The sequence below is a fragment of the Marinobacter sp. LQ44 genome, from assembly GCF_001447155.2.
Classification (GTDB): Bacteria; Pseudomonadota; Gammaproteobacteria; order Pseudomonadales; family Oleiphilaceae; genus Marinobacter.
Map to the genome: position 1 here is coordinate 1 of NZ_CP014754.1, position 115,343 is coordinate 115,343.

General features: G+C 55.9%; 102 protein-coding genes, 1 tRNA gene and 1 other RNA gene (1 of these 104 running past the window's edge). 80 read left to right on the plus strand and 24 right to left on the minus strand.

Translation table 11 applies throughout. The features are described from left to right. Positions 1 to 301: 301 nt before the first annotated feature. Positions 302 to 1,363, plus strand: a complete 1,062-nt coding sequence (nadA, locus tag ASQ50_RS00005) for a quinolinate synthase NadA (RefSeq protein ID WP_058089875.1) — start codon at positions 302 to 304, stop codon at positions 1,361 to 1,363. Positions 1,364 to 1,372: 9 nt separating this feature from the next. On the opposite strand, the gene ASQ50_RS00010 is transcribed toward nadA, so the two are convergent. Continuing rightward, positions 1,373 to 2,842: a M48 family metalloprotease gene (locus ASQ50_RS00010; RefSeq protein ID WP_058089597.1), complete on the minus strand. Its 1,470-nt coding sequence runs from the start codon at positions 2,840 to 2,842 to the stop codon at positions 1,373 to 1,375. A gap of 156 nt (positions 2,843 to 2,998) precedes the next feature. Between ASQ50_RS00010 and ASQ50_RS00015 the strand changes: the two genes are divergently transcribed. Both ASQ50_RS00015 and ASQ50_RS00020 read left to right on the plus strand, forming a co-directional pair. Continuing rightward, positions 2,999 to 3,226, plus strand: coding sequence for a sulfurtransferase TusA family protein (locus ASQ50_RS00015; protein WP_058089598.1), 228 nt, complete (start codon positions 2,999 to 3,001; stop codon positions 3,224 to 3,226). A gap of 16 nt (positions 3,227 to 3,242) precedes the next feature. Continuing rightward, on the plus strand, positions 3,243 to 4,319 hold the full coding sequence (locus ASQ50_RS00020; RefSeq protein WP_058089599.1) for an AI-2E family transporter: 1,077 nt from the start codon (positions 3,243 to 3,245) through the stop codon (positions 4,317 to 4,319). 1 nt (position 4,320) lies between these two features. On the opposite strand, the gene ASQ50_RS00025 is transcribed toward ASQ50_RS00020, so the two are convergent. Next, positions 4,321 to 4,788 carry a peroxiredoxin gene (locus ASQ50_RS00025; RefSeq protein WP_058089600.1) on the minus strand — a complete coding sequence of 156 codons (468 nt, stop codon included), beginning with the start codon at positions 4,786 to 4,788 and terminating at the stop codon, positions 4,321 to 4,323. 74 nt (positions 4,789 to 4,862) lie between these two features. Between ASQ50_RS00025 and dapA the strand changes: the two genes are divergently transcribed. The 5 genes from dapA to ASQ50_RS00050 are packed head-to-tail and all read left to right on the plus strand — an operon-like array spanning position 4,863 to position 9,450. Further along, a complete protein-coding gene (gene dapA / locus ASQ50_RS00030) occupies positions 4,863 to 5,741 on the plus strand; it encodes a 4-hydroxy-tetrahydrodipicolinate synthase (protein ID WP_058089601.1) in 879 nt (292 codons plus the stop codon). 34 nt (positions 5,742 to 5,775) lie between these two features. Continuing rightward, on the plus strand, positions 5,776 to 6,870 hold the full coding sequence (gene bamC, locus ASQ50_RS00035) for an outer membrane protein assembly factor BamC (protein WP_058089602.1): 1,095 nt from the start codon (positions 5,776 to 5,778) through the stop codon (positions 6,868 to 6,870). 44 nt (positions 6,871 to 6,914) lie between these two features. Beyond that, the gene (gene purC, locus ASQ50_RS00040; protein WP_058089603.1) at positions 6,915 to 7,628 is read left to right on the plus strand and encodes a phosphoribosylaminoimidazolesuccinocarboxamide synthase; all 714 of its coding nucleotides are present in this window, start codon (positions 6,915 to 6,917) and stop codon (positions 7,626 to 7,628) included. 29 nt (positions 7,629 to 7,657) lie between these two features. Continuing rightward, positions 7,658 to 8,392: a TIGR04219 family outer membrane beta-barrel protein gene (locus ASQ50_RS00045; RefSeq protein WP_058089604.1), complete on the plus strand. Its 735-nt coding sequence runs from the start codon at positions 7,658 to 7,660 to the stop codon at positions 8,390 to 8,392. Positions 8,393 to 8,442: 50 nt separating this feature from the next. Continuing rightward, on the plus strand, positions 8,443 to 9,450 hold the full coding sequence (locus tag ASQ50_RS00050) for an NAD-dependent epimerase (protein WP_058089605.1): 1,008 nt from the start codon (positions 8,443 to 8,445) through the stop codon (positions 9,448 to 9,450). A 78-nt stretch (positions 9,451 to 9,528) separates the two neighbouring features. Here ASQ50_RS00050 and ASQ50_RS21130 read toward each other — a convergent pair whose 3' ends face one another. After that, the gene (locus tag ASQ50_RS21130) at positions 9,529 to 10,368 is read right to left on the minus strand and encodes a VWA domain-containing protein (RefSeq protein ID WP_058089606.1); all 840 of its coding nucleotides are present in this window, start codon (positions 10,366 to 10,368) and stop codon (positions 9,529 to 9,531) included. Positions 10,369 to 10,618: 250 nt separating this feature from the next. Continuing rightward, positions 10,619 to 11,425: an RluA family pseudouridine synthase gene (locus ASQ50_RS00060; RefSeq protein WP_058089607.1), complete on the minus strand. Its 807-nt coding sequence runs from the start codon at positions 11,423 to 11,425 to the stop codon at positions 10,619 to 10,621. Between the two features lie 103 nt (positions 11,426 to 11,528). Between ASQ50_RS00060 and ASQ50_RS00065 the strand changes: the two genes are divergently transcribed. After that, a complete protein-coding gene (locus tag ASQ50_RS00065) occupies positions 11,529 to 12,455 on the plus strand; it encodes an ROK family protein (protein ID WP_058089608.1) in 927 nt (308 codons plus the stop codon). 7 nt (positions 12,456 to 12,462) lie between these two features. Further along, complete coding sequence (locus tag ASQ50_RS00070; protein WP_227513225.1) at positions 12,463 to 12,639, plus strand: DUF2897 family protein; 177 nt, start codon at positions 12,463 to 12,465, stop codon at positions 12,637 to 12,639. Between the two features lie 76 nt (positions 12,640 to 12,715). Here ASQ50_RS00070 and ASQ50_RS00075 read toward each other — a convergent pair. The 6 genes from ASQ50_RS00075 to ASQ50_RS00100 form a co-directional block, all read right to left on the minus strand. Further along, positions 12,716 to 12,792, minus strand: a tRNA-Val gene (locus ASQ50_RS00075). Positions 12,793 to 12,847: 55 nt separating this feature from the next. Continuing rightward, positions 12,848 to 13,798 (minus strand): DMT family transporter, encoded by a 951-nt coding sequence (locus ASQ50_RS00080; protein ID WP_058089609.1) that lies wholly within the window; start codon positions 13,796 to 13,798, stop codon positions 12,848 to 12,850. Between the two features lie 136 nt (positions 13,799 to 13,934). Then, positions 13,935 to 15,023, minus strand: a complete 1,089-nt coding sequence (locus tag ASQ50_RS00085) for a hypothetical protein (protein WP_058089610.1) — start codon at positions 15,021 to 15,023, stop codon at positions 13,935 to 13,937. Positions 15,024 to 15,057: 34 nt separating this feature from the next. Next, complete coding sequence (locus ASQ50_RS00090) at positions 15,058 to 16,131, minus strand: hypothetical protein (RefSeq protein ID WP_058089611.1); 1,074 nt, start codon at positions 16,129 to 16,131, stop codon at positions 15,058 to 15,060. A 136-nt stretch (positions 16,132 to 16,267) separates the two neighbouring features. Then, complete coding sequence (locus tag ASQ50_RS00095) at positions 16,268 to 16,858, minus strand: YceI family protein (RefSeq protein ID WP_058089612.1); 591 nt, start codon at positions 16,856 to 16,858, stop codon at positions 16,268 to 16,270. Next, the gene (locus ASQ50_RS00100) at positions 16,848 to 17,582 is read right to left on the minus strand and encodes a CDP-alcohol phosphatidyltransferase family protein (protein ID WP_058089613.1); all 735 of its coding nucleotides are present in this window, start codon (positions 17,580 to 17,582) and stop codon (positions 16,848 to 16,850) included. The genes ASQ50_RS00095 and ASQ50_RS00100 overlap by 11 nt, the downstream gene beginning before the upstream one ends. 111 nt (positions 17,583 to 17,693) lie before the next feature. On the opposite strand from ASQ50_RS00100, the gene ASQ50_RS00105 reads away from it, so the two are divergent. From ASQ50_RS00105 to ASQ50_RS00120, 4 genes are read left to right on the plus strand one after another with little or no spacing between them, the layout of a single operon-like run. After that, the gene (locus tag ASQ50_RS00105) at positions 17,694 to 18,677 is read left to right on the plus strand and encodes a zinc-dependent alcohol dehydrogenase (protein ID WP_058089614.1); all 984 of its coding nucleotides are present in this window, start codon (positions 17,694 to 17,696) and stop codon (positions 18,675 to 18,677) included. A 9-nt stretch (positions 18,678 to 18,686) separates the two neighbouring features. Then, a complete protein-coding gene (locus tag ASQ50_RS00110; protein WP_058089615.1) occupies positions 18,687 to 19,085 on the plus strand; it encodes a 6-pyruvoyl trahydropterin synthase family protein in 399 nt (132 codons plus the stop codon). Continuing rightward, positions 19,072 to 21,003, plus strand: coding sequence for a glycosyltransferase family 4 protein (locus ASQ50_RS00115; RefSeq protein WP_058089616.1), 1,932 nt, complete (start codon positions 19,072 to 19,074; stop codon positions 21,001 to 21,003). Before ASQ50_RS00110 ends, ASQ50_RS00115 begins: the two co-directional genes overlap by 14 nt. Then, complete coding sequence (locus tag ASQ50_RS00120) at positions 21,000 to 21,962, plus strand: lysylphosphatidylglycerol synthase transmembrane domain-containing protein (protein ID WP_068351316.1); 963 nt, start codon at positions 21,000 to 21,002, stop codon at positions 21,960 to 21,962. Before ASQ50_RS00115 ends, ASQ50_RS00120 begins: the two co-directional genes overlap by 4 nt. Here the strand turns inward: ASQ50_RS00120 and ASQ50_RS00125 are convergent, their stop codons facing one another. Continuing rightward, a complete protein-coding gene (locus ASQ50_RS00125; protein ID WP_058089617.1) occupies positions 21,963 to 22,829 on the minus strand; it encodes a RibD family protein in 867 nt (288 codons plus the stop codon). A gap of 119 nt (positions 22,830 to 22,948) precedes the next feature. Between ASQ50_RS00125 and ASQ50_RS00130 the strand changes: the two genes are divergently transcribed. Then, the gene (locus ASQ50_RS00130; RefSeq protein WP_058089618.1) at positions 22,949 to 23,365 is read left to right on the plus strand and encodes a helix-turn-helix domain-containing protein; all 417 of its coding nucleotides are present in this window, start codon (positions 22,949 to 22,951) and stop codon (positions 23,363 to 23,365) included. An 18-nt stretch (positions 23,366 to 23,383) separates the two neighbouring features. On the opposite strand, the gene galU is transcribed toward ASQ50_RS00130, so the two are convergent. Then, on the minus strand, positions 23,384 to 24,220 hold the full coding sequence (galU, locus tag ASQ50_RS00135; RefSeq protein ID WP_058089619.1) for a UTP--glucose-1-phosphate uridylyltransferase GalU: 837 nt from the start codon (positions 24,218 to 24,220) through the stop codon (positions 23,384 to 23,386). Between the two features lie 317 nt (positions 24,221 to 24,537). Here galU and ASQ50_RS00140 point away from each other — a divergent pair, with 317 nt between their 5' ends. The 21 genes from ASQ50_RS00140 (at position 24,538) to ASQ50_RS00235 (ending at position 49,511) form a co-directional block, all read left to right on the plus strand. Beyond that, entirely contained in the window at positions 24,538 to 25,746 is a 1,209-nt protein-coding gene (locus ASQ50_RS00140; RefSeq protein WP_058089620.1) for a ShlB/FhaC/HecB family hemolysin secretion/activation protein, read from the plus strand. A gap of 89 nt (positions 25,747 to 25,835) precedes the next feature. Further along, complete coding sequence (locus tag ASQ50_RS00145) at positions 25,836 to 27,374, plus strand: glucan biosynthesis protein G (protein WP_058089621.1); 1,539 nt, start codon at positions 25,836 to 25,838, stop codon at positions 27,372 to 27,374. 13 nt (positions 27,375 to 27,387) lie between these two features. After that, on the plus strand, positions 27,388 to 27,651 hold the full coding sequence (locus tag ASQ50_RS00150) for a hypothetical protein (protein ID WP_058089622.1): 264 nt from the start codon (positions 27,388 to 27,390) through the stop codon (positions 27,649 to 27,651). A 46-nt stretch (positions 27,652 to 27,697) separates the two neighbouring features. Next, positions 27,698 to 29,038: a glucans biosynthesis glucosyltransferase MdoH gene (gene mdoH, locus ASQ50_RS00155; RefSeq protein ID WP_264754028.1), complete on the plus strand. Its 1,341-nt coding sequence runs from the start codon at positions 27,698 to 27,700 to the stop codon at positions 29,036 to 29,038. A gap of 20 nt (positions 29,039 to 29,058) precedes the next feature. Beyond that, a complete protein-coding gene (locus tag ASQ50_RS21280; protein WP_227513227.1) occupies positions 29,059 to 29,751 on the plus strand; it encodes a hypothetical protein in 693 nt (230 codons plus the stop codon). Positions 29,752 to 29,829: 78 nt separating this feature from the next. After that, a complete protein-coding gene (locus ASQ50_RS00160; protein ID WP_058089623.1) occupies positions 29,830 to 30,510 on the plus strand; it encodes a GntR family transcriptional regulator in 681 nt (226 codons plus the stop codon). Positions 30,511 to 30,528: 18 nt separating this feature from the next. Further along, a complete protein-coding gene (gene prpB / locus ASQ50_RS00165; RefSeq protein ID WP_058089624.1) occupies positions 30,529 to 31,416 on the plus strand; it encodes a methylisocitrate lyase in 888 nt (295 codons plus the stop codon). Positions 31,417 to 31,714: 298 nt separating this feature from the next. Beyond that, positions 31,715 to 32,848: a 2-methylcitrate synthase gene (gene prpC, locus ASQ50_RS00170; RefSeq protein WP_058089625.1), complete on the plus strand. Its 1,134-nt coding sequence runs from the start codon at positions 31,715 to 31,717 to the stop codon at positions 32,846 to 32,848. A gap of 5 nt (positions 32,849 to 32,853) precedes the next feature. Further along, the gene (gene acnD / locus ASQ50_RS00175; protein ID WP_058089626.1) at positions 32,854 to 35,478 is read left to right on the plus strand and encodes a Fe/S-dependent 2-methylisocitrate dehydratase AcnD; all 2,625 of its coding nucleotides are present in this window, start codon (positions 32,854 to 32,856) and stop codon (positions 35,476 to 35,478) included. A 107-nt stretch (positions 35,479 to 35,585) separates the two neighbouring features. Beyond that, a complete protein-coding gene (gene prpF / locus ASQ50_RS00180; protein ID WP_058089627.1) occupies positions 35,586 to 36,764 on the plus strand; it encodes a 2-methylaconitate cis-trans isomerase PrpF in 1,179 nt (392 codons plus the stop codon). Between the two features lie 206 nt (positions 36,765 to 36,970). Next, positions 36,971 to 37,906, plus strand: a complete 936-nt coding sequence (locus ASQ50_RS21285) for a PEP-CTERM sorting domain-containing protein (protein ID WP_058089628.1) — start codon at positions 36,971 to 36,973, stop codon at positions 37,904 to 37,906. 172 nt (positions 37,907 to 38,078) lie between these two features. Beyond that, complete coding sequence (locus ASQ50_RS00190; RefSeq protein WP_058089629.1) at positions 38,079 to 39,491, plus strand: TIGR03013 family XrtA/PEP-CTERM system glycosyltransferase; 1,413 nt, start codon at positions 38,079 to 38,081, stop codon at positions 39,489 to 39,491. A 64-nt stretch (positions 39,492 to 39,555) separates the two neighbouring features. Next, a complete protein-coding gene (locus tag ASQ50_RS00195) occupies positions 39,556 to 40,200 on the plus strand; it encodes an XrtA/PEP-CTERM system exopolysaccharide export protein (RefSeq protein WP_058089630.1) in 645 nt (214 codons plus the stop codon). Between the two features lie 41 nt (positions 40,201 to 40,241). Further along, on the plus strand, positions 40,242 to 41,759 hold the full coding sequence (locus ASQ50_RS00200) for an XrtA system polysaccharide chain length determinant (RefSeq protein WP_058089631.1): 1,518 nt from the start codon (positions 40,242 to 40,244) through the stop codon (positions 41,757 to 41,759). After that, a complete protein-coding gene (locus ASQ50_RS00205) occupies positions 41,759 to 42,658 on the plus strand; it encodes a hypothetical protein (protein ID WP_227513228.1) in 900 nt (299 codons plus the stop codon). The genes ASQ50_RS00200 and ASQ50_RS00205 overlap by 1 nt, the downstream gene beginning before the upstream one ends. After that, positions 42,651 to 43,940, plus strand: a complete 1,290-nt coding sequence (locus tag ASQ50_RS00210) for an outer membrane beta-barrel protein (RefSeq protein WP_058089632.1) — start codon at positions 42,651 to 42,653, stop codon at positions 43,938 to 43,940. Before ASQ50_RS00205 ends, ASQ50_RS00210 begins: the two co-directional genes overlap by 8 nt. A gap of 30 nt (positions 43,941 to 43,970) precedes the next feature. Further along, the gene (locus tag ASQ50_RS00215; protein ID WP_058089878.1) at positions 43,971 to 44,870 is read left to right on the plus strand and encodes an XrtA system polysaccharide deacetylase; all 900 of its coding nucleotides are present in this window, start codon (positions 43,971 to 43,973) and stop codon (positions 44,868 to 44,870) included. Beyond that, positions 44,867 to 46,024: a glycosyltransferase family 2 protein gene (locus ASQ50_RS00220; RefSeq protein WP_058089633.1), complete on the plus strand. Its 1,158-nt coding sequence runs from the start codon at positions 44,867 to 44,869 to the stop codon at positions 46,022 to 46,024. Before ASQ50_RS00215 ends, ASQ50_RS00220 begins: the two co-directional genes overlap by 4 nt. A 1-nt stretch (position 46,025) precedes the next feature. Further along, positions 46,026 to 47,156: a glycosyltransferase gene (locus ASQ50_RS00225; RefSeq protein ID WP_227513229.1), complete on the plus strand. Its 1,131-nt coding sequence runs from the start codon at positions 46,026 to 46,028 to the stop codon at positions 47,154 to 47,156. Further along, positions 47,153 to 48,421 (plus strand): phenylacetate--CoA ligase family protein, encoded by a 1,269-nt coding sequence (locus ASQ50_RS00230; protein WP_058089634.1) that lies wholly within the window; start codon positions 47,153 to 47,155, stop codon positions 48,419 to 48,421. The genes ASQ50_RS00225 and ASQ50_RS00230 overlap by 4 nt, the downstream gene beginning before the upstream one ends. Next, the gene (locus ASQ50_RS00235; protein ID WP_058089635.1) at positions 48,405 to 49,511 is read left to right on the plus strand and encodes a CapA family protein; all 1,107 of its coding nucleotides are present in this window, start codon (positions 48,405 to 48,407) and stop codon (positions 49,509 to 49,511) included. Before ASQ50_RS00230 ends, ASQ50_RS00235 begins: the two co-directional genes overlap by 17 nt. On the opposite strand, the gene ASQ50_RS00240 is transcribed toward ASQ50_RS00235, so the two are convergent. Further along, positions 49,498 to 50,700, minus strand: a complete 1,203-nt coding sequence (locus tag ASQ50_RS00240) for a glycosyltransferase family 4 protein (RefSeq protein WP_058089636.1) — start codon at positions 50,698 to 50,700, stop codon at positions 49,498 to 49,500. The two genes, ASQ50_RS00235 and ASQ50_RS00240, sit on opposite strands and share 14 nt — an antisense overlap. A gap of 274 nt (positions 50,701 to 50,974) precedes the next feature. On the opposite strand from ASQ50_RS00240, the gene ASQ50_RS00245 reads away from it, so the two are divergent. The 14 genes from ASQ50_RS00245 to ASQ50_RS00310 all read left to right on the plus strand — a co-directional run bounded on the left by ASQ50_RS00245 (position 50,975) and on the right by ASQ50_RS00310 (position 68,370). Beyond that, positions 50,975 to 52,420, plus strand: a complete 1,446-nt coding sequence (locus ASQ50_RS00245; RefSeq protein ID WP_156509964.1) for a hypothetical protein — start codon at positions 50,975 to 50,977, stop codon at positions 52,418 to 52,420. A 276-nt stretch (positions 52,421 to 52,696) separates the two neighbouring features. After that, positions 52,697 to 53,758: a glycosyltransferase gene (locus ASQ50_RS00250; protein WP_197492709.1), complete on the plus strand. Its 1,062-nt coding sequence runs from the start codon at positions 52,697 to 52,699 to the stop codon at positions 53,756 to 53,758. A 25-nt stretch (positions 53,759 to 53,783) separates the two neighbouring features. Then, positions 53,784 to 54,674, plus strand: coding sequence for a glycosyltransferase family 2 protein (locus ASQ50_RS00255; RefSeq protein ID WP_227513230.1), 891 nt, complete (start codon positions 53,784 to 53,786; stop codon positions 54,672 to 54,674). Then, positions 54,674 to 55,795, plus strand: coding sequence for a glycosyltransferase (locus tag ASQ50_RS00260; RefSeq protein ID WP_058089640.1), 1,122 nt, complete (start codon positions 54,674 to 54,676; stop codon positions 55,793 to 55,795). Before ASQ50_RS00255 ends, ASQ50_RS00260 begins: the two co-directional genes overlap by 1 nt. A gap of 6 nt (positions 55,796 to 55,801) precedes the next feature. Then, positions 55,802 to 56,842 (plus strand): polysaccharide deacetylase family protein, encoded by a 1,041-nt coding sequence (locus ASQ50_RS00265; protein ID WP_058089641.1) that lies wholly within the window; start codon positions 55,802 to 55,804, stop codon positions 56,840 to 56,842. After that, positions 56,832 to 58,208, plus strand: a complete 1,377-nt coding sequence (locus tag ASQ50_RS00270; protein ID WP_058089642.1) for an O-antigen ligase family protein — start codon at positions 56,832 to 56,834, stop codon at positions 58,206 to 58,208. The genes ASQ50_RS00265 and ASQ50_RS00270 overlap by 11 nt, the downstream gene beginning before the upstream one ends. Before the next feature lie 63 nt (positions 58,209 to 58,271). Then, a complete protein-coding gene (locus ASQ50_RS00275; protein WP_197492710.1) occupies positions 58,272 to 59,384 on the plus strand; it encodes a glycosyltransferase family 4 protein in 1,113 nt (370 codons plus the stop codon). Continuing rightward, positions 59,381 to 60,895 carry an oligosaccharide flippase family protein gene (locus tag ASQ50_RS00280; protein WP_058089644.1) on the plus strand — a complete coding sequence of 505 codons (1,515 nt, stop codon included), beginning with the start codon at positions 59,381 to 59,383 and terminating at the stop codon, positions 60,893 to 60,895. The genes ASQ50_RS00275 and ASQ50_RS00280 overlap by 4 nt, the downstream gene beginning before the upstream one ends. A gap of 3 nt (positions 60,896 to 60,898) precedes the next feature. Next, positions 60,899 to 62,827 carry an asparagine synthase (glutamine-hydrolyzing) gene (asnB, locus tag ASQ50_RS00285; RefSeq protein ID WP_058089645.1) on the plus strand — a complete coding sequence of 643 codons (1,929 nt, stop codon included), beginning with the start codon at positions 60,899 to 60,901 and terminating at the stop codon, positions 62,825 to 62,827. After that, positions 62,820 to 63,872: a GNAT family N-acetyltransferase gene (locus ASQ50_RS00290; protein WP_058089646.1), complete on the plus strand. Its 1,053-nt coding sequence runs from the start codon at positions 62,820 to 62,822 to the stop codon at positions 63,870 to 63,872. Before asnB ends, ASQ50_RS00290 begins: the two co-directional genes overlap by 8 nt. Then, positions 63,872 to 64,753 carry a glycosyltransferase family 2 protein gene (locus tag ASQ50_RS00295; protein ID WP_058089647.1) on the plus strand — a complete coding sequence of 294 codons (882 nt, stop codon included), beginning with the start codon at positions 63,872 to 63,874 and terminating at the stop codon, positions 64,751 to 64,753. Before ASQ50_RS00290 ends, ASQ50_RS00295 begins: the two co-directional genes overlap by 1 nt. 36 nt (positions 64,754 to 64,789) lie before the next feature. After that, complete coding sequence (locus tag ASQ50_RS00300) at positions 64,790 to 65,689, plus strand: glycosyltransferase family 2 protein (RefSeq protein ID WP_058089648.1); 900 nt, start codon at positions 64,790 to 64,792, stop codon at positions 65,687 to 65,689. After that, complete coding sequence (locus ASQ50_RS00305; protein WP_058089649.1) at positions 65,686 to 66,807, plus strand: GNAT family N-acetyltransferase; 1,122 nt, start codon at positions 65,686 to 65,688, stop codon at positions 66,805 to 66,807. Before ASQ50_RS00300 ends, ASQ50_RS00305 begins: the two co-directional genes overlap by 4 nt. A 12-nt stretch (positions 66,808 to 66,819) precedes the next feature. Then, on the plus strand, positions 66,820 to 68,370 hold the full coding sequence (locus tag ASQ50_RS00310) for an exosortase/archaeosortase family protein (RefSeq protein ID WP_058089650.1): 1,551 nt from the start codon (positions 66,820 to 66,822) through the stop codon (positions 68,368 to 68,370). Here ASQ50_RS00310 and ASQ50_RS00315 read toward each other — a convergent pair. From ASQ50_RS00315 to ASQ50_RS00355, 9 genes are all read right to left on the minus strand, one after another. Further along, the gene (locus tag ASQ50_RS00315; protein WP_058089651.1) at positions 68,303 to 69,388 is read right to left on the minus strand and encodes a glycosyltransferase; all 1,086 of its coding nucleotides are present in this window, start codon (positions 69,386 to 69,388) and stop codon (positions 68,303 to 68,305) included. The two genes, ASQ50_RS00310 and ASQ50_RS00315, sit on opposite strands and share 68 nt — an antisense overlap. 67 nt (positions 69,389 to 69,455) lie before the next feature. After that, positions 69,456 to 70,136 (minus strand): PEP-CTERM sorting domain-containing protein, encoded by a 681-nt coding sequence (locus ASQ50_RS00320; protein WP_058089652.1) that lies wholly within the window; start codon positions 70,134 to 70,136, stop codon positions 69,456 to 69,458. A gap of 145 nt (positions 70,137 to 70,281) precedes the next feature. Next, complete coding sequence (locus tag ASQ50_RS00325) at positions 70,282 to 72,246, minus strand: PA14 domain-containing protein (RefSeq protein WP_058089653.1); 1,965 nt, start codon at positions 72,244 to 72,246, stop codon at positions 70,282 to 70,284. A 120-nt stretch (positions 72,247 to 72,366) separates the two neighbouring features. Further along, on the minus strand, positions 72,367 to 75,063 hold the full coding sequence (locus ASQ50_RS00330; RefSeq protein ID WP_058089654.1) for a tetratricopeptide repeat protein: 2,697 nt from the start codon (positions 75,061 to 75,063) through the stop codon (positions 72,367 to 72,369). Positions 75,064 to 75,114: 51 nt separating this feature from the next. Continuing rightward, the gene (prsR, locus tag ASQ50_RS00335) at positions 75,115 to 76,485 is read right to left on the minus strand and encodes a PEP-CTERM-box response regulator transcription factor (protein WP_058089655.1); all 1,371 of its coding nucleotides are present in this window, start codon (positions 76,483 to 76,485) and stop codon (positions 75,115 to 75,117) included. 135 nt (positions 76,486 to 76,620) lie between these two features. Next, positions 76,621 to 78,756, minus strand: a complete 2,136-nt coding sequence (gene prsK / locus ASQ50_RS00340) for an XrtA/PEP-CTERM system histidine kinase PrsK (protein WP_082888422.1) — start codon at positions 78,754 to 78,756, stop codon at positions 76,621 to 76,623. Between the two features lie 98 nt (positions 78,757 to 78,854). Further along, positions 78,855 to 79,802, minus strand: a complete 948-nt coding sequence (locus ASQ50_RS00345) for an SDR family oxidoreductase (protein WP_058089656.1) — start codon at positions 79,800 to 79,802, stop codon at positions 78,855 to 78,857. Next, positions 79,802 to 80,617: a lysophospholipid acyltransferase family protein gene (locus ASQ50_RS00350; RefSeq protein WP_058089657.1), complete on the minus strand. Its 816-nt coding sequence runs from the start codon at positions 80,615 to 80,617 to the stop codon at positions 79,802 to 79,804. Before ASQ50_RS00350 ends, ASQ50_RS00345 begins: the two co-directional genes overlap by 1 nt. A 39-nt stretch (positions 80,618 to 80,656) precedes the next feature. After that, a complete protein-coding gene (locus ASQ50_RS00355; protein WP_058089658.1) occupies positions 80,657 to 81,577 on the minus strand; it encodes a D-hexose-6-phosphate mutarotase in 921 nt (306 codons plus the stop codon). A 123-nt stretch (positions 81,578 to 81,700) separates the two neighbouring features. Here ASQ50_RS00355 and ASQ50_RS00360 point away from each other — a divergent pair, with 123 nt between their 5' ends. The 23 genes from ASQ50_RS00360 (at position 81,701) to ASQ50_RS00470 (ending at position 102,933) form a co-directional block, all read left to right on the plus strand. Then, positions 81,701 to 82,462, plus strand: coding sequence for a 2OG-Fe(II) oxygenase (locus ASQ50_RS00360; protein ID WP_082888423.1), 762 nt, complete (start codon positions 81,701 to 81,703; stop codon positions 82,460 to 82,462). Between the two features lie 81 nt (positions 82,463 to 82,543). Next, positions 82,544 to 82,640: signal recognition particle sRNA small type (gene ffs, locus ASQ50_RS00365), an RNA gene on the plus strand. A gap of 191 nt (positions 82,641 to 82,831) precedes the next feature. Beyond that, entirely contained in the window at positions 82,832 to 83,761 is a 930-nt protein-coding gene (locus tag ASQ50_RS00370) for an esterase/lipase family protein (protein ID WP_082780496.1), read from the plus strand. Between the two features lie 45 nt (positions 83,762 to 83,806). Continuing rightward, positions 83,807 to 84,838, plus strand: coding sequence for a lipase secretion chaperone (locus tag ASQ50_RS00375; protein WP_058089659.1), 1,032 nt, complete (start codon positions 83,807 to 83,809; stop codon positions 84,836 to 84,838). Between the two features lie 72 nt (positions 84,839 to 84,910). Further along, the gene (dnaX, locus tag ASQ50_RS00380) at positions 84,911 to 86,815 is read left to right on the plus strand and encodes a DNA polymerase III subunit gamma/tau (RefSeq protein WP_058089660.1); all 1,905 of its coding nucleotides are present in this window, start codon (positions 84,911 to 84,913) and stop codon (positions 86,813 to 86,815) included. Positions 86,816 to 86,819: 4 nt separating this feature from the next. Continuing rightward, positions 86,820 to 87,143 (plus strand): YbaB/EbfC family nucleoid-associated protein, encoded by a 324-nt coding sequence (locus tag ASQ50_RS00385; protein ID WP_058089661.1) that lies wholly within the window; start codon positions 86,820 to 86,822, stop codon positions 87,141 to 87,143. Between the two features lie 38 nt (positions 87,144 to 87,181). Further along, the gene (recR, locus tag ASQ50_RS00390; protein ID WP_058089662.1) at positions 87,182 to 87,784 is read left to right on the plus strand and encodes a recombination mediator RecR; all 603 of its coding nucleotides are present in this window, start codon (positions 87,182 to 87,184) and stop codon (positions 87,782 to 87,784) included. Positions 87,785 to 87,800: 16 nt separating this feature from the next. Further along, the gene (locus tag ASQ50_RS00395; protein ID WP_058089663.1) at positions 87,801 to 88,952 is read left to right on the plus strand and encodes a ribonuclease D; all 1,152 of its coding nucleotides are present in this window, start codon (positions 87,801 to 87,803) and stop codon (positions 88,950 to 88,952) included. Then, positions 88,949 to 89,242 (plus strand): YcgL domain-containing protein, encoded by a 294-nt coding sequence (locus ASQ50_RS00400; RefSeq protein WP_058089664.1) that lies wholly within the window; start codon positions 88,949 to 88,951, stop codon positions 89,240 to 89,242. The genes ASQ50_RS00395 and ASQ50_RS00400 overlap by 4 nt, the downstream gene beginning before the upstream one ends. Then, on the plus strand, positions 89,239 to 89,685 hold the full coding sequence (locus ASQ50_RS00405) for a YcgN family cysteine cluster protein (RefSeq protein WP_058089665.1): 447 nt from the start codon (positions 89,239 to 89,241) through the stop codon (positions 89,683 to 89,685). Before ASQ50_RS00400 ends, ASQ50_RS00405 begins: the two co-directional genes overlap by 4 nt. After that, positions 89,685 to 90,029: a hypothetical protein gene (locus ASQ50_RS00410; RefSeq protein WP_058089666.1), complete on the plus strand. Its 345-nt coding sequence runs from the start codon at positions 89,685 to 89,687 to the stop codon at positions 90,027 to 90,029. The genes ASQ50_RS00405 and ASQ50_RS00410 overlap by 1 nt, the downstream gene beginning before the upstream one ends. 40 nt (positions 90,030 to 90,069) lie before the next feature. After that, a complete protein-coding gene (locus ASQ50_RS00415; RefSeq protein WP_058089667.1) occupies positions 90,070 to 92,028 on the plus strand; it encodes a VWA domain-containing protein in 1,959 nt (652 codons plus the stop codon). Between the two features lie 18 nt (positions 92,029 to 92,046). Beyond that, the gene (locus ASQ50_RS00420) at positions 92,047 to 92,889 is read left to right on the plus strand and encodes an AAA family ATPase (RefSeq protein WP_058089668.1); all 843 of its coding nucleotides are present in this window, start codon (positions 92,047 to 92,049) and stop codon (positions 92,887 to 92,889) included. Between the two features lie 22 nt (positions 92,890 to 92,911). Then, positions 92,912 to 94,090: a vWA domain-containing protein gene (locus ASQ50_RS00425; RefSeq protein WP_058089669.1), complete on the plus strand. Its 1,179-nt coding sequence runs from the start codon at positions 92,912 to 92,914 to the stop codon at positions 94,088 to 94,090. Positions 94,091 to 94,527: 437 nt separating this feature from the next. Then, the gene (locus ASQ50_RS00430; RefSeq protein ID WP_058089670.1) at positions 94,528 to 95,007 is read left to right on the plus strand and encodes a hypothetical protein; all 480 of its coding nucleotides are present in this window, start codon (positions 94,528 to 94,530) and stop codon (positions 95,005 to 95,007) included. Positions 95,008 to 95,013: 6 nt separating this feature from the next. Beyond that, the gene (locus ASQ50_RS00435; RefSeq protein WP_058089671.1) at positions 95,014 to 96,657 is read left to right on the plus strand and encodes a tetratricopeptide repeat protein; all 1,644 of its coding nucleotides are present in this window, start codon (positions 95,014 to 95,016) and stop codon (positions 96,655 to 96,657) included. After that, on the plus strand, positions 96,654 to 99,446 hold the full coding sequence (gene bamD / locus ASQ50_RS00440) for an outer membrane protein assembly factor BamD (protein ID WP_058089672.1): 2,793 nt from the start codon (positions 96,654 to 96,656) through the stop codon (positions 99,444 to 99,446). Before ASQ50_RS00435 ends, bamD begins: the two co-directional genes overlap by 4 nt. Beyond that, on the plus strand, positions 99,439 to 99,930 hold the full coding sequence (locus tag ASQ50_RS00445; RefSeq protein ID WP_058089673.1) for a tetratricopeptide repeat protein: 492 nt from the start codon (positions 99,439 to 99,441) through the stop codon (positions 99,928 to 99,930). The genes bamD and ASQ50_RS00445 overlap by 8 nt, the downstream gene beginning before the upstream one ends. Further along, positions 99,927 to 100,262, plus strand: a complete 336-nt coding sequence (locus ASQ50_RS00450; RefSeq protein ID WP_156509965.1) for a hypothetical protein — start codon at positions 99,927 to 99,929, stop codon at positions 100,260 to 100,262. Before ASQ50_RS00445 ends, ASQ50_RS00450 begins: the two co-directional genes overlap by 4 nt. A 25-nt stretch (positions 100,263 to 100,287) precedes the next feature. After that, on the plus strand, positions 100,288 to 100,935 hold the full coding sequence (locus tag ASQ50_RS00455; RefSeq protein WP_058089674.1) for a MotA/TolQ/ExbB proton channel family protein: 648 nt from the start codon (positions 100,288 to 100,290) through the stop codon (positions 100,933 to 100,935). A gap of 42 nt (positions 100,936 to 100,977) precedes the next feature. Next, positions 100,978 to 101,508: an ExbD/TolR family protein gene (locus ASQ50_RS00460; RefSeq protein ID WP_058089675.1), complete on the plus strand. Its 531-nt coding sequence runs from the start codon at positions 100,978 to 100,980 to the stop codon at positions 101,506 to 101,508. Beyond that, positions 101,505 to 101,993, plus strand: coding sequence for an ExbD/TolR family protein (locus tag ASQ50_RS00465; protein WP_058089676.1), 489 nt, complete (start codon positions 101,505 to 101,507; stop codon positions 101,991 to 101,993). The genes ASQ50_RS00460 and ASQ50_RS00465 overlap by 4 nt, the downstream gene beginning before the upstream one ends. Continuing rightward, on the plus strand, positions 101,986 to 102,933 hold the full coding sequence (locus ASQ50_RS00470; RefSeq protein ID WP_058089677.1) for an AgmX/PglI C-terminal domain-containing protein: 948 nt from the start codon (positions 101,986 to 101,988) through the stop codon (positions 102,931 to 102,933). The genes ASQ50_RS00465 and ASQ50_RS00470 overlap by 8 nt, the downstream gene beginning before the upstream one ends. Positions 102,934 to 102,945: 12 nt before the next feature. Here the strand turns inward: ASQ50_RS00470 and ASQ50_RS00475 are convergent, their stop codons facing one another. Further along, complete coding sequence (locus ASQ50_RS00475; protein ID WP_058089678.1) at positions 102,946 to 103,431, minus strand: MaoC/PaaZ C-terminal domain-containing protein; 486 nt, start codon at positions 103,429 to 103,431, stop codon at positions 102,946 to 102,948. Between the two features lie 234 nt (positions 103,432 to 103,665). Here ASQ50_RS00475 and ASQ50_RS00480 point away from each other — a divergent pair, with 234 nt between their 5' ends. From ASQ50_RS00480 to ASQ50_RS00490, 3 genes are all read left to right on the plus strand, one after another. After that, positions 103,666 to 105,342 carry a long-chain fatty acid--CoA ligase gene (locus ASQ50_RS00480; RefSeq protein WP_058089679.1) on the plus strand — a complete coding sequence of 559 codons (1,677 nt, stop codon included), beginning with the start codon at positions 103,666 to 103,668 and terminating at the stop codon, positions 105,340 to 105,342. Positions 105,343 to 105,560: 218 nt separating this feature from the next. Further along, a complete protein-coding gene (hrpA, locus tag ASQ50_RS00485; RefSeq protein WP_412535732.1) occupies positions 105,561 to 109,421 on the plus strand; it encodes an ATP-dependent RNA helicase HrpA in 3,861 nt (1,286 codons plus the stop codon). A gap of 149 nt (positions 109,422 to 109,570) precedes the next feature. Then, complete coding sequence (locus ASQ50_RS00490; protein WP_058089680.1) at positions 109,571 to 110,692, plus strand: beta-ketoacyl-ACP synthase III; 1,122 nt, start codon at positions 109,571 to 109,573, stop codon at positions 110,690 to 110,692. 6 nt (positions 110,693 to 110,698) lie between these two features. Here ASQ50_RS00490 and ASQ50_RS00495 read toward each other — a convergent pair whose 3' ends face one another. After that, positions 110,699 to 111,106 carry an acyl-CoA thioesterase gene (locus ASQ50_RS00495; protein ID WP_058089681.1) on the minus strand — a complete coding sequence of 136 codons (408 nt, stop codon included), beginning with the start codon at positions 111,104 to 111,106 and terminating at the stop codon, positions 110,699 to 110,701. Between the two features lie 89 nt (positions 111,107 to 111,195). Here ASQ50_RS00495 and ASQ50_RS00500 point away from each other — a divergent pair, with 89 nt between their 5' ends. The 4 genes in view from ASQ50_RS00500 to ASQ50_RS00515 are tightly spaced (at most 23 nt apart) and all read left to right on the plus strand, a layout consistent with a single transcriptional unit that may run on beyond the window. Beyond that, positions 111,196 to 111,969, plus strand: coding sequence for a VacJ family lipoprotein (locus tag ASQ50_RS00500; RefSeq protein ID WP_058089682.1), 774 nt, complete (start codon positions 111,196 to 111,198; stop codon positions 111,967 to 111,969). Between the two features lie 23 nt (positions 111,970 to 111,992). Next, positions 111,993 to 113,480 (plus strand): DUF3336 domain-containing protein, encoded by a 1,488-nt coding sequence (locus ASQ50_RS00505; RefSeq protein WP_058089683.1) that lies wholly within the window; start codon positions 111,993 to 111,995, stop codon positions 113,478 to 113,480. Positions 113,481 to 113,492: 12 nt separating this feature from the next. Next, positions 113,493 to 115,190 (plus strand): ExeA family protein, encoded by a 1,698-nt coding sequence (locus tag ASQ50_RS00510; protein ID WP_058089684.1) that lies wholly within the window; start codon positions 113,493 to 113,495, stop codon positions 115,188 to 115,190. A 3-nt stretch (positions 115,191 to 115,193) separates the two neighbouring features. Beyond that, positions 115,194 to 115,343, plus strand: partial view of a general secretion pathway protein GspB gene (locus ASQ50_RS00515; RefSeq protein ID WP_058089685.1) — the start only. The gene runs 564 nt beyond the window's last position; 150 of the gene's 714 nt are visible here — the first part of the coding sequence; its start codon is at positions 115,194 to 115,196; the stop codon falls past the right edge of the window.

Genomic DNA, 115,343 nt, shown 5'->3' on the forward strand with positions numbered 1-115,343 from the left:
CTGAGAAGCCGAAGAGCTAGGCGTGCTGGTGAAGGTTTGGTGGTTCCAAATCGAGACAGCAGAACGACGCTTTTCGGCTTCTCAGAAGCTCCCGAAGGGCTTGCCTCTGAGGACTCTGAGCCGGTGTTGTCAGTCCTTGATGTGGAACCACCACATCTGCCGACTGACGCCTTGGTCAGAGTCCTCAGAGGCAAGCAGTAGATTAAGGAATTAGCCAGACGGGACACTGGGTTACAGCCCCATGAAAACACGCCCGGAAGTGATATACTCTCGCGGTAACAGTAACTTCAGAGATCCAGAAATGACACGAGCGCAAGACCGTATCCTTGTTCAGGAACATCTGGCACACGAAGCGGAGCCAAAGGCCCTGAGTGCCAGCGAGAAAGCTGAGCTTGAGGCACGCATCAAGGCAGCCCTCAAAGAGAAGGATGCTGTGCTCGTGGCCCATTACTACACAGATCCGGATATCCAGCGTCTTGCCGAGGAAACCGGCGGCTGTGTTGCCGATTCCCTGGAAATGGCACGGTTTGGTAACCAGCATCCTGCGTCTACGGTGGTGGTGGCTGGTGTCCGTTTCATGGGTGAAACCGCCAAGATTCTGAATCCCGAGAAGCGGGTGCTGATGCCCACGCTGGAGGCTACCTGCTCCCTCGATATTGGCTGCCCCGCGGATGAGTTTTCCGCTTTCTGCGATCAACATTCGGACCGGACGGTGGTGGTGTACGCGAACACTTCTGCGGCCGTAAAGGCGAGGGCGGACTGGGTGGTGACCTCCAGCTGCGCCCAGGCCATTGTTGAGCATCTGGATGCCAGAGGGGAGAAGATCCTGTGGGCGCCGGACAAACACCTGGGCCACTACGTGCAGAAGACAACGGGCGCTGATGTGTTGTTGTGGGATGGCTCCTGTATCGTGCATGAAGAGTTCAAGCATCGGGGCCTGGAAGATCTCAAGGCGCTTTATCCCGAGGCAGCTGTACTGGTGCATCCGGAATCTCCCGACGCGGTGGTGGAGATGGCTGATGTGGTCGGTTCAACCTCTCAGTTGATTCACGCGGTCCAGACGCTGCCCAATGAAGAATTCATCGTGGCCACGGATAACGGTATTTTCTACAAGATGCAGCAACTGGCGCCCAACAAGACGCTGATTGAAGCTCCAACGGCGGGTAATGGCGCCACCTGTCGCAGTTGTGCCCACTGCCCCTGGATGGCTATGAACGGCCTTGAGAACCTGCTTGCGGTGTTGGAACGGGGCGATCAGGAAGTGCTGGTTGACCCGACCCTGCGTGAAGATGCGTTGCGCCCGCTGCGCCGGATGCTGGATTTCACCGCCAACATGAACCTGAAAGCTGCCGGAAACGCCTGACCATCCCCGTTAGCCTCGCCGGGCTTGCAGTCTGTCAGTAATGTCGTTCAGGCGTTCGTTGACTACCTGCCGTTCGGCAGACCCGGCGGGCAGCTTTTCCTGGGCCTGGCGCAACTGGCGTTGGGCGGATTGCAAGTCCCCCATCAGGGCATAGTATTCTGCCCGTGCGCGGTGCACACCCACGATATTCCTGGCCATGCCCTCGGCTTCGGCGAGTCGTAACCAGATCTGTTCCCGTTCCGGCAGGCGCCGGGCCAGGTCCCGCAGCAAGCCGGCGGCGGTATCCCCATTTCCGTCGGCAATCTCGATTTCCGCGAGTGTCCAGGTGATGGGGTAGTTGCGCGGGTTTCTGGATAACGCCTGCCGCAGCAATGTCCGTGCGTCTTCATAACGTTTCTGGTCCAGCATCACGTCGGCCAGGGTCACCTGAAAGGTAATTCTGCCCGGGCTGCCGTCCAGAAGTTCCCGCAGTATGCGCTCGGCCTTGTCGTATTGCTGGTTGCGCTGATAGGCCACGGCCAGCCCGTAGCGAATGGCGTCGTTGCGTTTGGCATCATCCCTTGCCAGGTAATCCTCGAACGTCTCGACTGCCAGTTGCGCTGACGAGGCGTAACGCACCTGCAGGCGGCTACGAACCAGGTGATATTCCTGGCCATCCCGGATGCGTTCGTCGGGATACTGTTCCGCCCGGTTGCGGCTGTCGGCGACCCGGTTCTGGGTTAATGGGTGGGTCGACAGGTACTCGGGCATCTGATTTCCCTGTAGCCGGTTCTGTCTCATCATGATTTCGAACATTTCCGGCATGCCGCGCGGGTCGAGGCCGGCGTTGGCCAGAATCTCCATGCCCACCCGGTCGGCCTCCTGTTCATGGGCCCGGCTGTAGGCCAGCATGTTCTGGATTGACAGGGCCTGGGTGCCGGCGATGGCGGCAATGCCAATATCGGATTGGGTAACCGCGGACAGCACGATACCGGCGATCATCCCGGCCAGTGTCAGCGGTGCGCTGGTTTCCTGTTGCTCCATGCGGCGGGCAAAGTGACGTTGGCTCAAATGCGCCAGTTCGTGGGCCATGACCGAGGCAAACTGCTGTTCCGTTGCGGCATTGAGGAACAGTCCACCATTAACGCCCACGATACCGCCCGGGACGGCGAAGGCGTTAAGGGCAGGGCTGTCGATCAGAACCAGCTTCAGTTCCCGGTTATCCAGCGGGGCAGAGGGCACCAGTTTGTAGGTAATGGCGTGCAGGTAGTCGTATACCAGCGGGTCTTGTATCTGGGGTGCGGAACGCCGGATAGACGCCATCACCTGCTGGCCGATTTCCGCTTCCTGCTGGCCGGAAATGAGGCCCGCGCTGCCGCCTATGCTGGGCAGGCTGGATTCCTGGGCATGGCTGAACCCGCCGGAGAGCAGCAGGGGGAGTGCCAGAGCAAATGTGGTCAGTAAACGGCAGACAGGATTCTGGCGATCAGTTCGATTCATGGATTTCAGTCACACCCGTGGGGATTTGCCACTTTGACATCAGCATAGCCCGGAAAGTTCTTATCTGTATTACGAAGACTTGAGATGCAATAGGGTAACACCCCCGGCATAATGCCTGCTCGATTATTGGATAAATGGTAATGGTGTTCGCTTAACATGGCTGATCGAATTCTGGATGCCTCCGGGCTGCGTTGCCCGATGCCACTTCTCAAAACAAAGCTGGAACTCAACGCCATGAATGCCGGGCAAGAGCTTGAAGTGATTGCAACGGATTCGGGTTCTGCCCGGGATATCCCGGCCTGGCTTGGAATGTCTTCTCATACTTTGGTCAGCCAGTCAGAGCATCACGGCGAATTCCGTTTCGTGATAAAGTGCGGCGGTTAATCTTCCGGAGTTGTTCATGGTCAGAATTCTGCGCGGTCTAGCCCACAAGTATTTTTCTGATGAAGAAGCAGTGATTCTGTTTCTGCTTCTGGTTACCGGTACGGTTTTTGTCATTCTGTTCGGCGCCATGCTGGCACCGGCGATCGCGTCATTGATTATCGCGTTTATCCTTCAGGGCCTGGTTGCCAAGCTGCACAAGATGGGTGTACCCGAACTGGTGGCGATCATCAGCGTGTTTGTGGTGTTCCTCGGTGTTCTGGTCGGGTTTATTTTCGGGCTGTTGCCACTGATCTGGACGCAGGTCAGTAACCTTGCCGGTGAAGCACCTCGAATCATTCGCGAGCTTCAGTCTTACCTTGAGCTCCTGCCGGAGGAATATCCTCATCTGATTTCCATGGAGGCAGTAGACACCATATACCGCCAGGTATCGGCAGAAGTCGCTCATATGACCCAGGTACTGGTCTCGTTCTCTCTATCAAGCATTCCAGACCTGGTAGCGCTGCTGATCTACATGGTCCTGGTGCCGATTCTGGTGTTCTTTTTCATGAAAGACCGACGTGTACTGGTCGCTTCCATTGGCCGGATGCTGCCTCCCCAGCGCCCGATGATGATTCGCATCTGGCAGGAGGTAAATCTCCAGTGCGCAAATTACGTCCGGGGCAAGGCAGTTGAAATTCTGATCGTTGGCGTGGTCACTTACGCCGCCTTCAAGCTTCTGGGTATGCCCTACGCAGCATTGCTGTCATTGCTGGTAGGCTTGAGCGTGGTGGTTCCTTACATCGGCGCCGCCGTGGTCACCATTCCGGTCGCGGTGATCGCCCTGTTTGCGTTCGGCTGGAGTTCCCATTTCATCTGGGTAATGGTGGTATATGGCATCATTCAGGCGCTGGATGGCAATGTGTTGGTGCCTATCCTGTTCTCGGAGGTGAACAACCTGCACCCGGTTGCCATTATCGTGGCGGTTCTGTTCTTCGGCGGTATCTGGGGGTTGTGGGGCGTGTTCTTTGCGATTCCGCTGGCCACCATGTTCAAGGCGGTGTTTGCTGCCTGGCCGGTGAAGGAATCCGAGCCCTCACCGGCGGCATCAGAGTAGGTCAGAGTGCCTTGACGGCTTCCAGTACCTCGTCGGCGTGGCCATTTACCTTAACGCCACGCCACTCCCGTCTCAGGATGCCTTCCTTGTCGATCAGGAAGGTACTACGCTCGATACCCAGGTGCTCCTTGCCGTACAGTTTTTTCAGTTTGATCACATCAAACAGCTTGCACAGGGCCTCGTCTTTGTCCGAGATCAGGTGGAACGGAAACTGATGCTTGCTCCGGAAATTGGCGTGAGCCTTGAGCCCGTCTCTGGATACACCAAAGATTTCGGTATCAAGCTCGCGGAACTGAGGCATCCTGTCCCGGAAATCCTGGCCTTCGGTGGTACATCCGGGTGTGTTGTCCTTCGGGTAGAAGTAGATGACGACGTTTTTACCCCGGAGGTCGGCCAGTCTGATAATCTGGTCGTCGGTCGCCTCGGCTTCAAAATCGGGCACGGGTTGGTTCAATGCTACGGATGACATGACATCTCCTTTAATTCCCTTGTGTCAGTTCGAGCCCAACATTACCATATCGCTTTTATTCGGACGGAGTTTTTATGATTACGGGTAGCCTTGTCGCGCTGGTCACGCCCATGCATCCAAACGGTGACATTCACTGGGAGGATCTGGACAAGCTGGTGGACTTTCATATTGAAAACGGCACGCACGGCATCGTTGCTGTGGGTACCACCGGCGAATCCGCAACGCTGGACCCCGAGGAGCATTGTCGGGTTATCGGCCACATCATAAAACGGGTCGATGGCCGGATTCCTGTTATCGCCGGCACCGGTGGTAACAGTACTCGGGAAGCCATTGAGCTGACGTCCGAAGCCCATAAGCTGGGGGCCGATGCCTGTCTGTTGGTGGTGCCTTATTACAACAAGCCAACCCAGGAGGGTCTCTATCAGCACTTCAAAGCCATTGCCGAGGCCGTGCCGGGCATGAGTCAGATGCTTTACAACGTGCCTGGCCGCACAGCGTGCGACATGCTAAATGAAACCGTACTGCGCCTGGCGGATATCCCCAATATCGTTGCCATCAAAGACGCTACCGGCAACATTCCCCGTGGTGCCGAGCTGATCGAAGCCCTGGATGGCCGCCTGGCGGTCTACTCCGGCGACGATGCCACCGCAGCAGACCTGATGCTGGCGGGCGCCAAGGGCAATGTGTCTGTGACTGCCAACGTGGCGCCCAAAGCCATGTCCCAGTTGTGCGAGGCGGCCATCAAAGGTGACGAAGCCGAGACACATCGTCTGAATGACCTGCTGATGCCGCTGAACCGCAAGCTGTTCCTGGAAGCCAACCCGATTCCGGTTAAATGGGCACTGCATCGCATGGGGATGATCGGTGAGGGCATTCGCTTGCCGCTGACGCCGCTGAGCGAGAAGTTCCACGCCGAGGTGGAAGATGCACTTAAGGCCTCAGGTGTTCTCTGAGGCCAACCGATTCCCGTTTTACCGGAGTAACTCGATGCAGGTTCCTGGAAGAGCCCGTAACACCAAGACATTCCTGTTCCGGCCGTTAGCCGGGCTCCTGTTGGCCAGCACCCTGGTTGGGTGTGGCATCCTGGAGGATCGCTCCCAGCGATACGTTCACGCGCCGGAAGGCGAACCGATCAAGGTTCCCGAGGGTGCAGACGATTCCAGGCTGAGCCAGATCATGCCGGTTCGGAGCATCAATACGGATGATTCACGCCGGCTGTTTCCGTCTTCCATCCCGCGCCCACCGGACATGACCTCGGAAATTCTGGATCAGAACTACGTGATCGAGGAACTGGATGGTCGTGTCTGGCTTCTGGTCAACGAAGTGCCCGGCCGCCTGTGGCCGGTCGCCAGTGCCTGGATGAACGATGCCGGCCTTGGCGTGGCTTATGATAACCCCCAGTTGGGTATCCTCCAGAGTGAACTGGCCAACTTCAGCAAGCGCAGCCGTGACATGCTGGGGCTGGCTGATGACCCGGTCGCTCAGGAGCCCCGGGTGCTTTTGCAGATGCGATTGGCTCCGGGCATTCGACGCAAGACCACCGAAATCCGGCTACGGATTCTGGAGCTTGATGACGCGCCTGACGGGCTCGTTGCCTGGCAGTCGGATCAGGAATCCGACACCCGCGCCCAGGGCAGGAAAAAAGCGCTGTTGGCCGAGCTTGGTGAATTCATGAAGCAGCGTGAAGACAGCAAGTCGTTCTCACGGGCGGCATCGGGCATGATTGCCCAGCCATTGGTGAGGCTGCTGTCTGAAGATGACCAGGCGGTCGCTGTGCGCGTTGAGCTTGATTTCGGCCGCACCTGGGCGGAAGTGAACCGTTCCCTTGAGGAGATTGGCGCAGACATCCAGGACCTTAACCGGAGTGAGCGTTGGTTCCACGTGGACTTCCGTACCGAAGACGAACGCACCCCGGGCTGGTTCTCCTGGTTTAGCAATAAGGCCGAACCCCGCCACACCCATACCGTGAACATTGAACAGCGTGAAGACGCCCTGTTTGTCACAGCTGAGAGGCTGGACAGCTATACTGGTGAGTACAGCGCGTCAGACCTGCTCACACAACTATTTGAACACCTGTATTGATTCGGGGCGGCCGGCAAGGCCGCTGTCCGATTCTGGAGATCTAAATGGAAAAGCGCGAAGAACTATACGCGGGCAAAGCCAAATCGGTATTCCGCACAGACGACCCGAACCGTTTTGTACTGGTGTTCCGGGATGACACCTCCGCCTTTGATGGCGAGAAGAAAGAACAGCTGAACCGAAAGGGCATGGTGAACAACAAGTTCAATGCCTTCATCATGGACAAGCTCGAAGCAGCAGGCATTCCGACCCACTTCGAGGGCCTGTTGTCTGACACTGAATCCCTGGTGAAAAAGCTCGAGATGATTCCGGTTGAGTGCGTGGTTCGAAATATCTCGGCCGGCAGCCTGTGCCGTCGATTGGGCGTGGAAGAAGGCCAGGAGCTTAACCCGCCGACCTTCGAACTGTTCCTGAAGAACGACGCGCTGCACGACCCCATGGTGAACGAGTCACTGGCGGTCAGCTTTGGTTGGGCCAGCGCTGAGGAACTGGCGCGCATGAAAGAACTCACCTACAAGGTGAATGACGTACTCAAAGCCCTGTTTGATGACGCCGGCATGTTGCTGGTGGACTACAAGCTGGAGTTTGGTCGCAGCGAAGGCCAGATCGTATTGGGTGATGAATTCAGCCCGGATGGCTGTCGTATCTGGGATAAGGAAACCCGTAAAAAGATGGATAAAGACCGCTTCCGCCAGGGCCTGGGTGAAGTGATCGAAACCTACGAAGAAGTGGGGCGTCGTCTGGGTATCCAGTTCGACTGAATATAAAAACCGACAACAACGGGTGTGATATGCGTAAATTGATGATGGTAATGGGCGCGAGCATGCTGGCTGCCGCTCCAGTGGTCTCCGCGGATATTCTGGGCGTAGGCGCCACGGTTGGCTACTGGGATGCCGACTATTCGGGCGAGGCGTCCAAAGGCAACGACCGGGTAGATCTGGAGCGGGACCTCAACCTCAGCAGCGATTCCAATGCCAATCTCACCGCGTATTTCGAACACCCGGTTCCGGTGCTGCCAAACGTACGGCTGGCTTATACCCGTACGAAGCAGAGCGGTAATGGCCAGCTGGATGTAACTTATGATGGTATTACTGCCGGCGCGAATGTTCGCTCTGAGCTCGAGCTGGAACAGCTGGACGTCACCCTGTATTACGAAATCCTGGATAACTGGGTGAATCTGGATCTTGGCCTGACCGTTCGGGATTTCTCGGGCGAGTTACTTGTTCAGAACAGGAACGACACCAGCCAGTTCTCTGAAACCAAGGCCGACGCCGTGTTACCCCTGGTCTACGCAGCCGCCCGCTTTGACCTGCCATTCACCGGGGTTTCTGTGGGTGGTGACGCCAACGCCATTACCTACGATGGCGGCTCGGTCTACGACTTCAACGTGTATGGGCAGTATGAAATGTCGCTGCTGCAGTTGCGGGCGGGCTATCGCCAGATTTCTCTCGACTATGAGGACGGCGACGACAACCTGGATATCGAACTCAGCGGCCCGTTTGTCAGCGCTGGCCTCCGATTCTGAGTTAGCATTAAAAGGCGCCCCCGGGCGCCATTTTTCATGGAGAACAGATCTTGAAAATCCTCGTTACCGGAACCGCCGGCTTTATTGGTTCACACCTGGCCCATCGACTGCTGGATCGCGGCGATGAAGTGATCGGCGTGGATAACGTGAACGATTATTACGACGTGAACCTCAAAGAAGCCCGGCTTGCCCGGTTAACCGGGAAGGCAGGATTCACCGAAGTGCGCCAGGACGTGGCGGACAGACAAGCAATGGAAGCCTTGTTCCGAGAGCACAAACCCGAGAGGGTAGTGCACCTGGCGGCCCAGGCCGGCGTCCGTTACTCCCTTGAAAATCCCCATGCTTACGTGGACGCCAACCTGGTTGGCTTCATGAATATCCTCGAAGGCTGTCGCCATAACGATGTAAAGCACCTGGTGTACGCGTCCAGCAGCTCGGTCTACGGTGCCAACGAAACCATGCCGTTCTCGGTGCATGATAACGTGGATCATCCCCTGAGCCTGTATGCGGCCTCCAAGAAGGCCAACGAGCTGATGGCGCACACCTACAGCCACCTGTACAACCTGCCCACCACTGGCCTGCGGTTCTTCACCGTATACGGCCCATGGGGCCGGCCAGACATGGCGCTGTTTATCTTCACCAAAAAGATCCTGGCCGGTGAGCCCATTGACGTGTTCAACCATGGCCATCACCGCCGGGATTTCACCTACATTGACGACATCGTTGAAGGTGTTATCCGCACCCTGGACCATGTGGCAGAAGCCAATCCGGACTGGTCTGGCGAGAAGCCGGACCCTGGCACCGGTAAAGGCCCGTACCGGATCTACAACATCGGTAGTAACAACCCGGTAGAGCTGTCCCGCTTTATTGAAATCATTGAAGAGCGTGTGGGCAAGAAAGCGGAAAAGAACCTGCTGCCACTGCAGCCGGGTGATGTGCCGGCCACCTACGCCAATGTGGATGACTTGATCACAGACGTAGGCTACAAACCCGACACTACAGTGGAAGAGGGCATCGCCAACTTTGTGGATTGGTATCGGGATTTCTACAAGGTGTAAAAGCCGGGTTAGCGTCAGTACAAAAACAGCCAGCGCAATACGCTGGCTGTTTTTGTTGGTATACGACTATTCAGGCACTCACACCGCCACTGACGCCACGGGGCGCCTGCGATAACGTGTAAATATTCCCAACAGTCCCAGGCCAATCAGCGCCAGAGAAGATGGCTCCGGTACGGATGCGGACGGCTGGCAAGCCGGGTGTGTCGGGTTCAGCTGACAGAAATCCAGGGTTTCCTGAAGTTTCTTGTTCGCAAAATCGGTCACGAACTGCTGAACAATCGTTTGATCTGATGTGTTAAACAGGTTCAGATCAAAGACGGTTCCGCCATGGTTAGTAATGAGGTCGGTGTAAGACGCGGGTGTACCGTAGAGCGGGCCCAAAACACCGTTGTAGAGAGCATTATTCGCTGTGAGCAATCCGTCAAGCAACGACTCTGAGACAGCCTGGCCGCCGACGCTGCCCCGTGCAACCGTATCACCATTGGATGGTTCATCCGTCAGAATAATAATGTTCTTGACGGCATTGCTTCGGAACGAAAACAGATCATTCTGGCCATCCAAAGCATTCAGGGCAAAAGCGGTGGCGGTGTAGCCTGGTTCAATCCAACCGTTAATCTTCAATCCCTGCGCTGCGGTGGCAAAACTGGTGGGATCGGTCAGATCGGTTACCATCCGTGGAACGGCGGCACTATCACCATAACCCACCAGCCCGTACCGGGCGTCGACTTGCCCGGTGCCGGTGAGGATGCTGGCAAACAACCCGATGTTGTCCCGTAGATTTGCCTGGACAGTTCCCATGGAACCAGATTCGTCAACGACAAAGACAATATCGCTGAGGATTGGAGCGGCATGCACCGGAGCGATAGCGGCCGCCGTCGAAAGTATCAAACCTGAAAGAAATCGCTTGAGTTTCATCATCGTTACCTCATCCAGACTGAGTGCTGTAGGCGGGCATCCGTACCGTACTGCTTTACCGGCTGACTCCCGAGTAGTTACACCTATGCAGGCATCAGTAAGCCCTGCATAGCCTGTGCCACAAGGCTTAACGCAAGCCTAACGCGCTGTGATGCCGGGATATTCTTCAGGTTCTGGCTGAAAAGCTTAGATATGACGCATCTGATATGTATAGAAAGCTGACATTGTTTTGCGGGGGCTGTAACCAACAGCGTTAGTTAATATCCTGCGAAGGGGCGCTGAAGTTTCTTGCTTTCCCGGTCAGTGGGCAAACAAACTGAAGCTGAACGGCCTTCAGGCAAAGCCCGGAGGGGTGGGGGCTGCCGTAAAGCTTGTCACCGACGATGGCGTGGCCAATACCTGCAAGATGCCGGCGAATCTGATGTTTGCGCCCGGTTTCGATAAGCACCTGTACGTCGGAGGTGTTTTCCTCGGGATCTATCGCCAGGGTGGTGACGCGGCTCAGGGATTCCTTGCCGTCGAGTGGCGCGTCGATGACAAGGTCATCCGCATTCAGGTGGCCGGTCACGGTAGCCTGGTAGGTCTTGGTGACGGTGCGGCCGGAGAACAGTTGGGACAGAGCACCGGCCGCTTTGCTGTCGTGGGCTACCAGCATCAGCCCGGCAGCATCGGCGTCCAGCCGGTGTACCAGATAACAGGGCCTGCTCAAGGCAACCTCTGCCAGCCGAAGCAGGCTGCAGTGGTCACCCCATTGGGAACCCTGGGCTAACAGGCCGTGGGGTTTGTACCAGAGGCTGTAGCGGCCCAGGTCTTCTAGCAGATCAGGTTGCTCCGGCTTGAGGCCCAGCACCTGGTCATCGTAGAACAGTTGAATCCGGGTGCCTGGCTTTAACTCCCGTTTGGCTTTTCGCAACCGAACCTGCTTGCCCTTCTGGGGCCACCAGCAGGCACCTTTGGCCATGGCATCCTTGATTCGCTGCTTGGGGAGCCCTGACGCCTCGGCTAGCGCATCGACGGCAAGTTGTGATTCCGAAACGGTCAGGTCCAGGGTACGTCTCATGGCCGGGGGTGGTCGCTCTGGTTAGGATGGGTAAAGTCTGGGATTATAGCCAAAAGCGCAGTCAGTTTATGCAGCAAACCGATACCAAAGGCGATCTTTACGAATGTCCAAACGCTGGTTAACCGGTATTGATCTGGGAGGCACCAAAACGGAAGTGATCCTGCTGGATGAGAACCACCAGGAACACTTTCGGCATCGGGTGCCAACCCCTGCCGGTGACTATCAGGCCACCCTGGCCACCATCCAAACACTGATCGAACGAGCCGAACAATATGCCAGCCAACGCGGCTTGCCGGTAGGCATTGGTATTCCGGGAACGGTGTCTGGCGTTACCGGTCTAATCAAGAACGCCAATTCCACCTGGCTCAATGGCAGGCCCATGGCGGATGACCTTGGCCAACTGCTGGGCCGATCGGTTGCCCTGACCAACGATGCCAACTGCCTGGCATTATCGGAAGCCACAGATGGTGCAGGGAAGGATGCAAGCGTTGTCTTCGCTGCCATTCTGGGAACTGGTTGTGGCGCTGGAATCAGTGTGGATGGGCGACTGTTGACGGGCCCCAATGGTGTGGCCGGTGAGTGGGGGCATAACCCGTTGCCCTGGACACCACAGGGAGACCTGGATGAACGTCCTTGCTTTTGCGGGCAACGAGGCTGTAACGAGACCTTTCTGTCTGGTACCGGCTTCAGCTTGACCCATCGGCTATCCTGGGGCGACAAAGCCTCGGCACAGGAGATTGTTGCCGGCGCTCGGCAGGGCGACCGCAAGTGCCGTTTGACGTTGGACCTCTATATTGAGCATCTGGCCAAGGGCCTGGCCGCCGTTATCAATCTTCTGGACCCAGATATGATTGTGTTGGGTGGTGGCATGAGCAATGTGCCGGAACTCTACCAATCCCTGCCGGGGCGGCTGCCGCAGTATGTTTTCGGTGGCGAATGCTCGACCCAGGTCCGGCCAGCGATACACGGCGATTCCAGTGGCGTGCGCGGGGCAGCATGGTTGGCGGCCCAGGAAACAGATCCGGCATAAGGAGAACATGATGCCTGCAATAGGATGGATATTTATACTGCTCGCCTTCGGCATGGTTATCGGCAGTCTTCTGTTGTTGAGAGACAGCAGCAACATGAAAATTCCCGAGCACAAGCTGGAGAAAATCCGTAAACGAAAAGCAGAGCTGGAAGAGAAGGAAAAACAGGAAAAGGACGACTGGTAATCAGCGATGATTCGCGCAGGCATAAAAAAAGCCAGTTCTCACGTTGCTCGTAAGTAACTGACTTTCTTTGCAGAATTGGTAGGACCACGCGGATTCGAACCGCGGACCTCTACCATGTCAAGGTAGCGCTCTAACCAACTGAGCTATGGTCCTGTATCCTGCAACGGGGTGGAAATATACGGATTTCGTTCCCCTTGGTCAACCTCTTTCAGGCAGTTTTTACCGGTTTCAGAAAGCCTTTGATGGCGCGGCTCAGAGCGTTCCAGCGGTTCACCAGCAGCGCCATGAAAATCAGCCCACACCCCGCCAGTTGCAGCGCAGACATGGTCTCACCAAACCAGGCTGCGGCAAACAGTGCCACCCACACGGGTTCCAGCACCAGAATCACCACGCCGTGACTGTGTACCGAAAGGCTCTGTGCATAGGTCTGCAGCAGAAAGCGCCCGGCTGTGCCGACGATGGCACTGGCCAGCACCCAAACCATCAGAATGGGCGGCGGGTTGTTGAGAGTGGGTGCCCAGGGCTCGCTGATAGCAGACTCCACCAGGGTTACCAGGCCCACTGTCAGCAGGGCCAGGGCGGTCAGGGGCAGCGCCGGCACCTTTCGCTTCTCGATTGTTTCGCCCCGTTTATTGGTGACCGTTCGCTGATTGGCGGCGCGGGTGTTGAGCGTGAAGTAAAGCGCAAAGATAAACGCGGCCACAACGAAGTACAGCTGGCCCGGATCCGGCCGGAAACCGTTCTCAAGGGATAGCAGGGCCAGGCCCGCTACCGCAATCGGTATGGCAAGCCAGGTACTTAGTGGCTGGGATTCACCGAATACCACGCGGGCAATGATTGGCACAATCACAACCCCAAGACTGGTGAGAAACGCGCCTTCACCCATGCTATCGCCATGGAACAGGCCCAGTATCCAGCAGCTCATGGCAATGCCAAACACCAGGCCGACGCCCATGCTCCGTTTCACCTGGTCGGCATCCAACCGGCGCAGGGCCGGCAGCGCAATCAGCGCCAACACGCCGCCGGCGATCAGAAACCGGGCCGCCATGAACATCAACGGTGGCATCATCAGTACGGCTTCTTTAGAAAACATCCAGCTGATCGCGGCCAGGAGGGTAACGACAACCAGCAACAGATCGGATTTGTGAGCGTCAGACATCAAGAAACTGGCTCCGGTCAGGCAGAGTGAAGTGCAAGGAAGGGTAAATCTATAGTTTGCGAACTAAAAAAGAAAGCAGCGAAAACCGAGAGGGAGGGAGATGGCTCATCCCTGAGCCCGGCCAACAACCGTGGTGTCAGTTGTTGAGCGTGGTATACAGCAGGTTGGACATGCTGGTCTGGTTGGAGTTCGGGACCTCGACATACTGGTCACCGGAGCCCCAAAGTTGCCACCAGGCCCGCTGGTTGTAAGTGCGGCTGGCGAAGTCGATCTGTAAGCCATTGAGCACAGTGTTGTTCACCACCGGCACAGAGATGTTGCCGGTCTGGGTATCCTTTACGGCACTGTGGTTGGCGCCTTCGCTCATCAGAATCGGGTAGTGATTGTAATAAAGGCCAGAAGGACCATTCTGCCCGCTTACCTTGCCCGCCAGACTGATACTGTTGGAGCACGAATCTATGCCGCTGGCGGTGGTGGCGCCGCAGGCGGAGTGGGTGGGTACCACGCCGTCATCGGTGCCGGCAATGAAGGGTTTGGTGATTCCTCCGTAGGACGAACCGCCACCGACAAAGCGCAGCCGGGGAATAGCCGTGGGGCCTACCGACAGGTTGCGGGCGGTGTTGGTTTGCAGGTCATTGACCACGCCCAGGTTGTCGGGCTGTGGATCAATCCCGGTGAACGCACGCACAGCTTGTTTTACCGGCCAGTTATACCAGCTGTCGTTATAGGCAATGCTGACTGCCAGGTCGGCCAGTTCGGTACCGCCGCCAGCCCCCGCAAGATCCATGACCGCGAGGATTTTCAGCGGTTGCAGGCCTTCGGATTGCAGCCAGCGAGCCTGGTTCTCCAGGAGGTGGCGGGTAACCAGGTCACTGGTGGAATGGGTCACGACAATGCAGTAATTGTTGCACAATCCCTGCTGACTGATTTGTCGAACCTGCTGGTAGGCTTGCTGCGCAATCTCGCCTTCCACCCGGCCGTTACTGGCCCAGTCGATGCGCGCTTCGGCGCGGTTCAGCCAGTAATCCCGCCAGTAGTCTTCTCCGGCCTGTTTCACCTCTTGCATGTTGGCGGGGGCCTGGGACAGGTTTTCCATCATGAAACCGTGCACCAGGATCACATTGTGGCCCGCCAGTTGGGCCTGCGCCGTTGTGGCGAACAATCCGCCTGCCAGCGCTATCGATAATGCAGTTTTACTCAGGCATCTTTTGTTTTTGTTGATCATTGCTTGCTCCGTTTTCCGGTTTTATTGTTGTTTATCAGAACTTGTCGGCCAGCTGCCTCAGCAACGCCGCCCGTTGCTCTGATTCTGTGTTCACCGCAGGTGTGTCACGCAGGTTGCCAAGATCCGGCGGTGAAAACTCATAGCCATCGTCTGGGCCGAAGGCGTAATGGGTGCGATCGCCAGGGCGGTCCGGCATTTGGCGTAACTGCAGGTTTCGGAGTTGCAGCTGGCCTTCGATGTCCTGGTTCGCCAACACGCTGCCATGGGCCTTGAGCACAAGCGTACCGCTGCCCCCGCTCAGGGATTCTTCAGTACTGAGTTGGGCCAGAGCGCGCTGGCCGTTGTATAGCTGGGCGGACAGCGCATAGTAGCCGGCGTGGTCCGGATCGAAACGGACTGGGATAACCAGGTCATTGCCGGACACGTAGGGTGAGTCGATACCACCGAAGTCGCCGAGATCAGGTTCAATGGAGAGAGACGACACATGCCGGACCGGCTTTCCATCAACCCTGGCCTCTACAATCAGCCGGTATTCGCCTGGCTCATGATCGGAAGTGATCGTTCCCTGGTAGTAGCCGCTGTCTTCCGTGGCAGACAGGTCTGCTGAATCGGCCTTGCCCCTCTTGGTGGCCGACTCAAGTGTTGCCGAGAGGGTATCGCCGAACACCTGCCGGCCACTCAGGGACGCCACCACAAGAATGGGCTCACCCTGGGTAAAGCGGAACTTGTCGAGTGTCACGATGAAGCGGCCGTCGTCTTCCAGTGGCAATTCAACCGGGTGGTACCGGTTACCCTGGTAAGCTTCGGCCTGGGCGGTGGTCAATGGTACCGAGTAGTCGGGGTAGCGGGCGCTTCGCTGGTAGTCGTCTGCAACGCTGGCGAGCATGAACCCCAGGGCGTTGTCAGAGGGAGCAGGCGCGACCGAACTGTTGACCTCACTCGTCGCTGGCGTGCTGCCGCCCGCCATGGCGCTTGCTTCCTGATGATCAGACTGGCTGCCGAAAGGCAGCCAACGGAACTTGCCGTCGTTATCTGCGGACAACAGCCACGCAGTACCTGAAATACTGGCCACCGCTACGGCGGTAGCCATCAGTGTCTTGTAAGGCATGTAGAATCACCTTCTTATTGTTATTTCACTGCTTTTGGTTAAAGAGTAACCATAGCCAGTTTTGTCGTAACCGGCATGAAAGTTGTCCGACAATGCGCCACTTTCACTCTAAAGTGTGATAGACCTCACAATGGCATTAGTCCTTGATCGCCTCAAAGGCAAAACGCAGTACTACCTCGTCACCGACCATGCCTTCGTCGATTCCGTAAGTCATACCCCAATCGCTTCGCTTGATCACGGCCGACGCACTGAGGCCGAGTGTGTATTCTTCGTGCCCGAAGGGATATACGTCAGCCTTGTTGAGGGTGACATCCACATCCACGGGGTTGGTCTTGCCCAGAAGCGTGAGATCGCCGGTGACGATGCCTGTGTTGTCTCCCGTGCGTTCGAAGCCGGTGACGGTAAAGGTGATGTCCTTGTGTCTTCTTGTGTCCAGGAAATCCTTGTTGCGCAGGTGATCATCCCGTTTACCGTGATTGCTGAATACGCTGTTCGCCTTGAAGGCCAGTTCACCGGATGACAGCTCCCCGGTCTGTTCGTCATAGACGAATTCGCCTTTCACCTCGCGAAACATGCCCATGACCGGGGCGTAGCCGATGTGCATCACCTCAAAGACCATGGAGAAGTGCTCATCGTCCACCTGGAATCTGGTTGGTTGTGCCTGCAGCAGCGGCGCGGTGGAGAGCAGGGTGGCTGCCAGGGTTGCGGTGGCGAGTTTAGTTTTCATGATAGTGTCTCCTTTGGTAGAGCCAGCGAACATCCAGCGCAAACGACCAACCCAGAAGGGCCAGTGCCATGGCCAGTGTGGTGCCGGCAAACCCGGTGGGGGTAAGAGGAAGTATGGCGATCATCAGCGTAACAATCTGCCATACGCATACTGTTTTGCGCCGGAAACTGTCCGGCAGTGGTTGGTTGAGCCACGTCAGGAAATGGCTGGCGGCCAGAAAGCCATAGCGCATCAGGGCAAGCATCAATACCCATGGCCCGGCTTTGCCGACAGCCATCGTGGCAACGCATAAGCCGAGGATAAACAGCGCATCCAGCTCCATGTCGAACCGGGCGCCGAATTCACTGTTGCTGTTGGTGGCCCGGGCCACCTTGCCATCCACGCCATCAAGGATCAGCGCAATGAGGCAGGCCACGGCGTAAATCCACAACGCGGAAGAATCGGCAGCGGACAGAAACGGCGCCCAGGCCACCAGGGAAACGACCAGGATGGATCGAAGCAGGGTAGTGCGGTTGGCCCAGCCAAAGTTTTGTCGGGCTGGCCAACGCGTAAGTATCAAGGCGCCCTGGGTGGCGAAGATCAGAATCGCCAGCAGACCGAACCAGCCGGGCGGGCTGAACCATTCGTGCACGGACAGCAACACCAAAAACAGCAGTAGGGCAGCCCAACCAAGCTCCCTCACAGTGGCAGGAATCTGAAATGTTGCCGGGCGAATCGAATCCATATCCGAGCGTTTCCGTATAGCCTGACTGGTACGTGTGTTAGGCCCCGTTCTATGACTATAGTTTGGGGTAGATGCTTTTGCTTACGGAGATAACAAGAGAATGGACTGTTTATGACGTCATCAGGGAATCAGGCGTTCTGGGTGACTGGCCCGGGTCAGGGGGAACTTCGGCCGGCGACTCTGGAATGGCCTGAGAGTGCCGGGGGAGAGATCGTTACCGTGCGCACGCTGTATTCCGGGATCAGCCGGGGCACGGAATCACTGGTATTTAACAATCGGGTTCCACAGGACGAATACCTTCGAATGCGCGCACCCTTTCAGGAGGGCCAGTTTCCGTTTCCGGTCAAATATGGCTATGCCAATGTTGGCGAAGTGCAGGACGGGCCAGAGCACCTCATGGGTAAGCGGGTCTTTTGCCTGTACCCCCACCAGAGGCACTACCGCGTGCCGGCCAGTGCCGTCACCGCACTGCCGGACGATCTGCCGCCGGGACGCGCCATTCTTGCTGCCAATATGGAAACCGCCATTAACGGGCTCTGGGATGCCGAGCCCGCTGTAGGTGACCGGGTTGCCGTGGTTGGCCTGGGGGTGGTCGGGCTTCTGGTGGCCTGGCTGGTCAAACAGATTCCCGGCACCCAGCTGCTGGCTGTCGATACCAATGAGTCCAGGGCTGACATTGCCAAAGCTTTGGGGCTTCCATTCACAACCGAGGCTTCGGCCCGTGATTGCGACCTGGTGATTCATGCATCCGGCCGGAGCGAGGGGTTGTCATCAGCCCTGTCCATGGCCGGGCCAGAAGCTCGCATTGTGGAGCTTAGCTGGTATGGCAACGAACCGGTCACGGTTCCCCTTGGCCATGCCTTTCATCCTAACCGCCTTGAACTTAAATCCAGCCAGGTAGGGCAGATTCCGCCGCACAGGCAGCCCCGTTGGAGTTATGCACGGCGGCTTGAGCTTGCACTGCAGTTGCTCAGAGCGCCTGAGCTGGACAACCTGATCAGCGGTGAATCCCGGTTTGACGAACTTCCTGCGGTTGCCAGCACCATATTGTCACCAGCAGGGGATGCGCTCTGCCATCGAATTACCTATTCCTGAGGAAACACTATGTTCAGTTTGACCGTTCGCGATCACATGATGATTGCTCACAGCTTTAAAGGAGAAATCTTTGGTCCGGCGCAAGGGCTTCATGGCGCCACCTACGTGGTAGACGTGACCTTCGAGCGACACGTGCTGGACGATAACGATTTGATTGTGGATATTGGCCAGGCGTCTGACCTGCTGAAAGAGGTCCTTTCGGAATTCAACATGAAGAACCTGGACGACTTGCAGGAATTCAAAGGCCGGAACACCACCACGGAATTCATGGCGCAAGTTGTGTTCAATCGCATGGCTGCCGCCATTCATGCCGGCCGCCTTGGTGAAGAGGGCCGGCAGGTTGCCGGCCTTAAAGTGACTTTGGGCGAGTCGCACCTGGCCTGGGCCAGTTACCATGCCGGCATCTGATCTATGGTTTGTGGTTCCCGGTGATCCTGACCAGAACACCGGTGGGTACCGATATGTGCAGCGCCTGGTGGCGGCATCGCGCCAGGCGGGGGTAAACGCGCGGGTTCAGGGGCTTGCTGGGTGCTTTCCGAGACCGGATCAAACTGCTACCAATGCCATGCAAGAGTTCCTGACGTCTCTGCCGGACAACACGTTAGTGGTGCTTGACGGGCTTGCCATGGGGGCCATGCCAGACGTGCTGGAGCGCCACGGCACACGCTTGCGGCTTGTGGCGCTGGTACACCATCCGCTGGCGGATGAGACCGGACTATCCCAGGAGCAACTGGCCTGGTTTCGGGAAGCTGAAAGGCAATCCCTGGCCCAGGTCGGCAGGGTGGTCACGACCAGTGAGTACACTGCCCACCGCGTGCAACAGGAGTATGGTGTGCCGTCCTGGAAGATTACGACGGCGCAGCCGGCCGTGGACGCCCTGTTCTTCCAGATGGAGCGCGACCACTTGGACAAGCCCATGAGGCTCTTGTGTGTGGGGCATCTATCCCCCCGGAAGGTGCAGCACCAACTGGTCGATGCCCTCGCCACTTTGCGGGAACTGCCGTGGCAATGCACCCTGGTGGGGGCGGAGGATCGTGATCCGGACTATGCGCTGGCCCTTCGCAGTGCCATCGCCCGGCACGGACTGGCTGATCGTATTCAGCTTCTTGGAGAGCTATCGGAACCCGCGCTGGAGGAGGCCTACCGCCGGGCGGATCTGTTCGTGTTTCCGTCGCTCTACGAAGGCTATGGCATGGTCATCGATGAAGCCCTGGCCGCGGGCTTGCCGGTGTTGTCTTCCGATGGCGGCGCGCTGGCGTTGACCACCAGCAAACCCGGAGCCCGGAATTTTCCGGCTGGCAATGCGAAGGTCCTGGCGTCAGAACTTCGCAATCTCCTGACGAATACCGCAGATTTTTCGGATCTGGCGCGACGTGCGCGGGCCCATCGGTCAGATATTCGCCAGTGGTCAGATACCACAAGGGAATTCCTCGGCAGTCTGGGCATCAGCGTTGAGGGTGATCCTGCAAGATTCTCTGGCCAGTGGCTGGAAGCCCGGGAGCCCGCGGATCATGCTGCCAGAAGCCGGGCCTTGACGGATACGCTGGCAAACTGGCTAACCGTGGAATACAACACGAAAGCCGCCGGAAAACCGGCCGGTGATCCGTTGCATCTGGTGGACATAGGCAGTGGGCGGGGTTCTAACCCCGGTTATCTGATTCCCCGTTTGCCGGTCCCCCAGCGGTGGACATTGATTGAACCGGATCAGCATCTGCTGGGGCTGGCCTGCCATCGGGTTGAGGCCCTGGATGCCCCGGCGGTTCCCCTGATGCGAGAGCTAACCCCGCACAACCTGGATGAGCTATTGCCAGACGATGCCGCCCTGGTCACGGCATCGGCCCTGATTGACCTGGTCTCAGAACACTGGCTTCGTGCCTTTTCCAGTGCCGTGGTGCGAAGGCGGGCGGGTGTTCTGGTAGTGATTAGCTACAGCGGGCACTTTGACCTGGCGCCTTCCCATGCCTCCGACGCCCTGGTACAGGAGCTGGTGAATCAGCACCAGCATGGCGATAAAGGCAGCGGAGCGGCATTGGGTCCCGAAGCAACCGGGGTTTTGGAGAAACTGCTGCGTGAGGCAGGTTATACCGTCACGGTAGAGCAGAGCCAATGGCATCTCAGCCCGGGCCAGGGCGGCACGAGTGCTGAGTTGATCACCATGCTAATGACGGGTTGGGCGGATGCCGCCTGCCAGCAGAACCCGGCTGCGGAGGCTGAGATCAGAACCTGGCTGGCAGACAGGCAGGATCAGTTGGCCCGTCACGAACTGCGGGTGGTGGTTGATCACCTGGACCTACTTGGGTTACCCGACTCAGGTTTGCCGGCATGATGCGCCAGCGGCCATGGCCAAAGCTGCTGCTTCGGTGGGCTGCGACCCTTATTATCCTGGTGCTGGTGTTACGGTTTGTGGACCTGTCCGGTCTGATAGCCAGGCTCCGATCCATATCGCCCTCACTGATCGCCCTGGCCCTGGCGGTTTCCATCTTCCAGGTGGTGCTGTCCGCCTGGCGTTGGCGTTATACCGCCGGCAGGCTGGGTGTTTCGGTGCCGATGACCTTTGCCGTTCGGGAATATTACCTGGCCACTTTTCTGAACCAGGTGCTGCCGGGTGGTGTTATGGGGGATGTGAACCGTGCCTGGAGGCACAGCCGGGCGCAAGGGCAGCGAGCCCCTGAGCGTTCGGGGCAGCTTTCGGCAGTTCATGCGGTAGTCCTTGAACGGTTGTCCGGGCAGTTGGTGTTGTTCCCGGTGGTCTTGCTCGCCGTGGTTGCGCTCTGGAGTGCCGGGGCTTTCAGTGGGCAGCGGGTAGCGGCGCAATTATCCTTGAACCCGGTCTACTGGCTGTTGCCTCCTCTGCTGGTTGGCGTTGGTATCTGGCTGTTGTGGGTTAGTGGTCGGCTTGCCTCACTGCGGCGATACCTTGGGCGCCTGGGTGCCGATCTCAGGCGGGCATTTGCTGGCTGGCGCAATGGTTCGGTGCAGTTGTTTACTTCCCTTGCCGTTCTGGGCACCTATTTGACGGTGTTTGTGTTGTTGGCGTTGGGTATGGGCCTGGCGACCGATGCCAGCAGTCTGTTTCTGACCGCTGCCCTGTGTCTGTTATTGCTTCTGGCGATGGTGGTGCCGATTACGGTGTCTGGCTGGGGTGTCCGTGAAGGCGCAGCAGCCCTGCTTTGGCCCGCGGTTGGGTTACCGGCAGAGCAGGGGGTGGCGATCAGTATTGGCTACGGTGCGTTGATATTCCTGGCCAGCTGGCCGGGGGCGCTGGTGCTTCTCAAACGCGCCTGATCAATTCCAGCGCCTCTCGAAGGCCAGGTCGAACAGCATGTCACTGCCCAGATTGACCAGCTGGGCCCGCGGGCGCAGGGCATCATCCAGTTGGTCGATTTCCGGCAGTGAGAATGCCGGCCGCCCACTGCCGATGATCATCGGAGCCACCATGACATGCAGTCTGTCTAGCAGCCCTGCTTTGAGGAAGGATGAAACGGTTACACCGCCGCCCTCAATAAAGATTTTGCGAAGTCCGTAGTCCTGTAATACTTGAAGAATATGCTCCGGTGGCACCGGTGAAGGGTCGTCGGCAGCCCCGAGACAGGGAATAGTGGTTACCTGGCCGATGCGGGCGGGCTTTTGGGCCGGGTCGTATTCACCGGCAACCAGATGCAGTGTGGGTGCTGCGTTGTCGGTAAACAGGTGGTGGCTGCGGGGCACCCGGTTATGGCGATCAATCACCACCCGTACCGGGTTGGGCCCGTTGGCACGGCGAACCGTCAGCCTTGGGTTGTCAGTGGCAGCGGTGCCGGCACCGACCACCACCGCATCGCACAGGGCGCGAATGCGGTGCAGGTGGGTAATGCCATCGTCGCCGTTGATAAACCGGGAACAGCCGGTCACTGTGGCAATGCGGCCGTCCAGGCTCTGACCAAGCTGACCAATCACATGGTTACCCGCCGGGCGCCTGATGGGCTGGCACAGGGGCAGGAAAAGCGATATCAGATTCCTGGCATCTTCGGTTGCCTGATGCACCAACTCCCAGCTTTTGCCGTTAATCCGCAGCGCGGGTTGGCTGGTTCCCGGCAGGGGAAGGGTGACATTGCTGCGGTTGCTGGCATTCAGTATGAGCTTCCAGGCAGTGTCTGTATCCAGGGTGGCCATGGCGTTCCCGTTTGTTGGTTTTGTGGTTTCAGTATAAGCAGATTGTGTGCAAAGCTATATGTACGATACATTTCCGGATTGATTCACTTTTCCAGCCAATTTTTCAGGGACACTGAGCTATGCGGTACCTGCAGTCCTTTCATCGCCGCTTGCGGCAACTCCGGCAGACCGGGCAGCTGTCTTTGGCGGATGTGGCTAATATGTGCGGTGTGGACGAAGCCCGGGTAGGCAGCTGGGAGGCCACAGATCCCAAGCAGCGGAGCTATCCGGGTGTCAGTGAGCTGCTGGATGTGTGTCTGAAAACCGAAACGCCGTTGGATCAACTGCTGGATATGGATGATGGCGGTGACAGCGGTCAGCTGGAGTTGCCGGGGCTGGCGTTCAGTAACAGCGATGATTTGTCTGTAGCGTTGAAAGAGCTGGAACGGGAGCTGAACCGATTGCAGCTATCAGAGGAAGAGTTGGAACTGCTGCGCCGGTTCCGCAAGGCAACCGCGGAAAACCGGCGCATGGTCCTTCAGCTGCTGGGGCGTTAACCGCCCCGGTAAGCCAGGTTACTTGCCTTTTTTGTAGATATTCTCGTAAACGTAGTTGGTGGCTTCCACAAAGCCGTCGATGCTGCCGCAGTCAAAGCGCTGGCCCTTGAACTGGTACGCCAGCACACAACCGTTCTTCGCCTGTTCCAGCAGGGCATCGGTAATCTGGACCTCGCCGTTCTTGCCAGGAGAGGTGCTTTCGATAATATCGAAGATATCCGGTGTCAGGATGTACCGGCCAATGATGGCGAGGTTGCTGGGTGCGTCCTCCGGAGCTGGCTTTTCCACCATGTCGGTAATTCGGTACAGGCCGTCTTTCATGGACTCGCCGGCAATCACACCGTATTTGTGGGTTTCATCCTGCGGCACTTCTTCGATGGCCACGATGGAGCAGCGGAACTGGTTGTACAGTTTCACCATCTGCGCCAGAACACCATCCCCGCCTTCCGGCCCCACACAGAAGTCATCAGCCAGCACCACCGCGAACGGGTTGTCACCCACCAGGTTGCGGCCAGTCAGAATGGCATGCCCCAAGCCTTTCATCTCGTTCTGACGGGTGAAAGCAAAGGTGTTGTTGGTGATCAGGTCGCGAATGGAGGTTAGCAGGCCTTCTTTTCCGGTTCCGGCAATCTGGTGTTCCAACTCGTAGCTGATGTCGAAGTGATCCTCGATGGCACGCTTGCCACGGCCGGTTACGAAACCGAACTCGTGGATTCCGGCTTCGGCAGCTTCCTCTACGCCGTACTGAACCAGCGGCTTGTTAACGATCGGCAGGATCTCTTTCGGCATGGCCTTGGTGGCAGGGAGAAAGCGGGTGCCGTAGCCGGCTACCGGGAAAAGGCACTTTTTGATCATGGTGTTCATCCTTAGTTTGAATCTTGCATGCTGGGAGCCGTCCCACAAAGTGTGCCAAGTGTAACCAAGTTGTTTCGCGAGTTGGAGGGTTTCATTTCTGAATGTTGATTGTTGGTAATTCTGTGACCTGTTTCCTGCTGTCGCTGAGCGATTGAAATATCTCGAAAATAGTTTCAGTTGGCGCACTAAGACACTGATTTAAGTAAACATTAAAATTGTAAAATTATGATGACAAGGGTGGTTGCTCGGCTCTCCATAATTTAAAGTGGCAAAGCTTCAGCACATTTACACGATCTTGACACTTCTACGGGTACTGAATGGCACATCCGCTGGTCGCAAAACGGCACGGCCCTCAACTGAGCTCCATTGCACTGTTTTCGTGCGCACTGGCTGTATTTTCGGTGCAGGGGGGTGCCAGCGAGCTTTCACTCTCCGAGCAGAATGCTCTCAGCACCCAGGAAGCCCTGTTTGCTCAGGACCGTTTGAAAGCCACCCGCGAGCATTGGCTACGGTCGAAATTCGAGTTTTCAGGACGTACCAACGACGATTCAGATCGCCTTGACGGCACGCTGAACCTTGGGTTGAAGAATATGTTCGGTGAAAGTCATCGGGCTGATCTTCGATACGCGGACTCCAAGACTTATCGAGTCAGTAACGAGCGCAAGGTCCTTGGGTTTGGCTATGGCTTGCCGGTGGGGCTCAACCAGCTGAGAATGGAGCTGACCAACACCGCCTATGATGAAGTGTCGAGGGTTGAGGGGGCCCGCTATCAGAAGGCCGGCCGAATTCGCGACGTGGCCGTAACCGGAAGCCGGCCGCTGTTCTCCGTCAGCGGTTACAGTATCCGGGGGCGGGCAGGGTATAACTCTGTAACCCGTTCGTGGACCCGGCAGAGCGATGAAAACCACAGAAATCACTACGAGGTATCCACCCTGGGCTTTGAAGCCCTGGGGCGCCATGACCTGGTGGGCGGCTTCAGTCTCTCCAGTGGATTCAGGGCTGTCACTGGCATTGAGGCAGAGGCGGAACGCACGGCGGTTGGTTATCAGGATTCCCAGGACGATCAGTTCGGGCGAATGTTGTTTACGGCGTCCCTGGACCGGGAAATGCTGGACTGGCAATGGGATCTTGAAGGGCAATATCAAATTGCTTCTGCGGACATTCCCGGATCTCACCGTCTGCAGGTTGCTGGCTCAGCGCTTTCGACGGGTTTTAGCGGCCAATCCCTGAGTGTGGCGGAGGGTGGCTGGCTGCGGCTCGGTAGCCGCAGCCCCACCTTTAACGTGCCGTTTTTCCCCCAAATGCTGTCCAGTGTCAGGCTGTCGGTGCTGCGGGGCTGGGTTCCCGACGTATCGTTCCAGCAGGACCAGTCGGGCCATGTCACCTCCGGGGAGCTGTCCCTCGGCCTTTCTGCCCGCAAGTTCAGTGCCGATGTCAGCGTTGGCCGGGTACTTGGAACAACCACCGAAGCCATTGTTGTTCCGGACCACCCGGATGTGCGGCTTTCCATGAGCTTAAAAATATAGTGTCTGATCGCTTACGAAGTTGTCACTTGTAGATTCCCTCCGCCCTGATGCTAGATTGAAGTAATCACCCGTGGACTGAGGAAGGATCTATGCGCTCAGGGACAGTATGGCTTGTGGTTCTGGGTTTGATGTCATTCACCACAGTGACGGCAGCCGAGTTCCGGTTTGAGGATGTGGTGGAGCAGGCTCGTGAACGGGCTGGTTCAGCTTACCAGGCTCCCGACACCATCCCGGATTTTATGCGGAATCTCAGCTATCAGGACTATCAGTCGATCCGGTTTGATCCCGAGAAAAACCTGTGGAAAGAGGCGTCATCGAAGTTTCAGGTAATGCTTGTTCCGGCCGGGAAGTTCTACACGCGCCCGGTCAATATATACGTTGTGGATGCCGAAGGTGTCAGCAAGCTGGAATTCGATAAAAGCCTGTTCAACATGCCCGATAGTGAGTTGAGCAAGCGGGTACCCGCAGATCTCGGTTACGCCGGCTTCAAACTAACCTTTCCTTTCGATGGCCCGGACATCGCCAACCAGTTTCTGGTTTTTGCCGGGGCCAGCTACTTCCGGGGTGTCAGCAAGGACACCGCCTTTGGTTTGTCGGCCCGAGGTGTGGCGGTTGACACCGGATTGCCTTCTGGTGAGCAGTTTCCTGACTTCACAGACTTCTGGCTGGTGCGCCCTGCACGTAACAGCGAAGAGATGCGGGTTTACGCCCTGCTTGATGGTCCGTCACTGACCGGGGCCTACCAGTTTACGGTCTATCCAAAAGAAGAGACCCGACTTGATGTGAAAGCCAGGCTGTTTATCCGTGACGACATTGAATTGCTCGGACTGGCCCCGCTTACCTCCATGTTCTTTTATGGTGAGAATACTCCGCGACCTGACGGCGAGTGGCGACCGCAAGTACACGACTCCGATGGCCTGCTCATTCACGACGGCGAATCCGGAGAGTGGCTATGGCGCCCACTTATCAATCCCAAAAGACTTGCCACGAGTTTCCATCAGACCAGTCGCATTGCTGGATTCGGGCTGATACAGCGAGATACGGAATTCCGCCATTTTGAAGATCTGGAAGCCCGTTACGAGCGCCGTCCCAGTGCCTGGGTTTCGATGGACGATGACTGGGGAGCGGGTGACGTTGTCTTGGTGGAAATCCCGACCGACGATGAAACCAACGACAATATAGTGGCGTTCTGGAGTCCCGACGATAAGGTTACCGGTGGGGCAGAGCGGTCGCTTGAGTATTCCATGACATTCGGTGGGCCAGATGTTGCCCGCCATCCGGGCGGGAAGGCTGTCAATACGTTCATCGGCGCCGGTGATCGCATTGGCGGTGGTGATCAGTCCGGTGCTTACCGTGTTCTGGTTGACTTTGCAGGCGGCAAGCTTGCAGACATCGAGCCCGATGCACCGGTGGTCAGCAAGGTCTCAGGTGGCGATGGTGTCGAGGTTCTCGAGCATTTTGTTGAATGGGTGCAGCCCGAGAATAAGTGGCGCCTGTCGATATTAGCGAGGCCTGCGAAAGACAGTATTCTGCAGTTGCGCGGTTATCTGGAGTTAGATGACCAGGTGGTCACCGAAACCTGGACTTACTCATTACCGCCAGGTGCCGGGCCGGGAAGTCAGCGATAACAGGGGGAACGGTATGGATGCCATGAACCAGTATCAGTTACTCGGGCGCCTGCTTGTGTACCTTGAAGCCTGTGGGTTGGAATTGAATACCGCCACGTTCGACACTGCCCTCAAGATGCTCTCGGATTTACAGCAGTCGGCCGCACAGCCTGAGGATTTTGACTGGCTCCTTGAACGCATTCCTCATTACTTCCGGATTGCGGAGGACGCACTGCCCAAGGTTGCCCCACCATTCCAGCGTGGCAGTATCGGGTACTACGCACATGGCTCATCCTGAGAAAAAGTGCAGAACGTGGCGTCTGCGGGCAGCGGTCAGGCGGTGTGTGCTGATCTTGCTGGTTGGCGGCCAGACCCTGATTGCCGGCAATTTGCTTCTGCAGGTGCTGCCTTACCATGGGGGCTCGCCCGTGGAAGTCGGTATCGTCCTTCTTTTCGCCCTGTTGTACGTCTGGATTTCGTTTGGTTTCTGGATGGCGGTATACGGCTTTGTTCTCCGGTTGTTGGGTGGTGACCGACACTCCCTGATTAACCGCCATTCCTCCCCTGAAATTGACGCAGCGCCGCTTTCCCGGACGGCTGTGGTAATGCCGATCTATCACGAGCCGGTGAGGTGGACTCTGGAAGGCCTCAAGGCCGTGTACCGGGATCTTGAGCGCAGCGGAGAGCTCGACCAGTTTGATTTCTTTATCCTGTCGGACAGCCAGGACCCTGAGGTCTGGCTGGAGGAGCAAGCCGCCTGGTACCGGTTGGTAACAGAGCTGGGGGCAGAAGGGAGGATTTTTTACCGTAGACGTCGGGTTAACCTGAACTTCAAAAGCGGTAATGTCGCAGATTTCCTGCGTCGCTGGGGTCGAGGGTATGAATATATGGTTGTTCTGGATGCAGACAGCCTGTTAGCCGGCGACACCATCAGGAAAATGGTTCGTTTGATGAACCTTGAGCCAAGGGTTGGCATCCTGCAAAGCGCACCGACAGTGATTAACGGCCAGTCGGCTTTCGCCAGAATTCAACAGTTCGCCAGCAGGCTCTACTCGCCGTTGTTTGCCACCGGGCTGGCGGCCATACAGATGGGCGATGCGGTCTTCTGGGGCCACAACGCGATCATTCGCGTGGCGCCATTCATGTCTCACTGTGGGTTGCGTAAGTTGTCAGGGTTTGGCATCTGGCGCGGGCCGATCATGAGCCACGATTTCGTGGAAGCGGCGTTTCTGGGGCGGGCCGGATACGAAGTGTGGCTGGAACCGACGTTGGCCCATAGCTATGAAGAATCCCCTCCAACACTGGATGATGAGCTTGCCCGGGATCAGCGTTGGTCGAAGGGAAATCTGCAGCATGCCTTCCTTATGCTGCTGGCCCCGAAGCTCCGAATGGCTCACCGTCTGGCGTTCCTGAACGGCATCATGGCTTACGCGGCCTCGCCGTTGTGGCTGGCCTTTCTGGTGTTGACCACGATTGCCGCCGTACAGCTAACCCTGGCTCCGATAGATTACTTCCCGGACGGTCATGAAAGTCTTTTCCCTCTATGGCCCGAGTGGCGGCCCGAGTGGGCGATTCTCCTTGTGACCAGTACGCTGGCCCTTCTTTTTTTACCAAAGTTTCTGGCCGTCGCGGATGTCGTCCTGAAAGGCGAATTGAGAAGGTATGGAGGGGGGGGCGCCTTTTGATCAGTGTTTTTCTGGAGATCATGGTTTCCGTGCTCCTGGCGCCCATCCGGATGTTGGCCCATAGCCGATTCGTTGTCTCGGCACTGTTAAACCTCCGACTGGGCTGGGCGGCCCAGAACCGAACAGAAGAGATTCGCTGGCGGGATGCGCTGGTACAGCATCTGCCAGGTTTTCTGGTTGGTGGTGGTTGGTCATTGTTCGCGATGGCACTCGACCCTATGTTTTTCTATTGGTCCTTGCCTGTTTCGGTACCGCTGATACTGGCGGCACCAACGACGGTCTGGCTGAGTCGGATCAGCAAAGGAGAAGCTCTGGGGCGATATCACCTGTTACAGATACCAGACACCCTGACCCCGATCCCGTTACTGGAAGACGCACGGAAGTTGCGAGAACGGCTGTCCGTGGATCAGGAACTGACACCGTTGGAGCGGGCGATCATTGTGCCGCCGGCTAACCGCCTTCATCGGCACCTTGCCCGGCCCAAGGCCCGGGGGGCGAAACGGGCATCGATAGATGCGGCCGTCGAACAATGCGTGAAATCCGGCTACCCGACGATGGATAAGAAGGCGCTTTCTCTTGCCCTGGAGGATGCCCAGGCTCTTGCTGACTTGCATAAATGTGCTTGGAATGCTCCGGTTTCGTCGTTCTGGGGCGCACGCGTACAGGCGTTTGTAGAAAGGCGACTCAACCAGACTGTAGACAATACGACTTAAGATAGAGGTTCTATTGTTGACAATCCGGGTTGTTGGGCGTAATTTCACCAGCATCACTCATTGGATTGTTAACAAAACATGGTTCAAGCTCCGGCCCAAGTACATACTCGTGCAGATGAAGCCTTTGATTGTCTGCAAACCGCCATCGTGATGGGTGACCTTGCGCCCGGTGAAAAGATCGGCGAAGTCGAACTCTGCTCCCGCTTTAATCTCACCCGTGGTCCCCTGAGAGAGGCGCTTGGCCGCCTTGAGTCCCGTGGTTTGCTGGTGCGCCGGCCCCATGCTGGTGTGAAAGTGGTGTCTGTCAGTGCTGAAGAGCTGCTGGAGCTGTACCGGATTCGTGAAGTTATGGAAGGGTTGGCTGCCCGCCAGGCTGCCGAACGGATGACCGATGAGGAAATCCGCGACTTGAAAGCTACACTGGATAGTCACGAGAAAATGATTGAAGAAGCCCAGGGCCAGGCCTATTACCAGGCTGAGGGTGACTACGATTTCCACCACCGGATTGCCACCGGCAGCCGCAACACCAAGCTGGCCCAGATGCTGTTGGGCGATCTGTATTACATGGTGCGCATGTACCGTTACCGGTTGAGCACCTCCGCCGGGCGCCCGCACATGGCGCTGGGTGAACACCGCCGTATCGTCGAAGCCATTGCCCAGCGCGATGGCGAACTCGCCGAATTCCTTATGAAAAGACACATCAATGCCGCACGCCAGAATATCGAACAAAAGATTCAGCAAGGCGTGTTAACAATCTGATCCAAGAGGTAATGTCCCATGGCTAACCAACACTCCCCGGGCGCTCGTTTCCGCAAGGCCCTGAAAGAAAACCAACCACTGCAGATCGTTGGTACCATCAACGCCTACACCGCCATGATGGCGGAGCGGGTAGGGCACCAGGCCATCTATTTGTCGGGTGGTGGCGTAGCCAACGCCTCCTATGGCCTGCCGGATCTGGGCATGACCACCATGAACGACGTTGTTGAAGACGTGCGCCGCATCACTGCCGCCACAGAAGTGCCGCTGCTGGTTGATATCGACACCGGCTGGGGTGGCGCGTTCAACATCGGCCGCACCATTCGTGAAATGGAACGTGCCGGCGCTGCGGCTGTGCATATTGAAGACCAGGTGGCCCAGAAACGCTGTGGTCACCGTCCGAACAAAGAGATCGTGTCCAAAGAAGAGATGGTCGACCGCATCAAGGCTGCTGCCGATGCCCGCCAGGACAAAGACTTCTTCATCATGGCCCGCACCGACGCCTTCCAGAAAGAAGGCCTGGAAGCCGCCATCGACCGCGCCAAAGCCTGCATCGAAGCTGGTGCCGACGGCATCTTCGCCGAAGCCGTTCACGAACTGAGCGACTACAAAGCCTTCGCCGAAGCCATCGACGCCCCGATCCTGGCCAACATCACCGAATTCGGCGCCACCCCGCTGTACAACCGCTCCGAACTGGCCGACGCCGGCGCCGCCATGGTTCTGTACCCCCTGAGCGCCTTCCGCGCCATGAACAAAGCCGCCCTGGCCGTGTACCAGAACATCCTGGAAAAAGGCGACCAGAAAGATGTGGTAGACCTGATGCAAACCCGAATGGAACTGTACGATTTCCTCAACTACCACGACTTCGAACAAAAACTGGACCAGCTGTTTGCCCAGAAGAAGGACTAATAAGGGCTGCCGGGGTCTGAAGGGGTCTGTCCCCGAACGGGGACTGACCCCACTTTGGAACAGCGGACTCCGGACTAAGGGGTCTGTCCCCGAACGGGGACTGACCCCATTTTGGAACAGCGGACTCCGGAGAATGACCGAGGTAAAAGTGGGTCAGACCCCATGCGGGGTCAGACCCGATAGACGCAATGGGTTCTAGTCCCTGCATCAACGGGCAAAAGTGGGTCAGACCCCATTCGGGGTCAGACCCTGGGGACTGACCCCTTAACAGAAAAATCAGAAACAACGGGAGACCAACATGGCTGAAGCAAAGAAACTGAGTGGCGCAGGCCTGCGAGGCCAGGTAGCTGGCGAAACCGCGCTGTGTACCGTCGGTAAAACCGGCACCGGCCTGACCTACCGAGGCTACGACGTAACCGATCTCGCCGCCAACGCCCAGTTTGAAGAAGTAGCCTACCTGCTACTACGCGGCAAACTGCCTAACCAGGCCGAGCTAAACGCCTACAAAGCCAAGCTCAAAAGCCTGCGCAACCTGCCAGACGCCCTGAAACTGGTGCTTGAGCAAATCCCCAAAGACGCTCACCCCATGGACGTGATGCGCACCGGCTGCTCCATGCTGGGTAACCTGGAAACCGAAAACGATTTCAGCGAGCAGGACGACAAGATCGACCGCATGCTGGCCACTTTCCCGGCCATCATTACCTACTGGTACCGCTTCGCCCACGAAGGTGTCCGCATCGACACCGCCAACAGCGAATGCGATTCCATCGGTGGTCTGTTCCTGGAGCTGCTGCACGGCAAGAAGCCCAGCGAGTTGCACGAGCGGGTAATGAACGTTTCCCTGATTCTGTATGCGGAGCATGAGTTCAACGCCTCCACCTTTACCGCCCGCGTCTGCGCCTCCACACTCTCTGACATCCACAGCTGCGTAACCGGCGCCATCGGCTCCCTGCGCGGCCCGCTGCACGGCGGCGCCAATGAGGCAGCCATGGAACTGATCCAGCGTTTCCAGACGCCGGAAGAAGCCGAAGCTGGCCTGATGGGCATGCTGGAACGCAAAGAGAAAATCATGGGCTTCGGACACGCCATCTACAAAGAGTCCGACCCGCGCAACGCCATCATCAAGCAGTGGTCCGAGAAGCTGGCCAAAGAAGTGGGCGACACCGTGCTGTACCCGGTTTCTGTGCGTTGTGAAGAAGTCATGTGGCGCGAGAAGAAACTGTTCTGCAACGCCGATTTCTTCCATGCATCTGCTTATCACTTCATGGGCATCCCCACCGAACTGTTCACACCCATCTTCGTGATGTCGCGGGTATCCGGCTGGACCGCCCACGTGAAAGAACAACGCGCCAACAACCGCATCATCCGCCCGAGCGCGGACTACACTGGTCCTGAGCATCAGGATTGGTTGCCGATCGAAGAGCGGAGCTGATTATTATGAACACCGAATTCAGAAAACCCCTTCCAGGCACCGACCTGGAATACTACGACACCCGCCAGGCGGTGGAGGCCATCCAGCCCGGCGCCTACGCTAAGCTGCCATACACCTCAAAGATCCTGGCCGAACAGCTGGTTCGCCGCTGTGACAAGGAATCCCTTACCGATTCCCTGAAGCAACTGATTGAACGCCGCCGCGACCTGGACTTCCCCTGGTACCCGGCTCGCGTGGTGTGCCACGACATCCTGGGCCAGACCGCCCTGGTGGACCTGGCGGGGCTGCGTGACGCCATCGCAGAGAAGGGCGGAGACCCCGCCAAAGTGAACCCGGTGGTACAAACCCAACTGATCGTGGATCACTCCCTGGCCGTTGAGGCTCCCGGCTTTGACCCGGACGCCTTTGAAAAGAACCGTGCCATCGAAGACCGCCGCAATGAAGACCGTTTCCATTTCATCAACTGGACCCGCACCGCGTTCAAGAACGTAGACGTGATTCCAGCCGGTAACGGCATCATGCACCAGATCAACCTGGAGAAAATGTCTCCGGTGATCCAGAACCGCCCGGATGAAGACGGTCACCCCATTGCGTTCCCTGATACCTGCGTGGGCACCGATAGCCATACCCCGCACATCGACGCGCTGGGTGTGATTGCAGTCGGTGTGGGCGGCCTGGAAGCGGAAACCGTGATGCTCGGCCGTCCGTCCATGATGCGCCTGCCGGATATCGTGGGTGTGAAGCTGACTGGCAAGCGCCAGCCGGGCATCACTGCCACCGATATCGTGCTGGCCATTACCGAATTCCTGCGTAAGGAGCGCGTGGTTGGCGCCTATCTGGAATTCTTCGGAGAAGGTGCGTCCAGCCTCACCATCGGTGACCGTGCCACCATTTCCAACATGACCCCGGAATACGGCGCCACCGCCGCGATGTTCTACATCGATGAGCAGACCACCGATTACCTCAAGCTCACCGGCCGTGAGCCGGAGCAGGTGGATCTGGTAGAGAAATACGCCAGGGAAACCGGCCTGTGGGCCAGCGAAATGACCGAAGCCCAGTACGAGCGTGTGCTGGAGTTTGATCTGTCTACCGTGGTGCGAAACGTGGCTGGCCCGTCCAACCCGCATCGCCGTGTTGCCACGTCTGACCTGCACGACCGCGGCATTGCCGTGAATCTGGATAAAGCGCTTGAAGAAGAGAAGAAGGGCCTGATGCCCGATGGCGCCGTAATCATCGCAGCCATTACCTCCTGCACCAACACCTCCAACCCGCGCAACGTTGTGGCGGCCGGCCTGCTGGCCAAGAAAGCCAACGAGCTGGGGCTGGTGCGTAAGCCGTGGGTGAAATCTTCCTTCGCGCCGGGCTCCAAGGTTGCCCGCCTGTACCTGGAAGAAGCCGGTCTGCTGCCGGAACTGGAAAAGCTGGGCTTCGGTATCGTGGCCTATGCCTGCACCACCTGTAACGGTATGTCTGGCGCCCTGGACCCGAAAATCCAGCAGGAGATCATCGACCGGGATCTGTATTCCACCGCCGTGCTCTCCGGTAACCGAAACTTCGACGGCCGGATTCACCCTTACGCCAAACAGGCGTTCCTGGCGTCACCTCCGCTGGTTGTCGCCTACGCCATCGCCGGTACCGTGCGTTTTGATATCGAGCGTGACGCCCTGGGTTACAGCAAGGATGGCAAGCCGGTCACCCTGAAAGACCTGTGGCCGTCTGATGAAGAAATCGACCGCATTGTGGGCGAATTTGTGAAGCCGGAGCAGTTCAAGCAGGTGTACATCCCGATGTTCAACCTGGATGAGGCGGAGCAGGCCAAGAGCCCGCTGTACGAGTGGCGCCCGCAGTCCACCTACATCCGTCGCCCGCCGTACTGGGAAGGCACCATGGCCGCCGAGCGCGCGCTCAAGGGCATGCGCCCGCTGGCTATCCTGCCGGACAACATCACCACCGACCACCTGTCGCCGTCCAACGCCATCATGATGGACTCGGCAGCCGGTGAGTACCTGCACAAAATGGGGCTGCCGGAAGAAGACTTCAACTCCTACGCCACCCACCGTGGTGACCACCTGACCGCCCAGCGTGCCACCCTGGCTAACCCGAAACTGTTCAACGAAATGGTTCGGGACGAAAACGGCGAAGTGGTGCAGGGTTCCCTGGCCCGTGTGGAGCCGGAAGGCAAAACCATGCGTATGTGGGAAGCCATTGAAACCTATATGGAACGCAAACAGCCGTTGATCATCATTGCCGGTGCAGACTACGGGCAGGGTTCTTCCCGTGACTGGGCGGCGAAGGGCGTTGCTCTGGCGGGCGTGGAAGCGATTGTGGCCGAAGGCTTCGAACGCATTCACCGCACCAACCTGATCGGCATGGGCGTAATGCCCCTGCAGTTCGAGGAAGGCACCACCCGCCATACCCTGCAGCTGGATGGCACCGAAACCTACGATGTGGAAGGCAAGGCTGCACCGGGTGCCAAACTGGAGCTCGTGATTCACCGCAAGACCGGCGAAGTGGACCGTGTTCCGGTGATCTGCCGTTTGGATACTGCGGAAGAGGTGACTGTGTATACCGCCGGCGGCGTACTGCAGCGCTTCGCGCAGGATTTCCTCGCCTCTGAAGGTGCTGCGTAACCAGGCGGCGAGGGAAATAGTCTGACCCCGAGCGCTGATTTTAGGGGGCTGACCCCGTACGGGGTCAGACCCCACTTTAGAACCAGACTCCAAACCCGAGGCACACCATGAGCTTCCCCCAACAAATAAAAGTCCCCGCCACCTACATGCGTGGCGGCACCAGCAAAGGCGTGTTTTTCCGCCTGCAAGACCTGCCGGAGCCCTGCCAAGTGCCCGGCGAAGCACGGGACAAGCTGCTGCTGCGAGTCATCGGCAGCCCCGATCCCTACGAAAAGCAGATCGATGGCCTGGGCAACGCCACCTCCAGTACCAGTAAAACGGTAATCCTGGCGGCGCCAACCCAACCAGACCACGATGTGGACTACCTGTTCGGTCAGGTCTCCATCGATAAGCCGTTCGTGGACTGGAGCGGCAACTGCGGCAACCTGACAGCTGCGGTAGGCGCCTTCGCCATCAACGGCGGTTTTGTCGCCAAAGACCGCATTCCAGACAACGGTGTCTGTACCGTGCGTATCTGGCAGGCCAACATCCAGAAAACCATCGTGGCCCATGTACCCATCACCAATGGTGAAGTGCAGGAAACCGGCGATTTCGAACTGGATGGTGTGACCTTCCCGGCCGCCGAAGTGAAGATCGAATTCATGGACCCGGCCGACGGCGAAGGCGCCATGTTCCCAACCGGCAACCTGGTGGACGAACTGGAGGTGCCGGGCGTCGGTACCCTGAAAGCCACCATGATCAACGCCGGCATTCCGACCATTTTCCTCAATGCGGAAGATATAGGCTACAAAGGCACTGAACTGCAGAATGACATCAACAGCGACCCCAAGGCGCTGGCCATGTTCGAGACCATCCGTGCCCATGGTGCGGTGAAAATGGGCTTGATCAAGGATGTTGCCGAGGCCGCCAACCGCCAACACACGCCAAAAGTGGCGTTTGTAGCCAAACCAGTGGATTACGTCTCGTCCAGTGGCAAGCAAATCAAAGCGGCAGACATCGATGTATTGGTCCGCGCGTTGTCCATGGGCAAGCTGCACCACGCCATGATGGGCACCGCAGCCGTGGCCATCGCCACCGCGTCCGCCATTCCGGGAACCCTGGTAAACCTGGCGGCCGGCGGCGGAGACCGCACCGAAGTCACCTTTGGTCACCCCTCCGGAACCCTGGGCGTGGGTGCTGAAGCCAAAGAAGTAAACGGCCAGTGGACCGCCACCAAAGCCATCATGAGCCGCAGCGCGCGGATAATCATGGAAGGCTGGGTGAGGGTGCCCGGCGACTGTTTCTGATTCGTTACAGTCAGACCTGTGAGGTGTTGAAGGATTTTACACATTCCGGATACACCTCCGGTTTTTCCCTTCTGAAGTTCCTCTATCTCCCTGATATTTAAAGCCTGACGTGAAACTGGACAGTTTATTGCTGAACGGACCGCTTGGCCGGCGGTTATAAGCGCCGACCAACAACGCGGATTTTTTATCTAAAGGGAGATTAGACAGTGAATCGTATTCCTGAATCATTCAAAAAGCCGGTACTGCTGGCAGGTTGCGCGGCCCTGACACTTGCTTTCTCAGCAACGTCATTGGCGGCACCTATCATCATGGAAGGTGATTATGTTCGTACCGCCATCAGCGACAACGGCACGTTGGGTTACGGCGGAACGACCTCCCCTGGCTTGCTGCACGATCCAAGCGGCACACGCAGCTGGGGCGCAGAGGACTATCTGACTCCTGGCAGTCCCTGGGAAATGTTTGGTGTGAAGGCCGATCAGTTTGGCAACGTACACAACAACAATGAGTGGCCAAGCAACATTGGTTCCATCTCCCTGACGGACATCAGCGGCGGTTCCGCCTTCGATAATCATGTGCTTTGGAGTGGAACCTACGGTGGGATGTTCAATATCACCCACGAATACATCTTCAATGACAATTACGAGCGCATTGATATCCTGACGTCCATCGAAGCTCTGACTGACCTTACCGGTCTGAAGTTTCTGCGCGCGATTGATCCGGATCCTGACGTAAACACTTACGGCAGCTTCGACACTATCAACACCCGAGGCGGCGCGGGCATTGCCGAGGAAGACTTTGTGAACTCCCAGGGCGCCCAGACCGGCCTGACCCTTGGCTTGTACACAAACTCCACAATAGAGCATAACACCGGTATTACCTCTTCCTGGAGCAATGACCCGGATGCCTACCTGGCGGGCCAGAACGACGGCAATGGTGATAACGTCATCGGCCTGGCGTTCAACATTGGCAACCTGTTCCAGGGTGACCTGGTCAAGCTGAGTTACTCCTATGTGATGGGTGAAACCCTCGACAACGTCGACATTCCTGACGAGCCTGTGGCGAGTGTTCCTGAGCCGGGGACGTTGGGCCTGCTGGGTCTGGGCCTGGCTGGGTTGCTGGGCGTTCGTCGCCGTAACAAGTAAACCCTTGGGTCAAACGTATGATCGGGATCTCATCTGTGAGATTCCGATCTTCGTTTTTAAAGGACTCATTGAAGTTTCAGGAGATTGAAGTACAATTCTGTTACGGTTTGTTACGGTGTGTAGCAAAGGATGCTGGCAGTACAGTGCAGTGTGAACCGCACAAGGAGTCGACGTGGCCCACGTCAGATTGTTCAGACACTATATTCACCTACCTTTTGTCATCCTTGGCCTGATTGATCTGGTCGTGACAGGCTTTGCCTTTGGTTTGGCGGTGTTCTTCCGCTTTTTTGGTGAAGTCGGTTTCTTTCTTGAACATCTGTTTTTTGTGTTTCCTTCCATCGTTGCTTTTTCCCTGTTTAACCTGCTGGTCATGATTGCATTGGGTGTGCATCAATCCCGGGTGGAAGAGGGCATGTCCGGCATGATGCTAAGAACCATCATGGCCATGATTCTTGCCATACCCGTTCACGGTTTTGCTTACTTCGTTGCCGATGACTGGCTCTGGTATCTGGGTAGTTTCGGCCTGCTCACCTCCGCCACGGTTCTGGCCATTTTCTCGTTAGGCATAGTGCGCGTCCTGTTCTTTGCCCTGGTTGGCAAAGAGGCCTTCAAGCGCCGTGTGTTAGTGCTTGGAGCTGGTCACCGGGCAAGACAACTGCTGGAAGATCTCACCACCCCATTCAACCGCAAGGGGTTCACGCTTGATGGCTTTGTCCCACTTCCGGACGAACCCATCGAAGTGGGTGATCAGCACCTGATCAACCTACCCACATCATTACACGACTACGTATTGCGCCATCCCGTTCGGGAGATTGTGGTCGCTGTAGATGACCGCCGGCGCGGCTTGCCGATGGAAGACCTTCTGGAATGCAAAATGGAAGGTGTCAGTATTATTGACGGTGCCAATTTCTATGAGCGGGAATCGAGGAAAGTGGCCCTGGAAATGATCAGTCACGGTTGGCTGGTGTTCTCGGATGGTTTCTCCGTGTCGTCTGTCTACGGTGCGGGCAAGCGAACGCTCGATATTCTCGCGGCAGGCACACTGCTGCTGGCGACGTTTCCCATCATGATCCTCACCGCACTTGCCATCAAACTGGAAGACGGCTTCAAAGCGCCGGTGATCTATAGCCAGGAGCGGGTAGGGCTGAATAACAAAGTCTTCAAAGTTCATAAGTTCCGCTCGATGATCACCGATGCCGAAAAGGACGGAGCGGTCTGGGCAAAAAAGAACGATACCCGGGTAACTCGGGTTGGCGAGTTTATCCGGAAAGTCAGGATCGATGAGCTGCCACAGATCTTTAACGTTCTTAACGGCACCATGGCGTTTGTAGGGCCAAGGCCGGAACGCCCGGTATTTGTGGCGCAGTTATCAGAGAAGATCCCGTTTTACTCTGAACGCCACCGGGTAAAACCAGGACTGACCGGCTGGGCGCAGCTATGCTTTGCCTACGCAGACAACGAAGAAGACACGCGGGAAAAGCTTCGTTACGACCTTTACTACATCAAGAATCAGAGTTTGCTTCTTGATCTGTTGGTTATAATTCAGACAGTAGAAGTGGTATTGTTCAAAAAAGGATCAAGGTAGTTTCGGGAGTAAGCTGTTCCCGAAACATGGAATGCAGCACGGACCTCACAAGAGAGGGTATACGATGTCACGGAAGTATCTCACCCAAGGGCTGTTTGTGTCCTTCATGGCGGTAGCTTTGGCAACAGGTTGTGCAGGGCCGTCCGCATCTTCTCCTGACAAGATTCAGCGAGCACTGGCACTGGATACCCGCGACAGTGTGGACCAGTACGTGCTCGGTGCGACAGACGTTGTCCGGGTATCTGTGTGGCGCAACGAGGACTTGAGCATCTCCGTGCCGGTACGCCCGGACGGCAAGATTTCCGTACCGCTGGTTGGTGATGTTCAGGCCAGTGGCAGAACGCCTGAGGAGCTTGCCAGCTCAATCCGGGCATCCCTGGCTGAATATATACGTGAACCGCAGGTAAGCGTGGTGGTGACCTCCATGGGGAGCCATGAGTTCACTGACCGGGTGCGTGTGACCGGCGCTGTGCGCCAGCCTGTGTCTATTCCTCATCGCAGTGGTATGACCGTGCTGGATATGTTTCTCAATGCTGGCGGTGCCAACGAGTTTGCAGCCCTCAACAAGTCCATGCTGTACCGCAAGATGGGCAGCGAGGTAGTTGCCATCCCTGTGAAGCTCGACGACATCCTGAGCAAGGGCCAGGTTGAAACCAATTACTCCATGCGCCCGGGCGACATCCTGACCATCCCGGAACGCAGTTTCTGACAGACGTTGTCTGAACCATTGGTCTCGAATCGAGTGTAGTTATGGCATTACCGTTATCGCAGTTACCGCAAGAGATTATTCGCGAAGTGCGCCAGCGCAAGGGCCTGGCGTTCTTGTTGTTTGTGGTTGTCAGTTTTGCGGTGCTGGGTGCCGGGTTTATATGGCCTTACAAGTACCAGGCAGACACCATTATCTTCGTGGATGACCGGAATATTATTGCGCCTTTGATGGAAGGGCGTGCGGTTACAACCAAGATAAATGATCGAACATCGGCGGCCCGAGAGCTTCTGATGAGCCGAACCTTAATTGAGCGGGTGGCTTCAGACCCGGAGATATACCGCAACGCTTCTATGGACCCGGATGCTTTGGAAGGGCGCATCGCTAAAATCCGAAGTGGGCTATCGGTGCGCCCCCGGGGCGACAGCTACTTCAGCATTGGCTTTTCTTCGACTTCCCAAATGGAAGCCTTCCGTGTAGCCCAAAAGCTTGGCCAGGTGTTCATAGAAGAGACCAAAGACCGGAAGCGGTCAGAAAGCCGCAACGCCTATGACTTCATCGACAAGCAGGTGAAAAGTTACGAGCAACAACTGACCCAGGCCGAAAACCGCCTGAAACAGTTTCTCTCCGAAAACACCGACGGCACGGAGCAGGAGGCAAACTCCAGAATGGCTCAGCTGCGTAACCAGCTGGAGTTGGCTCAGCTGGAAAAGGAAGAGCTGAGAACACGTATTGCTTCTTTGCAAGGACAACTCAACAACATCCGGCCAACCATCCGCCAGGGCAGAACCGAGGATGCGTTCCGAGAGCGGATTCGGACATTGGAAGAGCGACTGGATGCTCTGAGGCTGCAATATCACGACACCTATCCGGATATCGTTATCACCCAGGAGCAACTCACCGAACTCAAACGTCAACGAGACATAGCCGCAGCTCAGCAAGGAAGTGCGACCTCTCTTGACGGCGAGGAGGCTGTCAACCCGCTCTACCAGGAACTCAGTGCTGCGCTTTCCAAAACCCGAGCGGATATGGCGACCATTGATACCCGTATCAACTCGTTACAGCGCCTTATGGAACAGCAAACACAGCGCATGGAGCGCATACAGGCAAATAAAGCCCAGTATTCGGAACTCACCCGAGACATGGAAGTAAACCGCGAAATCTATGACGACCTGCTCAAGCGCAGGGAAAAAGCGCGGGTGTCCATGCATCTAGATATAGAAGGGCAGGGCCTGAATTACCGAATTAACGAAGCAGCCCAGTTCCCCAGAACCCCCTCTGGCCCCCAGTTTTCCATGTTCGCCATGGCCGGGCTTTTCCTTGGGTTGGCAGCGCCTTTTGGGGCGGTTGCCGGGTTGCTCCAGGTAGATCCCCGAATTCGTGCCCGTAAGCAGCTTGAAGACGGCATCGGTTTACCGGTCCTGATCGAAATTCCGGAAGTGCGCACCCCCTTTGAGAAACGCCGGGACCGGCGGGTCACCATGATGGTCGGCATTTTTGTCGTGTTAACTGCAGCGGTGTATATCACCATCGTTGTGCTCGCCCAACTGGGAGTGATCTGATGCCAGAACAACGAAATGATCAGCCCGAACTGGATCCAACAGAGCAACGCTCTGGACAATCAGAGGAGCAAGGCGCTCGCAGTGCGGATGAGCAGTCTTTCTGGTTGAAGCGCAAAGAACGTCTCAAGCAAGAACTCGGACACTTTGACGAAGAAGACTCGAGGATGCTTGTACCCAGTTCCCTTGAACTTGGGCCGGGCGCTGTCGATAAGTACGTCATCAGCAAGCAAATTGTACGGATGCAGGAGCCAAGGCGGCTGACACCTGATGATCTGGACGAACGCCGCATTATCTATCCTGAATCCCGCAACCGGACCCTCGTTAACCGGTTTCGGGACCTGCGGACCAAGCTTCTGGAGCTTTCTGGCGGCAACAATTTCACCCTCGTGGTGAGCGGAGCCTCCTCTGGGGCGGGGTCATCCTTCGTAGCGCTCAACTTGGCCGCAGCCTTTGCCTTTGACCAGGCGAAAACCGCGCTGATCATTGACTGCAACCTTCGGGATCCGTCCCTGCACACCACGCTCGATGTATTGCCGGAAACTGGCCTGACAGACTTCCTGGATGACCCAGACTATGACATCGCCAGAATCCTGTACCCAACGGGTATCCCGAGGCTGAGACTGATCCCGGCCGGCAGCCGTCGCGAAACGCCGTCGGAATTCTTTACATCGTTCCGAATGAAGCAGTTCCTGCAAGCTGTTCGCCGCCGCTACCCTGATCGCTTTATCGTGTTGGACACGGCTCCGATCTCTGAATCGCCCGATGCCCGCATTCTCACGGAATTGTGCGACTACGCCATGCTCGTGGTTCCCCATGGCAAGATCACAGCAACCACCGCAGAGCATGCTGCTACGGCTTTCAACCCGGACAAATTTGTGGGAGCGGTGATCAATGGATAGCAGGCAGGGCGCAGGGATGCCCCACAGCAGAATACTGGCTATCGGGCTCTTGTTGGCATGTTCTGGTGCTGCAACCACCGCCCAAGGTAATTCAGAGATCACCGGAGGCCTGGACACCCGCTTCACCGACAATGCCCGCAAAGCCAGTAGCGGTGAAACCAGTGATATGGAAACCCGGGCCTACATCAGAGCTGGCTATCGCACTGACCCCGGCCGCTGTAATGCAGACTTTACCGGTACCCTGGGCTATTCCTTGTGGCACGACAACTCTTTTGATGACGAAGCCTTTGGAGAGATGGACTTCACCGGTGATTGCGAACTGGCGAACCGTTTTTACTGGGATGTCAGCAACAACCTGCGTGAAGTGAACCAGGACGCAACCCAGAGCAACACCCCTGACAACCGAACTCGCAAAAACGTATTCAGCACTGGCCCCCGCTACCTTTTGCGCGTGAACGATACCAACTGGCTGAACTTGTCGGCCCGATATGAAAACGTCGAGTTCAGTGAGCCAGAAGAATCAGACAGCGAACGCTACATCGGCTCTGTGGCGTGGAACCACATCGTAAGCCAGACACTGACTGCAGGTGTGAGCACCTCATACAGCCGTACCGAGTACGACACCGATGCAGAGGTTGATGTAAAGAGCGCCAGACTGACGTTTTCCAACGTGTGGGCCACCACAAGATTGTCTGGTGCCATCGGGGTGAGCGAAATAGAAACCCGCTTTGGTTCAACCACCCAAAGCAGCGACGGCCTGATCGGCGAGTTGGACCTCACACGCACCATTACCCCAAGCCTGGATTGGTACCTGCGCGGTGCCCGGGAGCTAACCGACCGCACCTCCAGCTTTGACATCCGATTTGGCGAGTTCGAGTTCAACCTGCGTGACAGTATCTCGGTTGAAACGACAACGCTCTCTACCGGTATCAACCAGCGTTATTCAGACCGGTCATCGCTGACCGTTGATGTCTATGCCAGCCAGGCGGATTACCTGGAATCACCGGAACGTGAAGACAAGTCTGGGCTTAATGCCCGCTATTCCAGGCCGTTTACCGAACTGGCCAGCGGCTACGCCAGCATCGGCTATGACTACACCAAATTCCAGAGCGACCAGGCAGATGACCGCACACTTCGGCTGGAAGCCGGTACCGAGTACCAGGCCACTCGCGACTTTAATTTGGTGGCGAAAGTTGGGCACGAAAGAAAAGTAAGTGATGTGCCTACCCGGGAGTACGACGAGAACTGGGTGTTGGTTGGGGTGGAGTACCGGTTCCGGTAAACGGCACAGGATGTGTTTGAGGTGATGGCCATGACAGAGCAAATTAGGAACGCACTGACCATCGACGTGGAAGATTACTTCCAGGTAGCTGCGTTGGCAGAGGCCGTTAAATATGATGACTGGTCCAGTATGGAGTATCGTGTAGAAGCCAACACCGATCGTATCCTCGGTTTATTTGAGAGGGCCGGTGTAAAGGCAACCTTTTTCACGCTGGGCTGGGTTGCCGAACGATCACCGAATCTGGTCAAGCGCATAGCCGACGCCGGCCATGAAGTGGCCAGTCATGGTTACAGCCATCAACTGATTTATAACCAGACGCCTGACGTGTTCCAGGAAGAAACCATTCGCTCCAAAGCCATTCTGGAAGACATCCTCGGGGAACCGGTAACCGGCTACCGCGCAGCCAGCTACTCCATAACAAACCAATCACGGTGGGCCCTGGATATTCTGGCCGAGCAAGGATTTACCTGGGATTCGTCCATCTTTCCGGTACACCATGACCGTTACGGCATGCCTGGCACCCCGCGATGGCCGCACCGGCTTATGACAGACAAAGGCTACGAGCTGGCCGAGTTTCCCCTAAGTACTCTCAAGTTGCCCGGATACACCTTACCGATCGCCGGTGGAGGTTACTTCCGTTTGTTCCCTTACTGGTTCAGCAAATTCGGTCTTGGCTCTATTAATCGGCAGGGTAAGCCTTTCGTGTTTTATCTGCATCCCTGGGAGGTAGACCCAGGACAGCCCCGCCTTGATGTGAAATGGTTCTCCAGATTCCGGCATTACAACAACCTGGATGTGTGCGAACAGCGATTGGCCAAACTGCTCCGGCACTTCAGGTTCACAACCATGAGCAACGTTCTGAAAGACCAGGGCGTTTTGGACACCCAAACCAAGCCATCGGAAGCCTTCCAAACGGTAGGTGCCGCATGATGGAGTTTGTGTTCTGGGCGTCTTTTGCACTGCTGTTCTATATCTATTTTGGTTACCCGTTGGCGGTGAAAGCTCTGGCGATGCTCAAGCCCAACTCCATAGCTGCTAACGACGATTATTTACCAAAGGTGTCGATTCTTATTGCTGCTTACAACGAGGCGAAGGATATCGAGGCCACGCTCCGAAACAAGCTGGCTTTGGATTACCCGCAGGAAAAACTGGAAGTTCTGGTGATATCCGACGAATCTGAAGACGGCACCGATCGCATTGTGGAAGAGGTTGCTGCAGCCGCCGACATACCGATTCGTCTATTCCGTCAGGTACCTAGGCAAGGCAAGACCGCAGGGCTGAATACACTTGTACCGAAAGCTAATGGCGACATCCTGCTGTTCTCCGACGCGAACTCCCAATGGGACACCCAGGCAGTCCGAAAGCTGTGCCGAAACTTTGCAGACCCCGAGGTGGGTTACGTAACAGGCAAGATGGTCTACGTACACGCCGACGGTTCCATGGTGGGGGACGGCTGCAGCGCCTACATGAAATACGAAAACTGGCTGCGCGATCAGGAAACCCGCATTGGTTCCATCGTTGGGGTTGATGGTGGGATTGATGCGATGCGAAAGGAACTCTATCAACCGTTGAAGGCTGACCAGTTACCGGATTTTGTTCAACCTCTGACAGTGGTGGAGCAGGGCTACCGCGTTGTTTATGAACCAGAGGCGCTGCTAAAGGAAGAAGCCCTGAGCGATGGAAGTAGCGAGTTCAGCATGCGAGTACGCGTAAGCCTGCGGGCGTTATGGGCGCTGAAAGATATGAAGCACCTAATGAATCCGGCAGGAGACCCAATCTTCGCCTGGCAGCTTATATCCCACAAACTGCTTCGCTACGCCGCATTCGCTCCCATGGTAACCCTTGCGCTTGCGGCCATTTATCTGGCGCCCATAAACGGGTTCTATGCATTGGCAGCCACAGGTTATGCACTTTTTCTGTATCTCGCATGGTCGGGTCATAAGAAAGAAAACGAGGGCCAAGCGCTCTCTACCCTTTATGCGCTGCCGTACTACTTCATGTTGTTAAACCTCGCCTCTTTCCAAGCGTTTGTTGCGTTTTCTAAAGGGGAGAAGAAGGTGATTTGGAATCCGAGGAAGGGGTGAGGTGAGTCTTAAGGTTTTACACCTGATCGACAGCGGCGGACTCTATGGTGCTGAGCGGATGCTACTGACGTTGGTTGAGGCGCAGCAGTCGCAAGGCCTTAACCCCATGATTCTGAGTGCGGGTGAGCCGGGTATCGAGTCCAAGGGCATCGAAAAAGAGGCAGACCGCTTGGGACTCCCAATAACAGTTTGGCGAATGAAACCTGGGTTGAATAGGACTGAAACTCGCAGGATTTGTGAGTGGGCTGATGAATGGGGCGCAGATATCGTCCATTCCCATGGGTACAAGTTTAATATTCTTTTGGGATTGTTTGGACGCTTTAAAAAAACGGTTCCGGTTGTCACAACAGTACACGGATATGTACATGCGCCCCGATTCTCTCGCATGTGGGCTTATGAACTTCTTGATAGGCTCGCTCTGTGGCGAATGAGCGCCGTGGTGCTTGTGGGTGAAGCAATGAAAAGAGAGCTTCCCTTAATTCTTCGACAATCGTCCCGAATTACCATTATCAGAAACGGGCTGAAGGTTGAGGACATCTTACGTAAGTCAGAGGACTCACTTCCTACAGAAATCAATAAGTTTGTCCGTGATCACGATCCAGTGATTCTAGGGGTGGGGCGCCTCTCTCCGGAAAAAGGGTTTACCAAACTCGTCTTGTCGTTTCGCGAATTCAAAGACAAGTTTCCACGGGCAGGTTTGTTGATCGCAGGAGAGGGGGTTCTCAGAGATACCTTGGAGCGAGAGATTTCCAATAATAAGTTGGAAAAAGATGTCTTACTGCCGGGCTATTATCCAAATATCCCGGCGTTGATGGCGAGATCCGAAGTATTGGTTATTTCTTCGACGACCGAGGGGCTCCCTATCACGCTGCTTGAAGCTATGGCGCTTCAACTTCCCATTGTTTCGACCTGTGTAGGGGAGATTCCTAGAGTTCTTGAAAATGGTGCCAACGGAATTCTGGTAAACGGTAGTGAAAGAGAAATTGCGGGAGCTATGGAATCTGTACTGGAGGATGCCTTGGCAGCTCGTAAGAGGTCCGAGCGCGGAAGGCAGAAAGTGCTACATGAGCTTTCATCGCAATCGATGGCGGATCAATACGAGAAAGTTTACTGGAGAGCTTTGGCATCATGAAATTGTGGTACCTCCTGAGGTTCGGGCTAGCAAGGCTGACCTTTATCCTTCTGCGACTGCCCGTTTCCAGGTTTGAGAAAGAGGTGTCGGGTATCTGGAGTTCGAACCCAGCTGACAGGCAACGGCTATTGGATGCCATTCTCTTGAAAGTCAAGCCACGGGGAGCAGATGGACATGTCGTTAGTAGCATCGAAGAGGTATCCAAGCAAAAGCCTTTGACGAAGGGCACTTTTCGGGAGGCTGCTAATTCTGGTCAGAACGAGAGTGCTGGTTTCTCTCGTCATACCGCGGGTACGACAGGAGAACCGACGAGTATTGTCTTGTCCCGCGAGGAGTTGGCACGAATGCTGGCTGTTCGTGCATATTGTTATCGGAAGCATGGTTTGCGTCTGGGACAACGAGAAGCCCGAATTTGGGGGAGGGCTGCTAATACCTTAGGTGCGAAGGTGCGGGACTTACTATTAAACCGACAGGTCTTCTATCCAGCGGAGGGCGATGTAGAGGCTACCGTTGCAAGGCTTGTCAGTTGGAGGCCAGAGTATGTTTATGGATACACGTCGCTTATTTTGGAGGCTGCCCAAGTCATAAAAAATAAGGGATTCAAACCTACTGGTATTAAAGCAGTGGTTTGCACTGCAGAGGCCATTTTGCCAGCCCAGAAGCGATATATCAGCGAAGCGTTCAGAGCGCCGGTTATTGAGGAGTACGGATCAACAGAATTCGACATTATCGCATTCGAGTGTGCCGGCGGACACATGCATCTGGTTAATCCATGGCTTTGGGTTGAGTCAGAAAATGGTGAGGTTATGGTCACAGATGTTTCCCGCCAATCCCAAAGTCTGGTTCGTTATCAGTTGGGTGATACCTTAACGGTGCTGGATACTGGCTGTGAGCTTCTTGGCGATACTAAGACCATTGATGAGCTGCGCGGACGGACTGCACAGCAATTCGCGTATCTGACTGTTGATCACAAGTTTCATGCGGTCGTCTTCGGTCGGGCTCTGGATGCGTACATGAATGCCTTCGACGAATGTTTCAAGTTTACTGTTTCGCAATCTGAACTAGGATCTTTTCAGCTCTTTGTGTCGATCGAGCCTTCGCGTGGAGCAGACCATTTAAAGGAATGGGTGAATTTGGAGTTGAGATCGCAGTTGAATGTTCAGCAAAACCTAATCATGACGGTTGTCGTCGGAGAAGCCTTTATGAGGAAAGGGAAACACACCTATTTTTTCTTGGATATGGACTTCAATGACTGTGGAAAATAAGACATTAAGAATCTCAGCAGTGGGGGACATTTCGCTAGGTGACCACCCGGTCTGTGTCGGGCATGGAATGCGCAGCGCGTTTTCTAAGAGTGGATTTGGAATTGTAGAGGAGATTTCCAAATGCTTTGAAAGCGCAGATCTCGTGCTTGCCAACCTGGAAACAGTTACTTCTGATTTGGGGTTACGACCACTTAGCTTGGCTTCCTTTGAAATGAGAGGGAATCCTTCACACCTTCAGTTTCTGCGACAAGCCGGTATCGATGTTCTATGTGTTGCAAACAACCACTCTATGCAGCATGGAGAGGCCGCCTTCTGGGATACCGTATCTAATGTTCGAAAGGCCGGTATGGATGTGATTGGCCTTGAATCTGGAAACGGCCCCAATATCCATGTAATTTCTCATGGCGGAATAGAAAGTCACATTTTCAACATTTCTTTAAGGCCTGAGGAATGGGCCGACAGAAATACTGCGCTCCCATATAGTAAAAGAGAAGACCACGCGGATCTGATTGCAGAGGTCGAGAAATTGAGAGCTGCTTGTCCGGGCTTTTTGATTTGCTCGATCCATTGGGGGCTTGAGTTCCTGGATTATCCGGCCCCAAGCCAGGTTGAGTTAGGGCGTGCGTTGATCGATGCTGGGGTCGATGTGGTGTTTGGACACCATTCACACGTGGTCCAGCCAGTCGAGAGATACAAAAAGGGTGTGATTTTCTACTCTCTTGGTAACTTCTTATTTGACCTTTGGTCAGAAAACACAAAACAAACACTTGTGGCAAACGTTGAGTTGGAGGCTGGTCAGGCCCCGCGTGTGAATTGGGTCCCCGTTAAGATTGGTGAAGGATTCCGACTTAAAATTGCTGACCAAGCGACTCAAACAGAGGTAAATTCACTGCTGTCTTGGGAACGTTTTGAAACGATGGCAAACAAGCCAACTTCCGATGACGACTATTTCGCAAGATACAGGGTTGAAGAGCTGAGGTTCCGGTACTCCAGCTATCGGTATTTTCTGAGAAATATTCTCAGGTATCCTCCAAATTTTTTGGTTCAGTCCCTGGCGAGAACTGCATACAGAAGACTCACGGGAACTTGACCTGTTTTTCAAGCGAGTCGATCACTGCATGAAGGCGCCTTTCATCGTTCGCCCAGTTGTATTTTGACTGAACAGCGCTTACGCCGTTTGCGCCAAGGGTCGCACGGGTTTCTGGGGATCTGAGAATTTGAAGCTTTTCGGCGATGTCTCTTACATCGTTGTCTCGGCAGACCAGTCCGGATTTGGTTTCATTAATGATTCTTTCTATGGGCTTGACCTCGGTCGCAAGAACCGGAAGACCAGCGAGCATGTAGTCAAATATTTTATTCGGGATGGTGTGGTTCCAGTGAGGACAAACACGATAAGTGAGAGCTCCAACGTTAGCTTGGGCCATAAGCTGGTCAACCTGCTCATGTTCCAGCCAACCGTGAACTGTAACCGATTGTTCGAGGTTCAGTTCTTTTACAAGGTTAATGAGGTTTTCTCGCTCAGATCCTTTGCCAACGATGTCAATCTTGAGAGAGCTAGGCTCGTTACCCATTTTGACGTAAGCAGAAGCTGCTTTGATAAGAAGGTCGAGACCCCGGAGTTTAGTCAGGAATCCGACGTAGACCAAACGAAGGTTTCTTCCTTGGTGTTGATGTGCGGTTCCTGAAAACTTTGTGGCGGGTGGAGTATTGCTGACAATTGTTACCTTTCCAGGATCGATGCCTTTGTTAAGAACCCTATCCTGGGACTCCTCAATCATTACAAGTGTATGTTCAACCTTGGGTAGCACTTTAGATTCGTAACGAGCTGCCATTGAGGGGCTCTTAGCCAATGTCTCGAGATTCAAGCCCTTACTGAACATTCGCGCAGAAGCATACATGTAGGGATAAACCTCTGCCATATCCAAAACTACTTTCACGTTCCTCGATTTTGCGACACTTAGTGCAGTTTTAACCAGAGGAAGGTCTCGAACGATGATCACAGGGTTCTCAGATCCTGAGATGGCTGCATTAAGTGTGCGGATCCAGAAAGGGTTAAACCATATCGGTACATTCGCAAGTTTCCGAACTAGCGAATTAGCGGCACCTATCACGGGGAGCCTGATGATCGGCAGGCCGTCACTCTCTGCTACAGGACTGTTGCCGGAAAGGTTGCGAGCAACGATAGTAACATTATGGCCACGGTCCCTGAGGCTCTTGGCAATTTTTTCGATCCTCACATCCCATGGGTAGTCTTCCTTGTACAGAACAAATATATCCATTTTTGATCCCTGCAGAATTTTCTTTTAAATCAGGCCTTATCGGAATTAATTATAAGGTATTGAGCTCAAAGGGTTGAACAAACTAACGAAAATGAGCGTTGTGTAGAGTACGCAGTCGCAAAATCTGAGACAATAGTTATTATAAATATAGACACCTACAGCGTTTATAGTTGCTTGAGGTCTGGTGGAGATGTTGTACGAGCGGAGCAAGTGTGGGTGACTCGTCTGCATGGATATTTGGCGATCGTTTCGAGCGTAGCCGGGGGAGATCAATATGAATAATTCGCTAGCATCTTTAATCTCGAAAGGACGGGCAATTAGCGGGGCAAGCTTTTTGATGGCAGCTAGCTTAGCAGCCATCACAACTTCAGTAATGGCAGCCCCGACACTTTCAGGGATCGATACAGGCACCGCCAGTGAGCTTCGTTCTGGAAACTCAATAACGATAACCGGTTCGGGTTTTGGACGGAAAGAGCAAGGCGCTCCAGTTCTTTTCGATCATACGGACGTAACCTGGGAAAATGGAGTCGCCAATAAGTACCAATCTACATTCAACGACATGACGCTAGTAAAACGAGTGAATGTGGATCCCAATACAATTTGGACGAAGCCATCACTGCCGGAGGAGCATAGCACCGGAATACTGGTCACCAATTCCAGACCAACTAGGGATGGTAATCCTGGTTCACACTATTACGGGAAGGGTAATGTGAACTTTTTGGGTTGGCCGAAAGCCAGTGGAGGGGAGAATACAAACTTTGAGTCCACAAAGATGTATTCTGCTTTCTGGATAAAGTTGCCTTACGACCTTACTAATTATTATGCGATTCCTGCGGAGAAGAAACCATCCGCCTTTGCTACGGGTGGACCAGAAAGTTACGGCGAGTCCATTAAAATTGAGGGAGTGGATGGCCTGGGAAGGGTAATATCATACGAGGATATTGGTTCGCTCCCTAATGGTTGGCTATTCATTGAGCCACCAAGAGGCGTTTCGATAAAGGATCTGACTGGTAAGCGGATTGTAGGGCTTGAATCTGGCGCTGAGGTTGTTTTCCCTGAGTCATCCTCACTGGGGAAATTCGATCAGTACGGGTTTCTGTCTCCCAGGGGGAAATATGCCCGGTTCTGGTCGGATCCGGAAGGTACCGGTTACCGTTTCTCTCTAGCCAATTTGGGACTGTCCGGAACTGGGGCGCCAATCTGGACAAATCGCTTTGGAAGTCTTTCTCCTGAGACGGGAAAGTGGAACCTATTTGAGATTGAGATCGATCTTGGCGAGGCTCCCACATTGACTGCGTGGTTAAACGGGCACGTATACTTAGCAAGCGAGAGCAGCTGGGCTGAAGCAATACTAAGCTCCTCTGTAAATGACACAGCAGGATTAACTATTGCTCTGTTAGGAATTGATGATTTTATGCCAGTCCCATTCACAGTGGAGTTGGATGATATTTATCTGGATAAAAGCTTACAGAGAGTACTTTTATGCAACAAGGCAACTATTGAAGAGGTGCGCAATAGAGGTGCTCATTGTGAGGTTCAGCGACCTGTCTCATGGAGCGACCGGAAGATATCTTTTGATCTTAATTTAGGTTCCTTTAATAAAGAAAAAGATAGTGCTTATCTATATGTGTTTGACGCTAATGGAGATGTGAATGTCAAAGGTTGGGAGCTGAGTAAAGTGAACGCACCGTTACCTCCACAGGACTTTCAAGCGAAGTAAATTTATGCTCCTTTAATAGATTTCATGTTTAAAGGATTTTTAATAAATAGATTATAAGTGAGCTTTTAGATGACAAGGAAGTTAAAGAGGGAGGTGATTAACCTCGCCCGTGAGTCAGGTCTTTCCGGATGGCGGTTTCTAGTTCGTTCGTTGTGGCATCGTGCTGTCAGTGGACTAGGGGCGAGCGCCGATATAAAGCTTGAGAACCTTGCGGGAATATTGTCGCATTTCCCCGCGAATTGCCTTCATAAACGCCAGTTATCGGAGGCACTTATCTTGGCGGGTTTGGCTAATAGCTCTGTGAAGGGAACGACACCCGTCTCGCTGAGTTACTGTGTTGTTTTAAAACCTTATAGATCGGGTTCAGAGAAAGGTGTGTTGCTTGTCTCTTTTGAAAACCAGTTGGCGCAGTTGTTAGACTCTGGGAAAATTGAAACGATTATGGATCGTTACTATATTGCGTTTATCCCCTCTTGGAGCGGATTGTATTCCAGAGAATTATTCCGTTTAGTTTCTGCTGCAGGAAGAAACCCAATATTTGTGATGCCAGTTCATAGTCATGAACGCAATGGATTCTCAATACTTGGTGAAAATTGTTATTCACTGCCATTCAACGCAGCCAGTTGGGTTAATCCTGAGTTCTTTGAAGGGCCAGCTCAGAAAAGAGATATTGATTGCCTGATGGTTGCCAACTTCGCCAGTTTCAAAAGGCACTGGCTGTTATTTAAGGCATTAAAGGAGTTGCCTGAGGATATCCGGGTAACATGTGTTGGCGTTCCTTTGGGTTCCCGAACCGCTGAGAGCATTCGTCAGGAGGCAGCGGAATACGGGGTATCTGATCAGGTAACGATCGTGGTGGATCCTAGCCAGGAAGAGCTGAGGCGATATTTTCGAAGGGCAAAGATGTTCTGTGCGATGTCTTACCGCGAGGGGTCGTTTATTGCCGTTGCGGAGTCTTTGATGTCTGGCACGCCTGTGCTTATGTTTCGCAATGCACATATTGGTACAAAGAGCCTCATCAATGAAAAGACGGGCGGACTGGTGAAGTCTGTCAGGGAGTTACGGAAGAAAATACTGGAGTACAGGAACTTTGAAGGGCACGATCAGGTTCGTCAGACTGCGATAGATAATATCAGTGCACAGGCTAATTCCCGTAAACTTAACGATATGCTCCGGGACTGGTCAATCAACAATGGAAAGGCCTGGACGGTTGATATAGAGCCATTCTACAGCCAGCGACTCGACTTTCATTATTTTAATGATGAAAGTCGTGATCGTCTGGCTGATGATTACAGGTATTTATCCGAGTTAGGTATCTGGTTTCCGAGGTTCTCTTAATTTCATGCCCTCCAGGAATAGTGTTGTGCCGTCTTCATCCAATGAATTGGTTTCCGTAATCATCCCTTCCTATAATCGTGCAGCCTATATTGAGGCTGCCATTAACTCTGCGCTTGACCAGACTTACGGTCCGGTTGAGGTTATTGTCGTGGATGATGGATCGACGGACGGCAGTTACGAAAAGTTACAACAATGGGCAGAACGAGGAGAACTGGTACTTCTGACTCACCCTGAGCGAAGGAATCGGGGCCAGTCTGCATCGATTAATCTTGGTATTCAGCAAGCGACCGGTAGCTATATAGCAATCCTAGACAGTGATGACATGTTCGCCAAAGAAAAACTGGCAGATCAAATGTCGTTCCTGAAAGCTAACCCCGAAACAGGTATGGTTTATGGCCAAGGTCATGCAGTAGATGCTGATGGTAATTTCCTGTTCAAAGTTCCTGGTGATGGTCATCAGGAACTGAGTGATCCTAACCGGCTACTGCTAGATTGTTACATGGCGCTGCCGGGGGGATCGCTTGTTCGTCGTTCGGTATTTGAGAAAGCGGGCTTATTTGAGGAGTCTTTTAGGGCTGGCCAGGATCACGATATGGCTATTCGGATCATGGAAGCGACTAAATGCGCTTATTTGCCGAAACTTGCTTTCTATTACCGCAAACACGACGACTCCATCAGTGTTAAAGGGCTCGAACGTCGCTGGCTTACTGGGCTGGAAATTCTTCGCCGTGCTAATGAACGGTATCCCTACATGAGAAGCACGATTCGAAAACGCAAAGCGGTGCTTCAATTCAGATTAGGGCAGACCTATTGGCGAGAAAGGCGCAAGGCCAAAGCGTTACCGCATCTTATCTCTTCAGGTTTACTTGACCCCACCCGTGCATTGATGGTTCTGATGGGGCGAGAGCAGGTGTAATGGATTCCGTACCGCAGCCCATTCTCTTTGTTATCGACCACTTCCGTAATCCCAATGCTGGTACTGAGGGACAGCTCTTTCAGTTGGTTAAAGGCCTGGATCGAACCAGGTTCAAACCTCACCTGCTGGTTTTCCGGGATTCGGAGTTTCTTCAGGTCGGCGGATTTCCTTGTGATTACTCGGTTTTGGGACAGCATCGTATTCTTTCTGTGGCTACCTGGTATTCCCTTTGGCAAACCGCGCGGCGGTACCGAGCTTCTGGTGGCCGCTTGGCTCATGTGTTTTTTAATGATTCCTCGGTCGTCTGTCCGCCGATCTTCCGTTTGCTTGGCATCGAAACGATTATCTCCAGGCGGGATATGGGGTATTGGTACACCCGCAAGTATCTGGCTCTGTTGAACCTAAGTGGGCGTTTTGTTGCCGCTGCGATCACCAACAGTCAGGCGGTTAAGGAAGTGACGCTTCGGCATGAGCCTGTTTCTTCAGATAATACCCACGTGATTTACAACGGATACGAATTTGAGGACGTGCAACCCTCAATACCTTCCGATCTGCAGGAGTTGCGAGCGGGGAACCCAGATGTAGTATTCGCCGGAATTGTCGCCAACATCCGGCCGATAAAACGGCTGGAAGATGCGATACGAGCGGTAGGGTTGCTGTCAGGGCAAAGCCCCGCTTTGCATCTGGTTATCATTGGCGATGGTGAGCCCGAGGACCTCAAAGCAATGGCAAAAGAGCTGGGAATTGAGGGGCAGGTACACTTCCTGGGCGCGCGTAGCGATGTAAGAGGTTGTCTCGCCGGCCTGGATATCGGCTTGTTATGTTCTGAATCCGAAGGCTTCTCTAACGCCGTGGTAGAGTATATGCAGGCGGGGTTACCCGTGGTTTGTAGCGCCGTGGGGGGCAATCCGGAAGCCATTGCCCATGGAGAAACCGGTTTTTTGTATGGCTGTGGTAATGTAAATGAGTTGGCGGAATGTCTCAGAGCATTGGCTATTGATCGTGATCTCCGTGCCCGTTTGGGAGAAAATGCAAGCGTTAATGCAAGACAGCGCTTCAGTATGGAAACGATGGTTCGGCAGCATCAGGAAGTTTATGGCTCTCTGCTGAACAAGGAGTAATGCAGTATGGGGTTGTTTTCGAAAACCATTCGCACGCTGGGCCCTTGGGGCGGTTATCAATTAGCTAGACAGATCTGCCGGAACCAACCGCGCATTTTGATGTATCACCGGTTCTCCAATCCGCCAGTTAAAGATTGGGCAAGCCCGAAGTACTTTGAACAGCAGGTTCGACACATCAAGGAGAACTATAACTCCTATTCGTTGGTGGGCTTGATGCAGTACAAACGTGAGCATGGGCATATGCCACGTCACGCCGTTGTCATCACAGTTGATGACGGTTATCGCGATTTTTATCATTATGCGTACCCAATCCTAAGGAAATATCAGGTTCCCGCTACACTGTTTGTTACCACCGGCTTTGTAGACCGTAAACTCTGGCTGTGGCCAGATAAGATAACTTGGCTGTTGAACCAGGTCGACCGGATTCCGGAAACAATAAAGATAGGCGCTTTTTGTAGTGGTTCTGGGCCGGTCAATTTTGAAACTCGTCCGTTCTACTGGCAGCAGTGGATCACTCACTCACTGTCTTTACCTGACCCTGAAAAGCATTCTTTTATCGATCAGCTTGCTTCCAAGCTAGGAAAGGTATTTCCCCTTTCCATTCCTCATGAGTTCGAGCCCGTGACTTGGGGTGAGCTTTTAGAAATGCAGGATAATGAAATTGAGATTGGCGGACACACTGTTACTCATCCGTCGCTCGGGCGGGTAACTGAATCTCAGGCGAGAGAGGAGATCTTTGGTTGCCGAGATACCCTGAATGAAAGGCTGGGAGATCGATATAGAACGTTTTGTTACCCAAATGGGCAGCCGTCCGATTTCCGGGCTTTTTTGCCGGGCCTTGTTCAAGAAGCTGGATTTCTTGGTGCTGTGACGGCCTTTCCGGATGCTTACGGAACCCGTGATCCGTTGCTCATGCGTCGCCATGTTAGTGGTGATGACATGTTTCAGTTTTTCAAGTCCGTTTCTGGTGTTGAGTTAGTTGGGTTGAGGCTCCGTAAAGATGTTCGTATGAGTTTGAGTGGTGTGGTGGCTAGTTATGCCGGTTGAGGGTGTAGCTGCACAGCATCAGACAAAAGTCTCTGATCAGGTGGTCAGCTCATTTACCTTTGTCTTTTTCCTATATTTCATCCTGGATTTCTTTCTTCGCTTCTCGGTTCGTATACCAGGCTATTCGAATCTGCGTCCCACTTTGGTGGCGGTTGTTATTCTTGGGATTCTGCTATTCGTGCAGAGGGAAAAACTGGTCGAGAAGTTTAAGCATCCTGTTTTCAAGCCCGTATTTGTTTTGCTTGCTTACCTAGTAATAAGCCTGCCTCTTGTGGAGTGGCCGGGTAGCGTTATCCGAAATAACCTGGATCCTTTTGTTAAAGCTATTGTCTTTTTGTTCTTTACTGCATTGATTGTGGATACTGGTAAACGACTGGTCTGGTTTGTTGGTGTATTCGTGTTTTGCCAGGTCGTGCGGGTACTTGAGCCGCTATATTTGAATTTGACGCAGGGGTATTGGGGGAGCTCAACCTATTTGAGTACCAAAGAGTTTGCTAACCGGCTCGCCGGTGCTCCGGCTGACGTGATCAACCCTAACGAACTCGGATTTGTAATCGTCACGGTAATTCCGTTTTTACACTATCTCCTATGGACGGGCAGGTGGAAGCTGAAAGCTATTTATCTGGTTTTGATGCCATTATTGTTGTACGCCCTGATTTTAACGATGTCGCGTGGTGCGTTCCTTGCATTGATGGTCGTCAGCTTTTTTATTTTCAAAGAATCTCGGCACAAGACGGCTCTAGTTGGGGTGGCCGTAATGGCGATTGTGGCAGCATTTTCCGTGATGACGCCCGTTCAGAAAGAGCGTTATCTCTCAATTATTGACCGTGATGTTGAGGGCGGCGCATCCGCCGAAGGCCGTATTCAGGGGATGATCCGGGAGTTCCAGCTTGGGCTGACCCGGCCTGTCGTGGGTCATGGACTTGGCACAACGGGGGAAACAAAAGCAAACAAATTGGGACGACGCCAGGCAAGCCACAATCTATATGCTGAGCTTTTGATTGAGATAGGGGTTGTCGGCTTTGCCATCTTCTTAGCGTTTTTGGTTCGGGCTTTCAAACAATTGAAACTTCTTCAGGTTGCGTTTGGGAGGGCTGAGCGGACAGATGCGTCGTTCTATGAAAATCTCAATAAAGTATTGATTTGTCTGTTTTGGATGTATGCGGTGTATAGCCTCAACTACTGGGGGCTGTCTCAGTACTACTGGTATCTGTTCGGTGGTTTGACCATCGCGTTGGGTCGTCTGGCAATGTCAGGAGAATCGGCGCCAACGCCTGCAGGGGGATTAGCCATTATCGAATCTAAAGAAAATGGGCGATTCACCCTTGCGGAAAAACTGCGGGACGGCCGGCATCATTTCAGTTGATACGGAACGCGAGATTAAGGACGACTTAATGAAATCATGGATGTTTAACGTATGAACGTTTTAATGACTGCACTCCAGCCCGGGGGTGGAATTCGGACGTTTTTCAGGTACATATACAGCCAGCCGGATTTCAAGGACGATACCTTTACGCTGATCGCACCAGACGCTGACGGGAATCTGTCAGGGTTTCTGAAGGCTCATGTTGGGCAGGACCGGTTCCGTGGAATTTCGATCCATAGTGGGAAATTGGAGTTTGTTCGAAGGGTTCGATCTACAGTTGCTGCGGATGCTTTTGATTTGGTCCATTCCCATGGTTTCAGTGCTGGCTTGCTTACGCAGTTAGCAATAACAGCCAGAAAATCTCCGCCCCATTTGATGACGGCCCATGATGTTTTTCTCCATTCGCAATTTACCGGGTGGAAAGGAAAGGCACGTAAATTGGCCATGGCGCAGCTTTTTAGCCGAATAGACAGTATTCACACCGTAACAGAGGATGCGACCGGAAACTTCACTACTTTTTTTCCGGGTGTTCGCGCAGATCGTTTAAAGCCGATCCTGCATGGCGTGGATACGGAGTTTTTCAGCCAGGGTGAGCCAGCAGAGCTTCGTTCCGAACTTGGAATACCAGCCTCGACGCCGCTTATTGGTTTTTTTGGCCGGTTTATGGGGCAGAAGGGCTTTCGTACTCTTGTGGATGCAATATTGGCAATAAAACAAGAGGGTATCGAGCCGTTGCCCCGTGTTCTGACTTTTGGTTGGGGTGGGTTTATTCGTGAGGACTACGAGTACCTGACGAATTTGGGATTGGCGGACCAGTTCGTTCAAATGCCTGCAACCGACAACATGCCCGCCATGATAAAAGCAGTCGATATGGTTGTGATGCCGTCCCGTTGGGAGGCTTGTGGCTTGTTGGCGATGGAGGTACTTTCGGCCGGTGTTCCCTTGCTATCTACGGATTGCATCGGTCTGCGAGAGGTGGTTGCGGGCTCGCCCACCCGGATTTTTTCGCCTGGCAGCGCTGAAGGGCTCGCAGCCGCTATAAAAGCGGAGATCGCAAACCCGAGCAGAGACCGCTTTATGGATTACCAGCCAATTGCCGTGGAACGTTTTCATATTGGTCGCCCGGCTGCTGAGTTGCGGGCGCTCTACGACGAGCTGGTTGGCCAAACTTCATGATTCGTACTCTGTTCGTCAACACTGGTTCCAACGTTCTGGTCATGTTCGTAAAGCTGGTCATTACTTTCATTATGACCCCCGTATTTGTCCACAATCTGGGCAAATACGATTACGGCCTGTGGGAGATGATTGGTGCGGTTATCGGGTACATGGGCATCCTCGATCTTGGCCTTCGCCCCGCTATCAGCCGTTATGCCGCCAGGCACCAGGCAGAGAACGATGAAACCGCGCTTCAGTCTGTCTACATGTCGGCGCTCGCCTTCATGGCGCTGGTTGGGGTGTTGCTGTTCGTGTTCTTTTTCTCGTGGGGATATTGGTTTGGCGGTACGCTGGCGCCGGAGGGTGAGGCCCATCAGAAGTACACGTTGTTTCTGATTATTATTGGCGCCTACCTGCTGATTTCCTTTCCGGGGTACGTGGCAGAAAGCTACCTTGAAGGCTTCCAGAAGTATTATCTGAAAAACAACATTACCATTGTGAACTCGGTGGTTGGCTCGGTACTTTTGTATAGCCTGATTACACCGGAAAACGGATTGGTGCTTCTCGCGGGTATTAATGCCATTGGTCTTACGGTGAAGTATCTGCTGTTTATGTGGATTCTTTCGCGCCCAGCCTACGGTGCCATTCGTGCACAATGGGGGATGTTTTCCTGGGTACGGTTGCGGGAGCTTATCGTATTCGGGTTCAAGTCCTTTGTTCAGGGTATAGCAACCCGTGTTGAGAACGCGACAGACGTTCTGGTCATCGGATTGATTCTGGGGCCGGCTATGGTGCCGTTTTACAGCATACCCGCAAACCTGACGCAACACATTCGCGGACTGGGCTGGACGCTGACTCACGCTTTCATGCCCCTGTTCAGTGGGTTAAGTGCCAAAGCGGAGGATGCGATGATCCGGCGGGTATTCCTGGTGTCATCGCGGTACGTGGTGAGCATCTTGATGGCAATGGGGACCGGCGCATTGCTATTGGGGGTTCCTTTTATCAATGTTTGGCTGGGCCCGGAATTTGGCGAGAAGGCCAAGTACCTGATTGTTTTTCTGGTAATGTTTACCATTCTTCCGTTTATCAATCCGTTTGCCAGCCGTTATCTCACGGCGATTAACAAGCATGGTATTTTTGCCAGGCTTACCCCCATTGCTGCCATTATGAATATTGGGCTGAGCCTGGTTCTGGTGCACCCTTATGGTCTGGAGGGTGTGGCCTTTGCCTCCGTGGTACCGGGGCTGATCTTTGTACCTTTGTATCTCCGTTATACCTGTAAGCACTTGGAGCTCCCGGTTTGGGATTATCTCCGTGTGTCTGTGCTGCCCGCATTTGTGCCTGCCGGGATCATGGCATTGATTCTGTTGGGTATGGGGGAGTATCTGATCTACGATTCCTACGCTGATATTGTTGCCGGTGCACTTCTGAGCAGTCTTGCCTGGCTTGTGGCGTTTTGGTTACTGGTGTTAAACAGGGAAGAGCGAACGTATCTGGGTGTCCGGATTGCTCGCATGGCGGGAAGGAAATAACGGATGTGTGGTTTTGCCGGATTTGTCAGCAAGGAAAGTGTCGCTGAGCCTGAGCAGGTGCTCTCTGACATGGGGCGGGCTATTGCGCATCGGGGGCCCGATGATGCAGGCGTCTGGCACCACCCCGGCCTGGGTGCGGGCCTTGTACACCGCCGTTTGTCCATTCAGGATCTGTCCCCCGCTGGTGCCCAGCCAATGGCGTCTGCCGGTGGGCGATATGTCATCGCGTTCAATGGCGAAGTCTACAACTTCAGGCAGCTTCACTCGGAACTCGTCAAGCTGGGTTGCCAGTTCCGTGGTCACTCAGACACCGAAGTCATGCTACATGCTATTGAGCAGTGGGGGTTGGCGCCCAGTCTGGCCAGGTTCTCCGGAATGTTTGCGTTCGCTCTGATTGATCTTCAAGAGAAAACCTTGGTACTTGCACGGGATCGCATGGGCGAAAAGCCCCTTTATTACGGTTATCAGGGAAACGTTCTGCTGTTCGGCTCGGAGTTGAAAGCGCTGCGCGCTCATCCGGCCTGGCAAGGTGGTGTGGACCAACAGGCGCTGGCGTTGTTGTTGCGCCATAACGTCATTCCAGCCCCCTGGAGCATTCACAAAGGTATTTTCAAGTTACCTCCTGCCTCAATGGTGACTTTCCAGCTGAACGCGGGGCACAGCAACCCTTTGCCGGAGCCCGAGCGATACTGGCAACTGGAAGAGTGTTTTGTTGAGAGCCCCATGGGCAGCTTTGACGAGGCCAGTCGTCATTTGGAATCTCTCCTTGGCGATGTAATTGAAGATCAGATGGTGTCGGATGTGCCGTTGGGCGCCTTCTTGTCTGGCGGCATTGATTCTTCAACGGTTGTGGCGCTGATGCAGGCAAGGGCAACGCAGCGGGTTAAAACCTTCAGTATCGGGTTTGATGAGGCCGGCTTTAATGAGGCGGAACACGCCGCCGAAGTGGCCCGCCATCTGGGTACTGAGCATACTGAGTTGTATGTCACTCCGAAAGATGCACTGGGTCTCGTGCCCAGGCTGCCTGAACTTTACGATGAGCCGTTTGCAGACTCCTCCCAGCTGCCAACTTACCTGGTCAGCGAGATGACACGGAAACACGTTACGGTGGCTTTGTCCGGAGACGGCGGAGATGAGCTTTTCTGTGGTTATACCCGCTACCCTTCAGTGCTGTCCCGGTGGCAAGGTCGCAACAGCCTCTCCGGCCTTGGGAGGCGAGCAGCGGCCGCCTTGCCCGAATCTTTGTCGGCAGCGGCTATCAGGGCACTCGTTCCCTCTCAACGTGGTCGTTCCGGGCTTGCGATACGCCATCGCCTGAAGGCGGAGCGGGCGTTGGCCCTGTCATCAAGTGTATCCGAGTTCTATCGCCAGTCCGTTTCATTCTGGGCGGAGCCGGAATGTTTCCGACAGGCAGTTCGCGAGCCCACCTATGGATTAACCCGGCCTTTACCTCCCGGAATTCCAGATGAGAGTCTGAAAACGCTGATGTGGCGGGATCTTAACTGGTACCTGCCGGATGACATTCTGGTTAAGGTGGACCGCGCAGCGATGGCCTGCAGCCTGGAAACGCGGATTCCCATGCTGGACCCGAAAGTGGTGGCCTTCGCGCTCTCGCTGCCGTTGGACTATAACCTGAAAGGTGGAGTAGGAAAGCAGGTGCTGCGCAGTGTGCTGTTCCGGCACGTGCCTCGTGAGCTGGTGGATCGTCCGAAGCAGGGTTTTGCAGTGCCGGTCGGGCAGTGGTTGCGTGGCCCACTTCGGCCATGGGCGGAGTCGCTGTTTGCACCGTCCTTGTTTGGCAAGCAGGACCTCCTCGATGCGTCTGTTGTAAACGCTTATTGGCAAGAGCACTTGCGGGGCAGGGAAGATTATTCTGCAGAGCTCTGGGGCATTCTGATGTTCCTGGCCTGGTTGGAGCACACTGGTGGCTGAAATCACACCCTACAACGATGAACTACACCGGGCGCAGATTCTGGACCTGTTCTCGGATGTCGCTTTCAAGGGCGACATCTGGAAGTACCAGTTTGTTGAGAACCCCGGCGCCGTTAACCGGGGTTTTGATCCAGTCGTCGCTGTTGATCAGGGGCGGGTGATCGGGTTCAACGGGGTCGTGCCCGTGTCCATTATCTGGAGGGGCCAACCTATAAACGCCATGTGGAGTTGTGACTTCAAGGTTCGTTCAGATTATCGGGGCAAAGGCGTAGGTCGGCTGATTAAGGAAGATTTGGCGAAGAAGTCCCCGGTGCTGATGTCCTTCGGCATCAGCCCCGTGGCAGCGATTGTGTTGGAACGCATGGGTTGGCATGCGAACCACGACGTGCATTTCCTCAAACGGATATGCAAGCCCCGATCACTCAGGGACGTCGCTTTGATGGTCTATCAGTTTCTTGGCCGGCTTGGCGCCTCTACCATATCCCAACCCGGGTATGAATCTCGTACTTGTGACGAGCTCCCTGCGCCAAAGGACGTAAATGGCCTCTGGCAAAGGAGTATGGGCGGTTACGATAAAACCGTAGTCCGGGATTGGCGCTACCTGGATTGGCGATACCAGAAGCACCCGCTTGCGGAATACAAGTTTATTGAAATTCTCACCCCGGAGGGGCAGCTTGCGGCTATCGGTGTTGTTCGGGTGGACCAGCAACAGGCTCGCCTGGTGGATTACCTTGGGCCAGCCAAGGCGCTGCCACTCAAGTATTTTCTGGTGAAAACCATGTTATCGACCTGGCCCGACCTGGCTGCCTATTCGGCTATGACCTCTGATGCAGAATTCAAGCAGGCGATGAGGTCTCTGGGTTTCTATCAAGGGCGCGAACAGCCGCGTTTCTTTGTCTGGGCTTCACCGCAAATGTCTGATGGCTCGAATCCTGGCCCGTGCAACCAGGGCTGGTTCATTATGGGCGGAGACTCTGATGGAGAATTGCTGCAGTCGGCCCGGGAATCCTGGAATCATCAAATTACAAACAGGGACGACGTTTGATGTCAGCAAATACTCCGTTGATCAGCATTATTACACCAACGTACAACCGGGCGGACTTTATCGCTGAGGCGGTTGAAAGCGTGCTCGCCCAGACCTATCCCCATTTCGAGTTTCTGATTGTGGATGATGGTTCTACCGATCATACCGACAACGTGCTTGGACCTTATCTCAACGATGAGCGCATAAAGCTGTTCCGCCAGGAAAACCAGGGCCAGAGCGTGGCACGGAATTTGGCTCTGGATGAGGCAAAAGGCGAGTTCATCTGCTTTCTGGATTCAGACAACTATTGGCCGGCGGCTAAGCTGGAGCAGCAAGTCCGGATTTTTGAACAATTTCCGACTACCGATGTTCTGTACGGCGATAATGTGATTATCAATGAAGCCGGTGAGGAACTGAGCCGGAACAACATGGCCCGGTACTCTGGCCGCATTGCTCCGCAGATGGTCAAGGATAATTGCGTGGCCATGAACACAACCATGGCGCGTCGCCAGTGCTTTGACGAATTGGGTGGAATGAGTGGTAAACGCCGGGTGGCCGATGACTACGATCTTTGGCTCAGGTTTTCCGCAAAGTATGAGTTTCGTTATGAGCCGGAGTACTGGGCCTGGTACCGGGTCATGGAGGACCAGATCTCCTCGGATAAAACGCGAAGGTTTCAGGTAAACGAGCAGATCATTCATGACTTCAGGCGGGATTTTCCTGATGCGATGAGTCCCCGGGAGTTTGATCAGGGCTTCGCTCATTTCTATATCAGGAAGGGCCGTTATCTGGGAAGTAATGGGCAGAAGCGGGATGGGGTGAGGGAGTTGCTGAAGGCGGTGAAATACTCGCCGGCAGAGTTGAATGTGTGGCGCGCGTTTGCCGCGGTGCTACTGAAGTAACAATGTAGATGAACCAGACACGGAAGTAGGGCGATTATGTCATCAAGGCCATTGGTGTCCGTTATTACTCCCACGTTTAATCGGGCAGATTACCTGCCGGTCGCGGTGGAGAGCGTTTTGGCCCAGACCATGCCGGATTTAGAACTGATCGTGATAGACGATGGTTCGACGGATAACACGGCAGCGGTGATGCAACCGTTCCTTGAAGACCCCCGCGTGCGTTACCTTGCACAGGATAATCAGGGCCAGAGTGCTGCACGCAACCGCGGGATTGAGTCAGCGAAGGGCGATTTCATCTGTTTTCTGGACTCGGACAATGCCTGGCTGGTAAGCAAGCTGGACAAAGCGCTTGAGGCATTCAGGGATAACCCCCAGGCCGACATTGTCTACGGCGACTATATCGTGATAGACGCGCAAGGCGCGGAGCAGGGCGTTAACCGGATGAAACGCTATTCCGGGCGTATTACGCCCCAGCTACTCCAGGACAACTTCGTGAGCATGAACACCACCATGACTCGGAGGCGCTGTTTTGCGGAAATGGGTGGGTTTGATAATGCTGATCGGCTGGCGGAAGACTATGGTCTCTGGTTGCGTTTTTCAACGCGCTATCAATTTTTGTATTTGCCCGAGGTACTGGGATATTACCGTGTGATGGAGAACCAGATCTCCAGTGACAAAGACAGCCGTTTCAGGGCTAACGAGCTTATAATCCGGCATTTCCTCGGCGCTTTTCCTCAGGCACTGAGCCGGCGTGAGGCTCGCCATGGGATGAGTGGGTTCCTGGTGCGTAAAGGGCGATACGAGCTTTCTCAAGGTCGGTATCGAACGGCGCTTAAAGAGCTGGCAAGGGCTGCCACGAACGATCCGTTTTGGTCTGGCCCCTGGCGGCTGGCCATCAAGATGCTGGTGAGCTCCGCGTCTCGGGGGCGAACATGACGTTTACCGTTCGCAGGCTCTCGGAGGATGACTTCTTTGGCCTCAAGGCCAGTTGGGGTGAACTGCTTGAGCGCAGCGATGCAGACCCGTTATTTATGAGCTGGGCATGGCAGGTCTCCTGGTGGGAGACCTGGAACCAGGCGCTGGAACTGGAACTGCTGTTATTGGGTGTCTACAGCGAGTCTGACGAACTGGTTGGCCTTGCTCCGTTGTATTTGAAGTCGGTCAGAACGCCTTTGGGCTGGCGGGTTCGTCGGCTCCATGTGATTGGTAACGCCTGGAAGCTCGGCCCTACTGTGCGAACCGAGTACGTTGGGCTGATTGTGGATCGCACATATCAAAAGCCTGTGATGAGGCGACTCGCCGATTGCCTGGCTGGGTTCGCCTGGGACGAGATGATCGTGGCAGATGCGTCGCCCAGATCCATGAATTTATTGGAGCCGGCGCTGTCAGAAAGTACGAGTATTGCCCGGCTGGTCAGAAGCGAAGCGGAAGGGGTTCTTGTTCCAGTTGAGTCTGGCTACAGGCGTTGGTTGGAACGACTGGGAAAGAACACCCGCCTGAAGGCGTTCAACCGCCGAGCAGTGTTCGAAAGCGAAGTTGCAGGTGAATATGTTCCCTGGGACGACCCTGAGAGCTTTTTCCAGGAGTTGAATCAGTTCCATCGTGAGCGTTGGGGCAAGCCTTGTTTTGACCGGCACGCGGTGCGCTTTCATCTGACTTTCCTCAGCCGGTTGGGTGTTGGCCAATTAGCCAGGCTCTCGGCGCTGAAGGCCAGGGGGCAGGTGGTCTCAGTGCTCTATGATGTACAGGCGGGCAACCGTGTATACAACTTGCAGGCGGGCTTTATGGAGAGTTTCCACCCAAAGCTGTCGCTGGGCACCCTGCATTTAGGCTACGCCATCGAGGCCGCATTTCATGATGACACCGTGATTGGTTACGATCTACTGGCCGGTTCTGGTAAGAATACGTTTTACAAAAGCCGCTTTCAGGGCGAGCAGGTGGTTTTTACCACAGTGGAGTATGTTCGTTCTCCAGTGTTAAAACTGGCGTATGGTGTCCGGGCCTGTTTGCCCCAACAACTTGTGTCTTCCGTTAATCGATTTTTTCGTCTTTAGGCAGGTGTAGTGATGAGCAGGGAATGGATTCCGAGTCCGCAGGTAGTCAGGCAACTTTGGCCTTTTCTGGCGACCTTCTGCCTTATTGTTCTAGTCACTTTCCCGACGATCGAAGGGATTGTGTCACGCTGGCTCAAACTGGATGAGTCCTACTCTCACGGATTCTTGTTGGCCGCGATTTCTCTGTTCCTGACTGCCCGGGCAGCAATGATCCATCCGGTTAAAGCCGGCTTTTATCCTTTTTGGCTGGTGCCGCTCACGGCGTGCTTTGTGGTGTACTGGCTGGGTGGGTTGATTCGCCTTCAGGCGTTACAGCAACTGGTTATGGTGCCCATGTTACTCAGCGCCTTCGCGGTATTGATGGGGTGGCGCCAGGTACGGTGGTTTCTGGTGCCCCTTGGGCTCCTGTTCCTGACCGTTCCGGTCTGGGACTTCCTTTCCTGGACGCTCCAGTTAATCACGGTCGCTGTTAATCAGTTCCTTCTTGGTTTTGCGAGCATTGAGTTTGAGGTTGAAGGGGTCTTTGTTTACCTGATTGGCGTAGGCACCTTTGAGGTCGCGCATGGGTGTTCCGGCCTGCGTTATCTGCTGGTTGGGCAGGCGCTCGTACTGATTTACGGAGAGATGTATCTTTCCCGCCTGAGGTCGCGCGTCACCTTGTTCTGCCTCGGGGTCGCGTTTGCGCTGGTTGCGAATTGGATTCGCGTATTCGTTATTATCTATCTGGGTTATGAGACGAACATGCAGTCCAGCCTGATCGATGATCACGACAACTTCGGTTGGTGGGTGTTTGCCGGTACCCTGGTGCCGCTCTACTTCATAGCACGACGTCTTGAAATCAAAGACGATTTGGCGATTGCGCAACAAAAGGCTAGAGAGCCGGAAAGCATGTATCCGAGCGGAAATCCGGCCATTGCGGTTGTGGTCATCATGATTGCAGGGCTTTCCACCTGGATTGCGCTGCCAGAGCGGACGTCGGCCGTCAGTTCTCAACCGGCGGCGTTGGCCCTGGACCTGAGTGAACATTATGGGCCCGTATTCGGGGCGCAACTGGCGGGCTGGAGACCTCAGATACGCAACCCGGACCGTGTGTATGTTCAAACACTGTTCGACCGGGAAGAGGTCCGGGCGGGGCAGGGTGCTGAAGTGACGTATTATTTTGGGGTCTTCACCTATGAATTCCAGCGGCACAGAGCAGAGCTGATCCAGTACAGTAATCGCTTGTATGATCGGGAGGTTTGGACGCCCGAGCACTTTTTTAATGTTCCAAACTCTCAGAACCTGCCGGTGCAGGGTATTACCTTACGCAACCGCATGACAGGCCAGAGGATACATCTGGGCTACACCTACCTCGTACAGGGGCAGTGGGAAACTGATCAGTGGCGGGCCAAGCTGGCGCAGGTGTCAGGTTTTTTCAACCACCGTGATGATGCCAGTCTGCTGATTACTGCGATTAGTTGTGAGAACTGCAATGCTGAAGAGGCATTGACGGGTTTTATCGAACGGGCTTTTCCTGAGGCGCTCGCCCGGATTGGTCTTGAGGTTGTTCGGCCAGTTCGTTGACGGCCTTTGTGAGACGGCTCAGGAACGCTTGGTGATTCAAAGCATACCACTGGGTGGCATTGTGGGCTATGCGATCCAGGTGCTCTGGCGATTCGCTGAGTGCCTTGTCTATGACCTTCTGCAGGCTGCGTTTTGAAACCTTAAACCGGGTGCCCAGCCGGAAAGGCTGGTTTTCCTCTGGCTCTGCAAGATAGCCGCGACACTCTTCAACCAGTTCATTCATCGGTGGGGCATCCGTGGTGACCGTTACGCATCCGTTTGCCAGCGCTTCAGCCAACACCTGCCCGTAACCTTCTACCTCTGATGGCAAAACCGCAAAGCGCGCCTTTTGCCACAGCATTTCTATTTCCTGATTGGTCAGATTGCTTGCGATTTCAATGTTATCGCTGCTGTAGTCCGAAGCTTTCAAGTGTTGGCTGATAACGATCAGTTTCGGCCACTCCGGATGTTGTAGCCAGCAATCTAGTACTGCACGCGTGCCTTTGAATTGGCTGTTGCCGGCTATGTGTATTGCCAGATTAGGGGCTTTATCTGCCAGCCTTGGGGAGGATGCTTTTTCGGTACCGGTAAACCCCAGATATGCCGCATTCGAATGCAGGCGGGAAAATACCTCAACGGCGTGCCGGGTTTTGCATTGAATACGGTCAACAAACCGGAGGTAAGGCAGGCGTGACTCTATGAACCACTCTTGATTGGGAATCAACCAGTGGTTTCTGCTGCGGTTGAGGTTGGACAGCTGGAGGTTTTCCAGATGGATGACCAGTTCCACCTTTGACTTACACGGCTTTGCCTTCGCGATGGCTGCTCGGATGTTGTAGTAAAGATTGCCGACACTCTTTGGCAAATACCGGCTGATGAGTCGATACCGGTAGTGGGACAGCCGGCTTCGCCATTCCGAAGTTGGTGGAAGGTTTTCTACCCGACAATCGTGGCCCATGGATGTAATTGTGGACTGAAGAATATCAGCATCTTTTTTTAACCCGCGCCCACTGCTGGCATAAACGATGAGGATGTCCATGGGTCACCACCAGAAAGAGAAAAGCCCTGCAAAGGCAGGGCTTTAAAGCGTAGCACAGCGTTGCATGTCAGGCTTTTTTACGGCCCTTCATACGCACTGCGATACCGGCCAGGCCGAGGCCCAACAGAGCCAGGGTGCCAGGCTCAGGGACTTTGGATGCACGAACGGCAATAACCATGTCGTCATGGTTATCATCGCCAACGTAGCCATCGTCCAGGCTGATGATGAAGTAATCCTCTTCAACAAAGAACAGGTTGAAGTTTGTGCTCGAGTTCGGCTTGGCGATGTTATTGAACTGACCGCCATTATTTGCGTCGTTCTTTATTTCAACACCGGATCCGTTAATGAATTTGAAATCCAGCAGTGCTGCCAAGCCTCCGTAGAAGACGGCACTGAAAGAATCGTCGGGAGTGCTGTTGGTATCGAATACCAAAGTGTCACCCCAGTAGAACTGGTTGTTGTCGGCTGCTTCTTTGCCAAGGTAGGTAAAGGTCAGCTTGAACGGATCTGCTGAGGTTGAGGTGAGGTTGTGCCCGAACAACACTGAGTCACCAACGCTATATAGCGGGGCGTCAGCAGTCCAGGTGCCGGCAACGCGGGTTGCGTAATCGTTATCGCCGGGTACGGTTTGCTCGGCGGCTGCGCCGGGGGCATTTCCGTTGGCAACGGCGTCAATGTAGGCTGCCTGTGCGAAACCGGAAAAACCAACTACGGCTGCCAGTGCGATGCCTTGTGTAAGTTTGTTCATTTGAGTCACTCCTCCAGTGAGTGGTCGAATTTTTACAACACCCTTTAACTAAAGCAGATAGCGTGCCAGATTTTAACCCATTGATTTTAAAGAATTAAATTTTTCTTTAATCTGGGCGATGTAAATTAATTCGACGATCTCTCTTTTACTGCACACTGTACTGAACCGGATCTGACGGTTCGCTACTCAGTCCGTTGGTGTCAATCACCCTTATAGTGAAGTACCAATCTCCCGAGGAGAGCCCTTCTATCCTTGCTTCAGTTGTGCCCGCTGGAACCTCCAGGATCTGGGGCATGTTTGTTGGCGCTTGGCCGTAGTTGATCACATACCCGGAGATTTCGCTGAGTGAGATACTGCTGCCGTCTACGCGTGTAAGGGGCGGGGTCCAGGATAGCGTGACACTGCCCGCGCTGGCGCCATTATCAGATGGTTCGCTGGTTACCGGCGCATCCGGTTCAGATACGGTCTCAAGTGTGTACGGGTGAAGTCCTGACTGGTAAGCCTGCAACACGGTAATACCGCTGTCATTAAAGACTTGATCGGCGACAGGTTGTAGCAGCGGTAAGCCGTATCGGAGCTTGTACAGGTCGTCTATGCCGTCGTTGAGTGAGCTGTCGCTGGTGGGGCTATCAAGAGAGAGGGTTTGCACCACGTTTTCCGGATTAAGGTTTTGCCCGGTCGCTGTATCGGATATCACCAGACTCGCAGAGGCGTCCCATCCTGATTCAAAGTATTCCATAGTTACCGCTACGGGAATCTCGGCCGGGAGGCTGGCAGTACTGGTATAGGTGGTGGCTGATTGGTTTTTCCACTGATTGATGACCAGGTTGCCATCAAGGAAAAGGCGAACACCGTCATCCGTTCTTGTGGCAAACGTGTATTCGCGCGTGCCTTCCGTGTGCGGTGGAGTAAACCAGCCCTGCCACCGAATACTGAAATTATTATTGGGCATATTGGCAGACGGGCTGCCACTTCCCCAGTTGAAATTAATGGAGTTGTCTCGCTGAGTGTAAACAAAGCTGTCAAAGTTTACGCCTGTGAAATACTGGCCAACGTATCCTGGCTGATAGGTTGCCTCAGGTGCAGGGAAATCTTCAGGGTCCAGTGGGTTTGTGCCAGCAAGGTATTCCTCGAGTACAGAGTATCCGTCTCCATCCAGGTCTCGCGAGGCATCGGTTGGGTCAGTGGGATCAAGGCCGTAAGCGTATTCGTAACTATCGGGAATGCCATCGCCGTCGGTATCTGCAAGGTTGGGATCTGTGCGCGCCCAGAATTCATCCAGTGCTGTAAGCAGGTCTCCGTCGGTGTCTGACATCGCATCCGCTGGGTCTGTAGGGTCCAGGCCATAATAGATTTCCCAGTTGTCGTAGAGGCCATCACCATCTTCATCCAACGGTGGATATTGGGCGTTATACGGCAAGCCTTTTTCGCCATCGAAGAAGCCAATTCGGTAACCGAGCTCATAGGCATCTTCGGTGGTCAGTTCAGGTTGGGCACCTGGCTTTTTTTGCGCAAAGCTGTGCAGGTAAGGGCCGTCAATCACTTGTTGATTCAGCCCGGGCCCGGACCAGGCCACGGTAAAGTGGTCATCCCAGCCGCCTTCTTTGTGTCTCAGCTCGAAGTAGTATTTTTGCCCGGCCTCAAGGTAATGAATGCCCGAAGTTTGTGAGCTGTAGCGGGTGAAGTTATCGAGGGGGGTCGCCATGGTTGAGGCGATTCGAACGATATCTTCCGGAGACTGTGAAGGTGAGAGCCAGAGTTGAGTTTCGTCGTCACCTGCAATGTAGAAGGTGTATTCACCCGTTGTGGGGGGTTCTAAATAGCCACGAATCAAGGTGCCGTAATTGTTGGCCCGGTTGGCTGCGCGCCTTAACTGGTTGAGTTCTGTAATTTCGTCAGGTGAGTCCGGAAATTTTTCGGCATCTACCATGCTTTGAACATAGTTGCCCGATATGCCGTCAAAATACCAGACATCCACCTTTCCCGGTTCGCTGACTTCCGGAATAGCAGCAGTAGGCGGTAGTTTTTCAATGTCCCGAAACTGCCAACTCTGGCAACCACCGAGGAAAACCACCACCACACCGAGGCCGAGAATCTTCTTGGCAGCCATAGCTCACCTTCCTTGCGCAACGATACATTGTGTAAAGTATTGTTGCAGTGTGTTAGGGCTGCCACCGAGTCTTAGGAACGTTTCGCTATCTGCCTACCGCGCTTATAGCGTTAACCTCTGTCAGGCCTCGTTATCCAGCTTGGTCAGAATTCGCCTGGCGTCGTCATCCCTGCCGGCTGCCCTGTAGGCCTCCACCAGATGCATGGCAATTTCGCGGGAGCCTGGGTCCAGCTCGTGCGCCTTCTCAAGCACGACAAGGCTTTGTTGGTGCTCACCGGATTCAAACAGTATCCAGCCATAGGTATCCGCCACCGCTGCGCTGTCGGGGACCAGTTCGTAGGCTTTCCTGGCAGTGTCCAAGGCCCGATTATCACCCGTTTCGTAATACAACCATGCCAGGTTGTTAAGGGCTACCGCATTGGTCGGGCTGAGCGATACCAGCTGTTCGTAACTCGCCTTGGCTTTGTCTTGTTGGTCCGTCTGCTGATGTGCCATGGCCAGGCTGAGCATGATTCTGGTGTTGTTCGGGAACTGCTCCCTGGCCTGTTCAAGAGATTCCAGTGCCGCGGTGGGTTGGCCTGCACTACTGAGTGCTCTGGCTCGGGCAACTTGCAGCTCTGGGGTGTTTCGTTTGGTGAGTGCGAGCTGATAGAGCTCAGCGGCTTGTTGGTGTTCACCTTGGCTCTCGTAATAGCTGGCTTCCAGCTGATATGGGGCTGGGGATTCGGGGTTGTGTTGTTTTGCGTCCCTCAGAGCGTCCCTGGCGGCAGCGGTATTGCCATTACGGAATTCGATAGAGGCCACTTTCAGGGCCATGTCTTCGTTATCCGGGAACAAGGTGCGGCCCCGATTGAGTATCTGTAGCGCCCGTTCGGTTTGTCCACGCTGTACCATTTGCGTTGCGATACCGTCGTACACTGTGGCGACCAGTGGCTCGGTGGGAGCTGGCGCATCCGCTTGCTGCCGCTCCATCAGCTGGGCAGTGAGTTCGTCGGCTTCGGAGGTGTTGTTCTCAATGAGTGCTGTCTCAAGAAGAATCAGGCGCGGCCCTGCCGCTTCCGGGTTGTCCTCGCGTATGCTTCGCATCAACTCGGTTAGGTCGTCTCTGGGCAGGAGGTTGGCAATTGCTTGCAGTGCTCCGCGGTTGTCGGGCGCCAGCCTTACGGCCTGAGTATAGAGTTCTCGGGCGGTGTCATTATCATCGCGTAACCGGGCCAGGTTACCGAGCCCTACCAGAGGCGTCGGGTTGTCGGGTGCCGCTTTGTGTGCCATCTCAAAAAATTTCCGGGCGTTGTCCATGTTGCCGGTGTTGCCGGCCAGGTTGCCTTTTGCAATTAAAGCGGCCACGTTTGCCGGCTCTTTTCGCAGTAGGTCGTCCAAGGCCTTATGTGCGGCGTCGGGATTGCCTGAGGCCATCTGCGCCTGGCTCACGAGTATCGTGGCCTGGGTCGATTCAGGAGCCTCTGCTGGAATCTGGCGAGCCTGGCTGATGGCGGCCTCATAGTCCTCGCGTTGGGCAAGGTAGGTGGCGTAGCGCAGCCGAAGATTGTGGTTATCCGGTTGCAGTTCGAGGGCCCTGTTGATGAGTTGGCGGCCACTCTGGTCGTCACCGCTGGCGAGAGAAGCGATGCCAACCAGAGCCAGAGTTTGTGGGTCGCTGTCGCGATCCTTGAGGTCGTCAAGCAGTGTTTTGGCGCCCTGGGGGTCTCGCATGGAGATTCTGGTTGCGGCCAGAAGCTTGCGAACACCGTCGGTGTCGTTCATCTCCGCGAGGGGTTCCAGCAGGCTGGCTGCTTCTTCAGTGCGGCCCTGCCGGAAACGGATAACGCCCAGCATCAGCGCACTTTGCTGGTGCCCGGGCGCCTGGTTCAGCACTTCCTGTAAAAAGCGAGCAGCGGTATCGAGATCTCCATCGTTATAGGCGGCGGCTGCAGCTTCAAGGTTGCTCTTGATGGTTCCGGGCCCGGACTTGGCAAGGATTTCTTCATAAACAAAGGCTTCTGCTGATTTGCCTTGCTGGCGAAGAACCGTTACCAGAGCTGAGATGGTCTGGTACTTTCGGTAAGTCATCACGTCGTACTGGCCAATCGTTTCCAGTGCGCGGATATAGTTTTGCTCTGCCTCGGCCCATTGTTCCTGTGAGTGGGCGAGTTGTGCTTTCCATAGCCAGATGTCTTCATGGTCAGAATCGATGGTTTCTGCCTGGCTGAGCAGTTCGCGGGCTTTGGCAATGTCGCCCCGGGCGGCGGCGATTCTGGATAATCCGACCGCGGCGGTGACATTCTGATCGTTGCGTTGAAGGGCGTCAGTATAGGCTGTCTCGGCCCGATCAAAATTGCCGGCCGATAACCAGGCCTGGCCCCTCAGGTTATCCGCCTTGAGTTCCTGGTCCCGAGAGGGTGAGCTAATCTGATCCAGCGCCTGGACAGCTTCTGCGGTTTTTCCCTGCAATATCCTGGATTCCGCGCGGATTAACGCGGCCTGGTTCATCTGGGACTGGGTAAGGGCGTCTTCGGACCGGTTCTCCAGGAATTGGTCAAGCTGGCGCTCGGCGTTAACAGCATCTCCTGCGGTCAGCAGGTTGTTGATGATGACGAAGTAGGGGTCAAAGCGCTCAGGTTGCATCTGGATGGCGCTGCGAGCCTCAATAGTGCTCGCTCTTAACTCTCCCTGGCGTTGGAAGAACCGCGCCTGGTCAAGGTGGCTGATATACTGAATGTCGTCCTGTGACATGTCCGGCTCGCTGTTGCAGCCAGTCAGGCTTAACGCGATGGCAGCTGAAAGCAGCGACACTCTTACAACGTTACTGATTTTCATGCCCTGTTCCTTCCTTTTATCGGGGTCTTGTTCTGAATCCGTTGGGGTTGGTCACACACCGCTTGTCGCGGTGGAGGTCTCAATCCGGTATTTGTCTGTGAGGTTATAGAGCGTTGGGCGGGTGACCCCCAGCAGTCTCGAAGCCTGCGCCATATTAAAGTTGCTGGTGGTCAACGCCTGTATGATCGCTTTACGTTCCGCCGCTTCACGAACCTGGCGAAGGTTTAGCTGGTAGTCAGCTTCACAGCCGTCGGCGGGGAGCACCAGGTCGTCTGCGGTAATCCGTTTGCCGTCAGCCATAATGATGGCCCGTTTCACTTTGTTGATCATCTCCCGCACGTTCCCTGGCCAGCCATAGGCATTAATGGCCTGTACAGCGTCTTCGGAGAAACACAGGTTGGGTCGGTCGAGCTGCTTGCCAAGGGTTTTCAGCAACGACTGGGCTATTACCAGAGCATCGCCTTCACGCTCCCGCAGGGCTGGCACATCCAGGGTGATTTCACTGATCCGGTAGTAAAGGTCTTCCCGGAACTCACCCTGGCTGATCAGGTGCTGAACATTTCTATGGGTCGCGCAGACCACCCGGACGTCTACCGGTATGGGTTTGACTGAACCCACTCTGTCTACCACTCGTTCCTGCAGGAACCGCAACAGTTTTGCTTGCAGGGCCATGGGCATGTCGCCGATCTCATCGAGGAACAGGGTTCCCCCATTGGCGCTTTCAATTTTGCCTTTCTTCGACTGCGTCGCGCCGGTAAACGAGCCCTTTTCAAACCCGAACAGCTCACTTTCCAGAAGGTTCTCCGGGATGGCGGCACAGTTGATGGCGGCAAAAGGTTTGTCAGCCCGGTGGCTGAGGTCGTGCAGTGCCTTGGCCAGCAGTTCCTTGCCAGTGCCGGTTTCTCCGGTAATCAGAGTAGTAACGTCTGCAGGGGCGACTTTTTCAACCGTACGGCAGATGGCTAGCATTTCAGGGCTGGCGGCAACAATGCCTTTGATACTGGTGCCGTTGCCCTGGCCGGCCAGTTCACGATTCTCTCTCTCGAGCCCTGCGAGTCGGAAGGCGCGGTTGACCACGAAGGTAAGGATGTCGGCGTCCAGCGGCTTCTGGTAGAAATCGGAGGCGCCCATGCCAATGGCTTTGACCGCGTTTTCTTTGTCTTCCCGGCCGGTCACGACAATCACTTTGGTCATGGGTGCCAGGCGTAAAATGTCTTCCAGCAGGGCAAAGCCTTCAGAGGCTCCGCCTGGGTCCGGTGGCAAGCCCAGGTCCAGAGTGACTACTTGGGGTTCAAGGCGTCGGAGGGCCGTGAGCGCGGCCTCACGATCTGAGGCAACAGATACGTCAATGTCGTCGCTGAAACACCAGCGCATCTGGCTCTGCAGGCCGGGGTCGTCTTCTACAATCAGTAGCTGCTTCACAACAACACTCAATCCTTTGGTCTGTGTACGGCGCGGCTGCCACCATTGGCTGAACCGGCATTTCCATGGTTATGATTCTTAACTGAACATTGACACTTTGCAATGCTGATTCAGAAAAATACCTTCGGGTGACGATTAGTTGACGGTTTTCTGTGGGTGTACGGTTTCCTGAATTGGCACACTCGGGGCCGCAGCCCGTATTTCGGCTTCGGACGTGAGCAGAGGAACCCTGACGGAGAAGCAAGACCCAACGCCTGGCTCACTGGTGACATCAATATTGCCGCCTAATTCCTGAATGTATTCTCTGGCCTGGTAGGCGCCAATTCCCATGCCGGTCAGGCCCTTTGTGCTCTCGAATGGTTTGAACAGCTGGCTGCGGATGAAGTCGTCGGTCATGCCGGTGCCAGTGTCCTGAATGAAGATCACAACATTGCCTTTGGCGGTTTTAAGGTTGATGGATATGTCGCCGTTTGCCGGGGTTGCATCCTGAGCATTCTGCAACAGGTGGCCGAGCACGCTCCGCAGCTGTTCTTTATCTGCAGACACAAAGATGTTGTCTGGGCTGCCTTGCAGGGCAGGTGCCGGCGCCCGGTGGCTGTGATGGGCGATCAGCTCCTGGACCAGTTCGGTCAGGTTTATCGGGCTCCGGTTTTCTTCCGCCGGGTTGGAAGGTTTACGAATGTGGTCCACGAGGTTGGCCATTTTGCGTACTGCGTGGTCTGTGGTGGCGATCATGTCGTCGATAAACGCCGGGTTGTTCCGATGCTTGGGGGCGTTTTTAACCAGCAGCGACAGCTGTGCAATCAGGGTTTTCAAGTCGTGCACCATAAATGCTGAGGCTTTACTCACAGCCTCGAACTGCATGGCCCGCGAGAGGCGGTTCTGGGCATCCATCTGGGCGAGCAGGTTACAGGTCTGTCGGGCTACCACTTTGATCAGGTCGAAGTTTTCCCAGTTCAACTCAACTTTCGAATAGGGGCGCCCCACCATGGCAACGCCGTAAAGCTCGTTGCCAAGGTACAGGGGAATAATCAGCCAGGCGTCTGGGGTGTTGGTGATGGGGTCAGGAATCTCGAGCAGGTTGTAGCTTATCGGGTCGGACCGGTATTCGTTCAGATCAATAATCCACTCCCGATCCGTGAAAAAACGGACCAGTTCCGAATCACTATCGATAATGGTGTATTTGGGCGTGGCGAGGTTCACGCTCGCATTCAGCAGGTAGTCGCCCTGGTCGCTGCGAAGCCAGATGGCGCCAGCGTTGCTCTCCACCAGGCCTGCGAGAATTCGGATTACGCGCTCGGGCAGGGGAGGATCATTGCTCAGGTCGGCCAGTTCACGGGTCATTCTCAGCCATTCGTTCCGGTAATCGTACTTGTAGTCGAAAAAGTTCTGGCTGATGAACACCATCAGCTTGGCCCGGATTCGCCTCGACAATAACAGGGTGACCAGAAATGCCAGGGAAACGCTGATGAACAGCACCTGCATGGCTTCGCCCCACGCTCCCCCCAGGGCGCGAACGTAGTAACCACCTACGGCAAGGAACAACAGGTACCCGCCGGCGAACAGGAAGGTGCCCACATGGAATACCGCGGAGCGCGAAAGCTGGAAATCCACCGGTTGTTTGCGGGTATTGATAATGTTGACGGCAAACAGCGGCATTAATGCAGCGTTGACGAAGCCCCTGGCATTCCAGAACGAATCGGCGACTTTGCCGAACAGCAGGGCATCGGCGTACATGAAGAAGTCAAAGGTGAAGATGGTGGCAACACCAATGCAGAGGTATTTCATGGAGGACCGGCCAAAGCCGGGGGCGTTGCGCCAGATCTGTTCCACCAGTGACAGCCCGAGCAGGGCCAGAGCGATTTGCCCGATGACTTTGGTTTTGCCATCCAGCAGGGCGACGCCAAGGATAAATTCAAGGCTGCCAAGGGTCAGCAGGGTTGCGATCAGAATGAAGAGGGAGGCGCCAAGCACTTTTTTGAGCTGGCTGGCGAGCTTGCCCTGGCGAAAAGCATCCCGCAGCATGGCGAACAGTAGCAGGATCCAGGCCGTATCTCTGAGCAGTTCAAGCAGGTAACGTACGAAAAAGCCGGGGTGCCCCCAAAGGCTCTGGGAGACCAGGGTGCTTGCCCACAAGGTGGTGACCAACGCCGCAAGAAACAGGGCGCGGTCAAGATCCCGCCGGAGATAACGTGTAGCGATCAATACGGACAGCACCGCGAACAATGCCGCCGCCGCACCGTAGCTGATCACGCTGATGTCCCTGAGCATTCGGTCTTTCCTTGAACCTGGGTTCTGTACTTATTCTGTACAGGGTAGCTCTGAATTCCCGGTTCCGTCTATGGGTATCGGTGTTTTCCCGGCCTGGTTCACACTGGCCGTTTGTTGTCCCGATAGTAACGGAAAATATCCTTCAACTGACGCCTGGGGGTAAACCCGAATTCCCTGGCAAAGGCTCGGCCATCAATCACCACCGGGTACTTGAAGAACGCCATCAGGTAACTCGGGAAGCTCCTGAGGTTCAGAATTCTTGAAATTGCCTTGGGAACGACGGGTGGAATGGATGGCAGCGGAATGCGCTGGCATCCGCAAAGTTTCAGGGCCTGTTGATAGGCTACCCAATCCTGGGGGGCGACGTTGAACACGCCTTTTACGGGTTTGTTCCAGGCCAGTACGATGGCATCTGCCATGTCGTCTATGTGGATGAATTGCATCATCGGCGAGAAGCCGGCCAGCACCGGAGCCCGGGAGCTGCCGAGCAGTGAGCTCATGGAATTTCGCACACCGGGGCCCACGATGTTGCATGGCCGAAGAATGGTGATGTTCAGCTCCGGATAGCGCCAGAGGTAAATGTTGGCCAGGTTCTCCAGTTCCACGGAATCCACAAGATCCGCGCTCAGGCCCGCGCTTTTGAGGGGGGCGGATTCGTCAATCAGGGCCGGGTTGTAGGCGACGGCGCCGTATACGTGGTAAGTGGAGAGAACAATCACCCGGCGAATACCGTACTTCTGGGAAAGATCCAGCAACTTCTGCGTGCCCAGCACGTTGGCGTTATAGCGGCGCATGCGGGTGAGCTGGCTGGACAGTATCCGGCCCAGGTGGATCACGCCGTCAAACTTATATCGCCTGAACAGGTCCTCGAAAACCCGCTTGTTGAAGTCGATGCAATAGCTGGGGATGTCATCTCCGAGGTACACCTGCTCACGGAAATCGGCGGCGACCAGGTCGCAGGTTTCCTTGAGGCGGCTGATGACCTGTTGAGCCAGGGCGCCGGCGGCACCAGTCACGAGGATGTGGGGTCTGCGTTTGGTGGTCATCAGAACAGCCTTTTCCTTTCACTAAGCCCTTTGTCGATCAATCGGCTGATTTCAGCCTTGACGGCTTCCACCCGCTCGGTCACCTGTTCTTCCGGGATTTCGGTATTGTCGAAATGCATGGGTGGGCCGAAGTTCAGGTGTACCTTGGCCGGAAGAATCACGGGCAGTGCCACCGGAACGTAGGGCACGCCCAGTGCATTGGCCAGTGGCTTTATATTGGCAATGGCAGGGATGGTTTCCTCGCAACCCACCACACCTACCGGAACAATCGTCGCGTTGTATTTCATTGCCAAATGCATGAAGCCGTTACCGAAGCGCTTGAGCTGGTAACGGTCACGGTACAGTTTGCCGGAGCCGCGAACGCCTTCGGGGAAGACGATCACCGCTTCATTGTTCTCCAGCATCTTGGCGCAATTGACCGGGTCCCCAAGAACGGCGCCCATCTCATTGAGCAGGTTGCCCAGCCAGGGCACGGTGGGAAAGAACCGCTCGATCATGGCCCGGGGAATGCGGGGGTTGTCTTTTCGTGATGCCAAAGCATAGCCGATAAGGAGGCCATCCAGGGGGAGCTGGCCGGAATGGTTGGCAATGATCAGAACCGGGCCTTCGGCGGGCACATTGTCAACGCCAGAGGCCTGAACACGGAAGTACTTCTCGTAGATCTGCCGGGTAAGGGAGAAGCCGTACTTGATGGCCTCGTTGTTATAACCCCAGGGGTCGTAGCCCAGGGAACCGATTGGCTTGCGTATTCGCTCTATCTGCTGGTCCAGTTCGGCTGGTACCAGCCTGGATTTGAGAAACGATGCCAGGCCCATGCCTGCCCCCTGTCTGATGGATTTGGATTGTCGGTGCAGTCAGATGCGGCCGATCAGTACACCTAGAGTGTGGCTCTGGCCCTCATTCAACACCCGATAATCGCCCGCGGCATTGGCTGTTTCGACACACAGCATTTTTTGCCAGCCATTGCCGGGGAAGTCCGAAAGCCGGGCAGATTTGTCCGGGCCGGGATTCCACACCACGGTCGAATCACTGCCCACCGAGGTCAGCTTGCGTTTGCCAAGCGGTGTCACCACTGTAAGGGGCTCGCCGGATTCATAGATTCTGTCGGTTTCACCCTCGAAATAGACCGGGCCTTCCTGAGTGCAATACTCCCAGTCTTTCAGGGTGTCTATGTACTGACTGTTGCCAAGGCCAAGCACGCGGGTGCGGCTGATGTCAGCGGTTGGTAAATAGGTGTGCAGCGCCTGGCTGAACGCCAGTGGCTGGCGTGAGAGGTTGGTGGTGGTCAGTGCAACCTGGCAACCCCTGACCGAGAAACTGAACGTGGCCAGCACCAGTGCGTGGCCATCCCATTGCTCGGCGAAATCCTCGTTGGCTTTCAGCGACAGGCTGATTTCCACTTCATGGGCACTCTCGCGCACATCCTCCAGGCGCCAAAGGGCGGTGCGGGCGAAACCGTGTGCAGTCGGTTCATGAACCCGCTTGCGGATTTCCGGCGGGTTTTTGGCTGGGTCGCCAAACCAGGGCCAGCAAATTGGAATGCCACCCCGGATTGGCCGGCCCGGTTGGAATTTGGCCAGCTCACTCAGCCACAGCCAATTGTTCTGGTCCCGTGGGGAAAAGTGAGTCAGGTGTGCGCCTTGGAGGAAAATAGTGGCCTGAAACAGAGGATGGTGCACCTCCAGGGCCTCAAGCTGGCCGATGGTTTGCCAGCGGGTGAACGACCATTGTCCCGGTGTAACCGAGACCGGTGGTTTGTTACTGCTTTCAGACATGGCGTGCGACGACTTCCTTTGCGATGACTTCCTTAAGGGTATCTGCTTACCAAGAGAGTAAATTAAATCCGCCGCGCCGGCGAGTTTGATCATACAATAGCCTAAAATTCAGGGGGTGTATTGATGGATTCTGATAGCCAGAGCGCGGTTATTGTTCCACTGCCGGAGCCTCGGCTCGAACATGGCCAGGGACATTTCGATCAGGTAGTGGGCGAGGGCTCGCTGGCGGGCACTGCGGGCGCGCACGATGTTGATCGCGTTGACGCAAGGTGGCTGGATCAATTGGCGGATGGCTTGAGCGAGCACGCCTGGCTGGAGCTGGATCTTGCTGATCGCCTGCCGGAGGGCTTGGTGCCGGCCCTGCTCAATGAGGTGAAGATTCTCGAACGCACCCAAGCGATGAGCCGGGCGGGTATCGGGCGCGGAGCGGATCTGGTCAAGGATCGCAGCGTTCGGCGAGACAGTATTGCCTGGCTGGAAGGGTTCACCGAACCGCAGGCAAGTCTTTTCAGGTTTCTGGACCAGTTGATGGCTGGTCTCAATCAAAGGCTGTTTCTCGGGCTTAAACGGTATGAAGCGCATTATGCGACCTATCAGGCCGGCGACTTTTACAAGTGCCACCTCGACAGCTTTCGCGGGCGAGCGTCCCGGATGATCAGCCTGGTGCTTTACCTGAATGACGACTGGGGCCTGGAAGACGGCGGCGAATTGCAGGTGTTCAGCCCACGGGAAGAGGATAGGGCGATTGGCCTTGTGCGCCCGGAAGCTGGCCGTGCCGTACTCTTCCTGAGCGAGGAAGTGCCCCATGAGGTGCTGCCGGCAAGGCGAACCCGTTATAGCATTGCCTGCTGGTTTCGGCAGGATGAAGTGCCCTTGCCGCTCTAGGCCGTTGTAGTCCTTATATCCTTCTGATAATATGCGCGCCGCTTTCGGGGTAAAAGTCCCGGAACGCCGTTATGGTGGCCCCATTGGTGCCCCCGCAACATGAAACCGTGAACCCGGTCAGGCCCGGAAGGGAGCAGCCGAAGCGGTGGATGTGTGTGCCGGGGGATTGCTGATGGGGTCACCCCCAGATTTTCTCCCTCTGTTATTTTCTCCTTTTTATCGATTTTCCTCTGTGATTTTGTGGGCTGGTTCACGCTGAGCCACCTTATGGCCCGGTTGGCACTTGTCCCTGTCTATCGTGTTTTTGGCATGCTACCCAAGCGGTATTTTGCTGTTGCCCGATCAAAACAAAGACAAAAAGGGAAAGCTATGAAAAGTGCCAAAACAACATCGCTCGTAACAGCGGGCGTGCTGGCGGCTGCATTGACAGCCCAGCCAGCCTCCGCTTGGTGGTTCAGTAAAAAGGACACCTACACCGAAACCAGATACCCGATCGTGCTGGTGCACGGGCTTTCTGGTTTTAACAAGCTGCTGGGCTTTGTGGAGTACCACAACGGAATTCCCGATGCCCTGGCGGAAGGCGGCGCGGAAGTCTTTGTGCCCCAGGTGTCTGCCGCCAATTCCACGGAAGTTCGTGGCGAGCAACTTCTTGCCCAGATTGAAGAATACCTGGCGGTATCCGGCGCTGAGAAAGTTCACCTTATTGGTCACAGTCATGGTGGGCCCACGGTGCGCTACGTGGCTGGGGTGCGGCCTGACCTGGTGGCGTCCGCCGCCAGTGTTGGTGGTGTTAACTGGGGTACACCGGTGGCCGATGCTGCCAGTGGCGTAGATCTGGATGGCCTCGGAAACTGGTTCTTCGGGTTGATTGATACTCTTTCTGGCGGAGGCGGTTTGCCGCAGGATACCAGTGCAGCCATCCATTCGCTCAGCACCGAAGGCTCCCTGGCATTCAATGCCCAGTTTCCCGCAGGTATGCCGTCCAGTTACTGCGGTGATGATGGCGCTGAAGTGGCCAATGGGGTGCGGTATTACTCTTGGGGTGGCAACAGGGTAGTGACCAATCTGCTCGACCCCAGCGATCTCTTGCTGGCGACCATGAGCCCGCTTTTCAATGAGCCCCACGACGGCCTGGTGCCCGCCTGCAGCATGAAGCTGGGTAAGGTGCTGGGTGTGGATTATCGGCACAACCACCTGGATGAGGTGAACCAGATTTTTGGTCTGGTAGGCCCCTTCGCGGCAAGCCCGGTGCAGCTGTATCGCCAGCAGGCGAACCGGCTGAAAAATCTCGGGCTTTAATCCCAACCTGTTGGCGGGCCTCCGGGCCCGCCCTGGAGCGAAACCGTGGTACACAGAGTTGGGATTTTCGCACTCGGGGCTTTGCTCGCCGTTGTGGCCGGTTTTTGGCTGTTTGCTGATGGTGGGCAGGGCTTGCCGGGTGCGAGCATCGAGAACGTTGGCCAGCAGACTGCAGGGCGTTCCGTCGCACTGCCTGAAGAAGTAGCTGGAAGTTCCTCCGCTGAGGATAGCGTGCCGCCGTTACCCCGTGATGAGAGGATATCCGATATCGACGTGGATGGCAGTGTTCGGGTGGATATGAACGGAAACCTGGTGCTGGATCCGTCATTGCGGCGTTTTCTGGATTTCTACATCGGTCTCACCGGTGACCAGGTCCACGGCGAAGCACTAAGGCAAAGACTGGCGGCAGAGATGCGCCAGCGCGGCATATCGGCCCAGGTGCAGCTGGAAGTGCTCGAGATTCTGGATAATTACCTTGCCTACCGGGGTGCTTCGGAAGCACTGGCCGTGAGGCGTAGTGGCAACGTGGAGGATTTGCAGGCGGTTCTGGACGAACTGAAGGACCTGCGACGGAAGCATCTGGGCCCGGATGTAGCTGAAGGATTCTTTGGAGCAGAGGAAGTACGCCTCAGATTGATGCTTGACCGGCAGCGCATTCTGGCGGACGAAAGCCTGAGCAGCAAAGAGCGTGAGCAGGCATTGGCGCAGGTTGATCAGCTGTTGCCCGAGTTTTCGGTTCAAACTCGCCGCCGCTCAGAAGCGGTGGTGTCGACCAGCCTGAAGGTCAGCGAAATGCGAGAGCAGGGCGCCTCAGAGGAGGAGGTGCGGGCGGTGCGGCTGGAAGCCTACGGCCCGGAAGCGACGCAAAGGCTGAGCCGATTGGACGAACAGCGGGCCCAGTGGCAAAGCCGGGTGGCTGAGTATCGGCGCCAGAAGGCGCTGATCGACCAGGCCGGTGGGCTGACCGCCGAAGACCGGCAGGCAGAGGTTGAGGCGCTGCGGGTGCGGATGTTTGAAGCGGAATATGAGCGCAGGCGGATCAGTGCCCTTGACCGGGCCGGGGATGACGATGCGTGAACAGATCATCCTTCTTCTGAACCCGGCTACATGCTATTGTTAGCGCCGGTTTATAGCAGTAGTTGAAGGATCATGAGCTATCAGGTTTTAGCCCGAAAATGGCGCCCCCGAACCTTTGAGGACATGGTGGGGCAGGAGCATGTGCTTCAGGCACTGGTGCATGCGCTTGAACACCAGAGGCTGCATCACGCCTACCTGTTTACCGGCACCCGGGGCGTGGGTAAAACCACCATCGGTCGATTGCTGGCCCGTTGCCTTAATTGCGAAACAGGCATTACCGCCAATCCGTGTGGCAAGTGTGGCAGTTGCCAGGAAATCCTGGAAGGGCGGTTTGTTGATCTGATCGAGATCGATGCGGCCTCCCGCACCGGTGTTGACGACATGCGTGAACTGACAGACAACGTTCAGTACGCTCCCAGTCGCGGCCGCTACAAGGTATACCTCATCGATGAGGTACACATGCTCACCAACCAGTCCTTCAATGCCTTCCTGAAGACCCTGGAAGAGCCGCCCGAGCACGTAAAATTCCTTCTGGCTACCACCGATCCCCAGAAACTGCCGGTGACGGTGCTATCCCGTTGTTTGCAGTTCAACCTGAAGCGGATGACACCGGAACACATCGTAGGCCACCTCAAGCACGTACTGACCGAAGAGCAGATTCCCTTTGAAGAACCAGCGCTCTGGCTGCTTGCCCGGGCGGCGGACGGCAGTATGCGTGATGCCTTGAGTCTGACCGACCAGGCGATTGCCTTTGGCAACCAGAACCTGGCCGCCAGTGATGTCAGCAATATGCTGGGCACCATTGATCAGCGCGACATTGAGCGCATAGTTGCAACGCTGGTTGAGCGGGATGGCCCCGGTTTGCTGGCGGAGATCAGCCGCATTTCAGATTTTGCGCCGGATTACGCGGTCATTCTTGCGGATCTGCTATCCCTCTTTCACCGGGTCACCATGGAACAGGTGGTGCCGGGCAGCGCCGACAATGCCCTGGGCGATGCCGCCCAGGTTCAGTCACTGGCGAAACAGTTGAGCGCGGAAGACGCCCAGCTGTTCTATCAGGCGGCGTTGATGGGGCGTAAAGATCTGGCGGTTACACCCGATGCCCGCATGGGGTTTGAAATGACTCTGCTCCGGATGTTGGCGTTCCGGCCGGGGGCTGATCGCCGTGAGCCGCCAACCATTGCTTCTGGTGGCAATGAGGGCCAGGCGCGCGCCGAACCGGAACCCGACCCTGCCCCTGCCCAGAGCCATGAGCCTGCACCGGTAGCTGAGCAGGCATCAGCGCCCGCGCAGAATCCTGAGCCGGTGGAAGAGCCGCGGCCGATTCCAGAATCAGCACAGGCACACCGTCCAGCCGAGGCTGACTCGGCAGAACCGGAACCCGCGCCGCCCATGATGGATGCTCCGCCCTGGGATCCAGACCCCGGCGACCCGGCTCTGAGCGCGGAGGCTGAAGAGCCAGAGACTTTGGTGAGTAAAATTGCACTTGAGCCCACCGAACCGCCGGTATTTGAGGAAGCCCAACCTCAAGGTCGGGTGGAACCGGAGGTTGAGCCGGTTGTCGAGAATCAGGAGCCGGTAACCGCGGACGGATTTGTATGGGAACGGGATTTTCGCCAGTTGGATATTAATGGCATGCCCGGGAACCTAGCCAGTTACAGCGCCATGGCGATGGACGGGCAAACCGTGGTGTTAACCCTGGATGAAGGCCACGCCCGGCTGCTGAATGCGCGCCATGAAGAAAAAATACTGGCAGCCTTGAGATCCCGCTTCGGTGATGCCACTTCACTGAGAATAGAGCAGGGTGAGCCAGGGCCTCATACCCCGGCCGCCTGGGAAGAACGCCAGCGGGCAGCCAGGCAGAAAGCGGCAGAGCAAGCGATCCGTCAGGACCCGGTGGTAAAGAGTATTGTTGAACGATTTGAAGGGCGGGTGGTTGAAGAAAGCATCCGCCCCATAGAGACAGGCAGGAGATAAACACATGATGAATAATATGGGCGACCTGATGAAAAAGGCGCAGCAGATGCAGGAGCAGATGCAGAAGGCCCAGGAAGAGATTGCCAAGGCGGAAGTCACAGGCGAGTCCGGTGCCGGCCTGGTCAAAGTGACCATGAACGGTCGCCACGACGTCCGCAAGGTGGAGATAGATCCGTCGTTGCTGTCGGAAGACAAAGAGATCCTTGAAGATTTGTTGGCAGCGGCCGTTAACGATGCCGTTCGCCGTGTTGAGGCAAATCAGAAAGACAAGATGTCTGGCATGATGTCCGGAATGGGTATGCCCCCCGGATTCAAGATGCCGTTCTGAACATGGCCCCGGCTCGCCATAGTCTTTGAGGAGCGTTCATGGCATTCAGCCCCCTGGTTGATGAATTGGTTGAATCTCTCCGGTGCTTGCCCGGAGTTGGTCAGAAAACAGCACAGCGCATGGCATTTCATCTGCTGGAGCGGGGCCGCTCCGGTGGCACCCGGCTAGCCGGTGCCCTGAGCCAGGCCATGGACGGTGTGCGTCGTTGTAACAGCTGTCAGAATTTCTCCGACACCGAAATCTGCCATATCTGCGAGAAGCCTGAAAGGCGCACCGGCACCCTTTGCGTTGTAGAAAGTCCTTCTGACTTGCTTGCCATCGAACAGGCCGGCGATTATCGGGGCAGTTATTTCGTGCTGATGGGGCACTTGTCGCCGATTGATGGCGTGGGCCCGGAAGAAATCGGTATTGAACGGTTGCTAGAGCGGGTGCGCGAAGAAGGCGTGACCGAACTGATCCTTGCGACCAATCCCACCGTCGAAGGCGAGGCAACTGCCCACTACATCGCCGACCGCCTGGATGGTCAGAATATCCTGATCACCCGTCTGGCCCATGGCATCCCGGTGGGTGGCGAGCTGGGCTATGTAGACGGCTTTACACTTACCCATGCATTCCGGGGCCGCAAGCCCCTGTCTGAATAACGTCTCAGGTTCCTTCATGACTCTTTCCGCACCGGCCGTTACCGTTCCCCCGGCCCCTGACACTGTTCGCTGGATTCGCGAGCCAGATACCCTGGACAACTGGCTGGACGCCCTCGAGCCCGGGGTACCGGTGGTGCTGGACACAGAATTTGAGCGGGTATCTACTTTCTATCCCATTCCCGGTCTGGTGCAGTTGGGTGGCGGCGGTGAGTTCTGGCTGATTGATCCGGATGTAGCCGAGGCCTCCGAACGGTTTCGGGCGATGCTGGCGGATAGCCAGCGACCAAAGCTGCTATACGCCATGAGCGAAGACCTTGAGCTGTTCCGGCACTGGCTGGATGTGATGCCTAAAGGTGTGTTGGACCTCCAGATTGGCGCGGCACTGGCCGGTGCCGGGTTTTCCGTGGGTTATGCCCGCCTGGTGGAAACCCTGTTCGGCGAAACCCTGGATAAATCTGTTACCCGGTCCGACTGGGTAGCCAGGCCATTAAGCCCGGAACAAGAGCGCTATGCCCTGGATGATATTCGGTTTTTGCAACCGGTGTATGAGTGGGTCTGCCACGGTTTGCGCCAGCGCGGGCTGCAGCAGGCTATGGCCGACGAGTCACAGCGCTTTGCGGATGAAGCGGCCAGCCTGGAGGACGCCGGACAACACTACCTGAAACTTCGCGGTGGCTGGACACTGAATCGGGAACAGCAGGCGGTTCTGCAAGCCCTGGTGGTGTGGCGGGAACAGGAGTGCCGGCGGTTGGATCGCCCCCGAAACCGGGTGTTGAATGATGGCTTGCTGATAGCCATTGCCGAGCGCTGCCCTGGCTCGCTCAGAGCCCTGAATGATGTGCAGGGCGTTCCGGGCGGCATTGTAAAGCGTTATGGTGAACACCTGCTGGAACTGGTTCGGGGTGCCAGAGAAGCCGACCACACCGATCTGAAGCCCATACCCAGGCCGCTGACCCGAGATCAGCAGGCGCTGTTCAAGAAAGTTAAGCGTTGCTTCAGAAAAGTGGCAGACGATACTGATATACCCATTGAATTGCTGGCGCCAAGAAAACGCCTTGAAGGCGTTATTGAAGATGGCACCATGGCAGGTAATCCGTTTTTTGAAGGCTGGCGCCGAGAGATACTGGCTCCGGTCGTCCCGGAAATTGAGGAGCTTCTCGCACAATGAAAGACCGTGAATTTGTATCGGTGTTTCGCAGCAGTAAAAAAAGCGATACCTACATCTATGTTCGCCGCGGCCAGAACTGGGACGACCTGCCCGAGGCTTTGCGTTCGATCTTCGGGCAGCCGGTTCACGCCATGGATCTGCTGTTGAGCCCGGACAAAAAACTTGCCAGGACCACTGGCAAAGAAGTGCTGGAGGCATTGGCCGAGAAGGATTTCTTTCTGCAAATGCCGGAAGAGCAGGAAACCTACATTGTTGATTTTCGAAGTAAAGTCGAGCGGCGTGGACAATGATCGCAGAGATTCCCTTCTGGCAGCGTAAGCGCCTCAACGAAATGACCACGCCGGAGTGGGAATCTCTGTGTGATGGCTGCGGGCTTTGTTGCCTGCAGAAGCTTGAAGACGAAGACACCGGCGAGGTGTACCACACCGATCTGGTCTGCGGTTACATGGATACGCAAACCTGCCGTTGTACCGTGTATTCTGACCGGCTGAAGAAAGTTCCAGGTTGTACGGTTCTGACACCGGAAACGGTATCAGACTACCACTGGTTACCGTATACCTGTGCTTATCGAACGTTGGCGGAAGGCCGGCCCCTTGCGGACTGGCACCCCTTGCGATCCGGTGATCCGGATTCCGTGCATCGTGCCGGGGTATCCGTTCAGGGCAAAGTCGTCTCTGAGGACAGCGTGCCGGAAGAGGATTGGGAAGACCACATTATTCACTGGGTTCTGTAATGATCGATACTGATGCTTCACTAGCTTACGGAATTTTCTGGGCGGCCTATGCAGTTGCTTTCGTTGTGCTGTTCTACATGATGAAAGCGCTGTTTCGGATACTGCCATTCTATGGTGTGCGGACGCTGCTGTTGTCGGCTCTGGTTGTTTTATTTCTGACGCCCGTAGAGTCTGCAGAGCTTGCAGGCTGGTGGATTCCCGCCTGGTTGTTCGCCGGTTACGAACTTATTCTGGGAGACGCCGACGCGGCGGGCAGGGCACTGCTGAATTTCAGTATTGCCGCTCTGGTGATGTTGTTGGTCTGGATTCTGGATCTCGTCTGGTATCGGCTGGTGCGTAAATAACTCCAAGAACGTGCGAAATGTCAGACAGGTAAGGGTAGCTATGAAGCGAGTTCAGGTAATCCTCATGCTGGTGTTGGCCAGTTTTGTGCCAGCGCAGTCCAGTGCTCAGGACTCAGGTCTGACATTACCCGAGCAGGCCGACGTGCGCATCATTGTTGATATCTCCGGCTCTATGAAAGAAACCGACCCGGAGAACCTTCGCCGGCCGGCGGTGCGCTTGTTGGCCCGGATGCTGCCAGCGGGTGCTGAAGCCGGTGTCTGGACCTTCGGCCAGTATGTCAACATGCTGGTACCCCACGCCACTGTTGATGATGCCTGGCGTAACAGGGTTATTGAGCGTTCCGAGCAGATTAATTCCGTCGCCCTCTATACCAATCTCGGGCTGGCTATGGAAAAGGCCAGCGACGACTGGTTGTCTGACGGAACCCTGGAAAACACCCACCTGATTCTTCTGAGTGACGGCAAGGTTGATATTCCGGGCGGAGAGGCTGCCAGCCGTGAAGAGGAGCGGCGCATCCTTGAAACCCTACTGCCTTCCCTGAAAGCCAAAGGCGCCACTATCCATACCGTTGGCCTGTCGGAATTGGCAGACATCACCTTCCTGCAGCGCCTGGCCCGGGAAACCGGCGGCAGCTTTCAACTGGCCAAAACCGCTGAAGCACTCAATCTGGCGTTTGCGGATGCCCTGAACACGGCCGTACCGCAGGAGCAGATTCCCATTGCGGGCGATGGCTTCGCCGTAGATGCTGGCGTCCGGGAGTTTACCGCTTTGATCTTCACGGGCGGCTCTGACTCCGAAGCGCGAAGCCTGGCCCTCTCTGAGCCGGATGGTGAGCCGTTCACGGCCAATAATCTGCCAGACAACGTGCGGTGGGCGGTGGAGCCGGGTTACGACCTGATTACCGTAACTGAACCGGCGGCCGGGCGGTGGCGTATTGTTGGGGACCTCGGGCAGGGTAGCCGGGTGACGGTTGTCAGTGACTTGCGCATGGCCGTGAGTGAGGTGCCACCAGAATTTTCGGAAGAAACTCCGTTCAATCTGGAGGTCGTGTTTTTCGAGGAATCCGAGCAGATCAGGAATCCGGATTTTCTGGGCGTGATGCAGGTAAGCCTGTCGATCACAGCCAACGATGGCCGGCGGGGCACCAAGGTGCTGTCTGGTGATCAGCCACCGGAAGACGGCGTGTATCGGGACACGGTGACGCGTCTGCCTGCTCCCGGGCGGTACCAGATTGATGTGGTGGCTGACGGCGGTACGTTCTCCCGGAAATTCAGTGCAATGACCGTTTTCACTTTGCCGGGCGAGGAGCCTGAGCTGGCGGTGGTGTCTGAGCCACTGGTGCCTGACCTCAGTGAACAGGTTGAACCCGGGGCGCCGGCTGAGCCAGAACCGGTCGAGGCGCCGGTGCCTGTCGAGGACCCGGAACCAATGCCTGTGCCTGAATCTGAGCCTGAACAGGCAGAAGCGCCCTCGGAGCCACAACCTGAACCGGTTCACGTACCGGAGAAAGGCACGTTGTGGGGAATACCGGTTTGGGCATTTGGGGCGGGTGCCGCCTTGCTGGTGGCCATTATCGGACTGGGGCTTTTCGCCTGGCGCCAGAAGAAGTCCATTGCGGAGGCTGAGCAGGCCGCCGCAGCGGAGAGAGAGACCCTGGAGGATCTGCCGGAGGAAGAGCCGGAGATCCCTGTGGTGGCAGCGGCTGTGCCAGACAGCGAACCGGATGAAACGCCGGAGTCCGAGGACGTCCCGGAACTGACCGAATCGCTTGAAAGCGATGAGACTCTGGAAACGGAAGATGACCAGATTCCCGTTGCCGATGATGCGGTTAACGAAGAGCCGGATGAAGACGACGATGATGAGTTCGGTCTTGAAGACTTTGACTTGTCGGAGTTTGATGATCTGCCGGAGCTGGACGAATCCGAAGCGGACGACGAGGCTACGGACAAGTCCGAGGCCGACGACACCGATAAAGACGACGAAGATCAGAAAAAGTAACCAACAGGAAACAGACACATGAAGTTTACCGGTACCGATAAATACGTAGCCACCGATGACCTGCAGATGGCTGTAAACGCAGCAATCGCGCTCCAGCGCCCGTTGCTGATCAAAGGCGAGCCCGGCACCGGAAAAACCCTGCTGGCGGAAGAGATGGCCACCGCCCTGGGTATGCGTCTGATTCCCTGGCACATCAAATCCACCACCAAGGCCCAACAGGGACTGTACGAATATGATGCGGTATCCCGCCTTCGCGATTCCCAGCTGGGGGATGAAAAGGTCAAGGACATCCGCAACTACATCGTCAAAGGTAAGTTGTGGGAGGCCTTCGAGGCCGATGAGCAGGTGGTGCTCCTGATCGATGAAATCGACAAGGCCGACATCGAGTTCCCGAACGATCTGCTGCTGGAACTCGACCGCATGGAGTTCTTCGTATACGAAACCCAGGAATTCGTGAAAGCGAAGAAACGCCCGATTGTGGTCATTACCAGTAACAACGAAAAGGAGCTGCCAGACGCTTTCCTGCGCCGGTGCTTCTTCCACTACATCAGCTTCCCGGACCACGACACCATGAAAGACATCGTGGATGTGCACTTCCCGGGTCTGCAGCAACAGGTTGTGCGTGATGCCCTGGAAGTTTTCTTTGATGTTCGCAAGGTGCCCGGGCTGAAGAAAAAGCCGTCCACCTCGGAGCTGATTGACTGGTTGAAACTGCTGATGGCCGATGAGCTGTCTGCCAAGGCGCTTCAGGAGAAGGACAGCAGTTCTGCACTGCCGCCTCTGTATGGCGCCCTGGTGAAGAACGAGCAGGATGTTCACCTGCTGCAGAAGCTGGCGTTCATGGCACGTCGCCGCAACTGATCTCTGGCAAGAGTTTCGCTTTATGTTGATCGATTTTTTCCTCGAAGTGCGCCGGGCCAAGGTTCCGGCCAGTCTGCGAGAGTTCCTTGACCTGCTGGAAGCTATCCAGCAGCGCCTGGCATTCGCAGACATGGAGGAGTTCTATTACCTGGCGCGGGTGTGCCTGGTGAAAGACGAAAGGCACTTCGACAAGTTTGACCGGGCCTTCAAGGCGTATTTTGAGGGCATCGAGAACCTGGACGATCTGCTCGAAGCCCTGATTCCTGACGACTGGCTAAGGGCCGAGTTCGAGAAGCACCTCACCGAAGAAGAGAAAGCCAAGATTGAGTCCCTGGGTGGCCTTGAGGAGTTGATTGATACCTTCAAGAAGCGCATGGAAGAGCAGAACGAGCGCCATGCCGGCGGCAATAAATGGATCGGCACCGGCGGTACTTCACCCTTTGGTGCCAATGGCTATAACCCTGAAGGCTTCCGGATTGGCCAGAAGAACGGCCGCCACGGCCGGGCCGTCAAGGTCTGGGAAAAACGGGAATACCGTGATCTCGATGACAGCATCACCCTGGGGCTACGCAACATCAAGGTGGCCCTGCGCCGGTTGCGTAAATTCGCTCGACAGGGGGCGGCAGATCAACTGGATATGGATGACACCATCCGTTCCACCGCCCGCAACGCCGGCTACCTGGATCTGAAAATGGTGCCAGAGAGGCACAACGCGGTGAAGGTTCTGATCTTCTTCGACGTCGGCGGCTCCATGGACCCGCACGTCAAAGTATGTGAAGAGCTGTTCTCCGCCGCCAGGCTTGAGTTCAAGCACATGGAGTATTTCTACTTCCACAATTTTATCTATGAGAGTGTGTGGAAGAACAATATTCGCCGCATGAATGAGACCCTGAGCACCTGGGACATCCTGCACAAGTACACCCCGGACTATAAGGTTATCTTTGTTGGGGACGCCACCATGGCACCTTACGAGATTACCCATCCCGGTGGGTCTATCGAGCACTGGAATGAAGAAGCCGGCGCCACCTGGTTCCAGCGGGTGTCGGAGCATTTCCGCAAGGTGGTTTGGCTGAACCCGCTACCGGAAAGTTACTGGGGTAGCGGTGGTTCGCTGGGCATAACCAAGCAATTGGTCAATAATCATATGTACCCACTGACCATTGAGGGGCTTGAATCCGCCATGAAACACCTGAGCAAGTAGTTCTGTTCGAGGTGGGTGGATCAAAAAAAGCCGATGCGGTTGAGGGCATCGGCAAAGCTCGGCATATTCAAGCGGGGGTTGCCAGAAGGCGCTCCCGCCGCTTTCCCCGTAGCAAGCCTTGGGCCACTGGTAAATAGGCTTTGATTATCAACTGGTTACCTTTTTAGTTCGGCCATATCCACTGGCCCTCTTCGTTCCCGCCTTTTGTTCTGTCAAATAACTCGACACTTATTCCTACGCCACTGCCGGCGAAAGTTTCATTTGGTGAATTGGATACCGTTCTTGGTTGTTAGCGGGTGTTACTCTTTATTTCGAATTGTAACGGCACCCGGTTCTGCCGGGGCCCGAGATCGCACGGCAGGAAAATTATGTTCGGCAAACAAAAATCACAACACTGCCGGATTGTCCCAGGGAGCAAGGGGCTTTGGATATCCGGAATGATCGCCGCACTGGCATTCGGCTCTGTTTCAGCTTCATCGCTGGACGATGAAATCGACCGCCTGACAGCGGACGTTACCCGTCATTCGGCATCGGTGCATGCCCTTGAGCAACGCTTGCTGCACCCGGTGGATACCCGTGTCTCGATATTCCTGACCCTGGGGAACCGGCAGGCACTCAATCTTGATTCTGTTGAACTCTTTATCAACGATCAGCCCGTAGCGTCCCATCTATACAGCGCCACGGAGCGAACGTCGTTGGAGCAGGGTGGGGTGCAGCAGCTATTCGTTGGTAATATGGCTGACGGCAACCACCAGCTGAAGACGGTGATCAACGCCCGCGCTGCCAATAAGCGCTTTGTCCGCCGTGAGGTGGTTCACCGGTTTGATAAACGTCCCGGTACTTTGCGGCTGCAGATGAATCTTGATGCCCGGGCTCCGGACTACGAGCCGGAAGTCGCGTTCCAGGAATGGAAGTAGCCGATCATGACGGGACCTGTTCGCACCGTTCATTGCGCTGCCCGGGCTTTGCTGGTGCTTTTTACCCTGGCGGTGCCTCAGGCAGGAGCCTCGGAATCTGTGCCGACAGAGCTGGCCGCTGGTGTTACCCGGTTTGCGCTGGACACCGGGAATATCGCACAGGCTATTCCTCTGGCTGGCCAGGTCAAAGGCGATTCCGCCGACTACCTTAGCGCGCGAGTGTTGCTGGCCAGTGGCCAGACCAGCGAGGCGAAACCGTTGCTGGAGCGTGTGTTCAGCAGCAACGTTCATCGCGCCGATGCCGCTCTGGAGCTTGCCCGATTGGCAGAGGCGGAGAGTAATCAGGTCGAAGCAGTGCAGTGGTATCAGGAGGCTGCCCGAACCGGGTTTGGCGAGGTGCGCCAGAGAGCACTGCTGAACCTTGCGGAAACACAGCGGCAGCAGGGGAAAACGGATCGTGCCGGCCAATACCTTGCCAGTATGGACAACGGTTACTGGGCCGCAGTGGGCTATATGAACCTGGCGGGCGATTTCGCCCGGGATGACCTGGATCCATCAAGGGCCCTCGTGTCTTTGAGGGTTGCCATGGCCATGGCCGCGAAAGACCCCGACAGTGCCCGTAGCGCGGATCTGCGCGATCAGCTTTATCTCCGGGCAGGCTATTTGTCTGTGCGCAATCAGGATTACGACAAGGCCACTGACTTCCTTGAGAAAGTCTCTCTGGAGAGCTATTACACCCCCCAGGCCCTGTACCTGCATGGTTTCGCTCTGTCCGAAAAGGGCAATCACCGGGCGGCGATGCAGAGCTGGCACCGTGCCAAGAAATTCCCGCTGGCGTTTCCCGGGGTGGCCGATGCCTGGATCGGAATGGGCCGTGGATACGATCTGGCGGGTTATCCGGGGCAGGCCGGTGAAGCCTGGCTTGCTGCCAGCGCAGCTTACGAAGGGGAGCGGGTAACGCTCGGTAAGCTCGCAGAGCGAATCCGTGCTGAAGGTGCCTACAAGGCGTTGGTGGCAGACGCTCGGGGCGCTGATACCCAATGGTTCCTTGCCGACAGCCGAACGTTGACCCAGCCCCGGCTGGCTTACCTCCTTCGCTTCCTTGAGAGCGCCGAGGGGCAGGCGGCGGTTCGCCGGGTAGCCCGGCTTGATGATCTGGCGTTCTCCCTGGAGAGCAGCAAGCATGATCTCGATGTATTTATCGGCGCCCTGGAAAACAACCATCATGGTGGTGGGGGCAGCCAACTGGCCGCGTTGCAGGAGCAGCAAGACACGTTAACGCGGCAACTTGAACAGCTTACGGATCGCCCATTGAGTGCAAATCACATCGCCCGGCTCCGGCAGCTGCAGCGTTTGCTTCAGTCTGGGGGGCAGCGTCTGTCGTCCTTGCCCCGTCGTGAAGCCGGCAGGCAAGAGCAGTTGCGGGACAACCTTGCCGAGGCCCGGCAATTGCGGGGCGAGATCTCCAGCCTGCAGACTCGTGTGAGCAAAGCCCGCGCCCGGGCTGCTGACTACCTTGATGAAAAGGCGCTGGCCCTGGTCGCTGCTGAACAGCAGCGTATGGCCCACTCCCTGGATAAAACCGAACAACAGATTGCGCACCTCTACGAGTATCTCGCGCTGGAAAACATCGGGGAGGCTGCCCGATGAATCGTCAATTTATGCGCCGGTTGTCGCTCGCTGTCATCCTGATATCTGCAATTCAAGGTGGGAACGTAGCGGCCCAGGAATCCTTCCGTGTGGAACTCGGCAGGGATGGCGAAACCCTGGGCGATATGCGCCCGGTGTTTCTCAAGTTTGAAAGCCGCCCCCTGCCTGCAATTTCGCCGAAAGAAGTGGCTCGTCGCTATCAAAAACTGTTCGAGAAGTCCGACGAACCGGAAGTCCGTATTGATGCGCTGAATCGCCTCAATAACATCCGAGACCGTTCCGGCCAGGATATCGGCTTCTCGGATGAGCAGCAGTCAGCGGTCTATGAAGAGGCTCTGGCCAGCTATGAGAGCATCCTGGCCCGTGGCTCCTTCTCCGGAAAACTCGACGAGTTGCTCTATCAGATGGCCAAAGCCCATGCACTGACTGGACAGCATGAAGAGTCCATCCAGCGACTCAGACAGCTGGTGGGCCTGTACCCTCGCTCATCACTGGTGCCGGAAGCCCGGTTCCGGATTGCCGAAGCTGCCTATAACACCGGCGAGTATCAGGAAGCGGAAACCGGGTATCGGCAGTTGATTGAAGGTGACGGTCACCAGGACCTGGCCATGAAAGCCCGTTACATGCTGGGTTGGAGCCAATTCAAACAGGGGCCCGCGGCCTGGAACCGGTCGGCGGAGACGTTTATGGCATTGCTGGATCAACACCTGCCCAGCGAAGCCACGTTGCTGGATCCGCCGCAGACTGGTTTGGACATGATTGAAGACAGTTTTCGGGTGCTGGCTTTGATGGCCGCCCGGACTGACAACTCTGCGACATTGGCCGCGTGGCTTGGCAACCGAGCGCCAGTGGCCTGGCCGCATCTGCTTTACGACCGGCTGGCAGATTTGCATGCCCTTGAAGGGCGTTTTGATCTGGCCGTTGGCATCAACCAGGCGTTTGCCGGGAACTACCCCGAGCATCCAGCCGCCCCGGATTTCCTCGCCCAGAGTGTGGATTACTGGCGGATGGCAGGCAACACCGTCAAGGCTCGCGAAGCCAGGGCAGACTATGTGGCCCGATACCAATCACAGCCAGAGTATCAAGAGTTGAAGGGCCAACAGCAGGCTCTCTGGCAGGACTATGCGCTCTTCCTCGGGGATTACCATTACGCCGCACAGGATTGGACCAGTGCGGCTGGCTACTATGAAGCACTTGCAGGCCATTCCGGCGACACGGGCAAACTGTTGCATCTGGCCGGCGACGCCCGGTTACAGGCTGGCAATCGTCACAAGGCTCTGGAGAACTATCGCAGCGCCGCTTACGGCGCTCGGGGTTACGGCCAGCCATACGCCGATGCGGCCGAGGCCGGTTGGGCTGCTATCAAGGTGTTGAGATCGACCCTTGAGGAGAGCGCTGCCGGTGCATACCGAGGCGTCTTGGCGGAGTTGTCCAGTGAAGAGCAACAATTCGGCAATACCTTTGCGCAGGACGCCAGGCTTTCAGGTTTGAGGGCTGACCTGGCAAACCGCTGGTACGAGGTTGGTGCCTATGATGAGGCGCTGGCTTATGCGCGCTCGACACTGGTTCTTGAGTCGGCGAATAACGAAGAACGTTATGCCGCCTGGCTGGTGACCGCGCGGGTGCGTCAGAGGACGGGGGAGTACGGGCTGGAAGAGCGGGCCTGGCGACAGGCGCTGATGCTGGTGGGCAGCGCGCCTGATCTGGCCACGACTCAGGATGAACCGGAGCAGATTCGTGAGCAGCTGGCGACGGCCATCTACCGGCAGGGAGAGAAAGCGGCGGCCAGTGGCGACACTGCCGTGGCGGTCGCCCATTTTCAGCGCGTGAATTCCGTTTTACCCGATTCCGAGATTGCCATCCGGGCGCGCTTTGATGCCAGTAATGCATTGCTCAAGGCTGCTGAATGGCAAACGGCCATTAACGAGCTGAACCGTTTCCGGCTCGACTACCCGGCCCATGAGCTCACGGAAGAGGTCAGTGAAAAGCTGGTCTACGCCTACCACGAATCCCGCCAACCTCTGAAAGCAGCCGGTGAACTGATGGCTGCCTCTGAACGTGCGCAAGATCCCTGGCCGCTGAAGCTACGCGCTGCGGCGCTCTACCACCAGGCCGGTGAATTGCCCGAGCGCAATGCCCTGTATGTGGATTGGCTGGCGGTTGCTCCGGATCCAGATGCGGCGGCTGACCATGTGCAGCAGCAAACCATGCGCCAGAGGTTGATTGAATCCGGTGCTGATTCCGTGCGTCAGCAGAAAGCGATGGTCACCCGTGAAGCCGCGAGCCAGTGGCACTCGGAAGAAACCCTGCTGTGGGCCGGCAAGGCGGCGCTGGCCCTGGGTGCTTCGGCGGCTCAGGAATTTGCTGGCATCCGCCTGGAACATCCCCTGGAGCGGGCACTTGAACGCAAGCAAAAGGCAATGGAGCAGGCCCAGGCCTATTTCCTCGAAGCGGAATCCTTTGCCGGAGAAACTGTGGCATCAGAGGTGCTATACCGAAGGGCCGAGCTCTATCGCACCCTGGCGGCAGACTTAATGGCTTCTGAGGTACCGTCAGAACTCAATGAGCTGGAAGCCATGCAATACCAGATGCTTCTGGAAGAAGAAGCCTGGCCGCTGGAAGAGCGGGCAATGGAATTGCATTCCAGAAATCACGGGCGCATTGCCAGCCAGGGTTTTGATGAATGGATTGGTCAGAGCCTGGAGGCGCTGGCCGTCATGCACCCGGGGCGTTACGACCGTGAACTTCGCTGGATGAGCTGGAACATGGAGGAGAACGAAGGTGCTTAGAGGTTTTCACTACGCGCAACGTGCCCTGATCATCTCGGTGCTGGTGGGTTTGACCGCTTGCGCTACTGGCCCCGGCAAAACCCCCGAGCGGGCCGCGGTGCAGCCTGTGCATTCACCGGAACAGGCGAGAGAGTGGGCCATAAAGGGGGTGAACGCCCATGAGAACGGCGACATCCCTGGGGCCATCAAGGCCTGGCAGACCTCGGTGGCCCTGGACCCCAGCGACGCGACAACGGTCAATAACCTGGCGCTTTTGCTGAAACAGCAAAACCGTTTCCGGGACGCGGCCAACCTGCTGGAGCAGGGCGTGGAGGCGGCTCCGGAGGTTGCTCAGCTGCATTACAACCTGGCGGTGATCAGTGAGCTTTATCTGCTGGATCTTGATAAGGCGCTGGTTCATTACCAGCGATACCGGGCGTTGACCGCCGAGGAAGACAAGCTGGTTGCTGGCTGGATCGCCGACCTTGAGCGGAGGCTGCAATGAGCATCGGCCGGAATCTTCTCCGCCTCTGCATTGTTGTGCTGGCCAGTGGTTTTTTCCAGGCGGCCGCCGCCGAAGACCGGGAGCAATCGGCCCTGACAGTGAGCGGTTTGTCTGCCAGCGTGGGGGACGATGACCCCAGGGTGCTTTACATTCTGCCCTGGCAGAACCCGACGCTGCCCAGAAGGCCCAGGGCAGAGCTCAATAGCCAGGCGCCGGAGCTTAACCAACCCCTTTCCCCTCAGGTGCTGGAGAATCATCGCCAGTTCCGGGAATCCCTGAACCCATTGGTCCTGAAGCCAGCCGTGAATGCGGCCGGTCCGGGCCAACCGTGACCCTGCAGTAAACGGAGACAAAGGCATGCTCGATACCATCATTCGATTCTTTCAGGACGGCGGTCCATTTATGTACCCCATTGCCATTGTGTTGGCGTTGGGGCTGGCGATCACCCTTGAGCGGTTTCTGTATCTGGGGTCGGTGCGGCGGCGAAATCGTCTGGCGTTTGAGCGCGGTATTCTGCCCGCGCTGCAAAAACGGGACTACCAGCGCGCCATGAAGGCGGCAGCCAGTTCCGACAGTGCCATTGCCTCGGTGCTCGGGGCGGGTATTTCCCGGTTGTTGAATAACAGCCGACGTGAAGATATCGAATACGCCATGGAAGAAGGTTTGATGGAAGTACTGCCGCGCCTGGAAAAGCGCACTCAGTACCTGGCAACCCTGGCCAATGTGGCCACTCTTTTGGGCCTGCTTGGCACCATCATTGGCTTGATCGCGGCGTTCACCGCCGTTGCCGCAGCCGATCCCGCCGAGAAGGCCACCCTGTTGTCGGAAAGCATCTCGGTAGCCATGAACACCACCGCGTTTGGCCTGATATCCGCCATTCCCTTGCTGTTGTTCCATGCCCTGTTGCAAACCCGCACCAATGAAATCGTGGACAGCTTCGAGATGGCCGGGGTCAAGCTGTTGAATATGGTGTCAGATCCCGACGTTGGCAGGGTAGCCGCCTGATGCACCTCGTGTTTCAGCCAGTGTAAACAGGAGTATGGCGATATGAGACGCAGACATCGCAGGCTGACGGCTCAGGCGGATCTGGACATTACCGCGTTTCTGAACCTGATGATTGTGCTGGTACCGGTGTTGTTGCTGGGCATGGTATTCACCCAGATCCGCATGATAGAGCTGAATTTTCCCGGGATGGAAGCCGGGCAGGCGCCAGCCTCTGAAAATTTCCGGCTGGTGGTTACTGTTATTCCGGGTGGCCTGGAAGTGGCCGACAGTGAGCGTGGGCTGATTGAAGTGCTTCCGGTCAAGGATGGGGGCCAGGACTACCAGGGGCTCAGCACTGTTCTCCAGCAGATCAAGGCCCGTATGCCCGAAAAGACCGACGTAACCCTGGAAGTAGGCCCGGATGTGGATTATCAGACACTGGTAACCGTTATGGACACAGTCCGCTCTTACCCGGCAGTCGTTGCTGCCAGCGTAGTGGAGGCTGAGTTGTTCCCCGATGTGTCCCTGATGGATGCAGGCGAAGATCGCGCCCTGGCTCAGCGTGCCCCGGAAGCAGGCGGAGGTGGAGTATGAAGGCATCACGCCGCGCTCGTCTGCGCCAACGCCATTACGGCAGGATGCACAAGGCCGGTGGCCTGAACCTGGTGTCGCTGATGGATATCTTCACCATTCTGGTGTTCTTTCTGATGGTGAATTCCTCCGATGTGAAGGTCATGCAGAATACGGCAGACGTGCCTTTGCCCACGTCGACGGCGGAGAAAGAAGCCGTGGAGAATCTGACCGTGCAGATCAGTGGCCGGTCTATTCTGGTTCAGGGCCGGGAAGTGGCAAGGCTGGACAGTATTGAGGCCTCGGACACCCACATAGCGGGATTGTCTGAAGAGCTGGCGTATCGCCGGGGCCGTTGGGCGGAAGTGCCAGACCAGGGCCTGGAAGTCACCATCATGGCGGGGAAGGAGACCGACTACCGGTTACTGCGCAAGATCATGCAAACCTGCGTGGACGAGGATTTCCGACAGGTACGGCTGGCGGTAGAGGCGGAGGTGCGCAATGGCTGAACGCAAGCCAAGCACACAAATTTCCCGCCTTCCCTGGAGCAGTGATGGACGGGAGAGCGCGCGTTTCGGTGTGATACTTGCGGTCATGCTTGCGCTGTTTCTGTTGCCGGCCATGATTATTCCCACTCTGCAAATCCCTGAACCGGAACGGTCGGAAGCAGAGCGCATTCCGCCGCGGTTGGCGCAGTTGGTGGAGGCACCAAAACCCGTTGTAGTTGAGGTGCCAGAGCCTGAGCCAGAGCCAGAGCCAGAGCCTGAACCCGAGCGTGCAGAGGCCGAACCCGTTGTGGCCGACCCGGAACCCCGTCCGGAACCCAGGGTATCGGCACCCCCGGAGCAGACGGCCGAGCAGGCCCGGGAAAATGCCGCACGTTCTGGTTTGTTTGCCATGAAAGACCGGCTTGCGGCACTGAAGGCGCCCGAGCCGTTAGCCCGGCCCGAGAACCGGACCGCCAACGTTGGTGATGTACAGGCAGAGGTGCAGCAATCGCAAGACGACCGCTCCAGGGTGTTAGCCGGCAGTGGCGGCGTCCAGAGCCGTGAGGGGCCAGCCCGGGAAGTGGCGCTCGCAGAGCAGACGGTGCAAGCCGTCTCTGCGCCTAAGGAAGACGTAGCGGTTGCCCCGGCGACCCAAGGCAGGCCCTCGGTAGGTGAGCGGGCCATGAGCAATATACGGCAGGTGTTCGATACCCAGAAAAGTGTGCTTTATGCCCTTTACCAGCGGGAACTGCGACAGGACCCGACGCTTGAAGGAAAGGTCACATTGGAGTTGGTGATAGAGCCGGATGGCTCAGTATCTGCCTGCCAGGTCGTCAGCTCTGAGCTGGGTAACCCGGCCCTGGAGCAACGCATTGCCATGCGGGTACAGATGTTCAACTTTGGCGCAGACAATGTCGAAACCCGGAAGGTTCGGTTCCCGATTGATTTCCTCCCGGGCTGACAGAATCCGACCTCAGCTTTCGATAGTAATTTTCGGCAGGCGTGGCTTTTGCAGTGAGATTTTCTCGGTGGGGGCGATGACTTTCGCCTCGCCGGTAACCACCTGGCTGTCATTCTGATTGCGCACATCGCACTGGAGTACCACGCGATTCTTCGGTTCTTTGCGCAGTACGGTGAGGGTGACGGTCAGGGTGTCGTCCAGTTTGACCGGGCGCTTGAACGACAGGCTCTGCTCAAGGTAAATGGTGCCGGGGCCGGGCATGACCGTGGCCAGTGCGGCAGAAATCAGAGAGCCACTCCACATTCCATGGGCAATGCGCTCCTTGAACATGGACTCCGCGGCAAACTCGGAGTCCAGGTGTACCGGGTTCACATCGCCTGAAACCGCAGCAAACAATACCAGCTCATCTTCGGTCAGTGTCCGGGTGAAGGTGGCAGAATCGCCCTCGTTCAATTCGTCATAGGTAATATTTTCAAGGGTATCCAGGGTGTCGCTCATCACAGACTCCGGTGACGGAAGAAGTGTTTGAAAGGGGTATACAGTTGTACCGTTTAACGCTTTGAAAACTACCTCATCGTTAACAAAACTGCTATTCTCTCCCGACTTTTTAAGGCTGAGACTTTTGTCGGGTTGATTTTTTGACCAGCTCGGCCTTGGCAAAACATTACAATCAGGGAGTTTCTGAACCCATCCGGTTGCTCCCCAATAGCGCCAATCAGACAGGAGATGGTGATGGATTTTGAGCAGTTCTATCAAGACAAGTACCCCGCCGGCATTCCCCGTGAGGTAGATCTCAAGAAATACAAAAACATGGTGGATGTATTTGAGCAGGCTGTTAAGAAGTTTGCAGACAAGCCTGCGTTCACTGCGGTTGGCGTCACCCTGACATACCGGGATCTTGATACTCAGAGCCGTAATTTTGCGGCCTGGCTGCAGAACAAAACCGATCTCAAACCGGGTGATCGCATTGCGGTGCAAATGCCCAACATTACCCAGTACCCGGTGATTGTCTTCGGTGCCATGCGTGCTGGCCTGATCGTGGTTAACACCAACCCGCTGTATACCACCCGTGAAATGGAACACCAGTTCAACGATTCCGGTGCCAAGGCGCTGGTGGTGCTGGCCAACATGGCAGACAACGCGGAAAAAGTGCTGCCCCATACCGGCATTGAGCACGTGATCGTGACTGAAATTGCCGATATGCATTCACCCATCAAGCGTACCTTGATGAACGCTGTGGTGAAGCACGTCAAGAAGATGGTTCCGTCTTACAACCTGCCGACTGCCCACAAACTGCCGGCGGTGCTCAGTGCCGGTGCCCGTGAGAAGTTCACTCCGGTTGACATCAATCTGGACGACCTGGCTGTACTGCAGTACACCGGTGGCACTACGGGTGTCGCCAAGGGCGCGATGCTGACCCACGCTAATCTGGTGGCCAACCTGTCCCAGGTGCGCCCGATGATGGAAGACCAGGTAGAAGAGGGCAAGGAAGTGGTGATTGCACCGCTCCCGCTGTACCACATCTACTCGTTTACCCTGAACTGCGGCATCATGCTGGAAGCCGGCGCCCACAACGTTCTGATCCCGAACCCGCGCGATATTCCGGGCTTCGTGAAGGAAATGCAGAAGCAGAAGTTCTCTGCTTTCATTGGCCTGAACACCCTGTTCGTGGCCCTATGTAACAACGAGGACTTCCAGGATCTGGATTTCTCCGGCCTGAAGCTGACGGCTTCTGGTGGTATGGCGCTGACCAGCGATACCGCAAAAATGTGGGAGCGGGTGACCGGTTGTGAAATCAGTGAAGGTTACGGCATGACTGAAACCTCTCCGGTGGTTACCTTCAACCCCCGCAGCGCTATCCAGATCGGCACCATCGGCCTGCCGATCCCGTCCACCGTGGTTAAAACCATCGACGACGACGGCAACGAGACACCCATCGGTGAGCCCGGGGAACTGTGTGTGAAAGGCCCGCAGGTGATGCGTGGTTACTGGCAGCGCCCGGAAGACACCCAGAAGTCCTTCACTGACGATGGCTTCCTGAAAACCGGTGACGTGGCACTGATCCAGGAAGATGGCTACATCCGCATTGTTGATCGCAAGAAAGACATGATCATTGTCTCTGGCTTCAACGTGTTCCCGAACGAGATTGAAGACGTGGTAACCAGCCATCCGAAGGTGGTTGAGTGCGCCGCTGTAGGTATCCCGGACGCCAAGAGCGGCGAGGCCGTCAAGGTCTACGTGGTGCCCACGAAAGACGGTGTCACCGCAAACGAACTCAAAGAGTTCTGCCGCGAGCGCCTGACCGCCTACAAAGTGCCCAAGCACTTCGAGTTCAGGGATGAGCTGCCCAAGAGTAACGTGGGCAAGATTCTGCGCCGTGAACTGCGGGACGAAGCCAACGCCAAGTAAACGGCGATTGGTGCAACCGCGAGATTGCACTGCTTCCCACAAAGACCCTGCTCAGGCAGGGTCTTTGTGTTTCTACCGTTTGGATTTCCCGCTAGACTGTGGCGCCTTGTGATGCATCCATCAATCCATGAGTCTGTTGCCGTTCAATGACTGACAAAACAACGCCCGATAACGACCAATCCACGGCTGCCAATCCTCAGGCGGCAGTGAAGGCCTTGATGAGCCAGCTGGATGTCTGCAACCAGCAGGAGGCGGCGCGCATTATCCGCAGGGTGGGCCGAACCAAGGGCAAGCCGGACCAGAAAGACCTGGAACAGATGGCGAACTGGTTGGAGCAGGGGCTTGAGAAGGTGCGCCAGCGTCAGGCGCTGCACCGCTCCGCGAGTTTTCCGCCGGGACTACCGGTCAGTGACCGGGTGGACGACATCAGCGAGGCCATCCGTCATCATCAGGTGGTGATCATCGCCGGCGAAACCGGCTCCGGTAAAACCACACAGATACCGAAAATCTGCCTGAACCATGGCCGTGGCGTTCGTGGGCTGATTGGCCACACCCAACCGCGCCGGATTGCCGCACGCAGTGTCGCCGCCCGTATCGCCGAAGAGCTTGGTGAACAGGTTGGCCAGCAGATCGGTTACCAGGTGCGCTTTACCGATAACACCTCGGAGGCGTCCCGGGTCAAGGTCATGACCGATGGTATTCTGCTGGCGGAAATCCAGCACGATCGCTTCCTGGATCGTTATGACACGCTGATTATCGATGAGGCCCATGAACGAAGCCTGAATATCGATTTCCTGCTCGGGTACCTCAAGCAACTGTTACCGAAACGGCCGGATCTGAAAGTCATCATTACCTCCGCCACCATTGAGGTTGATCGCTTCAGCGAGTTCTTCGATAAAGCACCGGTTATTGAGGTCAGCGGCCGAACCTATCCGGTAGATGTGCGCTACCGGCCCCTGACCGGCGATGAAGACGACCGGGACCAGGGCTGGACCGACGGTGTACTGTCGGCCATTGAGGAGATCGAACAGCACGAACGCAAGGAGAAGCAGCCCCCAGGAGATGTGCTGGTGTTCCTGCCGGGTGAGCGGGAAATACGGGCCCTCAGTAAAGTGCTACGGCATGCGGAGCTGCGACACACCGAAGTATTGCCGTTATATTCCCGGCTCAGTAACCAGGAACAGAACCGGGTTTTTCAGGCCCATAAAGGCCGGCGGCTTGTGTTGTCCACCAACGTGGCGGAAACCTCGCTGACGGTACCCGGCATTCGTTACGTGATCGATACCGGGGTTGCGCGAATCAGCCGTTACAGCGTTCGCTCCAAGATTCAGCGCTTGCCGATCGAGCCAATCTCCCAGGCCAGCGCCAACCAGCGGGCGGGCCGTTGCGGGCGGGTGGCGCCGGGTATCTGTTTCCGGTTGTATGATGAAACCGATTTTCTCAACCGCCCCGAGTATACCGACCCGGAAATCCTGAGAACCAATCTGGCCTCGGTCATCCTGCAAATGGCTACCTCGGGCCTGGGCGACATCCAGAATTTCCCGTTTCTGGAAGCGCCGGATCGCCGCCAGGTGAACGATGGCTACAAACTGCTGGAAGAGCTGGGTGCTGTTGACGACAAACGCAGGGTGAGCCGTCTTGGTCGCACCATGGCACGCCTGCCACTGGACCCGCGCCTGGCCCGGATGCTGGTGACGGCGGCAGAGCAGGGCAGCCTGAGCGAAGTGCTGATTGTAATTGCCGGCCTCAGCGTTCAGGACCCGAGAGAGCGGCCCCAGGACAAACAGCAGGCAGCTGACCAGGCCCACGCACCGTTTAACGACAAGGAATCGGACTTTGCCACCTTGTTGAATATCTGGAACTGGTTTGAGGAGCAACGCCAGGAGCAATCCCAGAACCAGCTTAAACGGCTTTGCCAGAAAACCTTCCTGAGCTGGATGCGAATGCGCGAGTGGCGGGATATTCACCGGCAACTGACGTTAATCTGCCGGGAGCAAAAGCTGGCCCTGAACAAGCAGCCGGCAAGCTATGAGTCCATGCACAAGGCGATTCTTGCGGGTTTGCTGGGCCACGTTGCGGTCAAGGTAGAGAAACGGGAGTACCTGGCAACCCGGAACCGGAAAGTGATGATTTTCCCTGGTTCAAAGGTGGCCAAGTCCGGGCCCAAGTGGATTGTGGCGGCGGAGATTGTTGAAACCAGCAAAGTATTCGCGCGCATGGTTGCTGCTATTCAGCCGGAATGGGTTGAGCCCCTGGCAGGCCATGTCGTAAAGCACCACTTTTTCGAACCCCACTGGGAGCAGAAACGAGCCCAGGTGATGGGTTACGAGAAGGTGACTTTGTATGGGCTGGATATTGTCGCCAAGCGGCGGATTCCCTACGCCAAGGTGGACCCGGAGGAATGCCGTAATCTGTTTATCCGGCGAGCGTTGGTGGAAGGCGATTACCATTCAAAAGCGCCGTTTATCGCCCGCAACCGGGAGATGCTCGATACCGTCGAGAATCTGGAAAAGAAAACCCGCCGTCGTGACCTGTTGGTGGATGACGAAGTGCTGGTGGCCTTTTACGACCAGCGCCTGCCAAAAGACATTGTCAGTGGCCGCCACTTTGAAAGTTGGTGGAAGGGCCTGTCTGCCGACGAACTTCGCAAACTGGAGCTGACCGAGGCCGATGTCTTGCAACGCCCGCTGGACCAGGCCGCCGCGGAGCAATATCCGGATTATCTGGAGTGGGAAGGCGTCAAGTACCCGCTCAGTTACGAATTCGAGCCCACCAGCGAGCGGGACGGGGTAACGTTACAAGTGCCCCTCATGGCGCTCAAGCAGATTCCCTCTCGCCGGCTGGAGTGGCTGGTGCCGGGACTGTTGCGGGAAAAATGCATCGCCCTGGTGAAAGGGTTGCCCAAATCCCTGCGCCGAAACTTTGTTCCGGTTCCGGATTTCGTGGATGCGGCCCTGGCCAACATGCAGCCTGGCAACGAACCCCTGGCCCTGAAGCTGGGGGATCAACTGCGCCGGATGACGGGTGTACAGATTGATCCGGAAGCCTGGCGGGAGGACGAACTGCCTCGGCACCTGCGGATGAACCTTCGGGTAACCGGAGACAAAGGCAAAGTGGTGGCAGAGAGCCGGGATACCGACGATTTGCAGGCCAAGCTGGAGGGCCGGGCGGAAGCGGCGCTGGCCTCGGCTACCAGCGATGATGATCGTTCAAAAGCACCGAAAGAATTCAGTGACTGGCAGTTCGGCAAGATGCCAGAGCAGGTGCAGACTGAAAAAGGCGGTATGCAGGTAACGGTCTATCCCGCCCTTGAGGACCTGGGCAAGCAGGTGCGGTCCATTCGCTGCCTGGACCGGTTAACCGCTGAGGACACCCTGCGCCGGGGTATTGCCCGGCTGATCATCAACCGGTTTGGCAACACCCTCGCGGACCTTGAGCGCAAGCTGCCCCGGTTCAAACAGTCCGCGCTGATGTTTGCCCCGGTGGGGCAGGCGAAAGTGCTACTGGACGATCTGTTGTTGTCTGCGGTGATGCAACACTTCCTGCCCGGAACCCTGCCCAGAGACGAAGAAAGCTTTGTCAGGGTATTCGATGCCCACCGCGGGGATTTTATTCCGGCGTTGGAGCAGGCCGACGAACGCCTTTATCAGGCTATGGCCGGTTACCAGAAAGTGGCCAAACAGCTCAAGGGCAAAATTAACCTGGCGCTGGCGCAGAGTATGGCAGATCTGAAATTCCAGCTTCAGCACCTGGTCTATCCGGGCTTCCTGGTGGCCACGCCATCCCAGTGGCTGGAACGCTTCGGGGTGTATTTCGAGGCAGCCTTGATTCGCCTGGAAAAAATGCCCAGGGAGATGGGCCGCGAGCGCGAATTCCTGCACACCATTGAGCCACTGTGGGCCCGCTACGCCACCAAGCTGGAACAGCAGAAACGCCAGGGCGTGCAGGACCCTGAACTGGAGCTGTACCGCTGGATGCTGGAAGAATACCGGGTCTCATTCTTTGCCCAACAACTGGGCACGGCGATGACCGTATCGGCCAAGCGACTTGACAAACAGTGGCAGAATACACGGGTGTAGGAGCTGAACAGGGTGCTTCTCGGGCCAGTATGGGGTAAGGCTGCACCGTTCTGGTGCTACTGGACTTTGGTCAGGCGGGCAATTCCGGCCGTGTGTGTTAGTATTTCTGACAGCATAGTGTCTTATTACAACCATGACGTGGGGTTATTGTGATTAAAGCCGTCATCAGCGGAACCGGCCTGTATACGCCACCCGCCATTATTGAAAACGATCAACTGGTTGAAGCCTTCAATCAATACGTAGAGCTGTATAACGATGAACATGCGGAAGAGATAGCCCGCGGTGAATTGGCGGCCCTGCAACCTTCGTCATCTGCCTTTATTGAAAAGGCATCGGGTATTAAGCGCCGTCATGTGATTGACCGTGAAGGTATCCTGGACCCGAAGCGCATGACACCGAATATTCCGGACCGGGATAATGACGAACCGTCAGTCCAGTGCGAGATGGCCATTGTGGCCTGTAAGGAAGCACTGGAGCAGGCGGGAAAAACCCCGGCAGATGTGGATGCGGTGATTGTTGCCTGTTCCAACCTGCAGCGCCCCTATCCGGCCATCGCCATTGAAGTCCAGCAAGCCATGGGCATCGACGGTTTTGCCTATGACATGAATGTGGCCTGCAGCTCCGCCACCTTTGGCATCCAGGCTGCGGTGAACGCGGTGGAAAACGGCAGCGCCAGAGCCGTTTTGGTGGTCAGCCCGGAAATCTGCTCCGGGCATCTGAACTTCCGGGACCGGGACAGCCACTTCATTTTCGGTGACGCCTGCACGGCGATTCTGGTGGAAAGGGAAGAGAACACCCAGGCTGGCCAGGGTTTTGAAATTCTCGGTACCCGCCTGAAGACTCAGTTTTCTAACAATATCCGGAATAACTTTGGCTTCCTGAACCGGGCGGACGAATCGGGTATTGGCAAGCCGGACAAGCTGTTCATCCAGCAGGGGCGCAAAGTGTTCAAAGAGGTGTCACCGCTGGTGGCAGACACCATTCAGGGCCATCTGGCATCCCTGCAGCTGACGCCGGAAGACCTCAAACGCATGTGGCTGCACCAGGCCAACCTGAACATGAACCAGCTGATTGCCCGTAAGGTTCTTGGCCGGGACGCAACGGTCGAGGAAGCGCCAGTGATTCTGGACGAATATGCCAACACCAGTTCGGCCGGTTCGATTATTGCGTTCCATAAACACAAGGATGACCTGAAAGCCGGCGACCTGGGCGTGATTTGCTCGTTCGGTGCCGGCTATTCCATCGGTAGCGTGGTTGTGCGCCACCGGTGAGCCCTGTTACCTTGCTGCCAGTGCCCTGAGGATGTCTGGCAGCGGGGTGGACTTCCGGGTTTCCCTGTCCATCCAGACGATTTTCGCATAGCCCTCCGCGTAGACTGCTCCCGTATCCGAATCTTTCAGCAGGTGGTAGGTATCCAGGCTGGTATTTCCCGCTTTGTCCGCGTATGTTTCAACCACGACGTTGGCGGGGTGAGTCAATTCCTTCAGAAATGTGGCGCTGGTCTTTATAATAACTGGCCCGGTTGGCTCTTCAGCGCCACCCAGTTCCAGTGACGACAGCCAGACAATTCGGGCTTCTTCAAAGAAGCGGAAGTAAACTGTGTTATTGGCGTGGCCGTATGCATCCATATCGCCCCAGCGTAGCGACATGGTCAGGGAACTGACGGGATTTCCCGGTACTGACATCTGATTTCCTCCGGATGACTGTCATAATAATAATCAAACGCCGGTATTGTCGACGAACTGAAACAGGTTAAACAACCCAAGAGAGCAAAATGAGAAACCGTTTATCCCGGCGCCTGACCACGCTGGCCGCTCTGCTCCTGCTGACGCTTGCAGGTGGCCAGTTACACGCCCAGAACATGCAGGAGCCAGTTCCCGAGGGTTCAACTCCGGTCAATACCGATGACCCGTATGAGAACTGGAACCGGAAAGTGTTTTCGTTCAACGATGCCATTGACCGCTGGTTTTTACGTCCGGTGGCCCAGGCCTACCGCACGGTCACGCCGACGATTGTCGATCGGGGTATTACCAATTTCTTCAATAATCTCACCGAAATCCGCAATTTCAGCAACAGCCTGCTGCAGCTGAAAGGGGAGTCGGCGGTGGTGGCCGCCGGGCGCTTTACCTACAACACGGTGTTTGGCCTGGGTGGGATTTTTGATGTGGCCACCGCTTTTGATTTGCCCGAACGCCCGGAAGATTTTGGTCAAACCCTGGGCTATTGGGGCGTTGGCTCTGGCCCATACCTGGTGATGCCGCTTCTTGGCCCGGCGACGCCACGTTATTTTACCGGCATGGCAACCGATGGGTTCCTGTTGCCGTCAGCCTGGGATGAGGTCAGCAGTCCCGAGCGGTATTACCTGCGGGCGTTACAGATTGTTGATAAGCGGGCCGACCTGATTCCGGCAGAGAGCTTTATTTCTGGTGACCGTTACACGTTTGTGCGTAATGCTTTCCTGCAGCGTCGTGAATTTCTGATTAACGATGGTAAGATCACGCAAGACCCCTTCGCTGATGATGACGACTTCATGCTCGACGATTTCTGAGCGTTCACGCCGGGAGGCCGCAGGTGATCAAGGACCCCAGGATAGCCCGATTCCGCAAGCTGTTGGCGGAAGCTCCCAATTATGAACAGTGGAAGGCCGCCGCGCTGGAACTGGATTTTCTGGAAGGCAACGCGGAGTGGAAGGAAGACTTTGCGTCTGACCTTTACCACTATGAGCTGATCTATGACCGGCTCAGTAACATCAAGCAGTATCGTCAGCAGAACGACTTCGAGCGCTTGAAGCGAGCGCTCCGGGAAGGCCTTCACCATGACCTTGGCAACATGGGCAATCCCGCGCTTTACACCCGTTCCCGGGTTGGCACCAAGCACCTGATTGAGGAATACATCACCCAGGTGTGCGAGGCCCTGGACTACCTGTGTGACCATCCGGTACCCGGTTTTTCCGTTTACGACAAGCTCCAGTTTTTCAGAGACACCCTGACCAGTTATGGCCGGCCAACGTTGTTGCTCAGCGGTGGCGCCAGTCTGGGCATGTTCCATTTCGGGGTGATCAAGGCGCTCTGGGAAAAAGGTCTGTTGCCGCAGGTGATTGCGGGGTCCAGTATTGGCGCCATCATTGCCGGTATACTCGGCGTGCATACTGACGCGGAAATCCCGGAAATGCTGGTGCCCGAGAACCACAACCTCAACGCGTGGAAGTGGCGGGGGATTTTGAGCGCCATGCGGGGTGATGGCCTGATGGATCAGGAAACCCTGAAGAATTGCCTGCGGGCAAACATCGGCGATTACACGTTTGAGGAGGCTTACCAGCGCACCGGGCGAAGCATCAATATCAGTGTGTCGCCGGTACAGACGCATCAGAAAGCACGATTGATGTGCGGTTACACCTCGCCATACATTCAGGTATGGAGTGCTGCGCTGGCCAGTGCGGCAGTGCCGGGAATTTTTCCTCCCGTTACCCTGATGAAAAAAGACCTTTACGGCAATTCGCTGCCCTACATGCCCCGGTTGAAGTTTGTGGATGGCTCGGTGGTCAGCGACCTGCCCATTGAGCGGTTAGTCCACCTGTACGATGTGAACTTCACCATTGTCAGTCAGACCAATCCCCATGTTGTGCCGTTCCTCAGCCAGCAGAGCCGAGAGGAAAAACTGTCCTTGGGCAGATTGCCGATGCATCTGGTGAAGTCCGAGATTCAGTTCCACGGCCAGGGTGTGTTCGATTATCTGAGAAAGCGGGTACGCCCGGAACTGATGCGGCAAATGGCTGGTCAGATGTATACCATTATGGCCCAGCGCTACTCCGGTGATGTGACGATTGCGCCCAGCTATGCATTCCGGGACTTCCGTCGTATGCTGTCGAACCCCAGCCCGGAGTATGTCCGTGAGATGATTCTGGCCGGGGAGCGCGCAACCTGGCCGAAAATTTCGATGATTCGCTCCCACGCACGAATTTCCAAAACGCTTGAACGGTGCGTTCGTCGCCTGAAACAACAGAACCGCAAGGCCGCTGAGTTACGACTGGTCAGCGGAGCCGACAAGGCTAAACCCTGATCCTGAGGAACCATGTACTACGATTTTTTCGGCTTTAGGGAACCTCCGTTTTCAATCGCACCGGACCCTCGCTACCTGTACCTGAGTGATCGCCACAAGGAAGCCTTGGCGCACCTGATGCACGGCGTGCAGGGGCAGGGCGGGTTCATTGTCATTACCGGTGAGGTGGGGACCGGCAAAACCACCGTGTGCCGCTGTTTTATCGAGAATGCCCCCGAGCATGTCGATATTGCGCTGATTCTCAACCCGCGGCTGTCTGCCCGGGAACTGTTGTCTTCGATCTGTGACGAGCTGGAAATCGACCATGCGCCGGAAGCGACGATCAAGCACCTGGTGGATGGCATCAATCAGGACTTGCTCAAGGCTCACGCTGCGGGCCGTCATAAGGTTCTGATCATTGACGAAGCCCAGAACCTGTCGGCCGAGGTGCTGGAACAACTGCGCCTGCTTACCAACCTGGAAACTGCCGAGAAAAAGCTGCTTCAGATTGTTCTGCTGGGCCAGCCAGAGTTGCAGGACATGCTGGCACTGCCGGAATTGCGCCAGCTCAACCAGCGTGTGACTGCCCGATATCATCTGGATGCCATTGAGCAGGCAGACCTGCCGGCCTATCTTCGTTACCGCTTGAGTGTAGCCGGGCTGCGTGGGGATATTTTCAGCCCGGCCGCTGTCCGGAAACTCTACCGCCAGAGCCAGGGGATCCCTCGCCTGATCAATCTGATCAGTGATCGCGCGTTGCTGGGAGCCTATGCTGAAGGCGAACACCAGATTACCGTCGACCACATCCGACAAGCGGCCCGGGAAGTCCACGGCAACAGCCGCCTGAAGGCCACTGCGGGCGGTAGGGATGTTTCCCGCGCCGGTCATCTGTTGTTGCTATCGGCGTCGATTCTGGTGGCGATCATCGGCACCATCTGGCTGTTCCAGCTGCCGGTCACCGAGCAGACCCTCGCCGACGATCTCGAAGCACCTGCCATCTCTGGCATCATCGAGCGTGTCGGTGATCCGGTGGTGGCTGAGCCTGAGCCCGACACGGAAGAGCCGGATACACTTCCGGAGCCAGCGGAAGCCGATGTAACGTACTTTGAATTTGACCGCCATACTCAGGCTCTGAGCGAGGCGTTTACTCAGCTTTTCGGCGTTTGGGGCGAAGAGTATGACGCCCGGCAGTTTCCGGTTGCCTGCGATTACGCCCGAAGCGTTCGCCTTGGCTGCCTGGAACGGCAGGGCAGCCGACGAAGCCTGGAGTTTCTGGATCGCCCGGCGATTCTGCACCTTCGCAATGGTCGAGGCGACACGGGCTATGTGGTGCTGCGATCTCTGGAGGGTGATACCGCCAGTATCGAGTTGACGGGTGAAACCCGGGAAATCCCGTTTCGTCAGTTAGAGCAGTATTGGTACGGTGATTTCAGGGTGCTGTGGCGAATGCCGGAGTATATGTCGGGTGATGGCTTTTTTGCCGGCACGTCTGGGGCGCAGCTATGGATGGGCGCGCGGATGATGGAACTGGCAGATCGGTTATCGCCGAACCATACCGAAAGCGCCCGGGTAAAGCGCCTGGCCACCGAAGAACAGGTGCGCTGGTATCAGGAGGCCAAAGGGCTGACGGTGGATGGGATTGCCGGGCCGATGACCATTATCCAGATCAATAATGACCTGGGCACGAACGTTCCCCGGCTGGTGACGGCCCGTGTGGCCAATAGCGGGTAGGCTATGTCATATATTCTTGAAGCGTTGAGAAAATCCGAAGCCGAGCGGAGACAGGGCAAGGCGCCAGACCTGGGGCAGCAGGTGCAGATGGTCTATCGGCCCAAGAAGAAACCGCTATCGCCCGTCATCTGGGTGGTGCTCGCGCTTTTGCTT

What these genes read in the sequence shown, in the direction of transcription:
- bamC (WP_058089602.1), top strand. Translation starts at nt 5,776, where the DNA reads ATGCAGGTTCCTGGAAGAGCCCGTAACACCAAGACATTCCTGTTCCGG.
- ASQ50_RS00435 (WP_058089671.1), top strand. Translation starts at nt 95,014, where the DNA reads ATGACGGGACCTGTTCGCACCGTTCATTGCGCTGCCCGGGCTTTGCTG.
- ASQ50_RS00460 (WP_058089675.1), top strand. Translation starts at nt 100,978, where the DNA reads ATGAGACGCAGACATCGCAGGCTGACGGCTCAGGCGGATCTGGACATT.
- ASQ50_RS00310 (WP_058089650.1), top strand. Translation starts at nt 66,820, where the DNA reads ATGAGCAGGGAATGGATTCCGAGTCCGCAGGTAGTCAGGCAACTTTGG.
- bamD (WP_058089672.1), top strand. Translation starts at nt 96,654, where the DNA reads ATGAATCGTCAATTTATGCGCCGGTTGTCGCTCGCTGTCATCCTGATA.
- nadA (WP_058089875.1), top strand. Translation starts at nt 302, where the DNA reads ATGACACGAGCGCAAGACCGTATCCTTGTTCAGGAACATCTGGCACAC.
- ASQ50_RS00195 (WP_058089630.1), top strand. Translation starts at nt 39,556, where the DNA reads ATGTCACGGAAGTATCTCACCCAAGGGCTGTTTGTGTCCTTCATGGCG.
- prpB (WP_058089624.1), top strand. Translation starts at nt 30,529, where the DNA reads ATGGCTAACCAACACTCCCCGGGCGCTCGTTTCCGCAAGGCCCTGAAA.
- ASQ50_RS00495 (WP_058089681.1), bottom strand. Translation starts at nt 111,106, where the DNA reads ATGTCAGTACCGGGAAATCCCGTCAGTTCCCTGACCATGTCGCTACGC.
- ASQ50_RS00110 (WP_058089615.1), top strand. Translation starts at nt 18,687, where the DNA reads ATGTTCAGTTTGACCGTTCGCGATCACATGATGATTGCTCACAGCTTT.
- ASQ50_RS00045 (WP_058089604.1), top strand. Translation starts at nt 7,658, where the DNA reads ATGCGTAAATTGATGATGGTAATGGGCGCGAGCATGCTGGCTGCCGCT.
- ASQ50_RS00205 (WP_227513228.1), top strand. Translation starts at nt 41,759, where the DNA reads ATGCCAGAACAACGAAATGATCAGCCCGAACTGGATCCAACAGAGCAA.
- ASQ50_RS00015 (WP_058089598.1), top strand. Translation starts at nt 2,999, where the DNA reads ATGGCTGATCGAATTCTGGATGCCTCCGGGCTGCGTTGCCCGATGCCA.
- ASQ50_RS00150 (WP_058089622.1), top strand. Translation starts at nt 27,388, where the DNA reads ATGGATGCCATGAACCAGTATCAGTTACTCGGGCGCCTGCTTGTGTAC.
- ASQ50_RS00465 (WP_058089676.1), top strand. Translation starts at nt 101,505, where the DNA reads ATGAAGGCATCACGCCGCGCTCGTCTGCGCCAACGCCATTACGGCAGG.
- ASQ50_RS00235 (WP_058089635.1), top strand. Translation starts at nt 48,405, where the DNA reads ATGACTGTGGAAAATAAGACATTAAGAATCTCAGCAGTGGGGGACATT.
- ASQ50_RS00240 (WP_058089636.1), bottom strand. Translation starts at nt 50,700, where the DNA reads ATGGATATATTTGTTCTGTACAAGGAAGACTACCCATGGGATGTGAGG.
- ASQ50_RS00295 (WP_058089647.1), top strand. Translation starts at nt 63,872, where the DNA reads ATGTCAGCAAATACTCCGTTGATCAGCATTATTACACCAACGTACAAC.
- ASQ50_RS00095 (WP_058089612.1), bottom strand. Translation starts at nt 16,858, where the DNA reads ATGAAAACTAAACTCGCCACCGCAACCCTGGCAGCCACCCTGCTCTCC.
- purC (WP_058089603.1), top strand. Translation starts at nt 6,915, where the DNA reads ATGGAAAAGCGCGAAGAACTATACGCGGGCAAAGCCAAATCGGTATTC.
- ASQ50_RS00160 (WP_058089623.1), top strand. Translation starts at nt 29,830, where the DNA reads ATGGTTCAAGCTCCGGCCCAAGTACATACTCGTGCAGATGAAGCCTTT.
- ASQ50_RS00480 (WP_058089679.1), top strand. Translation starts at nt 103,666, where the DNA reads ATGGATTTTGAGCAGTTCTATCAAGACAAGTACCCCGCCGGCATTCCC.
- ASQ50_RS00415 (WP_058089667.1), top strand. Translation starts at nt 90,070, where the DNA reads ATGAAGCGAGTTCAGGTAATCCTCATGCTGGTGTTGGCCAGTTTTGTG.
- ASQ50_RS00430 (WP_058089670.1), top strand. Translation starts at nt 94,528, where the DNA reads ATGATCGCCGCACTGGCATTCGGCTCTGTTTCAGCTTCATCGCTGGAC.
- prpF (WP_058089627.1), top strand. Translation starts at nt 35,586, where the DNA reads ATGAGCTTCCCCCAACAAATAAAAGTCCCCGCCACCTACATGCGTGGC.
- ASQ50_RS00080 (WP_058089609.1), bottom strand. Translation starts at nt 13,798, where the DNA reads ATGTCTGACGCTCACAAATCCGATCTGTTGCTGGTTGTCGTTACCCTC.
- ASQ50_RS21130 (WP_058089606.1), bottom strand. Translation starts at nt 10,368, where the DNA reads ATGATGAAACTCAAGCGATTTCTTTCAGGTTTGATACTTTCGACGGCG.
- ASQ50_RS00105 (WP_058089614.1), top strand. Translation starts at nt 17,694, where the DNA reads ATGACGTCATCAGGGAATCAGGCGTTCTGGGTGACTGGCCCGGGTCAG.
- ASQ50_RS00450 (WP_156509965.1), top strand. Translation starts at nt 99,927, where the DNA reads ATGAGCATCGGCCGGAATCTTCTCCGCCTCTGCATTGTTGTGCTGGCC.
- ASQ50_RS21280 (WP_227513227.1), top strand. Translation starts at nt 29,059, where the DNA reads ATGGTTTCCGTGCTCCTGGCGCCCATCCGGATGTTGGCCCATAGCCGA.
- ASQ50_RS00085 (WP_058089610.1), bottom strand. Translation starts at nt 15,023, where the DNA reads ATGATCAACAAAAACAAAAGATGCCTGAGTAAAACTGCATTATCGATA.
- ASQ50_RS00065 (WP_058089608.1), top strand. Translation starts at nt 11,529, where the DNA reads ATGTCCAAACGCTGGTTAACCGGTATTGATCTGGGAGGCACCAAAACG.
- ASQ50_RS00125 (WP_058089617.1), bottom strand. Translation starts at nt 22,829, where the DNA reads ATGGCCACCCTGGATACAGACACTGCCTGGAAGCTCATACTGAATGCC.
- ASQ50_RS00270 (WP_058089642.1), top strand. Translation starts at nt 56,832, where the DNA reads ATGCCGGTTGAGGGTGTAGCTGCACAGCATCAGACAAAAGTCTCTGAT.
- ASQ50_RS00405 (WP_058089665.1), top strand. Translation starts at nt 89,239, where the DNA reads ATGATCGCAGAGATTCCCTTCTGGCAGCGTAAGCGCCTCAACGAAATG.
- ASQ50_RS00025 (WP_058089600.1), bottom strand. Translation starts at nt 4,788, where the DNA reads ATGTCATCCGTAGCATTGAACCAACCCGTGCCCGATTTTGAAGCCGAG.
- ASQ50_RS00115 (WP_058089616.1), top strand. Translation starts at nt 19,072, where the DNA reads ATGCCGGCATCTGATCTATGGTTTGTGGTTCCCGGTGATCCTGACCAG.
- ASQ50_RS00280 (WP_058089644.1), top strand. Translation starts at nt 59,381, where the DNA reads ATGATTCGTACTCTGTTCGTCAACACTGGTTCCAACGTTCTGGTCATG.
- dapA (WP_058089601.1), top strand. Translation starts at nt 4,863, where the DNA reads ATGATTACGGGTAGCCTTGTCGCGCTGGTCACGCCCATGCATCCAAAC.
- ASQ50_RS00130 (WP_058089618.1), top strand. Translation starts at nt 22,949, where the DNA reads ATGCGGTACCTGCAGTCCTTTCATCGCCGCTTGCGGCAACTCCGGCAG.
- galU (WP_058089619.1), bottom strand. Translation starts at nt 24,220, where the DNA reads ATGATCAAAAAGTGCCTTTTCCCGGTAGCCGGCTACGGCACCCGCTTT.
- ASQ50_RS00020 (WP_058089599.1), top strand. Translation starts at nt 3,243, where the DNA reads ATGGTCAGAATTCTGCGCGGTCTAGCCCACAAGTATTTTTCTGATGAA.
- ASQ50_RS00500 (WP_058089682.1), top strand. Translation starts at nt 111,196, where the DNA reads ATGAGAAACCGTTTATCCCGGCGCCTGACCACGCTGGCCGCTCTGCTC.
- ASQ50_RS00455 (WP_058089674.1), top strand. Translation starts at nt 100,288, where the DNA reads ATGCTCGATACCATCATTCGATTCTTTCAGGACGGCGGTCCATTTATG.
- ASQ50_RS00360 (WP_082888423.1), top strand. Translation starts at nt 81,701, where the DNA reads ATGGATTCTGATAGCCAGAGCGCGGTTATTGTTCCACTGCCGGAGCCT.
- ASQ50_RS00300 (WP_058089648.1), top strand. Translation starts at nt 64,790, where the DNA reads ATGTCATCAAGGCCATTGGTGTCCGTTATTACTCCCACGTTTAATCGG.
- ASQ50_RS00395 (WP_058089663.1), top strand. Translation starts at nt 87,801, where the DNA reads ATGACTCTTTCCGCACCGGCCGTTACCGTTCCCCCGGCCCCTGACACT.
- ASQ50_RS00275 (WP_197492710.1), top strand. Translation starts at nt 58,272, where the DNA reads ATGACTGCACTCCAGCCCGGGGGTGGAATTCGGACGTTTTTCAGGTAC.
- ASQ50_RS00010 (WP_058089597.1), bottom strand. Translation starts at nt 2,842, where the DNA reads ATGAATCGAACTGATCGCCAGAATCCTGTCTGCCGTTTACTGACCACA.
- ASQ50_RS00100 (WP_058089613.1), bottom strand. Translation starts at nt 17,582, where the DNA reads ATGGATTCGATTCGCCCGGCAACATTTCAGATTCCTGCCACTGTGAGG.
- ASQ50_RS00210 (WP_058089632.1), top strand. Translation starts at nt 42,651, where the DNA reads ATGGATAGCAGGCAGGGCGCAGGGATGCCCCACAGCAGAATACTGGCT.
- ASQ50_RS00400 (WP_058089664.1), top strand. Translation starts at nt 88,949, where the DNA reads ATGAAAGACCGTGAATTTGTATCGGTGTTTCGCAGCAGTAAAAAAAGC.
- dnaX (WP_058089660.1), top strand. Translation starts at nt 84,911, where the DNA reads ATGAGCTATCAGGTTTTAGCCCGAAAATGGCGCCCCCGAACCTTTGAG.
- ASQ50_RS00265 (WP_058089641.1), top strand. Translation starts at nt 55,802, where the DNA reads ATGGGGTTGTTTTCGAAAACCATTCGCACGCTGGGCCCTTGGGGCGGT.
- ASQ50_RS00220 (WP_058089633.1), top strand. Translation starts at nt 44,867, where the DNA reads ATGATGGAGTTTGTGTTCTGGGCGTCTTTTGCACTGCTGTTCTATATC.
- ASQ50_RS00070 (WP_227513225.1), top strand. Translation starts at nt 12,463, where the DNA reads ATGATGCCTGCAATAGGATGGATATTTATACTGCTCGCCTTCGGCATG.
- hrpA (WP_412535732.1), top strand. Translation starts at nt 105,561, where the DNA reads ATGAGCCAGCTGGATGTCTGCAACCAGCAGGAGGCGGCGCGCATTATC.
- ASQ50_RS00090 (WP_058089611.1), bottom strand. Translation starts at nt 16,131, where the DNA reads ATGCCTTACAAGACACTGATGGCTACCGCCGTAGCGGTGGCCAGTATT.
- ASQ50_RS00320 (WP_058089652.1), bottom strand. Translation starts at nt 70,136, where the DNA reads ATGAACAAACTTACACAAGGCATCGCACTGGCAGCCGTAGTTGGTTTT.
- acnD (WP_058089626.1), top strand. Translation starts at nt 32,854, where the DNA reads ATGAACACCGAATTCAGAAAACCCCTTCCAGGCACCGACCTGGAATAC.
- ASQ50_RS00315 (WP_058089651.1), bottom strand. Translation starts at nt 69,388, where the DNA reads ATGGACATCCTCATCGTTTATGCCAGCAGTGGGCGCGGGTTAAAAAAA.
- prpC (WP_058089625.1), top strand. Translation starts at nt 31,715, where the DNA reads ATGGCTGAAGCAAAGAAACTGAGTGGCGCAGGCCTGCGAGGCCAGGTA.
- ASQ50_RS00230 (WP_058089634.1), top strand. Translation starts at nt 47,153, where the DNA reads ATGAAATTGTGGTACCTCCTGAGGTTCGGGCTAGCAAGGCTGACCTTT.
- ASQ50_RS00200 (WP_058089631.1), top strand. Translation starts at nt 40,242, where the DNA reads ATGGCATTACCGTTATCGCAGTTACCGCAAGAGATTATTCGCGAAGTG.
- ASQ50_RS00425 (WP_058089669.1), top strand. Translation starts at nt 92,912, where the DNA reads ATGTTGATCGATTTTTTCCTCGAAGTGCGCCGGGCCAAGGTTCCGGCC.
- ASQ50_RS00370 (WP_082780496.1), top strand. Translation starts at nt 82,832, where the DNA reads ATGAAAAGTGCCAAAACAACATCGCTCGTAACAGCGGGCGTGCTGGCG.
- ASQ50_RS00420 (WP_058089668.1), top strand. Translation starts at nt 92,047, where the DNA reads ATGAAGTTTACCGGTACCGATAAATACGTAGCCACCGATGACCTGCAG.
- ASQ50_RS00410 (WP_058089666.1), top strand. Translation starts at nt 89,685, where the DNA reads ATGATCGATACTGATGCTTCACTAGCTTACGGAATTTTCTGGGCGGCC.
- ASQ50_RS00120 (WP_068351316.1), top strand. Translation starts at nt 21,000, where the DNA reads ATGATGCGCCAGCGGCCATGGCCAAAGCTGCTGCTTCGGTGGGCTGCG.
- ASQ50_RS00060 (WP_058089607.1), bottom strand. Translation starts at nt 11,425, where the DNA reads ATGAGACGTACCCTGGACCTGACCGTTTCGGAATCACAACTTGCCGTC.
- ASQ50_RS00355 (WP_058089658.1), bottom strand. Translation starts at nt 81,577, where the DNA reads ATGTCTGAAAGCAGTAACAAACCACCGGTCTCGGTTACACCGGGACAA.
- ASQ50_RS00305 (WP_058089649.1), top strand. Translation starts at nt 65,686, where the DNA reads ATGACGTTTACCGTTCGCAGGCTCTCGGAGGATGACTTCTTTGGCCTC.
- ASQ50_RS00325 (WP_058089653.1), bottom strand. Translation starts at nt 72,246, where the DNA reads ATGGCTGCCAAGAAGATTCTCGGCCTCGGTGTGGTGGTGGTTTTCCTC.
- ASQ50_RS00145 (WP_058089621.1), top strand. Translation starts at nt 25,836, where the DNA reads ATGCGCTCAGGGACAGTATGGCTTGTGGTTCTGGGTTTGATGTCATTC.
- ASQ50_RS00140 (WP_058089620.1), top strand. Translation starts at nt 24,538, where the DNA reads ATGGCACATCCGCTGGTCGCAAAACGGCACGGCCCTCAACTGAGCTCC.
- ASQ50_RS00470 (WP_058089677.1), top strand. Translation starts at nt 101,986, where the DNA reads ATGGCTGAACGCAAGCCAAGCACACAAATTTCCCGCCTTCCCTGGAGC.
- prsK (WP_082888422.1), bottom strand. Translation starts at nt 78,756, where the DNA reads ATGCTCAGGGACATCAGCGTGATCAGCTACGGTGCGGCGGCGGCATTG.
- asnB (WP_058089645.1), top strand. Translation starts at nt 60,899, where the DNA reads ATGTGTGGTTTTGCCGGATTTGTCAGCAAGGAAAGTGTCGCTGAGCCT.
- ASQ50_RS00510 (WP_058089684.1), top strand. Translation starts at nt 113,493, where the DNA reads ATGTACTACGATTTTTTCGGCTTTAGGGAACCTCCGTTTTCAATCGCA.
- ASQ50_RS00260 (WP_058089640.1), top strand. Translation starts at nt 54,674, where the DNA reads ATGGATTCCGTACCGCAGCCCATTCTCTTTGTTATCGACCACTTCCGT.
- ASQ50_RS00475 (WP_058089678.1), bottom strand. Translation starts at nt 103,431, where the DNA reads ATGAGCGACACCCTGGATACCCTTGAAAATATTACCTATGACGAATTG.
- ASQ50_RS00345 (WP_058089656.1), bottom strand. Translation starts at nt 79,802, where the DNA reads ATGACCACCAAACGCAGACCCCACATCCTCGTGACTGGTGCCGCCGGC.
- recR (WP_058089662.1), top strand. Translation starts at nt 87,182, where the DNA reads ATGGCATTCAGCCCCCTGGTTGATGAATTGGTTGAATCTCTCCGGTGC.
- ASQ50_RS00385 (WP_058089661.1), top strand. Translation starts at nt 86,820, where the DNA reads ATGATGAATAATATGGGCGACCTGATGAAAAAGGCGCAGCAGATGCAG.
- ASQ50_RS00215 (WP_058089878.1), top strand. Translation starts at nt 43,971, where the DNA reads ATGACAGAGCAAATTAGGAACGCACTGACCATCGACGTGGAAGATTAC.
- ASQ50_RS00350 (WP_058089657.1), bottom strand. Translation starts at nt 80,617, where the DNA reads ATGGGCCTGGCATCGTTTCTCAAATCCAGGCTGGTACCAGCCGAACTG.
- ASQ50_RS00330 (WP_058089654.1), bottom strand. Translation starts at nt 75,063, where the DNA reads ATGAAAATCAGTAACGTTGTAAGAGTGTCGCTGCTTTCAGCTGCCATC.
- ASQ50_RS00245 (WP_156509964.1), top strand. Translation starts at nt 50,975, where the DNA reads ATGAATAATTCGCTAGCATCTTTAATCTCGAAAGGACGGGCAATTAGC.